The organism is Halorubellus amylolyticus (assembly GCF_034808145.1).
Lineage (GTDB): Archaea > Halobacteriota > Halobacteria > Halobacteriales > Natrialbaceae > Halorubellus.
This window is the reverse complement of the sequence record NZ_JAXHGM010000001.1, coordinates 601,748-713,318: the sequence shown is the minus strand read 5'-3', so window position 1 is coordinate 713,318 and position 111,571 is coordinate 601,748. Positions and strand designations below refer to the sequence as shown.

General features: G+C 70.0%; 107 protein-coding genes, 2 tRNA genes and 2 pseudogenes (2 of these 111 cut by a window edge). 40 read left to right on the top strand and 71 right to left on the bottom strand.

Features of this window, described 5'->3' with window-relative positions; translation table 11 throughout:
• The 3 genes and pseudogenes from SM754_RS03595 to SM754_RS03585 form a co-directional block, all read right to left on the bottom strand.
• Positions 1-1,630, bottom strand: partial view of an ATPase, T2SS/T4P/T4SS family gene (locus SM754_RS03595; RefSeq protein ID WP_501993733.1) — the 5' portion only. The gene continues 218 nt to the left of window position 1, outside the view; the window shows 1,630 of its 1,848 coding nt (coding positions 1-1,630); the start codon lies at positions 1,628-1,630; its stop codon lies beyond the left edge, outside the window.
• 134 nt (positions 1,631-1,764) lie between these two features.
• Positions 1,765-2,148, bottom strand: a pseudogene (locus SM754_RS20475) (DUF7311 family protein); the annotation flags it as partial.
• A gap of 14 nt (positions 2,149-2,162) precedes the next feature.
• Positions 2,163-2,915: a DUF7310 family coiled-coil domain-containing protein gene (locus SM754_RS03585; RefSeq protein ID WP_323674839.1), complete on the bottom strand. Its 753-nt coding sequence runs from the start codon at positions 2,913-2,915 to the stop codon at positions 2,163-2,165.
• 130 nt (positions 2,916-3,045) lie between these two features.
• On the opposite strand from SM754_RS03585, the gene SM754_RS03580 reads away from it, so the two are divergent.
• The gene (locus SM754_RS03580; protein ID WP_323674838.1) at positions 3,046-4,125 is read left to right on the top strand and encodes a tubulin/FtsZ family protein; all 1,080 of its coding nucleotides are present in this window, start codon (positions 3,046-3,048) and stop codon (positions 4,123-4,125) included.
• 222 nt (positions 4,126-4,347) lie between these two features.
• Here SM754_RS03580 and SM754_RS03575 read toward each other — a convergent pair whose 3' ends face one another.
• The 5 genes from SM754_RS03575 to SM754_RS03555 all read right to left on the bottom strand — a co-directional run bounded on the left by SM754_RS03575 (position 4,348) and on the right by SM754_RS03555 (position 8,055).
• Positions 4,348-4,797, bottom strand: a complete 450-nt coding sequence (locus SM754_RS03575; protein WP_323674837.1) for an SHOCT domain-containing protein — start codon at positions 4,795-4,797, stop codon at positions 4,348-4,350.
• A gap of 163 nt (positions 4,798-4,960) precedes the next feature.
• On the bottom strand, positions 4,961-5,419 hold the full coding sequence (locus SM754_RS03570; RefSeq protein WP_323674836.1) for an SHOCT domain-containing protein: 459 nt from the start codon (positions 5,417-5,419) through the stop codon (positions 4,961-4,963).
• Between the two features lie 283 nt (positions 5,420-5,702).
• A complete protein-coding gene (locus SM754_RS03565) occupies positions 5,703-7,046 on the bottom strand; it encodes an alkaline phosphatase family protein (RefSeq protein ID WP_323674835.1) in 1,344 nt (447 codons plus the stop codon).
• 96 nt (positions 7,047-7,142) lie between these two features.
• Entirely contained in the window at positions 7,143-7,295 is a 153-nt protein-coding gene (locus tag SM754_RS03560; protein WP_323674834.1) for a hypothetical protein, read from the bottom strand.
• A gap of 229 nt (positions 7,296-7,524) precedes the next feature.
• Positions 7,525-8,055: an inorganic diphosphatase gene (locus SM754_RS03555; protein WP_323674833.1), complete on the bottom strand. Its 531-nt coding sequence runs from the start codon at positions 8,053-8,055 to the stop codon at positions 7,525-7,527.
• 322 nt (positions 8,056-8,377) lie between these two features.
• Here SM754_RS03555 and SM754_RS03550 point away from each other — a divergent pair, with 322 nt between their 5' ends.
• Positions 8,378-8,737 (top strand): PadR family transcriptional regulator, encoded by a 360-nt coding sequence (locus SM754_RS03550; RefSeq protein WP_227131914.1) that lies wholly within the window; start codon positions 8,378-8,380, stop codon positions 8,735-8,737.
• A gap of 40 nt (positions 8,738-8,777) precedes the next feature.
• Here the strand turns inward: SM754_RS03550 and SM754_RS03545 are convergent, their stop codons facing one another.
• Both SM754_RS03545 and rnhA read right to left on the bottom strand, forming a co-directional pair.
• Positions 8,778-9,395 (bottom strand): DUF7108 domain-containing protein, encoded by a 618-nt coding sequence (locus SM754_RS03545; protein WP_501993749.1) that lies wholly within the window; start codon positions 9,393-9,395, stop codon positions 8,778-8,780.
• A gap of 82 nt (positions 9,396-9,477) precedes the next feature.
• On the bottom strand, positions 9,478-10,074 hold the full coding sequence (gene rnhA / locus SM754_RS03540) for a ribonuclease HI (RefSeq protein ID WP_323674832.1): 597 nt from the start codon (positions 10,072-10,074) through the stop codon (positions 9,478-9,480).
• A 179-nt stretch (positions 10,075-10,253) separates the two neighbouring features.
• Between rnhA and SM754_RS03535 the strand changes: the two genes are divergently transcribed.
• From SM754_RS03535 to SM754_RS03520, 4 genes are all read left to right on the top strand, one after another.
• A complete protein-coding gene (locus tag SM754_RS03535) occupies positions 10,254-11,216 on the top strand; it encodes a transcription initiation factor IIB (RefSeq protein WP_166040059.1) in 963 nt (320 codons plus the stop codon).
• A gap of 134 nt (positions 11,217-11,350) precedes the next feature.
• Complete coding sequence (locus tag SM754_RS03530; RefSeq protein ID WP_323674831.1) at positions 11,351-13,153, top strand: S9 family peptidase; 1,803 nt, start codon at positions 11,351-11,353, stop codon at positions 13,151-13,153.
• A gap of 71 nt (positions 13,154-13,224) precedes the next feature.
• Positions 13,225-14,175: an ABC transporter ATP-binding protein gene (locus SM754_RS03525; RefSeq protein ID WP_323674830.1), complete on the top strand. Its 951-nt coding sequence runs from the start codon at positions 13,225-13,227 to the stop codon at positions 14,173-14,175.
• A complete protein-coding gene (locus SM754_RS03520) occupies positions 14,175-15,053 on the top strand; it encodes an ABC transporter permease subunit (RefSeq protein WP_323674829.1) in 879 nt (292 codons plus the stop codon). The genes SM754_RS03525 and SM754_RS03520 overlap by 1 nt, the downstream gene beginning before the upstream one ends.
• A gap of 51 nt (positions 15,054-15,104) precedes the next feature.
• Here the strand turns inward: SM754_RS03520 and SM754_RS03515 are convergent, their stop codons facing one another.
• Entirely contained in the window at positions 15,105-16,163 is a 1,059-nt protein-coding gene (locus tag SM754_RS03515; protein WP_323674828.1) for an NAD(P)-dependent glycerol-1-phosphate dehydrogenase, read from the bottom strand.
• 140 nt (positions 16,164-16,303) lie between these two features.
• On the opposite strand from SM754_RS03515, the pseudogene SM754_RS03510 reads away from it, so the two are divergent.
• From SM754_RS03510 to SM754_RS03500, 3 genes and pseudogenes are all read left to right on the top strand, one after another.
• Positions 16,304-17,686 (top strand): annotated as a pseudogene (locus tag SM754_RS03510) (APC family permease); the annotation flags it as partial.
• Positions 17,687-17,949: 263 nt separating this feature from the next.
• A complete protein-coding gene (locus SM754_RS03505) occupies positions 17,950-18,603 on the top strand; it encodes a potassium channel family protein (RefSeq protein ID WP_323674826.1) in 654 nt (217 codons plus the stop codon).
• A 2-nt stretch (positions 18,604-18,605) separates the two neighbouring features.
• Positions 18,606-18,953 (top strand): hypothetical protein, encoded by a 348-nt coding sequence (locus SM754_RS03500; RefSeq protein ID WP_323674825.1) that lies wholly within the window; start codon positions 18,606-18,608, stop codon positions 18,951-18,953.
• Between the two features lie 37 nt (positions 18,954-18,990).
• Here the strand turns inward: SM754_RS03500 and SM754_RS03495 are convergent, their stop codons facing one another.
• From SM754_RS03495 to SM754_RS03485, 3 genes are all read right to left on the bottom strand, one after another.
• Positions 18,991-19,377, bottom strand: a complete 387-nt coding sequence (locus SM754_RS03495; RefSeq protein WP_323674824.1) for a HalOD1 output domain-containing protein — start codon at positions 19,375-19,377, stop codon at positions 18,991-18,993.
• Positions 19,377-19,823, bottom strand: a complete 447-nt coding sequence (locus tag SM754_RS03490) for a DUF7344 domain-containing protein (protein ID WP_323674823.1) — start codon at positions 19,821-19,823, stop codon at positions 19,377-19,379. The genes SM754_RS03495 and SM754_RS03490 overlap by 1 nt, the downstream gene beginning before the upstream one ends.
• A gap of 130 nt (positions 19,824-19,953) precedes the next feature.
• A complete protein-coding gene (locus SM754_RS03485; protein ID WP_323674822.1) occupies positions 19,954-20,994 on the bottom strand; it encodes an NAD-dependent epimerase/dehydratase family protein in 1,041 nt (346 codons plus the stop codon).
• Between the two features lie 109 nt (positions 20,995-21,103).
• Here SM754_RS03485 and SM754_RS03480 point away from each other — a divergent pair, with 109 nt between their 5' ends.
• Entirely contained in the window at positions 21,104-21,343 is a 240-nt protein-coding gene (locus SM754_RS03480) for a zinc ribbon domain-containing protein (RefSeq protein WP_323674821.1), read from the top strand.
• The gene (locus SM754_RS03475) at positions 21,344-21,610 is read left to right on the top strand and encodes a DUF8143 family protein (RefSeq protein WP_323674820.1); all 267 of its coding nucleotides are present in this window, start codon (positions 21,344-21,346) and stop codon (positions 21,608-21,610) included. It begins immediately after the preceding gene.
• 9 nt (positions 21,611-21,619) lie between these two features.
• Here SM754_RS03475 and gltB read toward each other — a convergent pair whose 3' ends face one another.
• The 7 genes from gltB to SM754_RS03440 form a co-directional block, all read right to left on the bottom strand.
• Entirely contained in the window at positions 21,620-26,362 is a 4,743-nt protein-coding gene (gltB, locus tag SM754_RS03470) for a glutamate synthase large subunit (RefSeq protein ID WP_323674819.1), read from the bottom strand.
• Between the two features lie 261 nt (positions 26,363-26,623).
• The gene (locus tag SM754_RS03465) at positions 26,624-28,153 is read right to left on the bottom strand and encodes a GAF domain-containing sensor histidine kinase (protein WP_323674818.1); all 1,530 of its coding nucleotides are present in this window, start codon (positions 28,151-28,153) and stop codon (positions 26,624-26,626) included.
• A 97-nt stretch (positions 28,154-28,250) separates the two neighbouring features.
• On the bottom strand, positions 28,251-29,750 hold the full coding sequence (gene proS, locus SM754_RS03460) for a proline--tRNA ligase (protein WP_323674817.1): 1,500 nt from the start codon (positions 29,748-29,750) through the stop codon (positions 28,251-28,253).
• Between the two features lie 71 nt (positions 29,751-29,821).
• Entirely contained in the window at positions 29,822-30,439 is a 618-nt protein-coding gene (locus SM754_RS03455; RefSeq protein WP_323674816.1) for an 8-oxo-dGTP diphosphatase, read from the bottom strand.
• A 100-nt stretch (positions 30,440-30,539) separates the two neighbouring features.
• A complete protein-coding gene (locus SM754_RS03450; RefSeq protein WP_323674815.1) occupies positions 30,540-31,007 on the bottom strand; it encodes a DUF488 domain-containing protein in 468 nt (155 codons plus the stop codon).
• A gap of 61 nt (positions 31,008-31,068) precedes the next feature.
• Positions 31,069-31,911, bottom strand: a complete 843-nt coding sequence (locus SM754_RS03445; RefSeq protein WP_323674814.1) for a hypothetical protein — start codon at positions 31,909-31,911, stop codon at positions 31,069-31,071.
• Between the two features lie 84 nt (positions 31,912-31,995).
• Positions 31,996-32,502 (bottom strand): DUF7984 family protein, encoded by a 507-nt coding sequence (locus tag SM754_RS03440; protein WP_323674813.1) that lies wholly within the window; start codon positions 32,500-32,502, stop codon positions 31,996-31,998.
• A 301-nt stretch (positions 32,503-32,803) separates the two neighbouring features.
• Between SM754_RS03440 and SM754_RS03435 the strand changes: the two genes are divergently transcribed.
• Positions 32,804-34,723 (top strand): beta-CASP ribonuclease aCPSF1, encoded by a 1,920-nt coding sequence (locus tag SM754_RS03435; RefSeq protein WP_323674812.1) that lies wholly within the window; start codon positions 32,804-32,806, stop codon positions 34,721-34,723.
• A gap of 48 nt (positions 34,724-34,771) precedes the next feature.
• Here SM754_RS03435 and SM754_RS03430 read toward each other — a convergent pair whose 3' ends face one another.
• On the bottom strand, positions 34,772-36,400 hold the full coding sequence (locus SM754_RS03430; RefSeq protein ID WP_323674811.1) for a hydroxysqualene dehydroxylase: 1,629 nt from the start codon (positions 36,398-36,400) through the stop codon (positions 34,772-34,774).
• A 189-nt stretch (positions 36,401-36,589) separates the two neighbouring features.
• Here SM754_RS03430 and SM754_RS03425 point away from each other — a divergent pair, with 189 nt between their 5' ends.
• A complete protein-coding gene (locus SM754_RS03425) occupies positions 36,590-36,937 on the top strand; it encodes a DUF192 domain-containing protein (protein WP_323674810.1) in 348 nt (115 codons plus the stop codon).
• Positions 36,938-37,141: 204 nt separating this feature from the next.
• Here SM754_RS03425 and SM754_RS03420 read toward each other — a convergent pair whose 3' ends face one another.
• Positions 37,142-38,140 carry a transcription initiation factor IIB gene (locus SM754_RS03420; RefSeq protein ID WP_323674809.1) on the bottom strand — a complete coding sequence of 333 codons (999 nt, stop codon included), beginning with the start codon at positions 38,138-38,140 and terminating at the stop codon, positions 37,142-37,144.
• A 598-nt stretch (positions 38,141-38,738) separates the two neighbouring features.
• Positions 38,739-38,823: transfer RNA gene (locus SM754_RS03415), tRNA-Ser, on the bottom strand.
• Between the two features lie 104 nt (positions 38,824-38,927).
• Here SM754_RS03415 and SM754_RS03410 point away from each other — a divergent pair.
• Positions 38,928-39,878, top strand: coding sequence for an AAA family ATPase (locus SM754_RS03410; RefSeq protein ID WP_323674808.1), 951 nt, complete (start codon positions 38,928-38,930; stop codon positions 39,876-39,878).
• Between the two features lie 75 nt (positions 39,879-39,953).
• On the opposite strand, the gene SM754_RS03405 is transcribed toward SM754_RS03410, so the two are convergent.
• From SM754_RS03405 to SM754_RS03375, 7 genes are all read right to left on the bottom strand, one after another.
• The gene (locus tag SM754_RS03405; protein WP_323674807.1) at positions 39,954-40,163 is read right to left on the bottom strand and encodes a hypothetical protein; all 210 of its coding nucleotides are present in this window, start codon (positions 40,161-40,163) and stop codon (positions 39,954-39,956) included.
• Positions 40,164-40,261: 98 nt separating this feature from the next.
• Positions 40,262-40,831 (bottom strand): DUF7519 family protein, encoded by a 570-nt coding sequence (locus SM754_RS03400; RefSeq protein ID WP_323674806.1) that lies wholly within the window; start codon positions 40,829-40,831, stop codon positions 40,262-40,264.
• Positions 40,828-42,237 carry a DUF58 domain-containing protein gene (locus SM754_RS03395; protein ID WP_323674805.1) on the bottom strand — a complete coding sequence of 470 codons (1,410 nt, stop codon included), beginning with the start codon at positions 42,235-42,237 and terminating at the stop codon, positions 40,828-40,830. The genes SM754_RS03400 and SM754_RS03395 overlap by 4 nt, the downstream gene beginning before the upstream one ends.
• Entirely contained in the window at positions 42,234-42,794 is a 561-nt protein-coding gene (locus SM754_RS03390) for a DUF7269 family protein (RefSeq protein WP_323674804.1), read from the bottom strand. The genes SM754_RS03395 and SM754_RS03390 overlap by 4 nt, the downstream gene beginning before the upstream one ends.
• The gene (locus tag SM754_RS03385) at positions 42,791-43,759 is read right to left on the bottom strand and encodes a DUF4129 domain-containing protein (RefSeq protein ID WP_323674803.1); all 969 of its coding nucleotides are present in this window, start codon (positions 43,757-43,759) and stop codon (positions 42,791-42,793) included. The genes SM754_RS03390 and SM754_RS03385 overlap by 4 nt, the downstream gene beginning before the upstream one ends.
• Before the next feature lie 128 nt (positions 43,760-43,887).
• Positions 43,888-44,856: a DUF4129 domain-containing protein gene (locus tag SM754_RS03380; protein WP_323674802.1), complete on the bottom strand. Its 969-nt coding sequence runs from the start codon at positions 44,854-44,856 to the stop codon at positions 43,888-43,890.
• 91 nt (positions 44,857-44,947) lie between these two features.
• Entirely contained in the window at positions 44,948-45,580 is a 633-nt protein-coding gene (locus tag SM754_RS03375; protein WP_323674801.1) for a VOC family protein, read from the bottom strand.
• Between the two features lie 181 nt (positions 45,581-45,761).
• Here SM754_RS03375 and SM754_RS03370 point away from each other — a divergent pair, with 181 nt between their 5' ends.
• From SM754_RS03370 to SM754_RS03335, 8 genes are all read left to right on the top strand, one after another.
• Complete coding sequence (locus SM754_RS03370) at positions 45,762-46,295, top strand: metal-dependent hydrolase (protein WP_323674800.1); 534 nt, start codon at positions 45,762-45,764, stop codon at positions 46,293-46,295.
• Positions 46,296-46,390: 95 nt separating this feature from the next.
• A complete protein-coding gene (locus tag SM754_RS03365) occupies positions 46,391-48,655 on the top strand; it encodes a type II/IV secretion system ATPase subunit (protein ID WP_323674799.1) in 2,265 nt (754 codons plus the stop codon).
• Complete coding sequence (locus SM754_RS03360; protein WP_323674798.1) at positions 48,652-50,541, top strand: type II secretion system F family protein; 1,890 nt, start codon at positions 48,652-48,654, stop codon at positions 50,539-50,541. The genes SM754_RS03365 and SM754_RS03360 overlap by 4 nt, the downstream gene beginning before the upstream one ends.
• Positions 50,538-51,299 carry a DUF7289 family protein gene (locus SM754_RS03355; protein WP_323674797.1) on the top strand — a complete coding sequence of 254 codons (762 nt, stop codon included), beginning with the start codon at positions 50,538-50,540 and terminating at the stop codon, positions 51,297-51,299. Before SM754_RS03360 ends, SM754_RS03355 begins: the two co-directional genes overlap by 4 nt.
• On the top strand, positions 51,296-51,832 hold the full coding sequence (locus SM754_RS03350) for a DUF7266 family protein (protein WP_323674796.1): 537 nt from the start codon (positions 51,296-51,298) through the stop codon (positions 51,830-51,832). The genes SM754_RS03355 and SM754_RS03350 overlap by 4 nt, the downstream gene beginning before the upstream one ends.
• Positions 51,833-52,504, top strand: coding sequence for a DUF7263 family protein (locus SM754_RS03345; RefSeq protein ID WP_323674795.1), 672 nt, complete (start codon positions 51,833-51,835; stop codon positions 52,502-52,504).
• Complete coding sequence (locus SM754_RS03340) at positions 52,497-52,967, top strand: DUF7262 family protein (RefSeq protein WP_323674794.1); 471 nt, start codon at positions 52,497-52,499, stop codon at positions 52,965-52,967. Before SM754_RS03345 ends, SM754_RS03340 begins: the two co-directional genes overlap by 8 nt.
• Positions 52,964-53,524 carry a DUF7261 family protein gene (locus SM754_RS03335; RefSeq protein ID WP_323674793.1) on the top strand — a complete coding sequence of 187 codons (561 nt, stop codon included), beginning with the start codon at positions 52,964-52,966 and terminating at the stop codon, positions 53,522-53,524. Before SM754_RS03340 ends, SM754_RS03335 begins: the two co-directional genes overlap by 4 nt.
• A 28-nt stretch (positions 53,525-53,552) precedes the next feature.
• Here the strand turns inward: SM754_RS03335 and SM754_RS03330 are convergent, their stop codons facing one another.
• On the bottom strand, positions 53,553-54,707 hold the full coding sequence (locus SM754_RS03330; protein ID WP_323674792.1) for a M48 family metalloprotease: 1,155 nt from the start codon (positions 54,705-54,707) through the stop codon (positions 53,553-53,555).
• Between the two features lie 114 nt (positions 54,708-54,821).
• On the bottom strand, positions 54,822-55,883 hold the full coding sequence (locus SM754_RS03325; protein WP_323674791.1) for a TrmB family transcriptional regulator: 1,062 nt from the start codon (positions 55,881-55,883) through the stop codon (positions 54,822-54,824).
• Positions 55,884-56,076: 193 nt separating this feature from the next.
• Here SM754_RS03325 and SM754_RS03320 point away from each other — a divergent pair, with 193 nt between their 5' ends.
• The gene (locus SM754_RS03320; RefSeq protein ID WP_323674790.1) at positions 56,077-58,182 is read left to right on the top strand and encodes a DUF7997 domain-containing protein; all 2,106 of its coding nucleotides are present in this window, start codon (positions 56,077-56,079) and stop codon (positions 58,180-58,182) included.
• Positions 58,183-58,299: 117 nt separating this feature from the next.
• On the opposite strand, the gene SM754_RS03315 is transcribed toward SM754_RS03320, so the two are convergent.
• On the bottom strand, positions 58,300-59,421 hold the full coding sequence (locus SM754_RS03315; RefSeq protein WP_323674789.1) for an ABC transporter ATP-binding protein: 1,122 nt from the start codon (positions 59,419-59,421) through the stop codon (positions 58,300-58,302).
• Positions 59,422-59,525: 104 nt separating this feature from the next.
• Here SM754_RS03315 and SM754_RS03310 point away from each other — a divergent pair, with 104 nt between their 5' ends.
• The 5 genes from SM754_RS03310 to SM754_RS03290 all read left to right on the top strand — a co-directional run bounded on the left by SM754_RS03310 (position 59,526) and on the right by SM754_RS03290 (position 66,770).
• The gene (locus SM754_RS03310) at positions 59,526-62,279 is read left to right on the top strand and encodes a glycoside hydrolase family 15 protein (RefSeq protein WP_323674788.1); all 2,754 of its coding nucleotides are present in this window, start codon (positions 59,526-59,528) and stop codon (positions 62,277-62,279) included.
• A gap of 294 nt (positions 62,280-62,573) precedes the next feature.
• A complete protein-coding gene (locus SM754_RS03305) occupies positions 62,574-63,896 on the top strand; it encodes an extracellular solute-binding protein (RefSeq protein WP_323674787.1) in 1,323 nt (440 codons plus the stop codon).
• Between the two features lie 4 nt (positions 63,897-63,900).
• Entirely contained in the window at positions 63,901-64,857 is a 957-nt protein-coding gene (locus tag SM754_RS03300) for a carbohydrate ABC transporter permease (protein WP_323674786.1), read from the top strand.
• Positions 64,854-65,933, top strand: a complete 1,080-nt coding sequence (locus SM754_RS03295) for a sugar ABC transporter permease (protein WP_323674785.1) — start codon at positions 64,854-64,856, stop codon at positions 65,931-65,933. Before SM754_RS03300 ends, SM754_RS03295 begins: the two co-directional genes overlap by 4 nt.
• A 342-nt stretch (positions 65,934-66,275) precedes the next feature.
• Positions 66,276-66,770: a hypothetical protein gene (locus tag SM754_RS03290; RefSeq protein ID WP_323674784.1), complete on the top strand. Its 495-nt coding sequence runs from the start codon at positions 66,276-66,278 to the stop codon at positions 66,768-66,770.
• Positions 66,771-66,882: 112 nt separating this feature from the next.
• Here the strand turns inward: SM754_RS03290 and SM754_RS03285 are convergent, their stop codons facing one another.
• From SM754_RS03285 to SM754_RS03275, 3 genes are all read right to left on the bottom strand, one after another.
• Complete coding sequence (locus SM754_RS03285) at positions 66,883-67,713, bottom strand: DUF7979 domain-containing protein (protein ID WP_323674783.1); 831 nt, start codon at positions 67,711-67,713, stop codon at positions 66,883-66,885.
• Between the two features lie 151 nt (positions 67,714-67,864).
• The gene (locus tag SM754_RS03280) at positions 67,865-69,781 is read right to left on the bottom strand and encodes an ATP-binding protein (RefSeq protein WP_323674782.1); all 1,917 of its coding nucleotides are present in this window, start codon (positions 69,779-69,781) and stop codon (positions 67,865-67,867) included.
• 166 nt (positions 69,782-69,947) lie between these two features.
• Complete coding sequence (locus SM754_RS03275) at positions 69,948-70,946, bottom strand: hypothetical protein (RefSeq protein ID WP_323674781.1); 999 nt, start codon at positions 70,944-70,946, stop codon at positions 69,948-69,950.
• 35 nt (positions 70,947-70,981) lie between these two features.
• Between SM754_RS03275 and SM754_RS03270 the strand changes: the two genes are divergently transcribed.
• The gene (locus SM754_RS03270) at positions 70,982-72,151 is read left to right on the top strand and encodes a DUF3179 domain-containing protein (RefSeq protein ID WP_323674780.1); all 1,170 of its coding nucleotides are present in this window, start codon (positions 70,982-70,984) and stop codon (positions 72,149-72,151) included.
• Between the two features lie 34 nt (positions 72,152-72,185).
• Positions 72,186-72,782 (top strand): hypothetical protein, encoded by a 597-nt coding sequence (locus SM754_RS03265; RefSeq protein ID WP_323674779.1) that lies wholly within the window; start codon positions 72,186-72,188, stop codon positions 72,780-72,782.
• Positions 72,783-72,804: 22 nt separating this feature from the next.
• On the opposite strand, the gene SM754_RS03260 is transcribed toward SM754_RS03265, so the two are convergent.
• The 10 genes from SM754_RS03260 to SM754_RS03215 form a co-directional block, all read right to left on the bottom strand.
• Positions 72,805-73,566: a histidine kinase gene (locus SM754_RS03260; RefSeq protein WP_323674778.1), complete on the bottom strand. Its 762-nt coding sequence runs from the start codon at positions 73,564-73,566 to the stop codon at positions 72,805-72,807.
• Between the two features lie 171 nt (positions 73,567-73,737).
• A complete protein-coding gene (locus tag SM754_RS03255; protein WP_323674777.1) occupies positions 73,738-74,283 on the bottom strand; it encodes a DUF8054 family protein in 546 nt (181 codons plus the stop codon).
• The gene (locus tag SM754_RS03250; RefSeq protein WP_323674776.1) at positions 74,280-75,056 is read right to left on the bottom strand and encodes a nucleotide-binding protein; all 777 of its coding nucleotides are present in this window, start codon (positions 75,054-75,056) and stop codon (positions 74,280-74,282) included. The genes SM754_RS03255 and SM754_RS03250 overlap by 4 nt, the downstream gene beginning before the upstream one ends.
• Positions 75,057-75,351: 295 nt before the next feature.
• Positions 75,352-76,194 (bottom strand): adenosylcobinamide amidohydrolase, encoded by an 843-nt coding sequence (locus tag SM754_RS03245; protein ID WP_323674775.1) that lies wholly within the window; start codon positions 76,192-76,194, stop codon positions 75,352-75,354.
• Positions 76,191-77,261: an aminotransferase class I/II-fold pyridoxal phosphate-dependent enzyme gene (locus SM754_RS03240; RefSeq protein WP_323674774.1), complete on the bottom strand. Its 1,071-nt coding sequence runs from the start codon at positions 77,259-77,261 to the stop codon at positions 76,191-76,193. The genes SM754_RS03245 and SM754_RS03240 overlap by 4 nt, the downstream gene beginning before the upstream one ends.
• Before the next feature lie 27 nt (positions 77,262-77,288).
• The gene (locus SM754_RS03235; protein WP_323674773.1) at positions 77,289-78,347 is read right to left on the bottom strand and encodes a nicotinate-nucleotide--dimethylbenzimidazole phosphoribosyltransferase; all 1,059 of its coding nucleotides are present in this window, start codon (positions 78,345-78,347) and stop codon (positions 77,289-77,291) included.
• On the bottom strand, positions 78,344-78,946 hold the full coding sequence (locus SM754_RS03230) for an NTP transferase domain-containing protein (protein ID WP_323675245.1): 603 nt from the start codon (positions 78,944-78,946) through the stop codon (positions 78,344-78,346). Before SM754_RS03230 ends, SM754_RS03235 begins: the two co-directional genes overlap by 4 nt.
• Entirely contained in the window at positions 78,946-79,791 is an 846-nt protein-coding gene (locus SM754_RS03225) for an adenosylcobinamide-GDP ribazoletransferase (protein ID WP_323674772.1), read from the bottom strand. The genes SM754_RS03230 and SM754_RS03225 overlap by 1 nt, the downstream gene beginning before the upstream one ends.
• Positions 79,788-80,723, bottom strand: coding sequence for an adenosylcobinamide-phosphate synthase CbiB (cbiB, locus tag SM754_RS03220; RefSeq protein WP_323674771.1), 936 nt, complete (start codon positions 80,721-80,723; stop codon positions 79,788-79,790). The genes SM754_RS03225 and cbiB overlap by 4 nt, the downstream gene beginning before the upstream one ends.
• Positions 80,720-81,430: an HAD family hydrolase gene (locus SM754_RS03215; protein WP_323674770.1), complete on the bottom strand. Its 711-nt coding sequence runs from the start codon at positions 81,428-81,430 to the stop codon at positions 80,720-80,722. Before SM754_RS03215 ends, cbiB begins: the two co-directional genes overlap by 4 nt.
• Positions 81,431-81,800: 370 nt before the next feature.
• Here SM754_RS03215 and SM754_RS03210 point away from each other — a divergent pair, with 370 nt between their 5' ends.
• Positions 81,801-82,022, top strand: coding sequence for a hypothetical protein (locus SM754_RS03210; RefSeq protein WP_323674769.1), 222 nt, complete (start codon positions 81,801-81,803; stop codon positions 82,020-82,022).
• 179 nt (positions 82,023-82,201) lie between these two features.
• The gene (gene ncsA, locus SM754_RS03205; RefSeq protein ID WP_323674768.1) at positions 82,202-83,194 is read left to right on the top strand and encodes a tRNA 2-thiolation protein NcsA; all 993 of its coding nucleotides are present in this window, start codon (positions 82,202-82,204) and stop codon (positions 83,192-83,194) included.
• A 17-nt stretch (positions 83,195-83,211) separates the two neighbouring features.
• On the opposite strand, the gene SM754_RS03200 is transcribed toward ncsA, so the two are convergent.
• The 5 genes from SM754_RS03200 to SM754_RS03180 form a co-directional block, all read right to left on the bottom strand.
• The gene (locus SM754_RS03200) at positions 83,212-83,493 is read right to left on the bottom strand and encodes a hypothetical protein (protein ID WP_323674767.1); all 282 of its coding nucleotides are present in this window, start codon (positions 83,491-83,493) and stop codon (positions 83,212-83,214) included.
• 38 nt (positions 83,494-83,531) lie between these two features.
• The gene (locus tag SM754_RS03195) at positions 83,532-84,611 is read right to left on the bottom strand and encodes a hypothetical protein (protein WP_323674766.1); all 1,080 of its coding nucleotides are present in this window, start codon (positions 84,609-84,611) and stop codon (positions 83,532-83,534) included.
• Positions 84,612-84,785: 174 nt separating this feature from the next.
• Positions 84,786-85,997 (bottom strand): cell division protein FtsZ, encoded by a 1,212-nt coding sequence (gene ftsZ, locus SM754_RS03190; protein WP_323674765.1) that lies wholly within the window; start codon positions 85,995-85,997, stop codon positions 84,786-84,788.
• Between the two features lie 2 nt (positions 85,998-85,999).
• The gene (gene cdrS, locus SM754_RS03185; protein ID WP_323674764.1) at positions 86,000-86,173 is read right to left on the bottom strand and encodes a transcriptional regulator CdrS; all 174 of its coding nucleotides are present in this window, start codon (positions 86,171-86,173) and stop codon (positions 86,000-86,002) included.
• Between the two features lie 232 nt (positions 86,174-86,405).
• A complete protein-coding gene (locus tag SM754_RS03180; RefSeq protein ID WP_323674763.1) occupies positions 86,406-87,017 on the bottom strand; it encodes a double zinc ribbon domain-containing protein in 612 nt (203 codons plus the stop codon).
• A 177-nt stretch (positions 87,018-87,194) separates the two neighbouring features.
• Between SM754_RS03180 and SM754_RS03175 the strand changes: the two genes are divergently transcribed.
• Positions 87,195-87,268: transfer RNA gene (locus tag SM754_RS03175), tRNA-Tyr, on the top strand.
• 455 nt (positions 87,269-87,723) lie between these two features.
• On the opposite strand, the gene SM754_RS03170 is transcribed toward SM754_RS03175, so the two are convergent.
• Complete coding sequence (locus SM754_RS03170) at positions 87,724-88,149, bottom strand: ester cyclase (protein ID WP_323674762.1); 426 nt, start codon at positions 88,147-88,149, stop codon at positions 87,724-87,726.
• Between the two features lie 280 nt (positions 88,150-88,429).
• Here SM754_RS03170 and SM754_RS03165 point away from each other — a divergent pair, with 280 nt between their 5' ends.
• Positions 88,430-88,570, top strand: coding sequence for a hypothetical protein (locus tag SM754_RS03165; RefSeq protein ID WP_323674761.1), 141 nt, complete (start codon positions 88,430-88,432; stop codon positions 88,568-88,570).
• A 38-nt stretch (positions 88,571-88,608) separates the two neighbouring features.
• On the opposite strand, the gene SM754_RS03160 is transcribed toward SM754_RS03165, so the two are convergent.
• The 4 genes from SM754_RS03160 to SM754_RS03145 form a co-directional block, all read right to left on the bottom strand.
• Complete coding sequence (locus SM754_RS03160) at positions 88,609-89,169, bottom strand: hypothetical protein (protein WP_323674760.1); 561 nt, start codon at positions 89,167-89,169, stop codon at positions 88,609-88,611.
• 1 nt (position 89,170) lies between these two features.
• Positions 89,171-89,359 (bottom strand): hypothetical protein, encoded by a 189-nt coding sequence (locus tag SM754_RS03155; protein WP_323674759.1) that lies wholly within the window; start codon positions 89,357-89,359, stop codon positions 89,171-89,173.
• 371 nt (positions 89,360-89,730) lie between these two features.
• Complete coding sequence (locus SM754_RS03150; protein WP_323674758.1) at positions 89,731-89,910, bottom strand: DUF7987 family protein; 180 nt, start codon at positions 89,908-89,910, stop codon at positions 89,731-89,733.
• A gap of 845 nt (positions 89,911-90,755) precedes the next feature.
• Entirely contained in the window at positions 90,756-92,090 is a 1,335-nt protein-coding gene (locus SM754_RS03145) for a zinc metalloprotease (RefSeq protein ID WP_323674757.1), read from the bottom strand.
• A gap of 202 nt (positions 92,091-92,292) precedes the next feature.
• Here SM754_RS03145 and SM754_RS03140 point away from each other — a divergent pair, with 202 nt between their 5' ends.
• Entirely contained in the window at positions 92,293-92,748 is a 456-nt protein-coding gene (locus SM754_RS03140; protein ID WP_323674756.1) for a DUF4442 domain-containing protein, read from the top strand.
• 81 nt (positions 92,749-92,829) lie between these two features.
• Positions 92,830-93,480, top strand: coding sequence for a DUF7095 family protein (locus SM754_RS03135; RefSeq protein WP_323674755.1), 651 nt, complete (start codon positions 92,830-92,832; stop codon positions 93,478-93,480).
• Between the two features lie 23 nt (positions 93,481-93,503).
• Here SM754_RS03135 and SM754_RS03130 read toward each other — a convergent pair whose 3' ends face one another.
• The 7 genes from SM754_RS03130 to SM754_RS03100 form a co-directional block, all read right to left on the bottom strand.
• The gene (locus tag SM754_RS03130; protein WP_323674754.1) at positions 93,504-93,665 is read right to left on the bottom strand and encodes a hypothetical protein; all 162 of its coding nucleotides are present in this window, start codon (positions 93,663-93,665) and stop codon (positions 93,504-93,506) included.
• 242 nt (positions 93,666-93,907) lie between these two features.
• Positions 93,908-94,987, bottom strand: a complete 1,080-nt coding sequence (locus SM754_RS03125) for an aminopeptidase (RefSeq protein WP_323674753.1) — start codon at positions 94,985-94,987, stop codon at positions 93,908-93,910.
• A gap of 63 nt (positions 94,988-95,050) precedes the next feature.
• Positions 95,051-95,917, bottom strand: coding sequence for a DUF7351 domain-containing protein (locus SM754_RS03120; protein WP_323674752.1), 867 nt, complete (start codon positions 95,915-95,917; stop codon positions 95,051-95,053).
• A 108-nt stretch (positions 95,918-96,025) separates the two neighbouring features.
• Positions 96,026-96,829 carry a class I SAM-dependent methyltransferase gene (locus tag SM754_RS03115; RefSeq protein ID WP_323674751.1) on the bottom strand — a complete coding sequence of 268 codons (804 nt, stop codon included), beginning with the start codon at positions 96,827-96,829 and terminating at the stop codon, positions 96,026-96,028.
• 67 nt (positions 96,830-96,896) lie between these two features.
• Complete coding sequence (locus SM754_RS03110; protein WP_323674750.1) at positions 96,897-97,979, bottom strand: NEW3 domain-containing protein; 1,083 nt, start codon at positions 97,977-97,979, stop codon at positions 96,897-96,899.
• Positions 97,980-98,119: 140 nt separating this feature from the next.
• Positions 98,120-98,968 carry a deoxyribonuclease IV gene (locus tag SM754_RS03105; RefSeq protein ID WP_323674749.1) on the bottom strand — a complete coding sequence of 283 codons (849 nt, stop codon included), beginning with the start codon at positions 98,966-98,968 and terminating at the stop codon, positions 98,120-98,122.
• A 68-nt stretch (positions 98,969-99,036) separates the two neighbouring features.
• Positions 99,037-99,897, bottom strand: coding sequence for a lipoate--protein ligase family protein (locus tag SM754_RS03100; protein WP_323674748.1), 861 nt, complete (start codon positions 99,895-99,897; stop codon positions 99,037-99,039).
• A gap of 173 nt (positions 99,898-100,070) precedes the next feature.
• On the opposite strand from SM754_RS03100, the gene SM754_RS03095 reads away from it, so the two are divergent.
• Positions 100,071-100,367 (top strand): DUF8101 family protein, encoded by a 297-nt coding sequence (locus SM754_RS03095; RefSeq protein WP_323674747.1) that lies wholly within the window; start codon positions 100,071-100,073, stop codon positions 100,365-100,367.
• A 163-nt stretch (positions 100,368-100,530) separates the two neighbouring features.
• On the opposite strand, the gene SM754_RS03090 is transcribed toward SM754_RS03095, so the two are convergent.
• Positions 100,531-100,728 (bottom strand): hypothetical protein, encoded by a 198-nt coding sequence (locus SM754_RS03090; RefSeq protein WP_323674746.1) that lies wholly within the window; start codon positions 100,726-100,728, stop codon positions 100,531-100,533.
• A 159-nt stretch (positions 100,729-100,887) separates the two neighbouring features.
• Here SM754_RS03090 and SM754_RS03085 point away from each other — a divergent pair, with 159 nt between their 5' ends.
• Both SM754_RS03085 and SM754_RS03080 read left to right on the top strand, forming a co-directional pair.
• The gene (locus SM754_RS03085; RefSeq protein WP_323674745.1) at positions 100,888-101,652 is read left to right on the top strand and encodes an MBL fold metallo-hydrolase; all 765 of its coding nucleotides are present in this window, start codon (positions 100,888-100,890) and stop codon (positions 101,650-101,652) included.
• A 246-nt stretch (positions 101,653-101,898) separates the two neighbouring features.
• A complete protein-coding gene (locus SM754_RS03080; RefSeq protein WP_323674744.1) occupies positions 101,899-102,807 on the top strand; it encodes an RIO1 family regulatory kinase/ATPase domain-containing protein in 909 nt (302 codons plus the stop codon).
• A gap of 449 nt (positions 102,808-103,256) precedes the next feature.
• Here the strand turns inward: SM754_RS03080 and SM754_RS03075 are convergent, their stop codons facing one another.
• The 4 genes from SM754_RS03075 to SM754_RS03060 form a co-directional block, all read right to left on the bottom strand.
• Positions 103,257-104,267 carry a metal ABC transporter permease gene (locus SM754_RS03075; protein ID WP_323674743.1) on the bottom strand — a complete coding sequence of 337 codons (1,011 nt, stop codon included), beginning with the start codon at positions 104,265-104,267 and terminating at the stop codon, positions 103,257-103,259.
• A complete protein-coding gene (locus SM754_RS03070) occupies positions 104,264-105,118 on the bottom strand; it encodes a metal ABC transporter ATP-binding protein (protein WP_323674742.1) in 855 nt (284 codons plus the stop codon). The genes SM754_RS03075 and SM754_RS03070 overlap by 4 nt, the downstream gene beginning before the upstream one ends.
• Positions 105,115-106,194: a metal ABC transporter substrate-binding protein gene (locus tag SM754_RS03065; RefSeq protein ID WP_323674741.1), complete on the bottom strand. Its 1,080-nt coding sequence runs from the start codon at positions 106,192-106,194 to the stop codon at positions 105,115-105,117. The genes SM754_RS03070 and SM754_RS03065 overlap by 4 nt, the downstream gene beginning before the upstream one ends.
• A 61-nt stretch (positions 106,195-106,255) precedes the next feature.
• Complete coding sequence (locus SM754_RS03060; RefSeq protein ID WP_323674740.1) at positions 106,256-106,444, bottom strand: hypothetical protein; 189 nt, start codon at positions 106,442-106,444, stop codon at positions 106,256-106,258.
• A gap of 227 nt (positions 106,445-106,671) precedes the next feature.
• Between SM754_RS03060 and SM754_RS03055 the strand changes: the two genes are divergently transcribed.
• Positions 106,672-107,925, top strand: a complete 1,254-nt coding sequence (locus SM754_RS03055) for a trans-sulfuration enzyme family protein (protein WP_323674739.1) — start codon at positions 106,672-106,674, stop codon at positions 107,923-107,925.
• Between the two features lie 79 nt (positions 107,926-108,004).
• Here the strand turns inward: SM754_RS03055 and SM754_RS03050 are convergent, their stop codons facing one another.
• Entirely contained in the window at positions 108,005-111,250 is a 3,246-nt protein-coding gene (locus SM754_RS03050; RefSeq protein ID WP_323674738.1) for a PAS domain-containing protein, read from the bottom strand.
• Positions 111,251-111,332: 82 nt separating this feature from the next.
• On the bottom strand, positions 111,333-111,571 hold the end of the coding sequence (locus SM754_RS03045) for an MBL fold metallo-hydrolase (protein ID WP_323674737.1). It continues 448 nt past the right edge of the window; the window shows 239 of its 687 coding nt (coding positions 449-687); the start codon falls outside the window, past its right edge — the gene reads right to left on this strand; the stop codon is at positions 111,333-111,335.

Sequence of the window (111,571 nt, the reverse complement as noted above, 5' to 3'; positions counted from 1 at the left end):
ACGCGTCCGCGCCGTCCCCGACGACCTCTTCGATGCGGGCGACGCGCCGCGCCGCACGGCCGTCGACCGCGACGCGCCGGCACGTCACCACGCAGTCCGTCACCGCGAACGACGACGCCGACACGCCGAGGTCCTCGACGACGCGCTCGCGGATCTCGTGGGCCCCGTCACCGTGGATGGTACCGAGCACCGCGTCGCTGCTCGCGCCGACCCGCATCGCCTCGTAGAGGACGCGCGCCTCCTCCCCGCGGACCTCGCCGACGACGAGCGCGCCCTCGCCGAGGCGGAGCGCGGTCCGGAGCGCCGCCGCGGCGTCGAGCCCGTCGCCGCGCTCGCTCGTCCGGAGCGCCTGGACGTCGCGGTCGTCCGCGCGCAGGTCGTCCACGGGGAGTTCGGGGGTGTCCTCGACGAACACGGCGCGCGTCGTCGGCGCGAACTCGAAGCAGAGCGCGCCGAGGAGCGTCGTCTTCCCGGCGCCGCGAGCGCCCGCGACGAGCGACGCCGCGGCGCGACGGGCGGCGAGCGAGAGCAGTGCCGCGGCGTCGCTCGGGACCGTCCCGTTCGCGACGAGTTCGGGGAGCGTGAACGCGTCCGCGTCCCCGCGCCGGAACGCGAACCCGACGCCGTCGGCGACCGGTTCGCGGACGCCGGCGACGCGGACCGGCGTGTCACCGACCGTCGTCGCCGCGTCCACCGTCGGCGACGCCCGCGAGAACGCCCGTCCGCTCGCCGCACGGACGCCGGACGCGAACGCGCTCGCCCCGTCGACGGTCACCCGCGCGTTCGTCGGGACCGAGTCCGCGTCCCGGAGCCCGACGTGGAGCGCCGGCCCGTCGGCCGCGCTGGGCGCGTAGACGTCCGTCACCGCCGGGTCGGCGAAGGCGTCCTCGAGGACGCCGTGGCCGGTCGTCTGCCGGCGGAGCGCGTCCACGACGACGTCGTCCGGGTCGCCGTCGACGACCGCCGTCGCGGCCCGCCGCGGGGCGCGCTCGGTCGCCCCGACGTCGCCCGCGGCGAGTCGCTCGTACGCGCGCCGGAACGCCTCCCGGCCCGCCGCGTCGAGCGTCGCCCACGGCGGCCGGAGGTGATACCGCGACCGGCCGCGCTCGTCGCGGTACCGGGTCGCCGTCGCTCCGTTCGAGAGCGACCGGCGGTCGACGACCGACCACGCGTCGGGCGCGTCCAGCCGGACGCGAGCGGGCGCGAGCGTCGGGCCCTCGCGGACGACCATCGCGTCGTAGTCGTCGAGCCCGTCGCCGGCGACGAGGAGGCCGGTCTCGGCCGCCCACGAGGAGGCCGGGGGACTCCGAGCGCGCGCCTGCCGCGCCGCCGCGAGCGGGTCGCGGCGCGCGGTCGACGCGAGCGGGTCGTCCCGGCCGGCGACGCGCGCGGCGAACGCGCCGGCGGCGGCGAACAGCGCACAGGCACCGTCGCCGTACCGACGCTCGAACCCGCGCGCTCGGACCGCGACCGACGCTATCGCCCGGTCGCGGCACGCGTCGACGACGGTCGACCGACACCCAGGCGCGGTCGCCAGGTCGCCGTCGTCGCCACAGTCGCTCGCGTCGACGCGGAGCGCGTCCCCCTCGACGCTCGTCGTACAGCCACACTCGCCGCCACGGTCGAACATGCGGGCCCTGGCCGCCCCTCGTCGTTTAGACCCTCGTCCGCGGTCGCCGCGTCGCCATCGACCGCGCCGACGTTCGCCTGCCCGAGCGCGACGACGCGCACGCCGCACGCCGTGGCCGTCACCGCGACGCGGTACGTGCCCGGCGAGTCGAACACGAGCACGCCGGGGGCGCGGTCACCAGCGCCGTCACCGCTGTCGCCACGGGCGTCGCCGCCCGCGCCGACCGTGCGGACCGCGGCCGGGAGTCGTCGACCACCACGACGCCCCGACGCGAGCCGGTAGCGGACCGAACGCGTCGACACGCGGACCGCGGCGACGCGCGCGGCCCCGACGGTCGCCGCGGGGAGCGACAGCGCCACCACGCGACGCGACCCGCGCGGCGCGGCCGCCATCTCCGCGACCGCCGCTCGAAGCCGGTCCGCGTCGGCGTCCACGGCCGAGACGGCGGCGCGCTCGCGAGCCGCCTGCATCCCTGGAGCGGCGACCGCGAGCAGCGTCACCGCGAGCGCGACCGCCACGACCACGCGGACCGTCACAGCGCGTCCCGGAGGCGTGCCACCAGCCCGGGTTGCTCGGGGTCGTCGTCCGCGTCCGGCTCGCCGTACGGCGCCCGCGGCGACGACGGCGGCCACGGCACGTCCCCACCGGTCCCGGCGCGCTCGCCGTCCCGGTCGTGGCCCCGCCGCCCGTCCTCCGCGTCGACGGTGCGCTCGTCGACCCGACCGGGGTCAGCCCCACGACCAGCGTCCCTCGTCCCACCACGGCCAGCGTCCATCGCCCCGCCACGACCAGCGTCCCTCCCCCCGCGTCTCCCGCCCGAACCACCCGCTCCCACGTCTCGGCCACCACCGTCAGCCGACCCGGTCGACCCAGCGGACTCGCGCTCCAGCGCCGCGACGCGCTCCCGACAGTCCTCCGCCGTCGCCACCGCCGCATCCGCGCGCTCCTCCACGCGGTCGTTCACCGCACGCACGCTCCCCGCGTACCCCCTGAGCGCCTGTACCGCCGCCTCCAGCTCCGCCACCCGGTCCGCGAGCGCCGCCACGTCCGCCTCCGACGCCACGTCTCCATCCGACGCCACGTCCCCACCCGATTCCCCCACCGCCGCAGCCGACTGCTCGCGACCACCGAAGCGCTCTCGACCAGCCATCCCACCGTCCTCGCTCGGACGCGACTCCGTCCCGGACTCCGTACCCGGACGTGACCCTCCCGGCGCATCCTCACCCGACTCGTCCACGAGCGCGTCGTCGACCGCCGCGAGCCGGTCCGCGAAATCACCTGACATACCCTCTCGTCGCCGCGTCCCCCCGTATGAAGCCTCGCCCCCGAACCGACGGCCGCACCGCCCCCCGAACCCGCGTCTTGGTGTCGAGTATGGGGAAGGTCTATGTGTCCACCACGGAAACGAGCGAGACATGAAAGTGGTCCTCATCGGCGTCGGGCAGGCGGGTGGCAAACTCACCCAGCGCCTGGCCGAGTTCGACCAAGAGATGGGATTCGGCGCCGTCAAAGGCGCACTCGCCGTCAACACCGCCGAAGCCGACCTCCGGAACCTCGACATCGAGACGACACTCGTCGGGCAAGACCGCGTCAACGGCCACGGCGTCGGCGGCGACAACGAACTCGGCGCCGAAGTCATGCAGGCCGACGCCATCGAAGTCATGGACGCCCTCGACGGGAAGATCACCGCCGAAGCCGAAGCCATCTTCGTCGTCGCCGGCCTCGGCGGCGGCACCGGCAGCGGCGGCGCACCCGTCCTCGCGAAGGAACTCCAGCGCGTGTACAGCGTCCCCGTCTACGGCCTCGGCATCCTCCCCGGCCGCGGCGAAGGCGCAATGTACCAGGCGAACGCCGGACGGTCACTGAAGACCCTCGTCCGCGAAGCCGACTCAACGCTCCTCGTCGACAACGACGCCTGGCACGACGCCGGCGAAAGCGTCGAAGAAGCCTTCGAGACCATCAACCAGAACATCGCGCAGCGCGTCGGCCTCCTCTTCGCATCCGGCGAGACCGTCGACGGCGTCGCCGAGAGCGTCGTCGACTCCAGCGAGATCATCAACACCCTCCGCGAAGGCGGCATCGCGTGCCTCGGATACGCCAGCGCACTCGGCGGCGACACCGCCGAAGACAACATCAACGCCGTCACCACCATCACGCGGAACGCCCTCCTCACCGGCACCAGCCTCCCGGACGCCACCACCGCTGACAGCGCACTCCTCATCGTCGCCGGCAAACCCGACCTCATCCCACGCAAAGGCGTCGAGAAAGCGCGGAAATGGGTCGAGGACGAGACCGGCAGCCTCCAGGTCCGCGGCGGCGACTTCCCCCTCGACAGCGACCGCCTCGCCGCCCTCATCCTCCTCGGCGGCGTCGAACGCAGCCGTCGCGTCGACGAGTTCATGGAACGCGCCAAAGAAGCACGAGAACGCCAACAACAAGACGACGTCGACCACGTCGAACAGTTCCACAACGACGAACTCGACGACCTCTTCTAGCGACAACCTTTTTTTGCGGGGGGTGCGCCGGAGGCGCACCCCCGCTTGAAAAAACGTTGATGAAAAAAGGACCGAGCGCTCCCTGCGGTCGCGCTCGGTGAGTGCGCTGGACCCGACCGCAACAGCGGCCGCCACCGCAGCCGCGACCGCCTCCGCCACCGCGACCGCGAACGTGGCAGCGGCCCCACCGCAGCCGGTGGCGCCGTCGTTCCGCGAGTGCGCTCACTCGTAGTCGAGTTCGCGCTCTCGCTCATCTCGTTCCCTGTCGTCGCGTTCCCGCCGTGAGCGCTCGACGGTTTCGCGGGCGTCTTCCAGCGTCTCGGTCTCCAGGAGGTGTTCGAGTTTCCGCTCGAACTGTTCCTCGGAGAGTTCGCCGCGCGCGTACCGGTCGCGGAGCGTCTCCATCGCGTCGCGCTTCGACGGTGGCGCATCCTCGACGCGCCCGCGACCGTCGAGCGCGTCGTCCATCCGCTGGTCCGTCTCGTCCGGCTCGTCCTCGCTCTCGACCTCCTCGCCGGTCAGCAGCGAGACGAGCGGGACGACCACGCCGTACCCGAGGACGAACCCGAGCCACCAGTTGTCGACGTTCAGGAACAACGCCCCGAACGTGACGCCGAGCACCAGGAGCGACGCGATCTCCGTGTATCGCCCACCGCCCGAATCGTCGGCCATACAATACGTTTCGTGGACTCCGACAAAAAGGATTGCCGCCACTATCACGTCGCAGCACCCGCGGCTCCCACGGAGAACACGAGACGACGGCAGTAGTCCGATCACCCGACGAGCCGACGGAGCCCGCGACGCCGCGTGACCCGAAGCATGGAGTCCGATGGCGTCAGTTCCGCTCGACTTCCGCGTCACGCCCGGTCGAACGACGATTCGCGCCCCCCGCGTCGTCGTCCACGCTCCCCGGCCGCTCGACGGTGTCGCGAGCGTTCTCCAGCGTCTCGGTCTCCAAGAGGCGTTCGAGTTTCCGCTCGAACTGCGCCTCGGAGAGTTCGCCGCGCGCGTACCGCTCCCGGAGCGTCTCCATCGCGTCCGTCCGCGACGCCTCGTCGTCCCCCAAGTCCGTCGACGACGACCCTGCCGATTGCGTGCCCGAGGTCGCACTCGACGTCGTCTCCGCCGACTCGTCGCGTTCGAGCATCGCCACCGCGGGTAGCACGAACCCGTACCCGACGACGAACGCCGCCCACCAGTTCGGGACCCCAGCGAACATCCCCCCCAACCCGGCGGCGAGCGTCAACATGGACACCACGCCCGTGAGCGACCCCGACCGCCAACGACTACTCATAGAACGAACATCGACGACCATCGTAAAAAAGGGTACTCTTTCGACACGTTCTCCGACCTCGACGCCGCCAATACCCGACGAACGGCCCCGGAATCCTCGCGGAACGGTGCGGTACGGTCGCGGCTGTGATGGCGGTCGTGGTCACAGATGCGGAGACCGCTGTTACGGTATGGTCCACCGCCCTCACCGAGCGCGACCGGACGGAGGGCTCTGGGCCTTTTTCAGCAACGTTCTTTCGACGAGTGTGGCCCGCGGGACCACTCGAGGAAGAAAAGCGGTTGTCTTAGATGAGGCTCGCGCCGTCGAACTCGGTGCGGTCGTAGTCGATGTCCATCAGGTCGAGGATGGTCGGAGAGATGTCGTAGAGGTCGGTGTCGGAGATGTTCGCGTCGGGGTCGTCGACGAACAGGCTCGCGTTCTCGAAGCTGTGCATCCCGTTGCGTGGACCGGACCCGAACACGTCCTCGTGGCCTTTGAACCCGGCCTTGAGGTCGAAGCCGTGATTCGGGATGACGACGAGGTCCGGCGCGATGTCCTCGTGGTCGCCGCGGAACGCGTCCTCCTTCTTGACGACGCGCTGCGCGACCTTCTTCCCGTCCGGCCCCTCCAGCGCTTCGAGTTCGGCCTGGAGTTCGTCGCGGACGGCCTCGTACTCCTCGGACGGGACGCTCCCGCGCGGCTCGCGGCCTTCGAGGTTCACGTAGAACCGACCCGGGATGAGCGAGTACGCTCTCGTGTCGTCCGCGATGTCACCGAGCTCCTCGTGGTCGTCGTCCTCGTACGACAGCCACCCTTCCTGTTCGAGCCACGCGTTCAGGTGCACCTCGTAGTCCTGGCTCGTGAACCCGTGGTCGGACGCGACCAGCATCGTCACGTCATCGGGGAGTTGCTCGCGGAGCTTCCCGAGGTACTCGTCGACCTTGCTGTAGAACTCGAGGAACAGGTCCTTGTCGTCGGTGTCCTGCTCGTAGTCCTTGAACAGGAAGTGGTTCACGCGGTCGGTCGTCATGAACACGCCGAAGAACAGGTCCCAGTCGTCCTCTTCGACGTAGTGACTGAACGCCTCGTAGCGCGCGTCGACCGTCGCGTGGGCGTTCTCAATGAACTCCGTCTTGTCGTCCTTGTGCCCGAGTTTCGCGTTCGCGTCGATCTTGTAGTCGATACCTTCGAGGTAGTCGCGGAGTTCGTCGGGGTACGCGGCCTTGTCGATACTCGGGGAGAGGAACCCGCTGACCATCCGCTGGACGTCGCGCTGCGGCGGGAACGTCACCGGGACGTTCAGGACGGTCGCGTCCCGTCCGTCGTCGCTCACGCGATCCCAGACGCGGTCCACCTGCACGTCGCGCCCCATCGGAACGTACGTGTCGTACGAGCCGACCTCGCGGTCCTGGAAGCCGTACACGCCCGTCTCGCCCGGGTTCCGGCCCGTGGTGAGTGACGGCCAGCACGCGCTGGACTCCGGCGGGACGATGGAGTCGATGGCGCCGGCGCTCCCCTCGCTCGCGAGCTCGTTCAGGTTCGGGAAGACGTCGGGGTTGTCGCGGATGAGACTGTACGGTACCCCGTCGATTCCGAAGAAGGCGACGCGGGGTGCGTCGTCGCCGCGAAGCCGGTCGAAGAGACCCATACCCGCCAGTTACAGGGAGGGATACAAGAACTTTCTTTTAGCACGAGGCATCGCCGCGGTCTGGGCGCGTGTCGAGCGTGCGTCGGGGAGGCGCCGTCAGTGATCGCTGTCGAAGTTCGTCGGGACGACGGTCGTGTGCGCGATTCCGACGCCGGGGCGTTCCGAGGGAGTTTCGCGGTCGTCGTCCAGGTCGACGTCGTCGGGGTCGGCGTCGTCTGGGTCGCTGGTGGGGTGGCGTGCGGTGGCCATGACGTGTCTAGGTACGGCCCGGCACCACATATTATTACCCATGCTCATAACGCATGGGTTCGGGCGGGGCACATAACCACGACGAATCACGCGCAGAATACGTCGTCCGACCCCCGGACCGTGCACGCCGACGGTCGACCACCGCGAGTTAAATCGCCGCGAGTCAGATCGCCGCGGGTCAGCCCACCGCGAGAGAGACGCCCGGGAACCGGGTCCCCGGAGTCGGTCGTCAGAAGTTCTCTTCGTAGAGGTCCATCGCGTGCTCGATGGCCTCCTTCGCCGCGGCCTTGTCCTCCCACCCGAGGGTCTCGACCTCCTTGCCCTCCTCGAGGTTCTTGTAGGTCGCGAAGAACTCGTCGATCTCGTCGAGCTGCTGCTGGGGGATGTCCTCGAGGTCCTCGATGTGGTCGTAGCGCGGGTCCTCCGTCGGGACCGCGATGACCTTGTCGTCCTGCTCGCCGTCGTCGTCCATCTTCATGAGCGCGACGGGGCGGGCCTCGACGATGCATCCGGGGAACGTCTGGTCCTCAACGAGGACGAGGACGTCGAAGGGGTCCTCGTCGTCGTAGTACGACTGCGGGATGAACCCGTAGTCGCTCGGGTAGTGCACGTTCGAGTGGAGAACGCGGTCGAGGACGACGCCGGGCACGTCCTTGTCGTACTCGTACTTGTTCCGCTCGCCCTTGAGGCACTCCACGACTGCGTAGATCTCCTCGGGCGGGTTCGGGCCCGTCTCGAGGTCTTCCCAGAGGTTCGTCATTGCAGGCCGTGACTGCGAGAGAGAACGAAATAGGCCCTTCGGTTCGTTCGCACGACGGCGCGCTGGTTCCCGCCGAACGCCGACCTCTCCGGCGAGAGATAGGTCAATGCGTGTGTATGTGGACCTATCGGTAACTGGTCAGGAGACCGGATGGCATGGATATGAAGGCACCACCTCCCGGCGACCGGGGCGATAGCCAACGGAGATTTCCTCCGCGGACACGCCCTTCAGAAGCTGTTTTCGCCCGACAGAGCGGCGAATCTGACGTTCGAGGTTCGAAGAGTTGAGAACTGTTAAATAGCTTGATGACATTTACCTAGGCATGTCAGAGGCGCAATCCGTGACCGGCAAACAGGGCATCGCACGCGAACTTACCGCATTCCAGCACAACATCCTCGTCATCCTCGGGAAGGAACCGATGTACGGACTCGCCATCAAGCGAGAGCTCGAGGACTACTACGGGACCGAGGTGAACCACGGCCGCCTGTACCCCAACCTCGACGAACTCGTCGGCATGGGGCTCGTCGAGAAGTCAGAGCTCGACAAGCGCACGAACCAGTACGAGCTCACCGACGACGGCTACGCCGCCGTCATGGACCAGATCGAGTGGTCGCTCTCGAAGCTCGTCACCGACGACGAGCGCGCCGAGGAGCTCCGGGACCTCGTCGACGAACAGCAGTAAGTCCGCTGGCGAACGACAGGCACCTCGACCGCGCGAGCGGTCACCAATCGGGCACTCGTTCTTTCGCAGCGTCGAACGCGTAGCGGACGCTCTCGCGCAGGACCGCGGTCTGGTCGTCGTCGAGCCACGCGTTCCGCGGGACGTACTCGGTCTCGAACTCGCGGAGCTCGGTCGCGGTCAGGTCCTCGATGGGTTTCGCGTAGTGGTTCCCGGCGAAGTCCGCGAGCACGCCGACGTTCGCCGCGTGGACGTCACCGCGCGTCTCGCGGACGGTCTCGACGAGCGCGCGGTTGCGGTCGTCGACGTCCTGCCACTCGTCGGGGTCGCCCGCGCCCGACAGCGACAGCTCGACCGCGCGACTCGTGTCGTCGATGCGGTCGGGACGGATGGTTCCGTCCGCCACCCACTCGTCGGGGTGGAGGACGAGCGTCTCCCCGGCGTCGTCGTCGCGGACGCGTGCGGTGAACCCGTGCTCGGCGAGCGTCGCCTCGCGGTCGCTGCGGTACGCCGCCGCCTCGCCGTCGTCCACCGCTTCGCGCGCCAGTCGCGTGAGGCGTTCGGCGTCGTCGACGACCGACGCGGGAAGCGCTTCGTTCGCCGCATCCTCGCCTACGGCGTCCCCGCTCGTCGCATCCGCGCCCGCGGCGTCCCCGTCCATCCCTTCTTCGCCCGCGGCGGCGTCGCCGTGTGCGTGCGTGGCTCTACCCTGTTCGCTCTTCTCTCGCGGCTCGTTTGCGTCCTCAGGCATTGTCGAGTGCGTCGTTCGCTAGCTCGTCGGCCCGGTCGTTTATCTCTCGCGGAACGTGCGAGATGGACCAGTCGTCGAACGCGCCCAGCAGTTCGTGGACGGTGACGCGGTACTCGCGGAGGTCGGGGTCGTTGACGCCGTACTCGCCGGTCACCTGCTTCACGATGAGCTCGGAGTCGCCGCGGATCTGGACCTCGTCGTAGCCGTAGTCGCGCGCAGCGTCGAGGACGGCGACGAGCGCCTCGTACTCCGCCTGGTTGTTCGTCGCGCGCCCGATGATGTCGCTCCCCTCGGCGACGATACCGTCGTCGGTGACGATGACCCAGCCGACGCTCGCGGGGCCGGGGTTCCCGCGGCACGCGCCGTCGAAGTACAGGTGCGCGCGGCCGCCGCCGTCGTCGCGGACGACGGCTTCGATGTCCTGTGGGTTCGCGCCCTGGACGACGAGTTTGTCGTCGTACGCGACGGCGGTGGCGTCGCCGCGGTGTGCGCGATAGCGCTCGTGTTCGGTGTTTCCGTCCTCGATCGTCGCTCCGGCGTCGGCGAGCGCCTCGCGGGCGGCGTCGACGTCGCACTCGATGACCGGCATTGACCCTTGGTCACCCGTTCTGCGTGATAACGGTTCTGATTCCGTTACAGTGTCAGATGAATTAAAATCGGCGCCGTCTTTCGATTCGGTGGATCTCCTCTCCAGATTCTGACCTACACCATGAGGACAGATACCAGGCAAAGGCTTAAGTTAACTGGAACTACTACTATAAAAGTGCGATGACACGGTCCACCCGCCAGCGGGAGCGAGACCTCGAGGCCGACGAGTCGGAGGAGCAGGAAGGGGTTCGGGAGTGCCCCGAGTGCGAATCCGACAACCTGGTCAAGAGTTCGGACAGGGGAGAACTCGTCTGCGACGACTGCGGGCTCGTCGTCGAGGAGGAGCAGATCGACCCCGGTCCGGAGTGGCGCGCGTTCAACCATCAGGAGCGACAGGAGAAGTCCCGGGTCGGCGCCCCGACCACGCAGACGATGCACGACAAGGGGCTGACGACCACCATCGACTGGAAGGACAAGGACGCCTACGGCCGGTCCATCTCGTCGAAGAAACGCAGCCAGATGCATCGGCTGCGGAAGTGGCAGGAGCGCATCCGGACGAAGGACGCCGGTGAACGGAACCTCCAGTTCGCGCTCAGCGAGATCGACCGGATGGCGAGCGCGCTCGGCGTCCCACGGTCGGTCCGGGAGGTCGCCTCGGTCATCTATCGACGCGCGCTCAAGGAGGACCTCATCCGCGGGCGCTCCATCGAGGGCGTCGCCACCTCGGCGCTCTACGCCGCCTGCCGAAAGGAGGGGATTCCACGGAGTCTCGAGGAGATCAGCGAGGTATCGCGCGTCGAACGAAAGGAGATCGGTCGGACGTACCGCTACATCAGCCAGGAGCTCGGCCTGGAGATGAAGCCCGTCGACCCGAAGAAGTACGTGCCGCGGTTCTGCTCGGAGCTCGAACTCTCCGAGGAGGTCCAGACGAAGGCCAACGAGATCATCGAGACCACCGCCGAGAAGGGCCTCCTCTCCGGGAAGTCCCCGACCGGCTACGCCGCCGCCGCCATCTACGCCGCGAGCCTGCTCTGTAACGAGAAGAAGACCCAGCGCGAGGTCGCCGACGTCGCGCAGGTCACCGAGGTCACCATCCGGAACCGCTACCAGGAGCAGATCGAAGCGATGGGGATCCACAGCTAACCGAACCCACGGTCCGGCCACTTCTTTCGTCCACGACCGTCGAGCGACGGGTTCGCTGGCGGGCGACCGCGTCGGCGGGTCGGGGCGATTCCGTGACCCAACGCCTTACGTCCCCCCGCCGTCCACGTGGTTGTATGACGTACGACATCGAGCGGTATCTCAACGTGCGGTCCGCGGGCGGGGCGTCGTTCGGTCCGAACGGCGAGCGTCTGTCGTTCACGATGGATACGACGGGGACGTCGCAGGTGTGGACGGTCGACGAACCGGGTGCGTGGCCGGTCCAGCGGACGTTCTACGACGAGCGCGTGACGTTCGCGTCGTTCTCGCCGGAGCGACGCGAGCTCGCGTTCGGGATGGACGAGGGCGGGAACGAGCGCGCGCAGCTGTACCGGCTCAGCGGCGACGGGAGCGAGGTCGTGAACCTCACGGGGCGTCCGGACGCGAAGCACCGGTGGGGCGGGTGGAGTCACGACGGGGAGCGGTTCGCGTTCACGTCGAACCGCCGGGACGAGAGCGTGTTCGACGTCTACGTGCAGGGGCGGGCGGAGACGGGGAACGACGCCGAGCTCGTGCACGAGGGCGACGGCTGGCTGACGCCCGCGGGCTGGTCGCCGAGCGACGACCGCCTGCTCGTCCACGAGGCGTACTCGAACGTCGACCAGGACGTCTACGTGCTGGACCTCGAGACGGGCGAGTTCGAGTGCATCACGCCTCACGACGACGAGATCCGGTTCACGAGTCCGTCGTTCGGACCGGACGGCGACGCGGTGTACTGCTGTACGGGCGACGGGTCCGATACGCTCTACCTGGCGCGCATCGACCTGGAGACGTTGGAGCGCGAGGTCGTGGAGGCGGGCGGCGAGTGGAACGTCGACGGCGTCAGTATCGACCACGACAGCGGGCGGTTCGCGTTCTCGCGGAACGTCGACGGGTACACGGACCTCACGGTGGCGGAGTTCACGGGCGAGACGACGTACGACGCGTTCCCGAGCCCGGACCTGCCGGGCGGTATCGCGGGCGGGGTCTCGTGGGGGCCAGACGGCGAGCGGTACGCCATCACGGCGACGGGCGCGGCGGTGAACACGAACGTGTACGTCGTCGAGACGGAGACGGGCGAGACGGAACGCTGGACGTACGCGGCGACCGCGGGCATCCCGGAGGAGTCCTTCCGCGAGCCCGAGCTCGTACACGTCGAGAGCTTCGACGGCGTCGACGTGCCGGGGTTCCTGACGCTCCCCGAAGATGCGCCCGAGGGGGAGACCCCGGTCGTCGTGAGCATCCACGGCGGGCCGGAGAGCCAACGGCGACCGTCGTTCAATCCGGTGAAGCAGTACTTCCTCAACAGGGGGTACGCGTACTTCGAGCCGAACGTTCGCGGGTCGACGGGGTACGGCGAGACCTACACCCGGTTGGACGACGTCGAGAAGCGGATGGATTCGGTCGCGGACGTGAAGGCCTGTGTCGAGTGGCTCCACGACCACCCCGCGGTGGACCCGGACCGAATCGCGTGCATGGGCGGGTCCTACGGCGGATTCATGGTGCTCGCGTGCATGACGGAGTACCCGGACCTCTGGGCGGCGGGCGTGGACGTCGTCGGCATCGCGAACTTCGTCTCGTTCCTCGAGAACACCGGCGAGTGGCGCCGGAAGCTCCGCGAGGCCGAGTACGGCTCGCTCGCCGAGGACCGCGAGTTCTTGGAGTCCATCAGCCCCATCAACAACGTCGAGTCCATCGCGTCGCCGCTGTTCGTGCTGCACGGCGAGAACGACCCGCGCGTCCCGGTCGGCGAGGCCGAGCAGATAGTCGAGGAGGCGCGCGAGCAGGGCGTGCCGGTCCGCAAGCTCGTCTTCGACGACGAGGGTCACGGGTTCAGCAAGCTCGAGAACAAGGTGACGGCGTACTCCGCGGTCGCGGAGTTCCTCGACGAGCACGTGTAGGCCGGGGCGTCCGAGACCGTCCCTCGCATCGAGTGAGAAAGCTTACACAAGTTCGTCGTGGTACTTCGGACATGGGTCCCGCTATCCAGACGGAGAACCTCACGAAGCGCTTCGGCGACCTCACGGCCGTCGACGCGCTCGACCTCCACGTCGAGGAGGGCGAAATCTTCGGGTTCCTCGGGCCGAACGGCGCCGGGAAGTCCACGACGATCAACGTCCTCCTGGACTTCCTGAAGCCGACCGAAGGCCGGGCCGAGGTCCTCGGCTACGACACGCATCGCGACCCCATCGCCATCCGTCAGCGTACCGGCGTCCTCCCGGAGGGCTTCTCGGTGTACGACCGCCTGACAGCGATGGAGCACGTCGAGTACGCCATCGAGACGAAGAACGCCACCGACGCCCCCCGCGACCTCCTCTCTCGCGTCAACCTCCAGGAGGAGGCCTGGGAGCGCAAGGCCGGCGAGTTCTCGAAGGGGATGACACAGCGCCTCGCGCTCGCGATGGCGCTCGTCGACGACCCCGACCTCCTCGTCCTCGACGAGCCCTCGTCGGGCCTGGACCCGACGGGCATCCAGGAGATGCGCGACATCATCCGCGAGGAGGCCGAACGCGGGACGACCGTGTTCTTCTCCAGCCACCAGCTCCCGCAGGTGGAGGCGGTCTGCGACCGCGTCGGCATCATGCGCGACGGCGCGATGGCCGCGGTCGATACGATCGACAACCTCCGCGACGACGTCGGCGGTGCCACCAGCATCGAACTCGAGGTCGACCCGATGCCGGACGCGGACGCGCTCGACCTCGAAGCCGTCGACGGCGTCGAGACCGTTCGCCGCCGCGGCGACACGATCGAAGTGACGTGTAGCGACCCGCGAGCGAAGGTCGACGTCGTGAAACGCGTCGACGCGGCGACCGCGGTCACGGACATCGTGAGCGACGAGACCGACCTCGAGGAGCTGTTCAACCGGTACACGACCGGGGACGGCGTCGACCGCGGCGAGCGCGACGCGGAGGTGTCGGCCTGATGGAGAACCTCACCGCCATCGCGCGCCGGGACTTCCTCGACGCACGCCGGTCGAAGCTCGTGTGGGGCGTGTTCAGCCTGTACGCGGTCATCGCGCTCCTCATCTTCGTCGGGCCGACGCTCGTCTCCGACAGCGTCGAGTCGTTCGGCATCATCAGCATCGTCGGCTCCGTCGGCCTGTTCCTCCTGCCGTTCATCGCGCTGGTCGCGGGCTACCTCGCGATCGCCGGGGAGCGCGAGAACGGCACGGTGAACTTCATGCTGGGCCTCCCGAACACGCGCAAGGAGGTCGTTCTCGCGAAGTTCCTCTCCCGGGGCGGCCTGATGCTCGCCGCGACGATGCTCGTGTTCGTCATCGGCGTCGTCGTCGCCGCGACCCAGTACGCCGAACCCCAGCTCGTGCTGTTCGCGCCGACGCTCGCGTTCACCGCCCTGCTCGTGCTCGTGATGGTCGCGGTCGCGGTCGGCATCTCCGCGATGACCGACTCGCGGTCGAGCGCGATGGCCGGCGCCGTCGGGTTCTACTTCCTCACCATCCCGTTCAACCTCATCCCGTCGGTCTCCATCCCCGCGCTCATCCGGTACGTCACGAACGACCTGCTCGGACTCGGTCTCGAAGGGGACGTGTTCACGTTCATCCAGAGCGCCATCTCGCCCGCGATGGCGTACCAGCAGGGCCTGAACGTCGTCACCACCCGGATGTACTTCGACCGCTTCCAGTCGAGCCTCCCGCCGGAGGCCAAGGAGCGGGCGCTCGCGCGCCTCGACGCCCAGGCGTGGTATCTCGCGCCCGAGGTCATGGTCGCGATCATGCTCGTCTGGCTCGTCGTCCCGCTCGCGCTCGGCTACTGGCGGTTCAAGGGCGCCGAACTCGGGTAGTCGTCGAGACGCCCGCGGACTCCCGGCGGAGGGGTGCGGGGTGCGGCCGCGTCAGATGACGCCGGTCTTCCGGGCGACCTCGCGTGCCGCCTCCTCGTTCATCCCGTCGCCGAGGATGGTGTATCGGTCGCGGATGGCGTGACACGTCGTGAGCGACTCGATGACGACCGCGGGGTCGATGTCGAGTTCGTCGGCGGTCGTCGGCGCGTCGATGGCGGCGAGCGCGTCCCGGATGTCCCGCCAGATGCCGCGGTCGCCGCCGTGGAGGTACGCGGTCATGATCGAGCCGACGCCGACCTGGTGGCCGTGGAGCGCGGCGTTCGGCGCGAGCCGGTCGAGCTGGTGACTGAACAGGTGCTCGGCGCCCGACGCGGGCCGCGACGACCCCGCGATGCTCATCGCCACGCCCGACGACATGAGCGCCTTCGTGACGACCCACGCGGACTCCTCGAGCCCGGGCCGGACCATGCTCGCGTTGTCGACGAGGATTTCCGCGGTCATCTCGCTGAGCGCCGCGGCGTACTCGCTGTACTGGACGTCCTGGAGGCGGTTCGCGAGCCGCCAGTCCATCACGGCGGTGTAGTTCGAGATGATGTCCGCGCAGCCGGCGGTCGTCAGCTCCCACGGCGCGTCCGCGAGCACGCCCGTGTCGGCGACGACCGCGAGCGGCGGGTCGGCGGCGACCGAGTGCCGCGTGTCGCCCTCCGGGATCGAGGACCGCCCGGAGACGATGCCGTCGTGACTCGCCGCGGTCGGCACGCTCACGAAGCCCTTGTCGCAGTGGTCGCTCGCCATCTTCGCGATGTCGATGGGCTTCCCGCCACCGACGCCGACCACGTAGCCGATGTCGTCGTTCCCCGCGGCCTCGGCGACCGCCTCGACGGTCTCGAAGCGCGCTTTCTCCACGGTGACGACCTCCGGGTCGATGCCGCGTTCCTCGTACTGCGCGACGATGGGTGCCGCGGCGACCTCGCGCGGCGTCGGGCTCGTGACGATGAGCGGTCGGCCGGACAGGTGGATGTCCTCGACCACCTCGACGGTCCGCGAGAGCACGTCGTGACCGATGACGACGTTCCGCGGCAGTCGAATCCACGACGACTTGTCGAACATACCCGCATCGTCGCCCCTAGCCCGGAGAAACCTTTCGCCTCGATGCGCTACGCGGCGGTCGGCCATCCGAGAGCATGATTTCTCATGCAGTGGGTTCGGGACCAGCGCTTAAGCACCGGGCCGCTGTACGCGGGAGACGAATGGCACAGCACGAGGGGCGGTCGCCGTCGGCGAGCCTCGGGTTGCTCGACGCGACGATGGTCGGGATGGGTGCGATGATCGGTGCCGGTATCTTCGTCCTCACGGGACTGGCGGCGGACATCGCGGGGCCGGCCGCCATCCTCGTGTTCGGACTGAACGGCGTCGTGACGTCGTTCACCGCGCTCTCGTACGCCGAGCTCGCGTCCGCAATCCCGAAGAGCGGCGGCGGGTACGCGTTCGTCGAGGAGGTGTTCAGGGACTCGGTCGCGTTCCAGATGGGGTGGATGCTCTGGTTCGCGTACATGATCGCCGGGGCGCTGTACGCGCTCGGGTTCGCAGGGAACTTCCTCGAGTTCGTGCACTTCTACTGGGAGGGCCTGCCGTCGGGTGCGTTGCTCGGCCCGGTGACCTGGAAGGTCCTCTACGCGATCTGTCTCGTCGGCGGGCTCGTCGTCCTGAACGCGGTGTCGACCGCCGCCAGCGGCGGTGCGGAGACCGTCGTGACGATCGTCAAGATCGTCATCCTCGTCGTGTTCTCCGCGTACGGCGCGAACGCGGTCGACCTCTCGGAGTTCGAGCCGTTCTTCACGAACGGGACGGTGAACGCGATACTGCCCGCGATGGGGTTGACGTTCATCGCGTTCGAGGGGTACGACCTCATCGCGACCGTCACCGAGGAGGTGGAGAACCCGCGGAAGAACATCCCGCGAGCGATCTTCCTGTCGCTCGCCGCGACGATCGTCATCTACCTCGTCGTCGTCCTCGTCGCCATCGGGACGCTCGGCGCTGGCGGGCTCGCGAGCGCCGGGGAACGCGGCATCGCGGAGGCGGCGAAGGGCTTCATGCCGGCGGCCATCCCGATACTGCAGAACGGCGCGTCCGTCGTCGCGTTCGGTGCGGTGTTCTCGACGGTTTCGGCGCTGAACGCGGTCGTGCTCGCCTCGAGCAGGGTGGCGTTCGCGATGGGGCGCGACCGGTTGTTGCCCGCGCAGATCGGCCGCATCCATCATCGCTTCGGGACGCCGCTTATCGCGGTGGTGGCGAGCGCGGCCGTGATGCTCGTCTCCGTCACGTTCGTCCCGATCCGGCAGGTCGGGTCGCTCTCGAGCCTGTTCTTCCTGCTGTCGTTCGTCGTCGTGAACGCGAGCGTCATCAAGCTCCGTCGGGAACGCCCGGACATGCGTCGGCCCTACGAGATGCCATTCTATCCGGCTCCGGCGGTCGCGGGCATCGTCGGGAACCTCGTCCTCGGGTACTACCTCGTCACGGCGAACGTCGCGACGGCGGGGCTCGCGTTCGGGTGGCTCGTCCTCGGTGGCATCGCGTACGTCGCGCTCGGTCGTCTCGGGCTGCGGCGCGAACCGGCTGGTGGCGCGAGCGAAGGTATCGACGTCGACGTGGCCGGGACTGCCGGCGCGGGGGGTGGCGCGGACGCCGCGAGTGCCGTCGACGGGGCGGCGGTCGACGCGACCACGTCGGGCGAGGCGACCGCGCACCGGTCGCTCGATCACGTCGACGCCGACGCGGAACTCGCGACGCGGGACGCCGCCGGCTACGAGGACGTCGACACCGAGGTGTCCCTCGGTTCCGACGGGACGGGAACCGACCCGGAACGTGAAGGCGATGGCGGGTCGAGGGGTGAACGATGACGAACGGATCGCTACGCGTGGTGGTCGTGGGGAGCGGCCCGGTCGCGCTCCGCGCTATCGAGCAGCTCGCCGACCACGGGCACGACCTCGTCGTGGTGGAGCGAGACTCCGAACAGCTCGCGGAGCTCGAGGCGGCGTACGTGGCGACGGCGATCGAGGGCGACGCGACGCGACCGAGCGTGCTCGCGCAGGCGGACGTCGAGAGCGCGGACGTCGTCGCGTCGCTCACGGACACGATGGGGACGAACGTCGCGGTGTGTACGACCGCGAAGCGCATCGATCCGTCGACGCGGACGATACTCCGGTCGACGTACCCGGAGACGGAGGAGTTCGCGCCGTACGCGGACCGGGTGGTGTTCCCTGAGCGCGCCGGCGGGCGCGTCGCGGTCACCGCCATCGAGGAGGACTTCGGCGCGCTCACGGGGTTGTCGGGCGACCTGGAGGTGTACGAGTTGCGCGTCGCGGAGGGCGCACCGGTCGCGGGGCGGGCGCTGTCGGACGTGTCGCTGCCGCACGGGAGTCTCGTCGTGAGCGACGAGAACGGCGACGCGGTCGCGAGCGCCGACACCGTCCTCCAGGCCGGGCACACGTACGTCGTCGCCGTCGAGGGACCGGTCGCCGACGAAGTGATGAACCTCTTCAGGGGGTGACGATGCCGGACGCTTCGAGCGACGACGCGGCGACCGCGCCCGAGTGCGGGCACGAGCCGGCGGTCGCGTACGAGGTCGGGTTCGCTGTCGGTGCGGACGTCGACGCCGTCGCGGACATCGACTCGGCGTGCGCGATGCGGGCGACCGTCCACGAGGTGCCCGTCGGGAGCGAGGACGCCGACGCGGTCGGCTGCGCGGTCGCGTCCTGCGAGCATCACCACGAGCGCGTCGCGGCGGACCTGCGTGCGACGGCGGCCCGTCACAGCGGGAACGTCGGCGCCGGCGGGTCGTGTCGCGTCGACCGCGACGACGGCGACGACAGTGACGCCAGCGACGACGGCGACGACTAGGCGCGCTCGGCGGTCGAGACGCCCCGTGCCCGTCTCGTTACGCGTCTGCCGGTCCGTCGACGCGCACCCAGCCGTCGCTCTGGACGGTGACGCGGAGCTCCGCGTACCGGAACACGACCGTGCCGGTGTTCGAGTCCCCTGGTTCGGTGCCGTCGGGCGCGAACAGCGCCGTCTCGAGTCCGGTCGCGTCGACGACGTCGTAGAGCGGCGGCGACCGGACGTCCCGGACAGCGACGTCGCGTGCGTCCGCGATGGCGCTCACGACGACGTACGCGAAGCGGTCGCCGTCGGGTTCGTAGTGGCGCTGCGCGACCTGCGTCCAGGTGTCGCTGGTGGGAGTGGCGTCGCTCCCGGAAGTGCCGTCGCTGCCGGCGGTGGTCGCGTCGTCCCGGTCGAACCGGTCCCCGTCGGACTCTTCGGTCATCACACCCCGTCTCCGACCTCCCGGGCGTGGGTCTCCTGGCTCGAATCGAGCGACGCACCCATCCCTTCGAGTGCGCGAAGCACCTGCGTGGCGGTCTCGGCGGCTTCGATGGTCTCCGTGGACTCGTCGAACTCGACGACGCCGAGTTCGCGCAGTTTCGGGACGTGCGCGTGGTAGAGGTCGACGTACACCTGCTCGCGTGCGTTCTCGGGGACGTCCGGTATCGCGACGCCGTGCTCCCACGCCGCGATCTTCGTGGCGAGCTCGTCGAGCGACCACTCGGCGTTCTCCTGGAGGGTATAGCAGAGGTACCGTCGGCGCGGGTGGGCGAGCGCCCGATAGACCTCGTCCAGCTCGATGGCGGCCGGGGACACGCCGCGCTCCTCGAACGTGTCGACGTCTCCGCCACCGTCCGCGCCGGCCGCGGACTCGCGCTCGTCGTTCATGCTAGTAAGTAACACGCCATCCGCATAAAATCGTTCGCTCGCCCCGCCGACTCGCTGGCCGTCCACCTCGCGAGAGCGGCGACCCATAAGACCGGACCAGCGCGAGAGGTCGGCTCCACGCGTCGAGGTCTCAGAGCGTGTCGAGGACGTCCAGTAGCGCGCGTTCGTCGTCGCGGCCGGGGTCGTACTCGCTGCCGTCGCGGTCGCTCGCCAGATGGTCGTCGACGCTCCGCTGCATCGCCTCTCGCAGCGGCGTCGCCTCCCAGCCGAGCGCCGCGAGCTTCTCGGTGTCGAGGACGTGCGGGTACTCCCGGTAGAGCACGTAGTCGTCGCCGGCGAGGTCCGCGACGGAGAGCTCGCGTTCGCTCGCGTGCACGACCTCCACGTCGCCCGCGTCGTCGGGCGCGTCCGCAGCGTCGCCGAGGCAGTCCGCGATGACGTCGACCATCTCCTCGAGCGTGACGAGCCGGCGGTCGCCGACGTTGTACGCCTCGCCCGCCGTGCCCTCCTCGGCGACGACGCGGAGCGCGCTCGCGACGTCCTCGACGTACGCGCGATGCCAGACGTTCGTCCCGTCACCGGGGACGACGACGCGGTCGTGCTCGGCGACGCGGTCGATCCAGAAGTCGAGGCGCTCGGTGTAGTCGTCGGGGCCGTACACGATGCACGGCCGCACCGACATCGCGCGCACGCCGCGCTCCTCGGCGGCGGCGAACAGCGCACGGTCACCCTCGGCCTTCCGGGCGCCGTACGTCTCCCCGCTGTCGTCGACCGCCTGCTCGTCCGTGCACGGTTCGAGCGCCGTCGCCTCGTCGCGACCCTGGAGCGCGCCCTCGCGCTTCGGCATCTCCTCCTCGCCGTACGCCGCGCCGGAGGAGACGTAGACGTACGCGTCGGCGTCGTCGAACACGCGCGTCGCGGTCCGGACCTCCCGGGGCTGGTACGCGACCATGTCGAACACGGCGTCGTAGTCGCTCTCGCGAGCGGCGCTCGCGAGGTCGGCGTCGTCCGTGCGGTCGCCCGCGACGTGCGTGACGCGGTCGTCGTCCGCGAACGGGTTCTCGTGGGTCCCGCGGTTGAATATCGTGACGTCGTAGTCGTGCGCGAGCAGCTCCGCGACGAGGTGTCGCCCGATGAATCGCGTCCCACCGATGACGAATGCGCTATCCATGCCAGTAGCGACTCGACGGCGCGAGAAATGCGTGGCGTTCGCGGAACGCCACCGGCGTTCGCTCGCGAGCGGCGAAAGATACTCAGGGCCGACCGTCCACGTTCCAGATATGTCGCCCTCCATAGACGACGGACGTTCCGGCCACGGTCGCGACGACGGCTGCCCGAAGTGCGGCCATCAGGACGCGATCACGGACAGCATCTCGACGACCGGCGGCGGCCTCTCGAAGATGTTCGACATCCAGTCGAAGAACTTCGACGTCATCTCGTGCGCGAACTGCGGGTACTCCGAGCTCTACCGCTCGGACCGCCGGAGCGGAAGCGACATCGCGGACATCTTCTTCGGGTAGATGGCCGCAGTCGGCTTCGCGTTCCTGTTCGTGCTGTTCGCCCTCGTCCTCCCGGTCGCGCTCTACTGGTTCGTGAGCGCGGAGGACCCAGACCCTAGACAGACGACGTCCTGGAACGAGGCGCAGGACCGAGCGAGCCGCGACACCTTCGGTGGCGGTCGACGCGACCGCGACAATCGAAACGCCCGCGACGATGGCAACCGCGACGGCCGCGACCACCGCGGTTCCCGTGAGCCCGACGACGGCTCCGGCAACCACTGGGACTGACCGTGGCGGTCAGTCGTCGCTGCTCGCGTACCCCTGCGCGCTCCCGGCGCTCTCGGCGGTGGCGCTCGCGGGCGGGCTGTCGCGGACGTCGAAGCCCTCGCGTTCGTCGAGCACCTTCTCGTACGCGTCCGGGAGCACCTTCGCGAACGCGGCGAGCGCGGCCTCCCAGTTCTCGAGGAGTGCGGCGGCGCGCTCGCTCCCCGTGTACGCGTGGTGGTTCTCGACGAGCCTGCGGAGGACGGTCGCGTCGCGCTCGTCGAGGTCGTGCTCGACGTGCACCATGCCCTCGTTGACGCGGTCCTCGAACGCGACCGCGGGTTCCTCGACGCCCTCGAAGAACGCGCTCTCGTCGAGGACGTACGCGAGCCCGCCGCTCATGCCGGCGGCGAAGTTCGCGCCGGTGTCGCCGAGGACGGCGACGACGCCGCCGGTCATGTACTCGCAGCCGTGGTCGCCGATGCCCTCGACGACCGCGTGCGCGCCAGAGTTCCGGACCGCGAAGCGCTCCCCGGCGCGGCCGTTCACGTAGCACTCGCCGTCGGTCGCGCCGTAGAGCGCGACGTTCCCGGCGACGACGTTCTCCGTCGGTTCGAACCCGGCGCGGTCGGGCGTGTCGACGACGACGCGGCCGCCACTGAGGCCCTTGCCGACGTAGTCGTTCGCGCCGCCGCGCAGATGGAGCGCGACGCCCGACGCGAGGAACGCGCCGAAGGACTGCCCGGCGGTGCCTTCGAGGTCGACAGTGAGCGTGCCGTCGGGGAGTCCGGCTTCGCCGTACCGGCTCGTGACCTCGTGGCTGAGCGTCGCACCGACCGCGCGGTCCGTGTTCGATATCGCGGTCGAGACGCCGACGGGCTGGCGGTCCTCGACCGCCTCGCGCGCCTCGTCGAGGATGTCCCAGTCGAGCTGCGCGTCGACCTCGTGGGTCTGCTCGCGGACCTTCGTGTGCGGGCCGTCGCCGACCTCCGCGAGGACGCCGGAGAGGTCGAGCTCGCTCGCGCGGTCGTGATCGACGTCGCGCTGCTCGAGGCAGTCGACGCGCCCGATCATGTCGTCGAGCGTCTCGAACCCGAGGTCGGCCATGATCTCGCGGAGCTCCTGCGCGAGGAACGTCATGTAGTTGATGACGTGCTCGGGCTCGCCAGGGAACCGCTTCCGGAGGTCCTCGCGCTGCGTCGCTACCCCGACGGGGCAGGTGTTCTTGTGGCACTGGCGGGCCATCACGCACCCCGAGGAGACGAGGCTCGCGGTCCCGAACACGTACTCTTCGCCACCGAGGAGGGCAGCGACGGCGACGTCCCGGCCGGTCTTCATCCCGCCGTCGACGGTGACGCGGATGCGGTCCCGGAGGTCCGTCCGCCGCAGCGTCTGGACGGCCTCGGCGAGGCCGAGCTCCCACGGCAGGCCGGCGTGCTTGATGCTCGTCTTCGGGCTCGCGCCCGTGCCACCGGAGTGCCCGCTGATGTGGACGACGTCCGCGTTCGCCTTCGCGACGCCCGCCGCGACCGTCCCGATACCTGCCTCGGAGACGAGCTTGACGTTGACGTCCGCCTCCGGGCTCGCGGCCTTCAGGTCGTGGATGAGCTGCTTCAGGTCCTCGATGCTGTAGATGTCGTGCAGCGGCGGCGGCGAGATGAGCCCCACACCGGGCGTGGACTTCCGGACGTGCGCGATCATCTCGTTGACCTTCTCGCCCGGCAGATGCCCGCCCTCGCCGGGCTTGCTGCCCTGGGCCATCTTGATCTGTATCTCGTCGGCGTTCGCGAGGTACGTCGACGTCACGCCGAACCGACCCGAGGCGACCTGCTTGACGTTGCACTCCTTCTCGGTGTCGAAGCGCTCGGGCGGCTCGCCGCCCTCGCCCGTGTTCGCCTTCCCGCCGAGGCGGTTCATCGCGACCGCGTTGTTCTCGTGGGCTTCCGGACTGAGGCTCCCGAGGCTCATCGCGGCCGTCGAGAACCGCTCGACGATCTCGTGCACCGGCTGGACGTCCGCCACGGGGATGGACTCCCGCGAGTCGGTGTCGAAGTCGAGGAGCCCGCGGAGGCTCTCCGGGGCCTCGTCGTCGGGCGTGTCGTTCGTCGCGCTCGCGAAGTTCCGGTACTCCTCGTAGTCGCCGGTGCGGACCGCCCGCTGGAGCGAGCCGACGGTCTCGGGGTTCCAGGAGTGTCGGCGACCGCCGTTCCGGTGCTCGAACTCGCCCTGCCGTTCCAGTTCGGGGTCGTCGCCGAACGCGAACCGGTGGCGGGCCGCGACGTCCGCGCCGACCTCGTCGACGCCGATGCCGCCCGTGCGGTTCTCGGTCCCCTCGAAGTACTCGTCGACGAACTCGGCGGCGAGCCCGACGGCCTCGAACACCTGCGCGCCCTGGTAGGACTCCACGGTGGAGATGCCCATCTTCGCCATGATTTTCAGGAGCCCGCCCTCGACGGCGTCGCGGTACGCCGCGCACGCCCTGGCGGTGTTCGCGCCGTCGCTGCCGGCGGTCAGGTCCGCGAGCGTCTCGTACGCGAGGTACGGGCAGACCGCGTCCGCGCCGTACCCGACGAGCGTCGCGTGCTGGTGGACGGTGCGCGGGTCCGCGGAGTCGACGACCAGGCCCGCGCGGTTCCGCGCGCCGGTTCGAACGAGGTGGTGGTGGACCCCGCTCGTCGCGAGGAGGCTCGGGACCGCGGCGCGCTCGGGGCCGCTCGCGCGGTCCGAGAGCACGACGACGTCCGCGCCGTCCTTGATGGCCGCTCGCGCGTCCTCGCGGAGCGCCTCGACAGCGTCCTCGAGGGTCGCCGACTCGGGGTCGTAGGTCGCGTCGACCACGACCGATTCGAGTCCGTTCGCGGCCGCGTCGCCGTCGAGCCCGCGGATGGCGTCGACCTCCGAGAGCGAGAGCACGGGCGAGTCCGCGACGAGCTGGCGGGCGTGCGCGGGCGTCTCGTCGAGGAGGTTCCGCTGGAATCCAAGTCGCGTCTCCAGGCTCGTGACACGCTCCTCGCGGATGTAGTCGAGCGGCGGGTTCGTCACCTGCGCGAACAGCTGCTTGAAGTACGAGGACAGCGGGCGGTCGTGGTCCGAGAGCACCGACAGCGGCGTGTCGTCGCCCATCGACCCGACTGGGTCCTTGCCCTTCCGGCTCATCGGCTCCACGAGGTTGTCGATCTCGTCGTGCGTGTACCCGAACGCGGCCTGCTGCGCGCGCAGGTCGTCGACCGCGTCCACGACGCCGTGCCCGTCCTCGTCGACTTCACGGGCGTCTTCGACGGCCACCGCGGTCCCGTCGGCGTCGTCGACGGACGCGCCGTCGTCCGTCTCGGCCGCGTCGTCGCGACCCGCGGCGACGACGTCGTCGAGGGCGACCTGTTCGTCCGCGACCCACTCGCCGTACTTCCGGTCCGTGAGGTCGTCGAACACCTCGTCGTCGGTGAGCACGCCTTCGTCGGGGTCGGCGACGAAGCACTGACCGGGTTCGAGGCGGCCGCGTTCGGCCACCTCGCTCTCGTCGACGTCGAGCGCCCCGGCCTCGCTCGCCATCACGAGCCGGCCGTCGGTCGTGACGTCGTACCGGCACGGCCGGAGGCCGTTCCGGTCCAGGACCGCGCCGACGCGCTCGCCGTCGGTCGCCGCGACGAGCGCCGGCCCGTCCCACGGCTCGACGAGGCTCGCGTGGTAGTCGTAGAAGTCGCGGCGCTCGGGCGTCATCGCGTCGTCGCCGCGCCACGCCTCGGGGACGAGCGTCCGGAGCGCGTGCGGGAGGTCCCGGCCGGATTCGAGCAGGAGTTCGAGCGTGTTGTCGATGCTCGCGGTGTCGGACTGCTCGGGGTCGTCGATGACCGGGCGGACGTCCGCGACGTCGAACGCGTCGGCGGCCATCTCGGTCTCCCGGGCGCGCATCCAGTTGACGTTCCCGCGGAGCGTGTTGAACTCGCCGTTGTGGATGATGTTCCGGTAGGGGTGCGCGAGGTGCCAGGCGCCGAGGGTGTTCGTCGAGAAGCGCTCGTGCACCATGACGAACGTCGACCGGACGCGGTCGTCGGTGAGGTCCGGGTAGTACGACCGGACCTGCTCGCCCTTCAGCAGGCCCTTGTAGACGAGGGTCTGGCGGTCGAGCGAGCACACGTAGAACCGTTCGGCGTCGGCGTCGGAGACGTCCGGATGCGAGAACGCGGGGGCGTCGTCGGCCTCGGCGACCCCGTCGACGCGGTGCTCGATTCGCTTCCGGGCGACGAAGAGGTCGGTGTCGAACGCGTCCGCGTCCTGGCCGTCGGCGGGTGCGACCGCGACCTGCCGGACGTCGGGTTCGGCCTCGCGAGCGGTCGCGCCGAGGTCGCTCGCGTCCGTCGGCACGTCCCGCCACTCGAGGACGTCCACGCCACGGGCGGCGAGCTCCTCGGCGACGAGACCCTGGAGCGCCTCGCGCGCCGCGTCGTCCTGCGGGAGGTACAGCGAGCCGACGGCGTACACGTCGGGGAGGTCCGCGTCGAGGACGGCGTCGAAGAACGCGTCGGGGCGTCGCAGGAGGATGCCGGCGCCGTCGCCGGTGTCGGGTTCGGCGCCGGTGGTGCCGCGGTGTTCGAGGTTCACGAGCAGGTCCAGGCCGTCGCTGACGACGTCGTGGCTCGCGGGCGCGTCGAAGTCCATGACGACGCCGACGCCGCAGTTCGCACGCGCGTCGGTCGGGTCCGCGAGACCGGACGCGGTCTCCGAGTCCGTCTCGTCCGCCGCTCCCGTCCCCCGGAAGCGGTCGTGTGGCTGAGTCATGGCATGCCCTCCCACGAGCACCTACATGAGGCTACCCCTGAATCACTAAGGGGCTCTTAATCCCCCACTAGGAGATATAAGGTGTTCGTCGACGGTTCCCATCCACGGAGCGTTCTCAGACGAGGACACACGTTCCACAACCAGTCTCCGATAACCCTGGACGGACGGTCGAGAAACACTTCCTTGCAGCGCCTGTAGAGAGAGTAGAACTCGCGGTCGAGAACTGACCGTCCGAACGGGCGACGCACCCCGACGCCCGATTCAGGCGACGTGGAACTCGAAGCGCGCCCCACCCTGCTCGCTCTCCGCGACCGCCGGCTCCCACCCGTGCGCTCGCGTGATACGAGACACGATACCGAGCCCGAGACCCGTCCCCCCGTCGCTCGTCGAGTACCCCGCCTCGAACACGCGCTCGCGTTTCCCAGGCGGGATACCCACCCCGTCGTCCGCCACGAAGAACCCGGAGCCGTCCGCGAGCGCATCCACGACCACCGTCACGCCCGCACGCCCACCGTCCGGCTCGCCCGACGCCACGTCGCGCTCCCCGCCCGCCGTCATCGCGTGCTCCTGCGCGTTCCGGAACAGGTTCTCGAACACCTGCAGGAGACGGTCGCGGTCCGCCGCCACCACACCCGGCTCACGAACCTCCAGCGAGGACGCGGACGCACTCACGCTCCCCCACGCCTCGCGCGCGACCGACGCGACGTCCACCTCCGTCGTCTCGTCCACGTCCTCGCCCTCGCGAGCCAGCGTCAGCACCTCCTCGATTATCGACTCCATGCGCTCGAACGCGTACTCCACGTCCCGGGCCGTCCCCGGGTCGCCCGTCTCCCTGTACAGCTCGAACGACCCCCGGCCGAGACTCAGCGGGTTCCGGAGGTCGTGCGCGACCACGCTCGCGAACTCGTCGAGGCGCTCGTTCTGGCGCTCCAACGCCTCCCGCTGCTCGTGCAGTTGCTCGCGCTGGCGCGCCTGCTGGATCGCGGCCGCCGTGTTCTCCGCGAGGATCTCCGCGAACCGCCGGTCCGAATCGTCGAACTGGTCGCCGAACTTCCCGAGCGACAACACGCCGAACTCGCCGATCGGGACGTACATCGTGAACGCGAACGCGTCCCGTTCGTAGGGGTCGTCCGGCCCGATCTCGTCCACGACCGTCTTCCCGTTCCGGAACGCCCGCCCGTGCGGCGAATCGTCCACCGGATACGGCGGCCGTTCGTCGATGTCCTCGACCCGTCCACCGAACGTCACGTGCCGCAGGACGTCCGCCTCGGGGTCGTACTCGCGGACCGCCGTTCCCGGGAACCCGAGGACGTCGTCCGCCGCCTCCCCGCAGCGTTCGTACGCGTCCGCCGGCGTGTCCGCCGTCATCAGGTTCCGGGTCGCGTCGTGCAGCGCCTCGACGGTCTCGTCGTACCGCTCGCTCGTCCCCAGGTCCGTCAACGACCACACGAACCCGCGCGTCTCCCCGTCCCGCCGGAACGGCGTCACCGTCGCCTCGTAGAGGTACCACGACCCCTCGCCGGCACGGCGAGCGCGCGCCTCGAAGGTCACCTCCGTCGCGGACTCCGCCGACAGCGACGCCGCCGCGTCCTGGTACGCCTCGAACGTCCGACTCGCGAGCAACCCCTCCTCGACGAGAGCGCGAAGGTGGTCGCCGACGAGGTCGTCGAAGTCTCGGCCGAACAGGACCGAACACCGGTCGTTCCCCGTCGAGACGCGACCGTCGCGCGTCACGACGAACACGGCACCGGGGAACGACTCCAGAACGGAGGACGTCGTATCGTCGAACATGAAGGACGAACCAGTAATCGTCAGAACATTTCGACCGCTCGGATAAGAGCGTATCGGCGATATCGACCCGCGAGTACCGCCCCGGCGCGCGACCCCGTCAGTACGTCTTCGCGAAGTACGCGACCTCGGTCGCGTCCTCGCCACACATCGTGCACTCGTCGCCCTCGACCTCGACCTCTTCGCCGCCCTCGACGGCCGCCTCCGGCGCCACGCCGTCCTCCAATGGCAGCATCGCGATTTCCGCGGCGACCTTCTCCTTGATGACCTCCTCGCACGCCTCGTCGCCGCACCACGCCGTCTTCACGAACCCGCCGTGCTGGCCGATGGTCCCCATGATCTCCTCGGGCTCGTCGGCCGTGCGGACGTTCTCCGCGAGGTTCTCGGCGGCGTTCGCGTACAGCTCGTCGAACACCGTGTCGAGTTGCTCGTCGACCTCGTCGACGAGCTCGGTCCGGTCGAGCTCGCGCTTCGTGTTCTGGTTGTCCGACCGCCGGACCGCGGTGACGACCTCGTCGTCGACCTCGTTCGGGCCGATCTCGATGCGGAGCGGGACGCCCTTGAGCTCCCACTCGTTGAACTTGAACCCCGGATTGCGTTCGTCGCGGTCGTCGAGATGCACGCGAACGTCCCCGGCGTCCTCCAGTTCCGCCGCGACCTCCGTCGCGTACTGGAGCACCTCGTCCTTGGTGTCCTCCTGCCAGATGGGGACGATGACGACCTGCTCGGGCGCGACCGCCGGCGGCAGCACGAGCCCCTGGTCGTCGCTGTGGGTCATGATGAGCGCACCGAGCGCGCGCCACGACAGCCCCCACGACGTCGTCCACGCCGTCTTCTCGTCCTCGTTCTCGTCCGTGTACGTCACGTCGTACGCCTCCGCGAACGACTGCCCGAGCGCGTGACTCGTCCCGCCCTGCACGCTCTTCCCGTCGGGCATCAGCGCCTCGACGGTCGTCGTCACGTCCGCGCCCGGGAACTTGTCGTGCTCGGGTTTCTTCCCGCGCAGCACCGGGATCGCGAGCACGTCCTCGTAGAGGCGCTCGTACTGCCCGAGCCGCATCATGACCTCGTCGAGCGCGCCGTCCTCGGTCGCGTGCGCCGTATGCCCCTCCTGCCAGAGGAACTCCTTCGTCCGGAAGAACGGCTTCGTCTCCGTCGCCTCCCACCGGATGACGCTACACCACTGGTTCAGGCGCATCGGCAGGTCGCGGTGACTGCGCGTCCACTCGCTCATGAACGGCGTGATGATCGATTCGCTGGTGGGGCGCACCGCGAGGCGCTCCTCGAGCTCGTCGTACCCGCCGTGCGTCACCCACGCGACCTCCGGGTCGAACCCCTCGACGATGTCCGCCTCCCGTTCGAGGAACGACTCCGGGATGAGCACCGGGAAGTACGCGTTCCGCGCGCCCGTCTCCTTGAACCACCCGTCGAGGTGGTTCTGGAGGCGCTCCCAGAGCTCGTAGCCGCGCGGTCGGGTGACGATGAAGCCCCCCATCGGCGCGTAGTCCGCGAGTTTCGCCTTCTGGACGACCTCCGCGTACCACTCGCCCGTGTTGTGGTTCTTGCTCTCCGTCACGCCGAGTTCCTGCTCGCCACTCATTGAGCGAACCGACGCCGACCGCGACCTTAAGGCCACTGAAGCCCGTGGCCGCCTTCCCCACTGGTCTCGGTTCAGTCGTCGTCGAGCGCGACCGCGACCGCGACGTCGTGCGCGAGCAGTTCATCGCCGTCCGCGTCGAAGTAGAAGACGCCGCGGATGGTGTCGCCGTCGAGGACGTGCGGCAGCCAGAGTTCGTCGTCCTCCCACATCTCGTCGTAGGGCACGTCCCGGCGGGCGCGCCACTCGGGGAACGCCTCCGGCGTCTCGGTCGGTTCGCCCGACGCCTCGCGGGCGACGTAGACGTGACAGCAGAACACGTGCTCGCGGCCGAAGTAGAAGTCGAACTCGCCGCGCTTGAGCAACCCGGCGACGTCGACGCCCGTCTCCTCGCGGGTCTCCCTCGCAGCCGCCTCTCGCACGGTCTCGCCGGGTTCGACCTTCCCGCCGGGGCCGTTGTAGAGGTCCGCGCCGAGCCCGCGGCGCTTGCGGATCATGAGGAGTTCGTCGTCGCTCGCGAGCGGCAACTCGCCGCGGAGCGGATAGCAGATGGTCGCGTCGTCGCGCTCGCTCGCGAACGCCGCGCTCGGCACGCGCTCGGCGACGTCCACGTCGGCGTGCTCGGTCCAGACGCCGTCTTCCGCTCCGTCGCCACCCGCGGTCGCCTCGCTCGCGGTCGACCCCTCGTCCATGCCCGACCGTGAGCGCGCGGGGACAATCAAGCGTTCGGACGCGGACGCCAAGTCAGCCGTTCGCGGACGCCAGGCCAGACGTTCGGACGCGGAGCCCTGGTCAGTCGTCGTCGGCAGCGAGGCGCGATTCGATGACGTCCCGCAGGATGGTGCGGTGACAGCGCTTCGTGTCGGTGTTCTCGAAGCAGACGAGCGCGACGGGCTCGCCGTCGCGGACGCGTTCGGCGAGCGATTCCAGCGCGACGGCGGCGTCCGCGTCCGACTCGAGGTGCGCGCGATAGCGCGCCGCGAAGTCGGTCTCCAGCCACGCCTCGTTGTGCGCCTCCCGCTCGCAGACGCCTCGCATCTCGAAGTCCTCCTGGCGCTGCTTCGTCTCGTCGAGCAGCGTCTCGGGCGGTGCGAGCGCCGGCTCGTTCTCGTCGACGCTCCCCGAGAACCACCGCGTCGGCCGCCGGACGACGCCGACGCGCGTCGCGTCGCCGACGTCCGCGAGGTCGTGCTGGAGCGCCGCGACGTACGTGTCGAGCACCCGGCCGCGGCCAGTCGAGTCGGTCGCGTCGTCGGTCACGCTCGGGGCGACGGCCGCGACCCACTAAGTCGCTCGGTCGTCGTCGGCACCCTGTCCGAGGTCACTCCGTGGTCGTTGGCACCTGGACCGTTCGCACCAGTTGCCCCGACCCCCAGTCGAGGACGACCCGCTGGTCGTCCACGCTCGGGACCAGTCCCACCGTCTCCGTCACCGTCCGCGTCTCGTTTGCGGCGACCGGCACGCGAATCTCGCCCTGGTCGGAGACCGCGCGCGTCCCGAGCTCCGCGAGGAACTCGCCGTCGCCCTCGCCGACGTTCGCGACCGTGAACGACACCTCGACCTCGTCGCCGTCGGCCGTCCCGGGGACGTCGAACGACCGCACCTCGAACGCCGGCGGGGCAGCGAGCGACGCCGCGACGGTCGCGGGCAACGGGAAGACGACGGTCTCGGCGTCGCCGTTCCACGCGAGCGACACGTCTCCGGGGTCGACGTCGAGCGCGAGCGCGAACGCGAGGTGGACGCCGTCGGTGAACGGCTGAACCGAGTCGCGAACCGGGTCGACGGCGTCGCCGTCGACGCGCAGCTCGCAGGCGGCCTCGGCGGCCGCCTGCGCGTCGTCCCCGGAGACGTCGAGTTCGACGACGACGTACTGGCGGTCGGCGTCCGCGCTGACGCTCGGGTGCGCGCCGGCGAGGAGCGTGACGATGGCGCTCGACGTCCGCGCCGACACCAGTTCGACCGACCGGCCGTCGACGTCGTGTCGCTTCGCGGGCCCGGCGTCGTCGCCGTCGCCGGCGTCGTCGGTCGTCCCGTCGGTGGTCGTCGACCGCGTCCCCTGGGTGTCGGTCGCCCCCGGACCGGCGCCGGCGTCGAGGCAGCCGGCGGTCGCAGCGAGAGCCGGGAGCGCACTCGCCAGGAGGGCACGGCGAGAACGTGAAGGCATACGTCCACCAGCGGCCACGCAGCGTAAGTGCTTTGTCGAGACTGCAACGCGGGTTTCACCGCGAACGGTTCGAGGCGAGTTCGACTATCGGTCCGCACGCTCGACGGCCGCCTCGACCGCGAACGGACTCGGTTCCTCGGTCCACCCCCAGCCGGGGACGCGCTCCTGGACGCCCGCGGCGAGCGCGGCGTCGAGGTCGTCCGCGCCCGCAGCCTCGTCGTCGTCCCCGTGCGTGTGGATATCGGCGAAGTGGAACGTCGCCTCCCCTAGCAACCTGAGGGGCTGCCCGCCGGCGATCGTGCCCGCGAGCTCCCGGCCCAGTACCTCGTCGACGACGAACCCCGGATAGTCGCCGTCGACGTCCAGGTCCCGGAGGAGCGCGACGAGCGCGGCGACGTTCACCGCGCGGTCCCCGTCGGCGAACGTCTCGTCCACCACCGCCCGATACTGGGCGGCGTCGACGGACCCGACGTCGAGCCCGAATAGCGCGCCGAGGTCCTCGCGGACCGCGTTCACGAGCGGGACCACGACGTCCTCGCGCTCGCGCACCCACTCGTACTCGCCGGCGACCATCGTCGGCGTGACGTCCATACCCGCCGCTACCGTGCGAGGGCGCCTCAAGTTTGCGAAGGCTTTTATAACTCCGCGGAGTAACCGTCGAGTAAGCGGGTTCTCCCTGGACTCCCCCCAGTGGGCGACGAACCGTACGAGCGGTCAGCCGGCCCGGGGCACACTAACCGATGAACTACTGCTGTAATCGACAGTCCACGTTCCGCTCACGCGTCCCTCGCCGTCGCCGCGACGGCGACGACCAGCCCCGCGGCGCGTCCAGGGACCCCCTGCGAGCACGAACGCGCGTTCGCGCTCGCTGGACCCCACATCTGCAGCACTCATGAGTTCAGTAGACCGACAACTCGACGACCTGAAGGCAGAGATCACGAGCGAGATACCCGACGACATCACCGTCTCCGACGTGAAGTACGAGGGCCCGGAACTGGTCGTGTACACGCGCGACCCGAAGAAGTTCGCCCAGCAGGGCGACCTCATCCGGCAACTCGCCTCCAAACTCCGCAAGCGCATCACCGTCCGCCCCGACCCGGACGTCCTCAGTCACCCCGAGGAAGCCCGCGAGCAGATCATGGCGGTCATCCCCGAGGAGGCTGGCGTGACCGACCTCGACTTCCACGCGGACACCGGCGAGGTCGTCATCGAAGCCCAGAAGCCCGGGATGGTCATCGGGCGCCACGGCTCGACGCTCCGCGAGATAACGAAGGAGGTCGGCTGGACGCCCGAGGTCGTCCGCACGCCCCCCATCGAGTCCTCGACGGTGTCGAACGTCCGGAGCTTCCTCAAGCAGGAGCGCGACGACCGCCGCGACATCTTGGAGAAGGTCGGCCGCCAGATCCACCGCGAGGAGATGCAGGACGACGAGTGGGTCCGCATCACGACGCTCGGGTGCTGTCGCGAGGTCGGCCGCGCTGCGTTCATCCTGTCGACGCCCGAGACGCGCATCCTCATCGACTGCGGTGACAAGCCCGGCGCCGAAGGCGAAGTTCCCTACCTCCAGGTGCCCGAAGCCCTCGGCTCCGGCGCGAACTCGCTCGACGCGGTCGTCCTCACGCACGCGCACCTCGACCACTCCGCGCTCATCCCGCTCCTGTTCAAGTACGGCTACGACGGCCCCATCTACTGTACCGAACCGACGCGGGACCTCATGGGCCTCCTGACGCTCGACTACCTCGACGTCGCCGCGAAGGAAGGCCGCACGCCGCCGTACGACTCCGAGCAGGTCCGGGAGGCGATCAAGCACTGCATCCCCCTCGAGTACGGCGACGTCACCGACATCGCGCCGGACGTGAAGCTCACGTTCCACAACGCCGGCCACATCCTCGGGTCGGCGGTCAGTCACTTCCACATCGGCGACGGCCTCTACAACGTCGCGTTCTCCGGCGACATCCACTACAGCGACACGCGCCTGTTCAACGGCGCCGTGAACGACTTCCCGCGCGTCGAGACGCTCGTCCTCGAATCCACGTACGGTGGTCGGAACGACTACCAGACCGACCAAGAGGACTCCGAGCGCAAACTCAAGGAGGTCATCAACACGACCCACGACCGCGGCGGGAAGGTCCTCATCCCCGCGTTCGCGGTCGGCCGCAGTCAGGAACTCATGCTCGTCCTCGAGGAGGCGATGCGGAACGGCGACATCCCGGAGATGCCCGTGCACCTCGACGGGATGATCTGGGAGGCGACCGCGATCCACACGACGTACCCCGAGTACCTCCGCGACGACCTCCGCGACCGCATCTTCCACGACGACGAGAACCCGTTCCTCGCCGACCACTTCAATCACATCGACGGCGGCGAGGAAGAGCGCCAAGAGGTCGCTGACGGCGGCCCGTGTATCATCCTCTCCACGAGCGGGATGGTCACCGGCGGCCCGATCATGTCCTGGCTCCGCCACCTCGGCAGCGAGGAGGATTCGACGATGACGTTCGTCGGCTATCAGGCCCAGGGGACGCTCGGGCGCCGCATCCAGAACGGCTGGGACGAGATCCCCGTCAGTCGCGACGGTGGCCGCGGGAACACGATGACGATGCAGATGCACGTCGAGACCGTCGACGGGTTCTCCGGGCACGCCGACCGCCAGGGCCTCGAGAACTTCGTGCGCACCATGAACCCGCGCCCCGAGAAGGTGCTGTGCGTGCACGGCGACGAGTCCAGCGTGCAGGACCTGTCGTCGTCGCTCTACCACGACTTCAACATGCGGACGTTCGCCCCGAAGAACCTCGAGACGTTCCGCTTCAAGTAACGTCGACGTCGGTTCGCGTTCTCGCTCGTTCTCCCGGTCGCGTTCGGTTCACCGGAGTCCGCTCGTGAGTCGACGGTACCCGTCCCAGACGACGTCACTGCCGCTACCGGGATGCGGGAGGCCGAACTGCTGGGCGAACTCGTCGTGCGCGCGCAGCGGTTCGACGAACGACGGCCAGTCGAACGACCACACGCCGGCGCGTGCGGCACGGACGCCGAGCCGGTCGAGGACGACGTTCGCCGCACGGCGTCCCGCCTCGTTCGCGTTCTCCATGCTCGCCAGGTCCGAGTGCGTCCGCACGTAGTCAGCGGCGAGCGCGAGGTTCGAGCACTCGGTCGCCGCGTCCGGGCGACGGCGCCGCGAGCCCACGGTGTTGATGAGCAACGGGTCGGCGTTCCGGAGTTCGCCGACGTCCGCGTCCCACGAGAGCGCGGGGTCGACCTGCCGGTCGACGAGGTCGTCGTCGGAGAGTTCGGGGACGTGATCGCGGACCATCCGCCACACCGCGTCGCCGAGTGCTTCGCGAGTGTGCTCGCGCGCCGACCGACCGTCCGGGCCGGGCGCGTCGAAGTTCGAGATGGCGACCGAGAGCACGCCCTCGACGGCCGGGTGCGCGTCGAAGTCGTAGTCCGCCCAGAACTCGCGTTGGCTTATCGCGGTGAGCGCCCACGGCGAGTCGAGGAGCGCGACGTGCCCCCCGGCCGGCGACACGTCCCGGGAGAGGTAGAACTGGACGCCGTTCATCCACGCCGTGTCGAGGTCGTCGAGCGCGCGGAGCGACGGCGCGGCCGCGGCCAGCGCGTCCGACCGCAGTCGCCGTGCGACGCCGAGCGGCACCGCGAGCACGTACTGGTCGAACGCGACGCGTCGTTCGCCGTCGGCGTCCGCGACGACGACGCCCGTGACGCGCTCACCGTCGCTCTCGACCGCTCCCACCGGCGTCGACGGCCGGAACTCGACGCCCTCGCGCTCGAGGAACGCGACCCACGGGTCGATCCAGACGTCGCTCGTCGGGCCGTCGAGGATGCGGTCCGCGTCCCGGTCGGGCGCGAAGATGTCCTGGAGGAGCTGGAGATAGATGCGGCCGATGGTTCGCGTACTCGCCCGCTCGGGTCGCATCGCGACGAGCGTCTGCGTGATACCGTACGCCAGGTGCGTGCGGTACTCCTCGCTCATCTCCTCGGCGCGGACGAACTCCCACCAGGGGACGTCGTCGTACGCTTCCCAGCGGTCCTCGCTCGACGTCAGTAACTGGAGGAGCCGTCCGGTGAAGAACGCGGTCTCGTCCGCGGGCACGTCCTGCCCGCCGAAGAGGTCGGCGACGCGCTCGCGCCACCCTGCGAGCGTCGTCGGCGCGCTCGTCGGGACGGTCCGGCCACCGCCGATCAGCGCCTGCCGCATCTCCGGAACGGCGACGAGATGCTCCGCGACCGACCCGCCGTCGCCGTCCGGAATCCGCTCCATCGTCGCCGTGAGATGCCGGTAGAACCCCGGGAAGAACCGGAACCCGTGCTCGGCCGGGAGCGGCGCGCCGTCGGTCGGCCCGGGGAACGACCGCGCCTTCCCGCCGAATCGGTCGCGCGCCTCGAACACGGTCACGTCCACGCCCCGTACCGCGAGCTCGTGCGCGGCGCTCAGTCCGGCGACGCCGCCGCCGAGAACGGCGACGCGACTCACGGCGACCACCGTTCGATTCGTCTCATGCGCGCCGCTTAGGATGGTGGCGACAAATACGCATCGCCGGCGCGAATCAGGCGCGAGCACAGCCGACCGGCCGCGAGCACAGACGAGCGACCTCGAGTAGAGTCGAGGGAGCGGTGACCGTTGCCGGAACGCTCTTGCGTGCTGGTACCGACAGCACGCGGTATGCGAGTTCTCCACGACCGCGGCGGGACGGAGCGCGTTCTCGCCAGCGACGTCGACGTCGCCGCGTCGACGCTCGCGCGCGCTCGTGGCCTGATGTTCCGACGGTCGATCCCCGAGGAGTACGCGCTCGTGTTCGCGTTCGACGACGCGGCCGCTCGCGACGTCCACATGCTGTTCGTGCCGTTCCCTCTCGACGCGGTGTGGCTGACGGACGAGGAGGTCACGCACGTCAAGCGGCTCCGACCGTGGCTGGGGCTAGGGCGAGCGCGCGCGGACACGCTCGTCGAACTGCCGGCCGGTGCGGCCGCGGACGTCGACGTCGGCGACGTGGTTCGCGTCGAGGACTGACCGAGGACGCCGGGAGGCGGTCGAACCCGTCGCTGCTGGAGCGATGGCGAGCAGCCCACCCGTGGCGGGGCGTGCGTGCGTCGGCGAGTGGGACGCCAGCCGTGACCGACGCACGCGCTGGTCAGCGCACGCCGTCGTTGGCTGCGGGTTCACGGAAGAAGTCTCGGGTCCGTGACCGGTCGACCGAGGTGGGCCGGACGGGATTCAGGCGAGCGCGCCGTCGCGGTCGGCGTTCTCGAGGAGTTCCTTGTAGCGGTTGCGGATGGTGACCTCGCTGACGTTCGCGACGTCGCTGACGTCGCTTTGCGTGACCTTCTCGTTCGCGAGGAGGCTCGCGGCGTAGACGGCGGCGGCGGCGAGGCCGACGGGAGACTTGCCGGAGTGCAGGCCAGCGGCCTTCGCGGCTTCGAGGAGTTCGCGCGCGGTCCGTTCGGCCTCGTCGCTGAGGCCGAGCTCGCTCGCGAACCGCGGGACGTACTGGAGCGGGTCCGCGGGTTCGACCTCGAGGTTGAGTTCGCGGACGACGTACCGGTACGCGCGCTTGAACTCCATCGCGTCGACGCGCGACACCGCGGCGACCTCGTCGAGGCTGCGGGGGGTGCCGGCCTGGCGGGCGGCCGCGTAGAGCGCGGCGGTGGCGACGCCCTCGATGCTGCGGCCGGGGAGGAGGTCCTCGGCGAGCGCGCGGCGGTAGATGACGCTCGCGGTCTCCCGGACGTCGTCCGGGAGACCGACTGCGGAGGCCATGCGGTCGATCTCGCCGAGGGCCTGCTTGAGGTTGCGCTCCTTCGAGTCCCGCGTACGGAAGCGCTCGTTCCACGTTCGCAGACGCTGCATCTTCTGGCGCTGGTTCGAGGACAGGCTGTTGCCGTAGGCGTCCTTGTTCTGCCAGCCGATGTTCGTCGAGAGGCCGTCGTCGTGCATCATCTTCGTGGTGGGGGCGCCGACGCGTGACTTCTGGTCGCGTTCGCTGGCGTCGAACGCGCGCCACTCGGGGCCGCGGTCGACGGCGTCCTCCTCGACGACGAGTCCGCAGTCGGTGCAGACGGTCTCACCGTGTGACTCGTCGGCGTCGACGCGTCCACCGCATTCGGGGCAGGTCTGCGCTCCGGTTCGCTCTCGTTCGTCGTTCTCTACCGTTCGCTTCACGCTGTTGCGGTCGACTGTACGGTCTTCGGTCGTTCGTGTGAGGGAACCTGACATCGTGTGGGGGAGGGGTACCGACCGGGTCGGCTGGTTTCGGCACGTGACTCGGCCGTCTTCAGTAACCAATTGTAACCACCGCAGGTATTTAAATCAAGCGCCTAGTTTTATACTGCATGAGTCCTCTACGAGGACAGTTATCTGCCATCAAGTGCGTCTAGGCATCGCTTCCGGGTCGCTATCGTGGGATGAACCGCGAACAAGGAACTGGCAGGCGTGCCGGCGGCGAGAACGAGTCGTTGCTCGACGAGGGCGTCGAAGGCCGCGAAGCGCCCCCGCCGGTCTCGGACCGTCGAGGCTTCTGTCGAGCAACCGCGCAACCGCTCGCGTCCCGAGAAACGCCGCGCCCCAGCAGGCGACGACGAACGCAAGGACGACCCGGTGCTCGGTCACAGCAGCGCGTTCGCTCACCTGGAGCAAGAAGATGCGGACGACACGAACCGCTCGCGACGCTCGTCGTCGTTGTCCTGCGAGAAGCGCCGAGGAGGAGATTTGAACCACGGTCGCTCACTTCGTTCGCTCCCTGATTCAAATCACGCTGCTGGCGTTCTTCCAGCACGGACGACTCGCTACGCTCCTCGTCTTGTGCTGGAAGAAGCGCCGAGGAGGAGATTTGAACTCCTGAGTCCTTGCGGACAGTTGCTCTCGAAGCAACCGCCTTGGCCGGGCTAGGCTACCTCGGCTACACCCTGCGATTCGCGGGTCATGATTTTATGGGTTTCGATTCGTTCGGTGACCGTGTGAGTTATCGTCACCACTAAATTGTAGTATGGGTTTCAGGTGGAACATGGACGTCGCTCAAGCGAGCGAGGACTGTGCCGCCGTCCTCGACGAGATCAGTAACGCCGTCATCGCCGACCGAGAGTTCCTCGAGACCGTTCTCGTGGGCGCGGTCGCCCGCGGACACGTCCTCCTCGAGGACGTCCCCGGGACCGGGAAGACCCTCACCGCTCGCGCCATGGCGAGCGCCCTCGGCCTCGAGTTCTCTCGCGTGCAGTTCACGCCCGACCTCCTCCCCGCGGACGTGACGGGGACGCACGTGTTCAACGAGGAGACGCGCGAGTTCGAGTTCCAGGAGGGCCCGATCTTCGCGAACATCGTCCTCGCGGACGAGATCAATCGCGCGCCGCCGAAGACCCAGGCCGCGCTCTTGGAGGCGATGGAGGAGGCGCAGGTCACGGTCGACGGCGAGACCCGCCAGCTCCCGCAGCCGTTCTTCGTCATCGCGACGCAGAACCCCGTCGAGCAGGAGGGGACGTTCCCGCTCCCGGAAGCGCAGGTCGACCGCTTCATGGTGAAGTCGAGCATCGGGTACCCCGACGAAGCGGGCGAGACCGAGCTCCTTCACCGGCGCGCGGGCCGCGTCGAGCAGTCGCCGAGCGTCGGTCGCGTCCTCAGCGACCAGGAGGTCACAGACCTCCGGCAGGTCCCCGAGGACGTCACCGTCGACGAGGACCTGCTCGGCTACATGGCGCAGTTGACGCGGTTGACGCGCGAGGACGGGCGCGTCGAGGTCGGCGTGTCGCCGCGCGGGACCCAGCGCCTGTTCGAGGCGTCCCGGGCGTACGCGACGCTCGTCGGTCGCGACTACGTGACGCCGGACGACATCAAGCGCGTCGCCCAGCCCGTGCTCGCGCACCGGCTCGTCCTGACGCCGGACGCGATGGTGAACAACGTCGAGAAGTCCCAGGTCGTCGACGCGGTCCTCGAATCGGTCCCCGTGCCGACCGTCGAGTGACGCGCGACTGACCGCACGCCGGTCCGCCGAACGTCCAGTTCGCCGCTCTCCTCTCGAACTCCCCTGTCGTCGAGTTCAGGGACCGGTGTGGGTGCTGGTCGCGTCGATGTTCCACGCGCCCTCGCAGGCGTCGTCGCAGAACGGCCGTTCGAGGAGGCGGCCGACGTCGGTCTCGCGGTCCGTCGGCGGGTCCTCGAACAGTTTCGTCCCGCAGTACGCGCAGTACTTCGCGGTGCCGCGGGGCCGGCGGTCGGTCGGGTCGTGTGGCTGCTGTGACTGGGCCATCGGTTGCTCGAACCGTCCGTCCGCGCACTTGTAACCGCCCACCCGACCGTGGTCGGCAGCGCATCGCTCCGTTCGCCCCGGACCGAGCGACCGGATGGTCACCGGAGCGCCTGGAGGAGGATGGCGACGGCGACGAGGAGGAAGATGACGCCGGAGAGCGGGCGGCCGCCGCCCGCGACGAGGTAGACGACGTACGCGAGCCCGGCGGTCGTCGTGCCGACGGCGGCGGTGGCCGCGGTGTGCGCGACCTCGGCGCGCGCGGTGTCGGCGTCGCGGCCGAGTTGCTCGCCGAGGCTGACCGCGTTCTGGCCGGCGTCCCACGCGACGACGGCGGCGACGGTCGCGACGAGGATCCAGAGCGGCGGCGCGTCGCCGGAGCCGCCGAGGGCGACGCCACCGAGGAGTGCGAGTCCGGCGCCGTCGACGAGCTTCGGGCGGCCGGAGAGGACGCCGGGGGCGAGCGCGACGATACCGAGGGCGGCGAGTGCACCGCCGGCGGTGCTGCCGACGCTCGCGGCGATGGCGACGACGCTCGCGGCGGCGAGTGCGACGACCGCCGACAGCGGCGTGGGTCGTCGGTCGACCTCCCGTCCCGCGAGTTCGTCGTCGTCATGGTCGGTGCGCTCGCCCTCGGCGCCGTCCGCGCCGTCCGCGGTGGGTGCACTCATGCGGACCACCGCCGTCTGGCGCGAGCGAGCGTCGTCGCGAGCGCGTCGTCGACGTTCCAGTCGACGACGCGCACGCCGACCTCGCGGAGCGCGCTGATGCGAGCGAGACGTTCGACGCGCGCGACGCGATGCCCGAGCGTCCCGCGGTCGGTCGGGTCTGGACTGACTATCGTGACGGCGTGACCGTGCGCGTGCAGGAGGCGCGCGGCCTTCGCGACCTCGTCGTCGGCGAGTGGCGAGAACATGATGACCTGTGCGTCGTTCGGCAGTCGCTTGCGGAGGTTCCGGAGACCAATCCCGAGCGAGAAGTAGTCCGCGGGCCGTTCCGGCGACAGCGCGGGATGCGTCGCGAACAGCTCCTCGGCGCGGATGCGGTGCTCGTTCCCGAGTCCGGGCGCGAGCCAGACGTCGCTCGCCGACAGCGCGCCGATACCGACGCGGTCACCGGTCTCGAGCAGGGTCGCGAACACCTGGCCGGCGGCGTCGATGCCGTGGTCGGCGGCGTGGAAGTTGTCGTCCTCGCCGTGCACGTACGCGCCCTGGCGGAGGTCGAGCACGCAGACGACGGTCGCGGCCTTCTCCTCGCGGAACTCGACGGTCGTCAACTCGCCCGTGCGGGCGTGGCGGTTCCAGTCGATGCGCGACAGCGAGTCGCCGCGCCGGTACTCGCGCGTCTGGTAGAACTCCAGGCCTTCACCGCCGGTGTTCGTGTCGACGCGACCCGCGTACCGCGACGTCTTCTGGCGGAGCGGGACCTCCGCGGTCGCCTCGAACGACGGCGTCGCGACCATCTCCGTGGACGCCGCCAGTTCGAGCTCGGTCTCGATGGCGCCCGTGAACCCTCTCGCGTACACGGAGAGCGTCCGGAACTCGTGCGTGCCGCGTTTCGCGGCGACCGTGTACGAGAACGACGTGCGTTCGCCCGGTCGGAGGAACGTCGCGGCGCGCGCGGTCCCGTCGACGACCTCGAGGCTCTCGGGGACGCCGTCGACGAGTCGGAGGTCCGGGAGCGTCGACCCGCCGGTGTTCTTGACGTGGACGGTGACGTCGATCTCGTCGCCGAGGTCGGGGTCTGCGTCCGAGAGCTCGCGGTCGACGGCGAGTTCGACGCGGAGCGGTTCGGCGACCTTCGCGTACGCGACGAACGCGATGCCGACGACCGCGGCGAGGAGGAGGGCGGGCGACCGGAAGATGATGCCGGCCCCCCCGAGGAGGGTGGTGACGGCGGCGACGCCCTCCCAGTGATGCGTCTCGGTCTCGTGGTGCGTGATGACGCGAGCGCCGACGGTCTCACCGTCGAACTCGACGTCGGCGTCGGCCGACGGCGTGACGTCGGTTCCGTCGTCGGCGGTCGTACTCGCGTCGTCGGTCTCGGTCGCGTCGGTGGTGGCGGTCGTTGCACTCATCGTTCGTCCTCGCTCAACTCCGCGATCTCCCGCGCTGCGTGGGTCGCCCAGCGTTCGAACTGCGAGCGCGACCGGTCGAACAGCGACACGCGCTGCAGGACCGACGTCCCGCTGATCTCGCCGGTGAAGAACGCGGCGGCGTACGGGTCGTCGGTCCACGACCCGTTCTCGACGCGTTCGACCGCTTGCTCGCGCGACAGTCCCTCGGTGCGGACGACGACGGCGACCGCGGCGGCGTGCAGCCGTTCGCGGACGGCGTCGCGCTGGTCACCGCTGTACCGGACCGCCGCGGCCTGGTCCATGAGGTCGTCGAAGTCGTCGCCGGGCGTGGGGAGCTCCTGGGCGATCTCCGGGTCCGCGGTCTCGGCTTGCTCGTAGGGCGTCCGTCGGCGCGCGTTCACGACGCGGACGGTCTGGAGCGCGAACCCGAGCCCGATGAGGCTCAGGAACAGTTCGTTCGCGTCGAAGACGCTGGCGAAGCCCGGGACGAACAGCATCGCGAACCCGACGACGACGAAGGCAACGCCGAGCGCGGACGTCGCCGTCTCGGAGTTCACGCCTCGTCACCTCCGTACTGGGAGTCGATGCGGCGGAGCGCGTCGAGCGCGCGCGCTTCGCGGTCGCTCGTCGCGGCGGTGTGGCCGTACCGGACGCGCTCGAACAGTTCCGTGAGTTCGACGACGTCGTCGCGGTCGATGCCGGCGTCGACGGCGGCTGCGGCGAACTCGCCGGGGGTGCTCGACTCCGGATGGTCGACGTCCAGGTGCTCGGTCATCTCCACCCACGCCCGATAGATCTCGTTGTCGACGTCGTCGGTGTCCTCGATGCGGTCGGCGGCTCGACCGGCAGCGGCGGCGAACTCGTCGACGTCGACGAGTTCGTCGTCGGCGTGCTCGTCGGCCTCCTCGAGGGCTTCGAACGGGTCGTCGTCGTCGGTCTCGCCGCGCGTGACGAGGACCGCGCCGACGGCTGCGACGGCGACGACGGCGACGACGGCGACGAGCGCGAGCGGGAGGTCCCGCGTCTGCTCGCCGTCGGTGCCGCCGCCGCTCCCTTGACTGCTGGGAGCGAAGTCCGTGCGCGTGTCGTTGATCTCTTCGGGCCCGGAGCGGTTCTCCGGTTGCGGGATCTGGCCGGTGGTACAGAGCCCGAACAGCGAGTACGCGAAGAACAGGAGGACGAGGAGGAGCAGCGTGACCGATATCGCCTCCATCTGGCCGTGCCGCCAGTAGACGATGCCGACGACCCCGGCGAGGCCGACGACGACGCCGAACCACAGGAGCGGGCGCTGTGACCCGTCGACGCACTCGCGGTTCCGCCCGGAGCGGTCGACCGGCGTGTTCGTGTGGTCTGTGGGGTCGGACGTCGTCTGTTCGGTGGCGGTGTCGGTCGCCACGTCGGGCGCGCTGGGGGCCGCTCCGCCCCCGTTGGTCTGCGCGTCGTCGACGCTCCCGGCGACGGCGACGATGGCGGTCGCCGCGAGCAGCGCGACGAGCGCGACCTGTAGGGTGGAGCGCTTCATCGATACGGTGTTTCAGAGTAGTAACTAAAGGGGTTGTGGAACGTCAAAGAACCACTTACGTCACGTGTTTCCATACCGCATTGGTGCAGGTCGTGCTGTCACGTCGCTTCGTCCGCGTTCGAAGCCCGTCACGTTGATTCGTCCTCGGTCCAGAAGTCGTCGAGGTCGCTCGAGGACGTCTCCATCCGTCGGAGCGCGTCCACCGCTCGTGCCTCCGTCGCCTCGGTCGGCGGTTCGTCGCCGTACCGGACGCGCTCGAACAGGTCCGTGAGTTCTCCGACGGTCGCCGGCTCGACGCCCGCGTCGACCGCGGCGCGCCGGAACTCGCCGGGCGTGCTCGACTCCGGGTGGTCGACGTCCAGGTGCTCGGTCATCTCCACCCACGCCCGGTAGATCTCGTTGTCGATGCCCGCCGAACGCTCGATGCGGTCCGCGGCTCGCCCCGCGGTCTCGCGTAGCTCGCCGACGTCGTGTTCGTCGGGCGCGTCGACCGGCTCCGGGACGGGTTCGTCCGGGTCGTCGGCGTCCTGGGTGTCGCGAGCGAGCGCGAGCGCGACGGCACCGACGCCGACGGCGGCGACGACGACGACGACCCACGTCGGCGACGCGAACTGTCCGGCCTCGCCGAGGACGCCGAACGTCGCGTCGGCGCCCTCCGGCGTCGCGACGACGTCGCTCGGGACGATGCTCTGGGGCGTCTCCTCGTCGGTCCCGCACTTGCTGAGAAGTAGCCAGACGAACGTGAACGGGAGTGCGAGCACGCTGACGTACGCGGTCGCCGCGAGCGCGTCCTGCTTGTGGCGCGCGTACAGCCAGCCCGCGACCGTCACGCCGCCGACGACGAGCCAGAACGACGTCGAGTACAGCCACGGCACGCACGCCCCGATGTCGAAGTCGAGCTGGCCGGGACTCCCGATCGGGTCCGCGTTCGACTCCCCGCCCTCGCCCTGTTCGTCCGCGGGGCCGTCATCCTGGAGCGACCCGCCGCCGGGTGCCTGGTCCGTCGGCGCGGGAGCGGCGAGCGTCGCGGCCGCGGCGGCGACCGCGAGCACGCACGCCAGCCCGACGACGACCACGCGCGCACGCTCCGAATCCATACCACCACGTTAGCACGTGACGGCCGTGAGGGTTTCGGTGACGCACCGCCGTTGAGTCCCCCGATTCGGTCGCCATCGCAGCCGTGACTCGTCAGTCGAGGCCGCCGACACCGCTCGCCGCGTCGGGGAGGTCGTTCTGCTCGACGGGGATGCCGAGTTCCTCCAGGGCTGCCTTCAGGTGCTCGTCCTTCGCGTACTCCGCGCCCGCCTCCTCGCGGATGCGCTGGGCGGTCGCGAGCACCTCGCCCTTCCGGTCGTCGGGGAACTCGTACTTGTCCGTCGTCAGCTCGATGACGAGCCCGCTGTTGTCGCGCGTGTACAGCGAGAAGAAGATGCCGCGGTCGAAGACGTTGTAGCCGCGGCCGTCCTCGTCGAGCGCTGCCATCGTCTCCTCGAAGTCCTCGGGCGCGATGGAGAAGCACAGGTGATGGACGCCACCGACCTGCGTCCGCTGTCCGCGCGGACTGTCGCGGTCCGGGCTCACGAAGAACGTGAGGATGCGGCCGTCGCCCGTGTCGAAGAACAGGTGCGTCTGACTCGGGTCGTCGAGGTTCGGCTGCCGGAGGACGAGGGGCATCCCGAGGAGGTCGCGGTAGAACGCGATGGTGTCCTCCGCGTTCGACCCCCAGACAGTGACGTGGTCGGTGCCCGTCGTGTGGATGGGACTGTCGGGTCGGTCGGCGCTCGTGGGAATCTCGGACTGACTGGGCGCGTCGTCTGTCATGGACGGTGATAGGTCCGCGAAGGTGATAAGGGCTCGCGGGCATCGGCGTCAGCAGGTTACGTCCACGTCAGTGCCCGCAGTAGATGACGGCCACGTCAGGACGCGAGCGACGCGTGTCACGCGCCGATACCCACGACAGCTAGACGGGTGCGTCAAGGACGTCGACGCGGGACCGTCTGGTATGGTCGACGTCTCGGGACACCTCGGGATGGCACTCGTGTGGCTCGCGAGCGCGTGGGTCGTCGTCGACGACCCGCGGACCGCGGCCGCGTTCGTCGCGGTCGGCGTCCCATTCGGGCTGCTCCCCGACGTCGACCTCTATCTGCGGTACGTCCTGCCGACCGTGAAGCATCACGGCGTCTTCCACACGGTCGTCGCGGTCGTCGCGATGACGGTCGTCCTCGCACCGGTGTTCGCCGTCGCCCTCCGCGCGCTCGACGCTCGCGTCGGCGCCGTCGCGCTCCCCGACGCCGTCAGCGAGGGGACGACCGCGTTCGCGGGCGCGGCCATCCTCGTCGCGGGGCTCGCGCACGTGTTCACGGACGTCCTCTCCGCGCCGGACACGGCCGAGGCGCTCGAACCGTTCTGGCCGCTCTATCCACACCCGCTCGGAATCGACGTCGTCTACTACGACGCGCCGCTCGTGAACTACGGGCTGCTCGCCGCGGGCGTCGCCCTCAACGTCGCGCTCTGGCGGTGGCGGACCGACCGCTGAACGACCGGGTCCGTCACGCGTCGGGGTGTCACACGCCGCAACGACCAGTCCCAAATTCCCTTAATTTAAGTCATGTAGCGACGGAACGTCGTTCAATGCCCGACCCGCCGACGCTCGAACTCCCCGGCGACGACGCGCCCGACTCGCGCTCGGACGCGACGAGCGAGGTGCCGCCGCCGATCCCGCCCGACGACCCCGACGCCTGGTACGCCCCGGACGTCCGCGCGCAGTACGCGGTCGCGCCCGACGTGGTCGCGACCGTCCGCGAGACCGACGACGGGTTCGCGTACGACGTCCGCGAGCCCGGGCTCTCCCCGGCCGAACGCTCGGTCGTCGACCGCGTCGTCGGGTACTTCGCGGACGCGAACCTCCAGCCACCGCGGACCAGGGAGGCCGTCCGCGACCGCCTCCACGAGGGGTTCGCCGGGAAGCACGAGCGCGTCGTCTCGCGGCTCGTCGACCGGTCCCCCGCGAGCGAACGCCGCGTCCGCTACCACCTGCTGCGAGAGCTCCACGGGCTCGGGGACCTGACGCCGCTCGCGCTCGACGAGCGCGTCGAGGTGGCGGACGTCGACGACGACGTCCTCCGCGTCCACACCGACCGGTTCGCGCCCGCGACCACCGACCTCCCGGCGGACGTCGACGGCCTCGGCCGGTTCGCGAGCGAACGCCTCGCGCGCTACACCGTCAGCTTCGAGAGCTACGAGATACCGGTGGTCCTGTACCGCGAGCACGCCATCGGCGGGGACGCGTTCAACACGCGGTACGCCGTGCTCGAACCCGACCTCCTCCCGGGCGACCGCGAACTCGTCGAGGACGCGACCGAGCGCGTCTGGGAGCACGCGGTCACCACGCCGGACGTCGACCGGGTCGCGCTCGTCCGCGACCGCGCCGAACGCTACCTCGAACGCGCGCTGAACGCGCGGTCCGCGAAGGCGTGGCTCGGCGCCGCCCGGCACCGCGCCCGCGAACTGCTCGCCGACCTCGACCTCGCGCTCCCGCCCGTGGACGACCGTCACGGCCGCGACCGCCTCGACGACCTCGTCTACTACGTCCTCCGGGACTACGTCGGCCACGGCGAGCTCACCGTCCCCGTCCGCGACCCGAACCTCGAGGACGTCGAAGCCAATCGGGTCGGCGAGCGCGTGAAGGTCGTCCCGCGCAGCGACCTCCACGACGGCCGCGTCCCCACGAACCTCGCGTTCGACGACGAGTCGTCGTTCGTGAACGTCGTCACCCAGCTCGCGGCGAGCGACGGCGTCGAGCTGACCGCGAGCAATCCGAGCGCGAAGGTGAACCTCGACGTCGGCACCGACGAGACCGTGCGGTGCGCGGTCGCGCTCCCCGTCGTCAGCGAGGGCGGCCCGCACGTCTCCATCCGCAAGCAGGCCGCCGACCCGCTGTCGCCCGTGGACCTCCTGGAGGCGGACGCACTCCCGGTCGACCTCGTCGCGCTCCTGTGGATGCTCTACGAGCACCGCGGCGTCGTCCTCTTCTCCGGCCCGACCGGCGTCGGGAAGACGACGCTCATGAACGCCCACATGCCGTTCGTGCCGTTCGACCACCGGCCGGTCAGTATCGACGAGGGCTCCCGGGAGGTGGCGCTCCCACACGAGACCGGCGTGTCGCTCACCACGCGCGACCACCAGACGCCGTACAAGCGCGTGACGATGGCCGACCTCATGACGGAGACCAACTACCTGAACCCGGACGTCGAGGTCATCGCCGAGGTCAATACGCCGGAGTCGTTCGCGACGTTCGCGGAGACGCTGAACACGGGCCACGGTGTCGTCGGGACGACGCACGCGGAGTCGGTGGAGAAGCTCGTGAACCGCGTCGTCGAACAGGGGCTGCCCTCCTACCTGCTCGCGGAACTGGACCTCGTGGTGTTCCCGCGGCACACGGACGGGGAGCGGTACGTCGGTCGCGTCGTCGAGTTCGTGGACGAGGCGACCTACGACGCGTGCTCGGGGCCGAAGGGCTCCGTCGAGAAGGACGGCGCGACCGTGTACTACGACGAGGTGCTGTCGCGGACGCCCGACGGCGAGTTCGAACGCGCGTACGAGCACCCGGACCTCCACGATGGGGTCGCGACCCGTCGGTGCGAGCACGCGGTGTTCGAGACGGTCGCTGCCCGTACCGACCGCACGGTCGAAGCGGTCGAGGACGAGTTCCACCGCAAGCACCGGTACGTCGAGCACTTCGTCCGCGACGGCGTCCGCGACGTCGACGAGCTGTTCTCGGTGGTCGCGGACCTCCGGACGGACGAGGCGGCGACCGTCGCGTCGCGGACGAGTACGGTCGCCGACCGAGGTGACGCGACCGGGGACCGCGTCGTCGAGGACGGTGGTGGGTCGTGACCCGGCCGGTGTCGGCGCTCGACCGGGTGGCGTACGCGCTGTTCTCGCGGCGTGCGGACGCGAGCCGGCACGACCGGAACCGCGAGCGGTACCGTGGGTCGGGCGTCCAGTTGCCGTTCGACGTGTTCGTCGCGCGCCTGCACGCTGTCGCGTGGGTGGTCGCGGCGCTCGCCGGTCCGACCGCGGCGGCGCTCGCGCCGCTCGTGGTCGCGTCCGTTCCCGGGGTCGCCGTCGGGTCGGGCGCAGTCGGTGCCGAGGGACCGGCCGGGGCGGTCGGTGCGTTCGGCGGGCCGATGCTCGCGTTCCGCGCCGGCGCGTTCGCGGTCGCCGCGTTCGTCGGGCATCGCGCGACGACGACCCTCGGCGGCCGGTACCTGGCGTGGCGCGCTCGCGCTCGCCGTCTCGGTATCCAGCGGACGCTCCCGGGCGCCGTCCGGTACCTTCGAGCGCTCTCGACGGGGACGGACGACCGGCGGACGATGCTCGCGAAGGTCGCGGAGAACCGGGACGCGTACGGCGCGACCGCGGAGGCCGCGGGTGCGGTCCTCGCGAAGGCCGAGCTGACCGGGAGCCTCAACGAGGGCCTGCGGCTCGTGGCGCGGGATACGCCGAGTCAGGACACGCTCGCGCCCTTCCTGATGAAGTTCCGCGAGCACGCGACCCAGGGCCCCGAGGAGCTCTCGCGGTACCTCAGGATGGAGAGCCGGATGCTCGGGCACCGGCAGGCGCGGGAGCGCGAGCGTGCGAGCGGCTTTCTGGAGCTCGTCGCGGAGCTGTTCGTGGTGCTGTTGGTCCTCCCGGCGCTCCTCGTCGTCGTGCTCTCGGTGATGAGCGTGCTGACGCCGAGCCTGAACGAGCCACTCGGCGGTCCGCTCGCTGGTGGCCCGCTCGCCGCCGTCACGCCGCGGGCGATCATCGTGTACGGTGCGGCGGTGTTCGTCGCGGCGGTCGGCGCGCTCTCGGCCGCGGTCGTCGTGTCGCTCCGTCCGGTCGCCGCCACGCCGGCGTACGAGCGTCCGAGCGGGGTCGGGCCGACGTTCGCGTCGGCGCTCTCGAATCCGGCGAGCGCGAGCGTCGTCGCCGTCCCGCTCGCCGCCGGCGTTGTCGTCGTCGCGTGGGCGACCGGTGCGAGCGCGCTCGCGGCGCTGTCCGTCGGGTACGTCGCGTACGCCGTCCCGGTCGGCGTCGTCGCCACCCGTCGTGCGCGCCGGGACGACGCGAAGGACCGCGAACTGAAGGACTTCGTGCACGCCGTCAGCGGGCACGTCTCGCTCGGTCGTCCGTTCCCGGACGCGGTCGCTCGCGTCGCCGACGAGGTCGACCTCGGGCCGCTCGACGAGGACGTCGCGGACCTCGCGTTCGCCGCGGGCCTCACGAGCACGGACGGCGACCTCCGGACCGCCGCGCTCGACCGGTTCGTGGACCGCGTCGGCACGCCGCTGTCCGAGCAGACGATGCGGCTCGTCACGGGCGCGCTCGACGCCGGGAGCGACACGGAGACCGTGTTCGAGACGCTCCAGACCGAGGTCGGGCGGCTCCATCACGAGAAGCAGTCGCTGCGCGACGAGATGCTCGTGTACGCCGCCGTCGGGTGGACGACGGCGATCCTCGTCGTCGGTATCGTCGTCGCCGTGAACCTCTACGTACTCGACTCGTTCGCCCAGCTGTCGGCGGTGTCGACGCCCGGAACCGGGTTCGTGCTCGACCCGGACGCCGTCGACGTGGCGCGTGAACACCGGCGGTTCTACGTCGTCACGCAGGCGACGATGCTCGCCTCCGGGTGGTTCGCGGGCGCGGCGAGCCGCGGGCGGTACGACGCGCTCCTGCACTCGGGGCTGCTCGTCGCGTTCGCGTACGCCGTCTTCACCGTCGGAGGGTTGCTATGACCCGCGTCGACCTGCTCGGCTCCGGGCGCGCGCTCGGGCGGCGCGACGGCCGCGGCGACCGCGCGCAGTCCCACGTCGTCGGCGTCGCGCTCCTGCTCGGCGTCACCGTGGTGGCGATGGCCGCGGTGACGGCGGGCGTCGGGTCGACGGTCGATTCGGGCGTCGCTCGCGCGGACGCCGACCGGGCCGCTGACGCGTTCGCGGACCTCGACGCGGTCTCGCGGACCGGGCCGGGGTCGGTGCGCGTCGAGTTCGCGGACGGCACGCTGTCGACGGTCGAGCGCGACGTCCGCGTGCTCGACGGTGACGGCGACGTGGTGCGTGCGGTGGACGCGAACGCGCTCGTCTTCGAGGCGGGCGACCGCCGGGTCGCGTACCTCGCGGGCGCCGTGGTCCGCGGCGACCGCGGGAACGCGTGGTTCGTCGCGGACCCGCCGGTCGCGGCGGGCGAGGAGAGCGTGCTCGTCGGCGCGCCGACCGTCGGCGCTGGCGAACCCGTCGCGGTCGGCGGCCGGGGGCGCGTCGACCTGGACGTGGACGTCGCGCACGACCGCGAGACGCTCCCCGCCGGCGCGTACCGGCTCGCGGTCGAGACCGCGACGCCGCGCCCGTGGACGGCGTACTTCGAGGCGCTCGGCGCGACCGTCGAGACGCGCGACCTCGACGGCGACGGCGTCGAGAGCGTCGTCGCGTCCTTCCCGGGCGGTCGACGCCTCCATCTGGTCGTGCACGCGCTCGACCTGGAGGTCGACGCGTGACGTCCATCGACCGCTCGGCGTCGCGGGTGGACGGCGGCCGTGCACCGCGCTCGCTCGGTGACGACGACCGCGCGCTGTCGTCGGTCGTCGGGAAGACGCTCGAACTCGGTCTGCTCGCGCTCTTCGTCGGCCTGCTCGTGTCGACGTTCTACGGGGGCGTGCTCCCGGGGTACCGGATGGGCGCCGCCGGAGCCGTCAGCGACCGGACCGCCGCCGCGGTCGCCACGGACGTGGAGGCGGCGGTGCCGTCGACGGCGGACGTGGGCGTACCGGTCGACGCCGGCGTTCGGGCCGTCGACGTCGAGCGCGAACTCGACGTGCCCCGGACCGTCCGCGGCGACGCGTACCGGCTCCGGCTCGACGACGGCGCGCTCGTCCTCGACCACCCGCGGGACGAGCTGTCGCGGACGATACCGCTCGCGCTCCCGGACTCGGTCGTCCGCGTCGAGGGCGTGGCGCGGAGCGACGCGACGGTCGTGGTCGTCGTCGAACCGACGCCCGGTGGCCTGGTCGTCCGACTGGAGGGCCGGTGAATGCGGCGCGCGCAGGCGAACCTCGTCGCGCTCGTCGCGGCCCTGGTCGCGTTGACGACGGTGTCGACGCTCGCGGTCGTCGTCGCGAACGGCGCGCTCGCCGACGCGACCCGTGAGCCCGTGGAGCGCCAGTACGCGACCGCGCTCGCGGACCGCCTGGTCGCCGGAGACGGCGCGGTCTCGGTACGCGAGAACGTCCTGAACGAGTCCCGCGTCGACGCGCTCGACGCCGCCACCGTCCGCGCCTTCGCTGGCCTCCCCGAGGACGCCGACGTCCGGCTGCGCGTCGACGGCGAGACCGTCGTCGAGACCGGCGACGTCGCCGGTGGGACGACGGTACGGCGGGTCGCGCTCGTCGTCGACCGCGGCCCGCGGACGGTGACGCCGGGACTGGACGGCCGCGACCGCGTGACGCTCCCGCGACGCACGCCGTGGGTCGCGGTCGACGTCGCACCGGCCGCCGCCGAGGTGACGACGGTCCGTGCGAACGGCCGCGTCGTCCTGCACGACCCGGGCGGGCTCGCGGCCGGCCGGTACCGCGTGAACGTCTCGCGTCGCGTCACCCCCGAGCTCTCGTTCGCGGGCGCGGACCTCGCCACCGGCGCGGTCGAGGTGACGTACGCTCCCGCGGACTCGCGGAAGGTCGTCGTCGAGGTGACCGTCGATGCCTGACCGCTCCCGGTCGCTCGCGGCGACGGACGACGAAGCGGGGCGCGCTACGGGCGGCGGCGCTGACCGCGGCCAGCTGTCGCTGTCGGCGGTCGAGGCGGCGGTCGGCGTCCTGCTCGTCCTGGGCGCGCTCGCGTCGTTCTTCGCGGGCGTGCCGGCACCGGACCGCGAGCGCGCGGCGCTGTCGACGACTGCGTCGGACGCGGCGACCGTCCTCTCCGGCGAGAACCCGCGTCACGCCGGCGCGACGCGACTCGCCGAGGTGGCGCGGTCGCCAGCGGCGTTCGACCGCGAGCGCGACGCCCTCAGTCGTCGGGTCGCCGCGGTCCTCCCCGAGAACGTCCTCTTCGAGGTGCGGACGCCACACGGGACCGTCGGCTTCGACCCGCCCGACGACGTCCCGATGGGGGTCGCGACCGTGCCGACGCGCTACGGCGACGTCACGATACGAGTGTGGTACGCGTGAGACGACCCGGAACGAACGCCGTCGGCGGCAACATCGACGGCGGCCGTACCCACGACCGCGGCCAGCTCGTGCTCGCCGCGGCGGGCGTCGTCGCGGTCGCGCTCCTCGCGATGACCGCCGCGTACCTCCAGTTGGGCGCGCATCCCGACGTGGCCGCGGAGCGCGACGTCGGGCCGCGCGAGGCCGTCGACCGCGCCGTCGGCGTCCTGTCGCGCGCGACCGACGACGCTCGCGTCACGAACACCGGCGACGCGTGGCGCGACCGCGACGCGGTCGCCGACGCCGTCCGAGACGACCTCGCGACCGCGCTCGACTCGCTGGAGACCGCCCGGGTCGCGAAGGGAACCGCGTACGCCGTCGCCTACGACCAGGCGGCGGCGAGCGCGTACGCGAGCGAGCACTGCCCGAGCGGTGACGGCCGCGCGTTCGGCGACTGCGAAGCGATAGGGGGCGTCGTCGTCCAGGAGCGCGCCGGCGAGACGACCGTGCTCGCAATCGCGTTCGAGGTCGTGGTGACGACGCCCGACGGCGACACGACCGTCGAGGTCGTGGTGTGACTCGGGGAGTCGCTCGGCGGTCGCCGAGTCAGGTGTCGTCGGCAGCCTCGAAGACCCGGTCGATGCGCGTCTCGGTGTCGGGGTGCGTGTTCGGGAAGAGGTCGTCGCTGAGGAGGACGACGTCGCTGAACCCGTGGAGGCCCCTGCGGAGCGGCATCACGTACAGGGTCTCGACGGCGCCGTCTATCTCGCGGATGTCCCGGAGCGGCGCGTTCGCGAGTTCGTCGTCGAGTTTCGAGAGCGCGCTCGCGAGCGCGTCCGGGTCGCCGGTGAGTTCCACGGCGCCGTAGTCGGCGGCGTACTCGCGGGTGCGGGCGAGCAGGAGGAGCGTGAGCGAGGAGAACACCCAGAAGAACGTGGAGATGGCGAGGGTCATGATGGCGGTCGCTATCATGATGGCGACGAGGACGAGGATGGCGACGATGATACCGCCGCCGTCGCCGCCGTCGTCGCCGCCATCCCAACCGCCGGAGCTGCCGCCCGTGCTCCCCGACGACCCGCCGGTCCCGAAGAACGGGATGGACCACCTCGTCCGGCGGCGCTGGCCGTTCGGGCCGAGCTCGACGTCGTCTCCGTCGCGCTCCTCCTCGTCGCTCTCGAACGGGGACGTGAGTGCTTTCGCGAACGCGAACGCGACCGCGGGGAGGAGGTAGCCGACGGACATGACGGCGCCGTCGCGGTTCGTGACGTGCGCGAGTTCGTGCGCGAGGACCGCGTGCAGTTCGTCGCTGTCGAGGGTGTCGAGGAGCCCGGTCGTGACGACGATGGTGGAGCTGCTCGGCGTGAATCCGACGGTGTACGCGTTCGGGACCGAGGACTCGACGAGCTTCAGGTCGGGCGCGGGGACGTCGGCCTGCTGGGCGAGTCGGCGGACGGCCGCGTACAGCTCGGGGTGGTCGGCTTCGGGCGCGTCCACGGCGTCGGTCTCGGAGAGCGGGGACGCGTAGAAGTTCCGGACGGTCCCGATGGCGAGCCAGCAGACGACGCCCGCGGGGACGAGGACCGCGACGAGCCCGATCTCGGACGCCAGGTCGAAGCGCTGCGACCACCAGCCGACGAGCGCGGGGACGACGTACCCGTAGAGGACGGCGAGCGCGCCGAGGAAGGCGGCGGCGCAGCCGGCGAACAGGAGTGTCGTCGCCAGCATCCGCCGGCGGAGCGACGACTCGATTCGCGAACTCATAAACCGAGCCACCGCTCGCGTGTAATTAATCCTGGCGGACTCGTCGTCACCGGCCGCCGATGGCCACTGCCGGTGCCCGGTCACGGGCACGCGTCGTGGACCGGGGGTGGAGCGTCACGCGCTCGGGTGTTCGAGCGTGACGGCGCGCGCCTCGTAGTCCTCGAGGAAGGCGCCGGGGCCGCCGACGGTGACGCGTTCCCCGTCGACGTCGAGGACGAGCGCGTTCTCGACCGCGAACCGGCTGTTCGACGGGTCGACGAGCCCCTGGCGGACGTCGACGACGCGCCCGGTGAGTTCCCGGTGGTCGCCGTCGTCGTGGACGGGGCGGGCGTCGACGGTGGCGACGGTCGGTTCGCCCTGGTTCTGGTATCGGGTGGCGGCGAAGACGGCGTGCCGGAAGCTCTGGTAGTCCGTCGGGAGCGGTTCCGGGTCGGCGACGTGGGCCTCCTCGGCGATCGGCCAGTAGTTCCCGAAGAAGCTCCCGGTGAGGATGGGGACGAGTTGCTCCTGGGCGATGGCGACGGCCTGCTGGCCGGCGTTCGAGCGCGCGAGCAGTTCGTACGGCGCGAACAGGCCGAGTCGGGTGTCGACGGAGAACAGGACGGGGGCGCGCTCGGTCCAGACCCGGACGACGCTCGCGGGCGCGACGTCGCCGGCGACGTCAACCGCCGTCGACTCGTCGCCGGTGAGCAGGAGAAACACGAGGACGTTCCGGTCGACGGTCTCCCGGAGCTCGGCCTCGATGTCCGGGAGGAGCTTCGCGGGGACGGACAGCGTCACCTCGTCCTCGGCGTTCGCGAGGAACTCGCGGATGCGTTTGACGACCGTGGACTGGGCCTTGATGATCTCGAACTCGCGGCGTTCCTCGGTGACGCGGTTCCAGCGCGCGGCGAGGTCCGGGCCGAGCGAGGAGAGTTCGGCGCTCAGTCGTTCGACGACCTCCTCGGGCGGGTTGGCGCGGATGAGCGTCGGGACGGCGTGGTCGTTGACGTCGACGAACCCGCGGTCCTCGAGTTGCTCGCTGACGCTGTAGACGTAGCGCTTGGAGACGCCGGCGTCGTCGGCGATGGTGCTGGCCTTCGCCTCCCCGTGGTCGAGTATCGAGAGGTAGGTGTCTATCTCCTTCTCGGAGAGGCCGAGGCGTTCCAGTCGGTCCGTGAGTGACGTGTCCTCCATGGTACCTCGTGGGTGTCTACGCGTACTCACGGCGACCCGCGTCTTACCGCTTTCGCGACGACGAGACTCGGACCACCAGGGACGCCCTACGTGGACCGCTCGGGACGAGGACACCCCCCACCAGACAGCGAGTCTGAATCTATGAACGAATATTACACCAAGTTTTATGATTCGTCGGGCGGACGTTGAGACGATGAACCTGCGAGACTCGCTCCACGACCACGCTCGGAACCGCGACCACCCGACGCGGTTCCCCGGCGAACGCCGGACGACCGCCGGCCTGTTCTCCGGTCTCGACGGTCGCCTCGTACACGTCGGACGGGACGGCCGCCTCCGGGACTTCTCCGCGCCCCTCCTCGACCGCGCGGGCCTGGCGACCGCGCGCGTCGGCGTCCGCGTCGACGGCGAGGTCCGCTGGCTCGACGCGTTCGACGCCCGCAGCCAGCGGTACGTCGACGACACCGCGCTCGTCGAGTCCACGTACGCCGACGGCGACGTGGAACTCACGCGCCTCGACCTCACGCTCGACAGCACGCACCTCACGCACGTCGACGTCTCCGGGCCCGCGGACGCGCTCGTCGTCTACTGCTCGTTCCGCCCCGACGGCCAGGAGGCCAGGGTCGGGAAGCTCGTCTACGACGACCGTGACGTCGTCGAGACGTACCACCGCCACGAGCACGACTACCTCGCCTCGGCCACCGGGTTCGCGGGCCTCGACGGCCGACGCCCGGCCGATGCCGGGGACGTCCTCGAGAACGGCCCCCGGGAGCGACCGCGGGACGTCGACTTGGACGACTACGAGGAGAGCCGCCTCGGCGGCGACGTCGTCGCGACCGTCCCCGTCGAGGACGGGACCGCGACCGTCGCGACCGTCCTCGAACGCGACGTCGACGACCGCGACGCCGTCGTCGAGAGCGTCCGCGACCGCGTCCGGAACGTGGACGCGACGTCGCTCGCCGAGGCGGCGCGAGCGCAGGCGCCCGACAGCGGCGACGAAGACGACGAGAACCGGGACGGGGGCGCCGCGGCCGACGTCCGCGCGCTCGCCCTTCTCTCCGGACCGACCGGCGCCAGGGTCGCCGGCCCGGACTTCGACCCGCTGTACGCGAACTCGGGCGGCTACGGCTACACGTGGTTCCGTGACGACGCCGAGATAACGCGGTACCTGCTCGCCGTCGACCGCGAGCGCGACCTCGGGCTCGACGACTGGCATCACCGGAGCGCGGCGCTGTACGTCGACACCCAGCTCGACGACGGGTCCTGGCCGCATCGCGTCTGGCCGAGCGACGGCTCGCTCGCCCCCGGCTGGGCGAACAGTCGCGTCGAGGGCGGCGGCGAGGACTACCAGGCCGACCAGACCGCGAGCGTCGTCGCCGCACTCGCCGACTACCACCGCTACCGGCAGGCGAGCGACGGCACGACCGACGACGCCCCCGCGCTCGACGCCGTTACCGAAGCCATCTCGCGAGGCGTCGACGCGCTCGACGACACCCTCGAAGACGACGGGCTCCCCGGCGCGTGCCAGAACGCGTGGGAGGACATGAACGGACGGTTCGCGCACACGGCGGCGACGTACCTCGCGGCGTACGCGAGCGTCGCCCGCGTCGACGCACCCGCGGACTCGCCGGTGGACGCGACGCACGCCACGGCGCAAGCCCGCGCCGTTCTCGACGGCCTCGACGAGCTCTGGGTCTCCGACCGCGGCGCGTACGCGCTCCGGCTCGCGGACGGCGAACGCGACGACCGCCTGGACGCGAGCACGTTCGCGCTCGTCGACGCCGTCAGCACCGCCGCAGCGGCGGGCGTCGACGTCGACGACCACCTGCCGCGACTCGTCTCGCACACCGCGACGACGCTCGACGGCCTGGAGCGCGAGACCGACGCGGTCCGCGGGCTCGTCCGCTACGAGGGCGACGACTGGCGCCAGCGCGAGCAGGACGCCCCGAAGGTCTGGACGGTGTCGACCGCGTGGGGCGCCGTCGCCGCCGCCGAACTCGCCGCCCTCCTCGAACGCGTCGACGGACGCGCCGAGGGCGAGACGTCCGGTGGCCGTGACGCACGACCCGCCGACGTCGACTGGACCGCCGACGACTTCGGCGACCGCGCGGACACCCTCCTGGCGGAGCTCGACACCGACGGGACCCTCTCGCGGAACGGCGACTACCTCCCCGAGCAGGTATTCGACGACGGCACCGCCGACAGCGCCACCCCGCTCGGGTGGCCGCACGCCATCAGACTCGCGACCGCGACGAAACGCCGCGAGACCGAGGCCGCCGTCCCCGTCGCCGAGGACGACTGAGACCCGTCGCTGTCGCATCCGGTTCGAGGGAGAGTTTTCGAGAACGGTAGCGTCGTGCTCGCCTCGCGACCGGCGGGTCGACCACCGGCGGTCGGCTGGCCGGTCGGCGCGGGCGTCTTACTGTGCGGCGTGGGTCTGCGCGCGGCGTTCCTCGCGGGAGTGCGTCTCGCCGCTGTCGACGCCGAACAGCTGGACGCTGTCCTCGTCGAACTGGACGCGTATCTCGTCGCCGGGGGCGGGTTCGACCGTGGAGTCGACGCGCGCGACGAAGTGCTCGGCGACGTCGAGCGTGAGGTAGTTGTCCGCGCCGACGGGTTCGACGACCTCGACGGTCGTCGCGATGCCGCCGTCGCCGGCCGCGTTCACCTCGACGTTCTCCGGGCGGATGCCGAGCGTGAATCGGTCGCCGTCGGGCATCGCGCTCGCGAACGCGTCGCTGACGGGGTACTCGAACCCGTCGCCGACGAGCGTCGTCTCGCTGCCGTCGCGACCGACGGTCACTTCGGCGAAGTTCATGCTCGGCGAGCCGACGAACCCGCCGACGAACGCGTTCGCGGGGCTCTCGTAGACGTCGGTGGGCGCACCGACCTGCTGGAGTTCGCCCTCGTCGAGGATGACCATGCGGTCGCCCATCGTCATCGCCTCCTCCTGGTCGTGCGTGACGTACACGGCGGTGATGTCGAGTTCGTTCTGGAGGCGCTGTATCTCGGTGCGCATCGTCGTCCGGAGCTTCGCGTCGAGGTTGCTGAGTGGTTCGTCGAACAGGAAGACGGCGGGTTCGCGGACGATGGCGCGTCCGAGCGCGACGCGTTGCTTCTGCCCGCCGGACAGTTCGTCGGGGGTCTTCTCCAGGAGTTCGGTGATGTCCATCATGTCGGCGGCCCATTCGACCTTCTCGCGGCGTTCGCCGGCGTCGAGGTCGGTGCTCATCCGGAGGCCGAAGCCCATGTTCTGCGCGACAGTCTTGTGCGGGTAGAGGGCGTAGTTCTGGAAGACCATCGCGACGTCGCGGTGGCGCGCGGTCTGGGCGGTGACGTCCTCGTCGCCGATGTAGATGGAGCCGGAGGTCGGCTTCTCGAGGCCGGCGATCATGCGGAGCGTGGTGGTCTTTCCGCACCCCGACGGGCCGACGACGGTGACGAACTCGCCGTCGTCGATGGACAGGGAGAGGTCGTCGACGGCGACGATGGAGCCGGTGTCGTACTCCTTGCGGAGGTTCTCGATGCGAAGGCGAGCCATTACACTGTGTGGGTGCGTCACAATACAAAAGACTTGTGCAACTTTGTGAATTTGTGATTGATTATTTCGTAGTCTTTTTAGAGCGTGCGGTCGTCTCGCATGCCATGACTCGACCGCCACGCCCAGGGGCGCGCCGACGCACCGTCCTGTCGGCGCTCTCCGCCGGCGCGCTCGCCGGGGTCGCCGGCTGCGCCGGAAGGGACGACGGCGAGGACACCGCGGACCCATCCACCATGCAAGACACAACCACCGACGACGCCGACGCGACCGCGACCGAGACCGACGACGAACCCGCACGCGAGCCGGCGACGCCGACGTGGACGACCGGCGCGAAGTACGGCGTCGGCACCGTCGCCGACCACCGAGTGCCGTCCCCCTCGCGAGCGTGGTTCACGCTCACCGACGGCGCGCTCACCGAACCGCGGTTCCCGCGCGTCGACTGCCTGAACGCCCGGCACGTCTCGTTCGTCGTCGCCGACGGCGACGGCTACGTCGCCCGCACGCACGCTCCACCGGGGACCGAGGACTCCGTCGAGCGGTCGGTCGAGCCGACCGCGTCCGACGCCCTCGCGTGGCGTCAGACCGCCACCGAGACCGCCGACGCGGCCGACTGGACGCTCGCCGTCGAGCACGTCGCCGACCCGGACCGCGACGCCGTCGTCCTCGACGTCGCCTTCGAGGCGAGCGACGCGCTCTCGCTGTACGTCCTCGCCACCCCGACGCCCTCGGGGCGAGCCGCGCACACCGCGGGCGAACGGCGCGCGCAGCCCGACGTCGGCGGAGAGGACGACGATGGAGCCAGCGACGGTCACGTCCTCACCGCGACCGAGACCGGCGCGGACGGGGTCGCCGTCCGCGACGGCGACGGCGAGCCGGTCGTCGTCTCGCTCGCGCTCGCGGCCGACGACGGCGGGTTCGCGGACGCCCACGTGCTCGACGCCGCCGGCGCGGCGGCGCGAGCGTTCGCCGCGGACGGCGTCCTCCCCGAGGCGACGGCCCGCACCGCCGAGGCCGAGGGCGTGCTCGAACTCGTCGGCGAACTCGCGAGCGACGCGACCGCGGCGTCCCGGACGGTCGCGCTCGGGTTCGCAGAGAACGGCGACGCCGACGCCGCGACCGACGTGGCCGCGGCCGCCGCCGGGAGCGGGTTCGAACGCGCTCGCGCTGGCTACGTCGCGTCGTGGCGCGAGTACCTCGCGGACGTGGTCGTCCCCGATTCCGTCGCGGGCGACGACGACCTCGCCGCGCAGTACGACGCCGCGGCGATGGTCCTCAAGGCCGTCGAGGACAAGACCTACCGCGGTGCGAGCATCGCCAGCCCCTCGGTCCCCTGGGGGTCGCGGGTCAGCGCGCGCGAGGCCGGCGACCACGGGTACAACTTCGTGTGGGCGCGGGACCTCTACCAGGTGTTCACGGCGTTCGACGCGCTCGGCGACCCCGAGAGCGCCGCCGACCACCTGGAGTACGTCTTCGAGTACCAGCACGACGGCGAGGGCTTCCTCCCGCAGAACACGTGGATAGACGGTCGAACGCGCTGGGGCGGCGAGCAGCTCGACGAGATCGCGTTCCCGCTCGTCATGGTCGACCAGCTCCGACGCCGGCACGACTACGGCTTCGCGGACGCGGGGTACGGCTACGACGCGGCGCGCGCGATGGCGGAGTACCTCGTGCACGGCGGCCCGCGCACCGACCAGGAGCGCTGGGAGGAGGAGGACGGGTTCTCGCCGAGCACCATCGCGGCCACCGTCGCGGGGCTCGCGGCCGCGGCGCGACTCGCCGAGAGCGAGGGCCGCGAGGCCGACGCCGTCGTCTACCGCGCGGTCGCGGACCACTGGCAGCGGTCGGTCGTCGACTGGACCGCGACCACGACCGGACTCGACTCCGACGGCGACCTGGCTGCCGCCGACGGCGAGCACGGCGGCTCCGGGCGTGCGCCGTCGCCGGACGCGGAGACGCCGTACTTCCTCCGGATCACGGACGACAGCGACCCGGACGACGGCGCGTCGCGGTCGCTCGCGAACGGCGGCCCGACGCTCGACGAGCGGGGCGTCGTCGACGCCGGCTTCCTCGAACTCGTCCGCCTCGGCGTCCTCCCGCACGACCATCCGGTCGTCGAGAACTCGCTTTCGGTCGTGGACGACGCCATCCGCGTCGACACGCCGAACGGGCCCGCGTGGTACCGGTACAACGGCGACGGCTACGGCGAGGTCGGGGTCGACGGTGGCGCCGTCGAGCCCGGAACGCCGTGGTCGGTGACGCACGCCGGCCGCGGCCGGTTGTGGCCCATCCTCACCGGCGAGCGCGCGGAGTACGAGCTGCTCGCCGGCACCGAATCGGGGGCGCTCGCGCCCGATGCGCTCCTGGAGGCGATGGCGGCGTTCGCGAACGACGGTCGGATGATCCCCGAGCAGGTCTGGGACCGCGAGGCCGGGACCGAGTTCGACTGGACGTTCGGCGAGGGCACCGCGAGCGCGACGCCGCTCGCGTGGAGCATGGCGGGGTTCGTGCGTCTCGCGCGGTCGCTCGACGCGGGGGCGCCCGTGGAGCGACCGCGGGAGACCGTCGCGCGGTACGTCGAGGACGGTGGCGCGCCGGAACCGCCCGCGCTCTCGGTGGATTGGCCCGAGAGCGTCGTCGACACCGCGACGGTCGAGTTGGCCGGGGAGACCGAGGCCGTGACGCTCTTGGTTCGGACTCCCCAGGAGACGGTACGTGTCGACCCGGACGACGGCTCGTTCGCGGCGACGATACCGCTGGAGAGCGGCCGCAATCCGGTCACGGTCGTCGCCGCCGGCGAGGGCGCGCCGAGCGAACGGGGCCTGGCGGCCGCCCAGCGGACGATATCCTACGTCGAATAGCGCGACCCGTTCTCGTTCGTGTCCCGTAGCGTGGGGTCGGTCCCGTCCGTGTCCAGTAGCGCCGCGTCGGTCCGGTTCACGGCCCGCGGTGTCCGCGATTCGATGTCGGTGCGCGCGAGAGAGCGGGTCGGCCGGGCGTGGCCGACGAGAGCGTCCTCGAACCCCCAGTATCGAGGGTCGGATGCGGCGAGTTCTAGCGTTGATGACAGCCACGGGCAGGGGACCGACTGGTTGTGAGACGTTCGCACCCAAAGGACTAAATACGCGAACACATATTTCATCATAGATTCAGGCATGAGTGACCAGAGACGGGCGTTCCTGAAGAAGACGGTAGCATTGACCGCGCTCACCGGCGTTGCGGGCTGCGTGGGCGTCTCCGAGACCACCGAGACCGACGCACCCACCGAGGGTGACGGCGGCTCCGGCGACGGCGGTGACGAGTCCACCACGACCACCGAGGAGGAGGGACTCAGCGTCGTCGAGCCCGAGAACTCCGGCGGCACCGCCGAGCTCTGGCACGCGCGCCGCGAAGCCGAGAAACGCAGCCTCGAGAACCAGATCGAGACGTTCAACGGCGAGTACGACCAGGAGGTCAAACCCAGCGAGATCGCGGAACTCGGCACGAAGACCGAGACCGCCATCCCCGCCGGCAAGGGCCCGCACTCGTTCGACCACGCCCACGACTGGGCGGGCAAGTACCACCAGAACGGCTGGGTCGTCGACGCCGGCGACGACCTCCGCGTCGACCCCGACGAGTACTTCACGTCCACGGGCGCCGAGGCCACCCAGTTCGACGGCTCGACCGTCGGCCTCCCCTACGCCGCCGAGACCGTCGGCCTCGTCTACAACACCGACATGGTCGACGAACCGCCCGAGACCTTCGAGGACATGAAGGCCATCATGGACGAGTACCACGCGCCCAGCGACGGGAAGTACGGCCTCAGCTATCCCGTGAACTCGTACTTCCAGAGCGCGTGGATGCACGCCTTCGGCGGGTTCTACTACGACGACGCCAACGACGAACTCGGCCTCACGAACGCCGAGACCGTCGAGGGCCTCGAGTTCATCGTGAACCAGCTCGCGCCGTACATGCCGGACTCCCCGGACTACGGCGCACAGGCCGAACCGTTCAAGCAAGGGCGCGCGCCGTTCGCCATCAACGGCCCGTGGTTCCTCGGCGGCGCACGCGACGCCGGCGTCAACCTGGACGTCACGTCCTTCCCGACCGTCGACGGCAACGAACCGTCGCCGTACACGGGCGTCAAGCTCCTGTTCTTCTCGAAGGCGATGGGGAGCGGCGAGGACGCGAACGCGACCGCGACCCGCGAGTTCATCGAGTGGTACACCACGAACCCCGACGTCCTCGAGGGGCTCGCCGACGAGCACGCGTACATCCCCGTCCACAAGGAGCTCGCGGAGAGCGACGACCTCTCCCCGACCGTGAGCGGGTACGCGACCGCCGTCTCTCAGGGCATCCCGATGCCGACGAACCCGAAGATGCAGGGCGTCTGGGGGCCGACCGACAGCGCACTCAAGCGCGCGTTCAACGGCCAGCAGACCCCGAAGGAGGCGCTCGAACAGGCCGCGTCGGAAGTCCGCGAGAACTGGAACAGCTAGAGGGATGTCGAACGCCAACCGCACCGACTACCGAGAACGCACCGCGGACCTGAGCCGCTGGGCTCGCGACAACGCGGGCCTGTTCCTCGTGCTCCCGGGCCTGTTCCTGTTCTCGGCGTTCATGTTCTACCCGATACTGTACCTGCTGTACCTCTCGTTCATGCGGGCGACGAACGCCCCACCGACGAGCATCCACGCGGGCAACGAGCAGTTCATCGGGCTCGAGAACTACGTCACCATCCTCGCGGACCCGAGCTTCTGGAACAGCCTCGGCGTGACGTGGCTGTTCGTCGCGACGAGCGTCGTCCTCAAGCTCGCGTTCGGCATCGCGGTGGCGCTCGTCCTCACGAGCGACCGGGCGCGCGGGAAGCGCTTCATGCGGTCGCTCGTCATCCTCCCGATGGGCTTACCGGCGGTGTTCTCCATCACCGTCTGGTCGAAGATCTTCGACAACGCCCGGTACAGTCTCGCGAACAAGCTCCTCCTGAACCTCGGGTTCGAGAAGGTGAGCTGGATGACCGAACGCTGGCTCGCCTTCCTCACGTACAACGTCACCGAGGTGTGGCTCGCGTACCCCTTCATCGTCATCATCACCGTGAGTGCGCTCCAGGACGTCCCGGACGCCCTGCACGACGCGGCGAAGGTCGACGGCGCCGGCTACCTCGCACGGTTCCGGCACGTCACCCTCCCCGCAATCAAGCGCCCCGTGATGTTCGGCGGCATCCTGACCGCGGCCGCGTCCTTCCAGCAGTTCCTCATCCCGTTCATCTTCAACGACGGCGGGCCCGGCGAGTCGAACTCGCTGCTCATCCACTACGGGTACACGGAGGCGTTCGGGAACACGTCGCCGGCGTACGGGAAGGCGGCGTCGATCATGATGCTCACGCTCCTGTTCATCGGCGCGTTCATGTGGTTGAACGTGAAGAAGGGGAAGCTCGCCGACGGGGTGGGTGACCGATGAGTCTCCTCGGGCGCGTCGCGCGGTCGGTCGCGGGCGACGTGAAGACGGTCGCGTACTCGCCGATAGCCGCGTACCAGCACACGCGGTACACGGTGAACGGGATGCGGACCGGCGACGTCGACCCGGCGGACGTCGCGATGTCGGTCGTGTCGACGGTCACCGCGCTCGCCGTCGTCTCGCTCCTGTTGTTCCCGATCTACTGGGTGCTGAAGCTCGCGCTGAGCGGCGGGAGCGCGTCGCTGTTCGCGACGAACATCCAGTTGCTGCCGACGGACCCGACGCTGTCGACGTTCGTCTGGGTGCTCGGCGACCTCATCGTCCCGGGGTACGAGCTCTCGCTGACGGTCCCGGGTCTCGGGTACGACGTCTTCGTCAGGACGCCCGAGCTCGTCCTGCTGGACGCGAGCGCGCACGGCGTCGAGTACCCGAGCGAGTTCAAGCGCTACCTCTGGAACTCGATGACGGTCGCGGTCCCGACGGTGCTGCTCGCGATGAGCCTCATCGTCCCGGGCGCGTACGCGCTCTCGCGCCGGCAGTTCATCGGCCGCGGGAAGCTCCTGTACGGCTACGTGCTGTTCACGCAGGTCGGCGGCGGCATCGGTATCGCGAGCCTCATCGCGCTGTACGCACTGTTCGTGAAGGTCGGGCTGGACGCGAACAAGCTCGCGCTGTCCGTGTACTACGCCGCCACGGCGGTGCCGTTCAACACGTGGCTGCTGAAGACGTACATGGACGGCATCCCCAAGTCGTACGAGGAGGCGGCGTACGTCGACGGCGCCAGCCCCTTGCGGGTCGTCTGGGAGGTCATCCTCCCGCTGTCGAAGGCGGGGCTGGCGACGGTGTTCATCTTCACGTTCCTCGCGGGCTGGACGGAGTTCATCGTCGCCCAGACCATCCTGGCGACCGACCAGTACACGCTCCCGGTCGGGTTGTTCCTGCTGGTGAGCGAGTACTCGACGCCGTGGCCGAAGTTCTCGGCGTTCGCGTTGACGTTCGCACTCCCGATCATGCTCGTCTACCTCGGCGCGCAGCGGTACATCGAGGACGGACTGAGCTTCGGTGGCGTCGAAGGCTGAGGCCTTCCCACGCCACCGAACCGCAGCGCAGGCAGCCACGACCGCATCGGAGGCAGCCGCAACCGCATCGCACGCGGCCCACACCCGGCGCGCGCCGGCCCGCGGCCGCGAACCACACCGCCGACCCCGCCACGGGTCGGCCCCATGCCACCACGCTTCTCACGGAGCCACCAGGCAGCAGCGGCCACTGGAAGGGTTGGCGCTCTCCGACCGAACGCGGTCAGTCGAGGGGACACCGCTCGGGTCGGAAGGTGCCTTCGGACGGCTTCGTCGCCATCCGAGAGGTGAAAGGCGTTCGATATTTGCGAACCTTTTCCAGTGTTGAATCGGAATCCGCGTCGTATGACAGACGAGCAACCAAAGGCAGAGATAGAGATCGAGTTGCCGGGAGAGGACCCGGAACCGCCAGAGTACCAGCAGATGGTCGACTTCGGCGAGCGGGTCCGCGAGGTGCTCTCGGACTACACGTGGAATCTCACCACGCTGGTCGGGACGGACGGAGACCCGACCCCGATTCCGACGCTCCACGCGTGCATCGAATCCGCGTTCCGCATCCAGGTCGCGAGCATCTTCGAGGACGCCACCTTCCCTCAGCACGTGTCCGACGACCCCGACGTCGACGCCGACTTCGTCGTCACCGACCAGGACCTCGGCCAGGAAGCGGTCGCCGTCACCGTCTCGGCGACGGACGCCGACACGCCACGCGATCGCCCGACCGACCGCTCGCCCGAGGACCTCGCGCACTGGGAGCTGACTCTCCGATACCGGCTCCCCGAGGACGAGTCGGCGTCCGCGGACGCCGTCTCGAGCTCGTCCATCTCGATACAGAAGCGGTAGCCCGAACGCGACCGCCGTTCGAGGGGCCACCGAGCCGCCCGACGTCGACGCCACCGCGGGCCGTCACCGCGGTCGGTCCTCGGACCGCATCCGGGGACGACGACCTACCGCGTCACCGGTCTGCTGGGGTGAGCACGTACCCGAGTGCGACGAGTGGCCCCCCGACGACGACGCCGAACGCGATGGCGGCGACGGCGACGACGTGGTGCGCGCCGGTCGCGAGGGTACCGGCGACGACGGCGAGGACGCCCGCTGCGGCGAGCGGCCGGAGGAGGGCGGTGCCGCGACGACGGACGAGCGACCCGACGCCGAGCGCGCCGAACGCGCCCGCGACCGCGGTCGGGAACGGGTCCGCGACGCCGCCCACGGCGCCCGAGTAGCGCACGTCGTACACCTGGGTCGCGAACAGTGCGAGCGCGACCATGCCGACGACGACGAGCGACCCTCGGGGCGTCATCGGCGGCCACGTCCTCGATGACGCGAGGAGCAGGGCGAGTGCGAGGAGGACGCCACCGGTGCTCGTGAGCAGCACCCGGAGCACGTCGTCGAAGAATCCGACGTCGTCGGCGTGCCCGACCGAGTACCGATAGTAGCGGTCCCCGTCGCGGACGAACCGGTTTTCGCTGAGGACGTCGATGGCGCGGTCGTCCTCGCCCGTCCAGAGCGAGACCCAGTCGTCGTCCCGAGCCGCGTCGAACGACTCGCGAGCGGCGGGCGACAGCGCGTCGTACGCGACGGTCTCCTCGGCGGTGGCGGTCGTCGCGTCGACGCGCTCGACGCTCCCGACCGTGTACGGCGTCTGCCCGTGATGCGGAAAGAGGTACAGCGGGTGAGTGACGAGCACGACGCCGGACACGACGAGCACGACGAGGACGGTCTTGGTGGAGAGCGACGTCTTCGAGTCCGCTGACTGGGTCGGCGACGCCGGCGCGTCGGTCGGCATCCGTTCTCGCCGTCGACGGTCGCCGGTAAGTGCTTTCCCGTCGCCTCGCCGCACCGGACGTCCGCGACGCCGCCCCCGTGCTATCGCGCTCGGTCGGTGCCACTCCACGGGTCGTACCGAGAAGCAGCGCACGGACGACCGGTGCAGTCGGTCACTCCTCGACGACGTCGACGCCGTGGAACTCGAACCGCGCGCCGCCGGTCTCGCTCTCGTCGAGGGAGACGATCCAGCCGTGTGCGTCGGCTATCTCGCGGACGATGGCGAGGCCGAACCCGGTGCCCTCCTCGTTCGTGGTGAACCCGTGCTCGAAGACGTCGTCGCGCTCGCGTTCGGGGATACCGGTGCCGTCGTCCTCGACGGACAGAAGGTCGTTCTCGGCGTCGACCCCGACGCTGATGCGGGTGGCGTCGCCGTCGTCGATGGCGTTCCCAGGCTCTGCCTGGGAGCAGGGAGAGCCGTGCTCGACCGCGTTCCGGAACAGGTTCTCGAGGACGGTGCGGAGGCGTTCCGGGTCCGCGCGGACGTGCGGGGCGTCCCGGTCGACGTCGAGTTCGGCGTCGGGGGCGTCGACGACCCGCCACGCTTCGGTCGCGACCGCGGACACCGAGACGACCTCGGGGTCGTCGACGACCTCGCCGTCTCGCGCGAGCGTCAGGACGTCCTCGATGAGCGCCGCCATGCGGTCGAGGGACGTCGCGATCTCGTCGACGGTCGCGTCGTCCGCGTCCCCCGCGGCGAGCACCTCCAGGTGACCCTTCGCGACCCCGAGGGGGTTCCGGAGGTCGTGACTGACGACGCTCGCGAACTCCGAGAGCCGCTCGTTCTCGCGCTCCAGGCGGCGTTCGCGCTCGCGGCGCTCCAGCTCGTACCGCACCCACGTCGCGAGCAGTTCCACGAACGTCTTCTCGGCGTCCGTGAACTCCCGGGGGTGCTCGGTGTCCGCGAAACACAGCGTCCCGTAGAGCTCGCCGTCGACCTCGACGTTCGCGCCGACGTAGCACGCGAGCTCCCAGCGCTCGTAGGCCGGGTCGTCGGCCCACTCCTCGGCGGCGTCCTCGACCGCGAGCGGGTCGTCCGCGGCGATGGTGCGCCGACAGTACGTCGTCGACAGCGGCTCGGTCGCACCCGGCTGGAGGCCGGGATGAGCGCTGTCCGCGGCGACGACCTCGAACTCCTCGTCGATCGCCGAGAGGAACCCGACGTCGACCCCGAACCGCTCGCAGCCCAGTTCAAGGAGCGCCTCGACCTTCGCCTCGAACCCCATGTTGGGGTTCGAGGTGAGTTCGACCATCCGGTGTTGCGCGCGCTGGGTCGCGACCTGCTCGGTGACGTCGTCCTGGATGCCGACGTAGTGCGTGACCGCGCCGTCGTCGTACACGGGCGCGACCGTCACGCGGTTCCAGAACGACGTCCCGTCCGCGCGGTAGTTCCGGAGTTCCACGGTCTCGGAGACGTCCGCGGCGATGGCCTCGCGGAGGCACGCGACCGATTCGGGGTCGGTGTCCGCGCCCTGAAGGAACCGACAGTTCCGGCCGAGCGCCTCCCGGGCGGCGTAGCCGGTGACGCTCTCGAACCCGCGGTTCACGTACACGAGCGACTCGTCCGGGTCGTCGGCGTCCGCGACCGTGATGCCGACGCCCGCCTGATCCATCGCCTCCGCGCGGATGTCGCGGTCGTCGCGGACGCGCTCCGCGGCGACGCGTTCGGTGACGCGACTCCGGAGGAGCGCGTGGTCGCCGACGTCGCCGTTCGCGGGCACGTAGTCCACGTCGGGATGCGCGGCGAGGTCGCGGACGCGCTCCCCGGAGAGGTCGTCGCGCGGCGCGTAGTAGACGGCGGGGAGCGTCTCCGCGGCTTCGAGGGGGTCGACCGGGTCCGTGGGCGTGAGGACGACGCATTCCGCGGTCGTGTCCGCGGCGGCGGCCGCGAGCGTCTCGGAGTCGACGAGGTGTGCGTCGAGCGGTTGTTCGGTCTCGGGGACGTCGGCGTCGTAGAGCGCGTCCGCGAGTGCGTCCGACGCCAGGACGACCGCCGGTCGTCCGGCGTCGACGGCGTACTCGACGCTCACGGTATCACGCTCCGTCCGGGAACGGGACGGCCGCTCGACGATCGGGTGGGCGGCGTCGCGTGTCCGCGATGCTGCGCTGCCGGCGGGCGACGCTCGGATATCACGTCAGTGCGGACGTACCGACGGCAGTAATGCGCTTCGGCTATCGCGGTCGCGGCGAGCGCCGTCACTCGCTCGCTCCCGCGTGGGTGCGACGCGTCGTGTCGACGCCTTCGGCGTCCGCCCACGCGGCGAGCGCGTCGAGCAGTCCGGCTATCGTGGCGTACGTCGCCTCGAGTTCGTGGACGTTCCGCCCCGAGTCGAGCAGTTCGGTCCCCATGTGGTGGACGACGTTCCCGTAGTGCGCGACCTGGTTGCGGAGTTCGCGGACGTCGGTGAGTGCGTCCCCCAGCGCGTCGCCGTCGTCGTACCCGAGGACGTCGACGGCGACGTCGCTCGCGACGGCCGCCTGCTGGAGCTGCCAGAACGTCGTGTAGTCGACCTCGCGGAGTTGGAGGTCCGAATCGGCGTACGCCGCGTACTCCTCGCTGACGGCGTCGTACTCTGACGTCTCGCCGGGGCCTTCGCGCTGGAGGGTCGCGAGCGTCCCCTGCCAGTTCGCTTCGGCGTCGACGAGGTCCCGGAGGCGCATCTCGAGCTCGCCGATGCGCGTGTAGAGGAACGCGTGCGCCGCGGGCTTGTTCAGGTCCGAGCGCGTGACGATGCCCGCGACCGTGCCGTGCCAGCCGACGAAGTAGAACGGCTCGGCCTCGAGTTCGACGACGAGGTCCTCGAACCCGAGGTCGGGCGAGAGGAGGTTCGACAGGTCGATGCGGTCGGCGTGCTCGTAGACCTTGTCCTCGGGCGCGTCCTCGCGGACCGCGGCGAGGTCCTCGCGGGTCACGTACAGGTACGGCGGGTCGTCGCGTCGTAACGGCGCGGCGGTGTACCCGTTCTCGACGAGCCAATCGTGGACGTCCGCGACCGACGCACCCGCCCCGACGCCCTCCGGGTTCCGCGTCATGAGTTCGCGGACCGTCACCTGCTCCTGGTGGCCGAACATTACCTGTCGTCTCGACGCCGCGTCCCCATGATTGTTCCCTCCGCGCTCGATGCGCTCCGTGTGCGTGAGCGTGGCGTCGCGAGCGGTCGCGGGGCCGTCGTGCGTGGTCGACGCACGAGCCACGCAGAGCTATTCGGACACGGGTGCTAGTCGTTGTCATGGCTTCGGGTTCCCGACGGTCCGTGCTCGCCGCGACGGCGGGGTTCGTCGCTGCCGGGGTCGCCGGCTGCCTCGGCGCCGGCGGCGACGACGACCCAGCGGCAGACACGGACCCGACGACCCCGGACGGCAGTTCCGTCACCGGGACCGACGGGACGACCGGAGCGAGCGCGCTCCCGACCCGCGACACCGCCCTCCACGTCCCCGACTCCGCGAAGCGCCTCCGCGAGCACGTCGTCGGCGGCGGTCCCGGAAAGGACGGCATCCCGAGCGTCGACGACCCGCGGTTCGAGCCCGTCGGCGACGTCGGCGACCGCATCAACCCCGAGATGCCCGTGTTCGGCGTCGACGTCGACGGCGAGGCGAAGGCGTACCCGCAGTACGTCCTCGTCTGGCACGAGGTCGCGAACGACGTCGTCGGCGGCCGCCCGCTCGCCGTGACGTACTGTCCGCTGACGGGGACGGCTTTGGCCTTCGAGCGCGGTGCCGTCGAGTTCGGCGTGAGCGGACGGCTCGTGAACTCGAACCTCGTGCTGTACGACCGCGCGACGGACTCGCGCTGGCCGCAGGTCCTCGGAACGGCGATCGACGGCGAGTTCCAGGGGACGGGTCTCCGACAGGTGCCGACGACGTGGACGACGTGGGAGCGCTGGAAGGCCCAGCATCCGGACGGACTCGTCCTCACGGAGGACACCGGGCACGTCCGGGACTACGGCCGCGACCCCTACGGCGACTACAACCCGACGCGCGGGTACTACGCGTCCACGAGCTTCCTGTTCGCGCCGATGCGCGAGAGCGACCGGCTGCAGCCGAAGGCGGTCGTGCACGGCGTCCGGTCGAGCGACGGCGCGTTCGCGGTGTCCGAGCCCGTGCTCCGCCGCGAGCGCGTCGTCGCGGGGAGCGCCGGGTCGCTCGACGTCGTCGCCGCGTACGACCCCGCGACCGCGGCGGGGGTCGCGTACGCCAACCCCGGCGGGGCGAGCGTCGCGGCCGACGGCGACGGCTACCGCGTCGGCGGCGGCGACGCGGTCGCTGCCACCGAGCTCCCGCTCCCGCGCCTCCCGAGCTTCGACGCGATGTTCTTCGCGTGGTACGCGTTCTACCCCGACAGCGAGTTCGTCCTCGCGGACGCCGACGCGAACTCCCCCGGCGAGGTGAACGCGCGATGAGCGACGTCGACCCGACGGCCGGGGTGGTCTCGCGGTGAGCGAGCCGATGGTCGCGCGGTCGGTGCCGCGGCGCGCGCGCCGCGTCGCGGACCGCACCCGGCGCGCGCTCGGCCTCGTCGGGTCGCGTCGCGACGGCCGGCTCGCGTTCGCCGGCGGCACGGTCGCGTACCTCCTCGCGTACGCGCTCGCGACCGGCGGCCTCTCGCTGGGACGGGCCGTCGGGTTCGACGTCGTCGTCGCGACCGACCCGCTCTCGAAGCTCCTCGCGCGAACCGGCCCGGTGAGCTTCGAACCCGTCGCCCTCGTCGACCTCGGGCTCGCGCGCGTCCTGCTCGCGCCCGGCGACCTCGTCCTCGGCGCGACGCTCGCCGCGCTCGTCGGCGCGAACCTCGCACTCACGTACCTCGCGGTCGTCCAACCGGCCGCGTGCGGTGTCGACGCCGGCGCGGGCGCGCTCGCCGCCGTCCCCGCGCTCCTCTCCGGGACCGCGTGCTGCGGGCCCGTCGTCCTGCTCGCCGTCGGCGTCACCGCGAGCGGCGCGCTCGTCTCCCTGTTCGCGTGGCTCCTCCCCTTCGGCGTCGTCTCGCTCCTCGCGAGTCTCGCGTACGTCGCCGGGAAAGTGGCCGTCTGAGTCCAACGCACCCCGGCCTCGTCTACGCCTGGTAGGTCCCGGTGACGTACGCCTCGATGCGTTCGACGCGCTCGCGGTCGAACGTCCAGAACCCCCGCCAGTGGCCGTCGTCGTCCTCGACGCAGACGAGCGCGGCGTGGTCGGCGTCCGAACCGCTCGGCGGGACGAACACGACGAACCAGACCGCGTCCAAGTCCGGGTGAGCCGAGTGCGCCGTCAGCGTACCGTCCGGCGTCCAGTCACCGACGCCGTAGACGTGCGTTTCGACGTCCGTCGCCGCGAGCGTCTCGTACACCGTCTTCGTCCCCTTCTCGTCGTCGATGCGCGAGAGCTGCTGGAACCCCGAGTGCAGGCGTCCCGCGCCCTCGCGGTACGCGAGCGCCTCGATGAACCGCGATATCTCGATGAGGAGGAACTTCTCCTTGCGCGTCGACGGATACCCGGTCGCGTGGAACGGGACGTCGGTGAGTTCCGCGATGACCGCCGGCGTCTCCACGTCCTCGATGTCCCTCGACCCCGTGATGTAGACGTCCGAGTTCACGAACAGGACGGCGTCCCCGACGTCGTCGAGTTCGGACGCGGCGACGCGCTCGCCGTCCTTCGTGAGCACCACGAGGTTCTCCGAGTCGACGTCCGAGGCAGCGGTCTCCACCGTGACGGTCTGGCGCTCGAAGAGGTCCTCGAACATGCCCGTGACGTGCTCGTACCCGGGGCCGGTCACGTTCACGACCGTGAGGGAGATCCTCGGAGCGTCCAGTTCGTCGACGAAGTCCGCCAGTTGCATTCGGTACGTACGACGACTCGGATTCACAAGTACCTTGCCGCCGGGTCACCGCCCGGTTCCGGGAGGGATGGTGCCAAGGCGTCCACCACTGCCGGTCCGCTGGCGGGAACAGCGAGGCCGCGGTTCGCTGGCGCGAGCAGCGATGGAGGGGCTCGCGGTCGGCTGGTGCGCTCAGGAGAGCTCGTCGACGAACCCCCACTCCTCGGCGCGGCGTTCGGCCTCGGCGCGTGCGTCCTCGCGGAGTTGCTCGACGCGCGCCTCGTCCGCGAGGAACGATTCGAGCGGGTCGTCGACCGCTTCGTTCCCGGGGTGGTCGGTGGGGGCGCGCTCGCGCACGGCGGTGGCGAGGTCGCGGTCGCCGGTGAGGACGCGCGAGGGTTCGCCGGGGGCGACCGCGAGCGCGTCCGCGCCGTCGGCGTCGTGCACGGTCGCGAGCGCGTCCGGGTCGACCGCGCGACGCTCGGCCTTCACGGGACCGGGGCCGGCGAGGTCGGCGAGCGCGTCCGCGCCACCGCGGCCGGTCCCGGTATGCGACGCGAGGACGGGGACGCCGTCGTTGACCGTGAGGACGCCCGCACCGTCGTCGCCAAGGAGGAGGGTCGCGCTCGGTTCGAGCACGAGGTAGCCCGTGAGGCGTTCGTCGAGGGCGGCACGGAGCGCGCGCTCGTGGTCGTCGAGGACGCGCGAGGCGACGACCTCGCCCTGCGGGAGTTTCATGGTCGGTCGGGGACGACCGCGCTCGCGAACCGGTCGGCGACCGCGGCCTCGTCGCCGTCGGCGGGGTCCAGCGCGTCGGCGGCCGTCCGGAACGCGTCCGCGGGCCGCGAATCGGGCGCGTGCTCGACGAGCGGTTCGCCGGCGGTGCGCGCCTCGCGGACGACGTCGGCGGCGGGGACGCTCGCGAGGACGGGCGCGTCGAAGTACCGTTCGGTCTGGTCGCGGACGGCGTCCACGTCGCCGGGGTCGTGCACGCGATTGTAGAGGACGCCCGCGGTCTCGGTGCCGTACGCTTGCGCGTACTCGTGGACCTTCAGGCCGTCGCTGAGCGCGGGGATCGTCGGTTGGAGGACGACGACGACGCGGTCGGCGAGGACGATGGGGAGGACCGCGGACTTCGAGCCGAGCGCGGCCGGGGAGTCGAGCAGGAGGACGTCGGCGTCGGCGGCGAGTTCGGCGACGACGGCCGCGAGCCGGTCGGGGTCGGCGGCCTCGAAGTCGCCGAGGTCGGTCCCGCAGGGGACGACGCGGAGCCCGAAGCGGTCGTAGGTGGCGTCGGCGACGGTGACGTCGGCGTCGTCGAGCAGGAGGTCGTGGAGCGTGACGGGGGCGTCCTCGAGGTCGGCGTGGAAGAGGAGGTTCGCGAGGCCGGTGTCGGCGTCGACGACGGTGACGTCGTAGCCGTCGTCGGCGAGCGCCATGCCGAGTGCGAGCGTGGCGGTCGTCTTCCCGGTGCCGCCCTTCCCGCTCGCGACGGCGATGGCTTCGACCATGGGTGTGCTCGCTCGCGGAGTTGCTAAGCGGTTTCGGTACGCGAAAGAAAGTCGGCCCCGCTCTCGGGGTCGACGGGGGAACGACCGACAAAGGGGGGAGAAGCCGGTCGCTCCGTCTCGAACGGACCGTGTGACACGTCGAGAGTCCACCCCTCGACTGGGCGGAACGACTACCCATGGGGAGGTATAGTTTATGGCCAGGACCTGATTATTCAACCAATGGTTATGGGCGTGTCCGAGACCGGTCGGTGATTCGACACTCGCCGCGACGGGCGAGACGCGAGCGTCGACGGCGTCACCCGTCGGGGCGGAACACGGTCGCTCGCGCGTCCGTGGTGACGCCGTATCGGGCGTCAGCGACCGATGCGGGCGGGTCGGCGTCGTCGTAGCGTGCGTCGAGCGCCGCGGTGACGGCGTCCCGGACGCACGCGCGAGCGGCGCCGCCGACGCGCGTCGCACTCCCCGAGAACGCCGCGCGCTCGCCGTCCGGGTCGCACGCGGCGACGACCGCGTCGCTCGTCGTCCCCGGTACGCCGACGCGGTCGAGGAGCGTCGTCGCGCGCGCCTCGGCGGCTATCGCGACGAGGTTCGCGAGCGCCCCCGGTGCGAGGTCGCGGGTCGTCCCGACGACGACGTTCACCGTCCCCGGCACGAACTCGCCGTCGGGCAGTCCGTCGTCGCGGTCGGGCTCGTCCCGCTCGCGGTCGCCGTCCACGTCGCCCTCGGTCGCGTCGACCACGTCGGGTGCGCGGAGCGCGTCGCGGTCGGTCGGGAGCGCCGCCGGGTTCGAGACGCCGGCGGTCGCGTACGCCTCCACGGGACCGAGGCGCGCGCCGCGAGCGTGTCGGGTCGCGACGCCCGTCAGGAGCACCGGTGCGTCCCCGCGCGCCGCGGCGGCGGCGCGCGCTTCCGGGACGCCGCGCTCGCGGAGCCGGTCGTCGACGAACGCCGACACGTCGTCGCAGCGCCAGTCCGCGGGAACGGTACAGGAGTACGCCGCGTCCGCCCGCGTCCGCCCGCCACGCCACCCCGTCGACAGCCACTCGGTGCCGGCGCGTTCGAGTTCGAGGACGTCCTCGCTCCGGGTCGCCGCGAAGAACGCGTCAGTCGCGGGTTCGGTGGGCCCGTCGTCGGTCACGCGTCGAGCACCTCGTCGAGCACCCGCAGGAGCTCGTCGTTCTCGTCGGGCGTGCGGACGGCGACGCGGACGTGCGCGTCGAGGCCGCGGAACGTCGTCGCGTCGCGGACGGCGACCCCGCGGTCCCGACAGCCCGCGACGACCGCCGCCGCGTCGCGCTCGGAATCGGTGACGTCGAGGAGGACGAACGGGGCGACGGCGTCGCGCTCGGTCGTCTCGCCGTACGCGCGGACGCCGGCGGGGAGCGCGTCGCAGATGCGAGCGCGCTCGGTGGCGACGCGCTCGCGGGTCGCGGCGACGAAGTCGTGGTCGCGCAGGCAGTGCGCGCCGACCGCGGCGGCGGGCGCCCCGAGGTTCCACGTGCGGCGCGCGGTCGCGAGCCGGTCGCGGTCCCGGCCGGTGGCGACCGCGAACCCCGCGCGGACGCCGGGGAGCCCGAACAGTTTCGTGAGCGAGCGCACGGCGACGACGCCGGGTTCGCCCGCGAGCGACGGCTCGTCCGCGAACCCGAGGAACGCCTCGTCGACGACGAGCGTCGTCCCCGCGTCCCGACAGCGCGCGGCGAGCGCGCACAGCGCGTCGTGGTCGTAGGCGTCCCCGGTCGGGTTGTTCGGGTTGCACGCGACGACCATGCGAGCGTCGTCGAGTTCGTCGTCGTCGAGGGCGACGACCGCGTCGTGCGCGACGCGGTCCGGGCTGGCACCCTGGAGGGAGATCTCGCGGGCGTACTCGCCGAACGACGGCGCCGGCACGAGGACGCGGTCGCCGGGGTCGAGCGTCGTCGCGAACGTCAACCGGAGCGCGGCGAGTCCGCCCGGCGTCGGCACGACGTGCTCGCGGTCGACCGGGCGCTCGGTCGCACGAGAGACGTACGCGGCGGCGGCGTCCCGGAACGCCGGGTACGCGTCGTCGGGGTACCGGGTCGCGTCGGCGAGCGCGCGCTCGTAGGCCGCGCGGACGCCGTCGGGGCGCTCCGGGTTGACGTTCGCGGAGAACTCGAGGACGTCCCGGTCGCGCGTCCCGCCGTGGGGGACGCGCTCGGTCGCGTCGACGGCGTCAGGGAGCACGCGCAGTCACCTCCGGTCCGGGAGCGGTCACGCGTCCTCCGTGGTGGACTCGCCGCCGGTCGCCTCGTCGACGCCGGCGTCGACGAGTCGGTCGTAGAGCTCGCCGGCGCGTTCCCGGACCGCCGCGAGGTCACCGGTCGCGTTCGCGAGCGCGACCGCCCCACCCATCCCGACGCCCTCCTTCGCCTCGCCGCCGACGTACCCGCCGAAGCCGACGTGCCCGCGGTCGAACTGCGGGTCGGTCACGGTCGGCTCGCAGTCGAACCGTCGCGCGGTCTCGCGGAACGAGACCACCTCGCCGGCAGCCTCGCCCCCGACGTCGCGGTCGGTCCCCGCGACGTAGCTCGTCGTCGCGACGTCGAGCGGCCCGGTGGCGCCGTCGTGCCGGGCGAGCGCGGCGACCGCGAGCTGCTGGGTGCCGCCCGCGAGCGTCACCCGCTTCCCGGCGGCGAGCGCGCCCGTCGCGACGCCCGCGAGCGTCGCGAGCACCGGGTCGCCCATCCGCCGCACCGCTCGCCGCGGGTCTTTCTCGCAGTCGCCGACGTCGAGCCCGCTCGCCGCGAGGCCCTCGGCGACGACCTCGCGCTTCCGCTCGATGGGGTTCGTCGGGAGCGACGACGACACCGCGCCGTCCTCGCCGAGCGCTCGCAGCACGCCGAGCGCCGTCGTCGTCCCTCCGGGAATCGTCTCGGCGAGCACGAGGTGGTCGTCCGGGAGCGACCGCCCGAGCGCTCGCGCCGCCGTGAACGCACCGGGCGCGGTCGGCACCGGGTCCGCCTCCCGGACGTCCTCGCCGGGGCGCGCCCCGACCGAGACGGTCGGCGCGCCCGTCGGCTCCGCGAGCCCCGCGTCGACGACGGTCACGTCGAACCCGACGACCTCGTGCGCGGCGCGCGTCACCAGCGCGGGCGTCGGCGTCCCCGTCGGCGACACCGGCACCGACGGTGCGCGAACGACGTCGCCGTACACGAGGACCTCCGCGTCCGCCCCCGGCGTGTACGCCATCGCCTCCGCGTCCGCGCCAGCGGCACTCAACCCGTCGATGCGTGCCGTCTCGGTCGACCCGGCGGCGAGCACGACCCTCATCGGTCGCCCTCCGCGGTCCCGTCCCCGACCCACACGGGCCCGTCACGGGGCGCGAGCGCGGCGGCGAGGTCGGCGTCTTCGAGTCGGTTCACGTTCACGGCCAGTCGAGCGTCGTAGCTTGTGTGCATGGTATCTCCTCCGGTGCCGACGATATTCAGGCCCGTCGGTGCGAGGCCGTCGACGGCGGTGTCGACGCTCGCACCCAGGCGCTCCTTGAGCGCGACGGGCACGCAGACCGACAGCGAGCCCGCCGGGTCGCTCGCGCGGTCTCGAGCGGCGAGCGCGCGGTCGACGTGCTCGGGCGCGAGCAGCGGCAGGTCCGCGGCGACCGTCACCGCGGGTCGGCCGACCGCGTCGAGCGCGACGTCGAGGTCCGCGACGTACCCGTCGCCGGGCGTGTCCACGACCGCGACGTCGGCGTGCGCGGCGAGATGCTCGCGCGTCCGCCGCGTCGCGGGCGACACGGCGGCGTACGCGCAGTCGACGCCGTCGGCAGCGTCGAGCGCGTCGACGACGCGGTCGACCATCGCTCGCCCCGCGACCGCGAACAGCGGTTTCTCGACGTCGACGTCGAGTCGCGAGCCGACGCCGCCGCACATCACGAGAGCGTCCACGCTAGCACCCCCACGTGGAGTCCCGCGACGCGCGCGACCTCCGTCGCCGCGCCGAAGACGTCGCCGTTCGGACCGCCGAGCCGCCGCCGAGCCCACGTGCCGACGACGGCGGTCCCCGCGAGCGCGCCGGCGAACGCACCCGCTGCGGCCATCGGAACGGCGGCGGTCGAACCACTGACCAGGGCCGCCTCCGCGACTACCGGAACGGCGAGTACGACCAAGAGCGGCCACGCCACTGCGGGGACGGCGAGTGCGACCGCGACTGCGAGCGTCCCGACGCCCGCGTCCTCGGTGATGGCGCTCCCGAGCCCGTCGTGCGGTGCCGTCCCGAGCGCGGCGAGCGCGGCGAGCCCGGTCCGCGCGCCGACCTCGGCGGCGAGCGCGACCGCGAACGCGACGAGCGGGCTCGTTCCGACGAGCGCGACCGCCCCCAGGGCGAGCGCGACGACGACGAGCGCGACCGCGGCGAGCGCGCCGACGCCCGTCGTCGTGTCCGCGAGCACCTCGCGTCGCCGGCCGGCGTCCCCGTGGACGACCATCGCGTCACCGCAGTCCGCGACGCCGTCGAGGTTGTTGACGCCGACGAGCGCGTACACCGCGAGGACGTACGCCACGGCGACCGTCGCGGCCGGCAGTCCATCGGCGAGCGCGAGCGCCAGTGCGGGGACCGCGCCGGCGAGTGCGCCGACGACGTACCCCGGGACGACCGCGGCGGCCGGGTACGTCGTGAACGCCGTCCACGCCGCCTCGCTCCGGCCGACCGGGACGCGCGTCAGGAACCCGAGCGCGCCGGCGACCGCCCGACGTCCGGTGGCGACGACGCCCGTCACGGCAGCGCGAGCACCTCCGCCGGCGTCGGGACGGCGAGTGCGAGCGCGGCCGCGGTGGCGACGGCGAGCCAGCCGGCGCGGTCGACGACCGCGAGCGCGCGCTCCGCGACCGGCGTCGGCGGGAGCGGCGCATCGGGGTTGAGGACGTACACGCCGGACTTCTCCAGGCGGACGTCGACCGCCGCGGCGAGCACTCCCATCGGCCAGCCCGAGTTCGGCGACGGCACGCCCGCGAGCCACTCGCGGGCCGCGAGGACCGACCGCGGGCGACCGCCCGCGAACGCGAGCAAGCCCGCTGACGCACGTGCGGGAATCCACATCACGAGGTCGTCAAGGCGCGCGCTCGCGGTGCCGTGGCGCTTGCCGGGGTAGCCGAGCATCGAGTCGAGGGTGTTCACGGCCTTCACCCACGCCGCCGCCCCCGCTCCGGCGGCGATACCGAACGGCAGCGCGACCGCGAACGCACCCAGGGGGGCGACGAGGCCGTCGGCGAGGTTCTCGGCGGCGGACTCCACGGCCGCGGACCGCATCTGTGCCGGCGAGAGCCCGCCCGCGTCCCGGCCCGCGAGTCCGAGGAGGTCCTCGCGCGCCCTCGCGAGGTCGCGGTCGGTCGCCGCGACGACGTCGCGAGCGAGCGCGAGGAGCATCCGGCGGCTCGTCGTCGCGAACACCGCCAGAACGGCGGCGGCGACGGACAGCCACGGGTGAACGTACCCGACCGCGAGCACGACACCCGCGACCGCGGCCGCGGCGGCGAGCGGGAGGCCGACCGCGACCGCGGCGCCCACGACGGCCGGATTCGACCAGTCGCGGTCCGCGAGCGCGACGATGCGACCGAACCACGCGACCGGATGCAGCCGGTTCGGTGGTTCGCCGACCGCTGCATCCAGTCCGACCGCCGCGACCACGACGAGCGCGCCGAGCGCACTCACCGCGACCCCCTCCCCGCGTCCTCGCCCGCCCCCGCTCTCTCCCCCGGGTCGTCTCCAGCCTCCGATTCCTCGACGTCGACGGCCGTCGACGCCGCGAGCGACCCGACGACGTCCGCGAGCTCCGCGGTCGCGACCCGTCGGACGTCGACGAAGTGCCCGCCGAGGCGCTCAACGCCGGCGTCCGCGTCCGAGTCGCCGACGTGCACGAGCGCACGCGGCTCGCACTCGACCGCGTCCGCGGCGCGCTCGAAGATCCGCGCGTCGGGTTTCCGCCAGCCGCACGCGGCGCTCGCGACGACCGCGTCGAACGCGTCCCGCATGTCCGCGCGAACGAGCGTCGTCCGGACGAGCCCGGGGACCGCGCAGTTCGAGCACACCGCGACCGGCCCGTGCTCGCTGGCCGCCGCGACCGCGTCGCGCGCACCACGCCGGACCGTCACGTCCGGGTCGAACGCGGCGACGACCGCGCGCCGCGGCGCGTTCCCCGGCGCCGCCACGCCGCGGCTCGCGAGCGCCCGCGCGACGTGCGCCGGCAACGGAACCTCCGCACCCTCGGGCGCGTCCACGTGCACCTCGCGGTACGCCTCCCCCCAGTCCTCTGGAACGTCGACGTCGCGAGCGCGGAGCTCGCGCGCCACCGCCGCCGCCGGGTCGTCGGATCTGGTGACGTCCACGAGCGTCCCGAACAGGTCGAACGATACTGCCACTGTGTTTGACTCAGCGAAAACAGACTTGAAGATGACGAAAGTACGGACTCCACGAGCGTACGGCGGCCTCCAGGCCGCCGTTTCTCTGCGGCCTGCACCAGCATACGGCGGCCTCCAGGCCGTCGTTTCCCGCGTCTGACTCCACGAGCGTACGGCGGCCTGCACCAGCATACGGCGGCCTCCAGGCCGTCGTTTCCCGCGTCTGACTCCACGAGCGTACGGCGCCTCCATGGTTCCGGTTCTCTTCGGTTGGTGGGCGTGGGTCGTGCTTCGTGGTGCGTTCCGGGGCCGTGGTATCGAACCGAGGATGAGCGGGCGGTCGTGTTCCGCGCACGAAGTGATTTCCCGTTTGGCTCCCCTTGGCGAAGGTATGTCGACGACGGTTGCGACTCCCGACCAGGAGGAGCGGTGTGCGTACTGCGAGTCGCGAATCTTCGACCACGACCCGGTCTGCGTTCGCGATTGCGAGGACGATTGCGGGTCGCCCGTGTACTTCTGTAACTACGCGTGTCTCTCGGTGTACATCGACGAGAACGACCTCACGACGGGGGATGCGTGCGAGTGGGACCCGGCGGACGACGACTGCTGCTAGTTCGCGGTCCCGGGTGAACTGCGGGCGGACTCGCCGTCTCCGATTCCGGCCCTGCCAGTCGGGCATCGTCCCGTGGGGTGTTCGATGCCGTCCGTTGCCTGGCGGGCATCGAGCGAGGACGCTCGGGGCGTGGCGTGGAGCGAAACCCGTTTCCGGGCGCGAGAGCAACGGGAGAGCGAATGGAGTGTTCGAAGTGCGAGCGGGATGCGGTGATGCACGCGGCGTACTCCGGCGCGCACCTGTGCGATGCGCACTTCGCGGAGTCCGTGGAGCGACGCGTTCGGCGGCGTGTTCGCGAGGACAACCTCGTGCCGCGGGACGCGACGCCGGAGGACCCGGAGACGTGGGTAGTCGGGCTCTCGGGTGGGAAGGACTCGGTCGCGCTCACGCAGATCCTCCACGAGACGTTCGAGGCGGACCCGCGTATCGAGCTGGTTGCGCTCACAATCCACGAGGGCATCGAGGGGTATCGCGACGAGAGCGTGGACGCGTGCCTGGAACTCACCGACGACCTGGACGTCCGGCACGAGGTCGTGTCGTACAGCGAGGAGTTCGGCGTGGAGATGGACGACGTCGTCGAGGACGACCCCGAGGGCATGGCGCCGTGCGCGTACTGCGGGGTGTTCCGTCGAGACCTCTTGGAGTCGTACGCCGACGAGTTCGGCGCGGACAAGCTCCTGACGGGGCACAATCTCGACGACGAAGCCCAGACCGCGCTCATGAACTTCCTCGAGGGTGACGTCGCGCAGATCGCGAAGCACTTCGACGCGAGCCTCGGGCCGTTCGACGACGACGACGCGCCGAGTCGCGAGGACCAAGAGCACTTCGTGCCGCGCGCGAAACCGCTCCGTGACGTCCCCGAGAAGGAGGTCGCGCTCTACTGTCACCTCCGGGACCTGCCCGCGCACATCACGGAGTGCCCGCACGCCAGCGAAGCGTACCGCGGCGAGATACAGCAGGTACTGCACGGGCTCGAGGAGAACCATCCCGGGACCAGGCACAGCATCCTCGCGGGCTACGAGGAACTCGCGGGGATCGTCGCGAGCGAGTACCACTCCGACGCCGAGGACTCGCGGGACGAGGCGGACCTCGGCGAGTGCGAGCGCTGCGGGAGCACCACGACGCGGGACGTCTGCCGGAAGTGCCAGTTACTGGACGCGCTCGACGCCTGAGCGCCGTCGGTCGGAGGTCAGACGACGAAGTACGCCGCCAGTCCCGCGAGTGCGACGCCGACGCCCGTGAACACGCCGACGTCCGCGTACGTGGGGTCGACCGCATCGCGCGAATCGAGGACGACGGCGACACCCGTGACCGCGACGCCCGACATGAACCCCGCCGGCCCCAGCCACGCGTGCGGACCGCCACCGCCGCCGTGCGCGGCCACTCGACCCGACGACGCCGCCAGTGCCAGCACCGCGACCACGAGCAGGCGCACCGACCGCACTCGACGCGTCGAACCGTGTCGACGCATCGACCGCACTCGACGTATCACGGCACCACCTCGACGCATCACGACACCTCCGCTGCGGTCGACGCCGTCCGCCCGTCGACGACGACGCTCGCGAACAGCACGCCGGCGAGCGCCGCGAGCACCACCGCACCGACGACGACGTGGATCGACCAGTTGAACATGCCCTCGTAGACGTGCGAATGATCGATACCGACCGTGAGGTCGACCACCGTGAAGTACGTCGTCGTGAACGCCGCCGGGAGCCCCGCCGCGAACGCAGTGAACGACCGCGAACGCAGCGCACGAACGACGCCGACGCGACGCGCGTGCACCGCGAACACGTCCGCGAGGACGCCCGCGACCACCGCCGGAACAACCAGCCACACGAACCCCTCCGCCTGCGCGACGGCGAACGCCGACAGCCCGAACGCCACCGTGAACGCGCCCGGGACGAGTTCGAACCGGCGGAGCGTCGCCACGGTCGCGCCGACGTACACGAGCGGCCACGCGACCAGCATCGTCACCACCGACCGCATCGAGTGGTACTCGTAGTGCGGGTACGGCCGGACGAGCGGGTTCACGAACCCGCCGAACATCGAGAGGATGGCGAGCACGAGCGTCATCGACACCACGACCGGGACCGCCGCCAACGCGGTATCCGCGTCGTCGCCTCGTCGTGCCGCCGCCCGCAGCGGCGACGCCAGGAACAGCACCGACCCGACCGCGAGCGTCAGGTGACTCGGACTCACGAGCGCCTCGAAGCTCTCCTCGAACCCGAACGCCGAATGCCAGACGAAGTCGCCGACGCCCCCGAACCCGAACACGAGCACGCCGACAATCCCCCAGCGGTACCCCGGCGGCACCGCCGTCACCCAGTCCATGCCGCGTCGTCGACGGAGTATCGTCCCCGCGAACAACGTCACCGCGACCACGAGGAACGCCGAGTAGAAGAACACGTGCTCCGCGGTGAGAAAACCCTCCTCCGCGAACGAGATGCCGTTCGCGTGCGACCGGAAGTCCGCAGCGATCCCCGCAACCGTCAACAGCGAGAACACCGCGACCACCGCGTCGAACGTCCGACTCGACACCGGCAACCCGACCTCGTCCGTCGCGTCACTCGAGACCGTCGTCGAACCCATACCGACCAATCCATCCGCGGACACGTATAAATTACAGACTCTTTGCAGACCCAGCAAAAACCGACCCCCGACCGTCTCCAGCCGTCGCTCTCCCACGAGAACGCAAGGACGAAGAGTCCGAACGACCGCCGACGGCACCGACCGACCGAACGGTCGGTCGACGCAACCCCGGAGTCAGCGGATGACGTCCAGACCGTTGTTCCGCTCGACCTCGCTCCGCCCACCGTCGCTCTGCGCGCCGGACTGTCCGCCGAACGACCCGTCACCGCTCACGTTCTGGCTCGCATCGAACTCCGCCTCCTGCCCGCCACCGACACCGTCGACGCCGTCGATGGCCTGCCGAGACTTGTTCGCTTGCTTCTGCGTGCTCGGACCGAGCACCTGCGCGGACTGCACGCCAGTCATGATCGCCATGACGCGGACCTTGCCCTTGTAGTTCTCCTGGATGCGCGCGCCCCAGATGACGTTCGCGCTCGCCTCCAAGCGCTCCGTGATGTTGTCCGCGATACCCTCCGCCTCTTTCAGCGTCAGGTCCGGCCCACCCGTGATGTGGACGAGCCCACCGCTCGCACCGCGGTAATCCACGTCCAACAGCGGATGGTTCATCGCGTCGTTCACCACCTCGCGCGTCTTGTTCTTGTCCTGGGTCTCACCGACGAGCATCACGGCCACACCGCCCTGATTCATGATGCTCGTCATGTCCGCGTAGTCCAGGTTGATGAGCGACGGCTGCGTGATCGTCTCCGAAATCCCCTTCACGGTCTCCGCGATGATCTGGTCCATCACGGAGAACGCCTTCCCGATCGGGAGGTTCGGGACGTAATCCAGCAGTCGATTGTTGTCGAGGACGATGATGGAGTCCGCTTCCTCGCGGAGCTTCTCCAGGCCTTCCTCGGCCTTCACCGTCCGCGCTCGCTCCACGTTGAACGGCGTCGACACCATGCCGACGACGATCGCACCCTGCTCCTTCGCGATCTTCGAGACCACGGGTGCCGCACCAGTGCCGGTGCCGCCACCCATGCCAGCGGTCACGAACACGAGGTCGGCCTCACCGAGGACCTCCTTGATCGTGCCCTGCGCCATCTCCGTGGCGCGCTCGCCCATCGACGGGTCGCCACCGGCACCCAGTCCGTTCGTGAGGGACTTCCCCACGAGGATCTTGGTGTCGGCCTCGATCATCTTCAGGTGCTGTTTGTCCGTGTTGATCGCTATCGTCTCCGCGCCTTCGACACCGATGTTGTACAGGCGGTTGACGGTGTTGTTGCCGGCGCCGCCAGCGCCGACGATGACGATGCGTGGATCGCCGAAGTCGCCTCCGTCGATCTTCTGTTGTTTCTTCTTCTCCTCTTCCTCGTTTTCGAGGGCGTCTTGGACTATGTCCTGCATCGTCACACCTTTGCCCAGCTTCGGCTGCCTTTCTCGGCGCGGTCGCCTTGTTCGTTTAACATTTCACGGACGGCGGAGCGAATCGCTTCCGACCGGTTCGGAAACTCGCCGGTCTCCACCATCTGTTCGACCTCCTCGATCTGCTGTTTCGGAATGCGCAGTGTCACACGCTCCATGGTTCGTAGTTTCCCCTTTGGGTAAGACGGCACGCGTGAGAGTCACACGCAATTTGTCTTACACGGCCAAACCCACGTAGGGCGGTCCGTTTGTCACCACCGGACGAGGCCTGTAAGACGACCGTCTTACGCGACTGTATGCACTGTGTCATACGTAATAAAACTATCGCCGACATATCTCGGACAGCTCGTAGAGCAGCCACACAGCCGCCCTACACAGCGTTTACGCCGTTTACCCCGAATCGAGGACGTCGGCCGCCGGCGTCCGACGTCCGCACCCCGGACAGAACGCCCAATCCGACCGCACCTCGTCGCCGCACTCGCAGAACGCCCGACGCGACGCCTTCTCACCGCAGTTCGGACAGTACACGTGCTCCCCATCCAACGCCTCCCCACACTGCGAACACGACCCCTCGTCACCCGATGGCGACTCCACGGACGCGTCCTCGTTCCCAGCGGAGTCCGCCGTCCCGTCAGACACCGCTTCTTCTGACACCGCTCCTTCGTCAGACACCGCCCCCTCGACCGCAACGGTCACGTTCACGTCCTGCGGCTGCGAACGAACACCGAACCCTCGATCGGCGAGTACCGCATCGACACGCCCGCGAACCACCTCGTCCACCCGCTCACGAACGAGCGCGTCCAACGTCTCCGAATCCGCAGCCTCGACGGACCCACCATCAGCATCCTCGATGACCTCACCGTCCGCGAGCCGCCCGTCCCCCACCGTCCCGTCGTCGAGGTACGCGCGTAACGCCTCACGAACGACCTGGCTCTTCGAGGCGTCCATCGCCTCCAGCTCCGCGACCAGGTCGTCGTCCGCACGAACGGTAATCTTACTCATCTAACACCAGGCACAACACAATCATCGTATTTCAACCTTCCTCACCGTCAGACGCCCGTCACACCCGCCTCCACCGCCCCACGACGACCACCAGCCCCCAGCGGTAATCGCCCCCCGGAGGCACCACGAAAGAAAACCCTTATATCTACCCACGGACCAAGCAGTGAATGCGTTCGCCCGCCCTTAGCTCAGACTGGTAGAGCAGTCGACTGTAGATCGACTTGCCCCCCGTTCAAATCGGGGAGGGCGGACCTTCTCTCCCGTCGAAGTATGGCCGACAGCCATCCAGCCGCCGTCTTGCGATTTCGAGCGTTTCGCGACGGCCGAAAATCGTGAGTGGAACACGATTCAAGTCGGGGGTCCGTGCCATCCGGCGAATCCCATAGCTGAAACGGGGGTGAGAGCATGACTCCCTGCTGTCCGCACTGTGGCGGGAGGATGCTCGCGACGACGACCCGCGGCGGCATCCCGCGCCGCGAGTGCGAGAACGGGCCGCACCCGATAGATGAGAGCGATGCCTGAAGTGCTCGACTTCGAGCGCGACAAGGGTGGTGACTCCTGAGAGCGCGCGCGACCGCGAGACGTACATCGTCGAGCGGACTGAGGCGGCCTCGACGAAGCCATTAGTCCCTTCGTTGCCAGATCGTTACAGTGCTTCACTCCGGATGGTCGTCGAGTGACGAGGGGTGTGCCGCGTCGCTGCGGGTCACCCCTCGGCGACGCCGAGTTGTGCAAGCAGCGCCTGCATATTCACGACGTCGTGTTGTTCCTGCAACTTCCCGTCCGCGACGCGCGTCTTTGTCGCGCCGACCAGCTCGAACTGCTCACCGGTCGGCGGAACGTCCATGAATTCGCCCTCGTGGGTCCCGGTGAAACCCACCGTCGCCATCGCCTCGTTGCCCTCTACGAAGACGTCGCCGGGTTCGGCATGAAAGTCGGGGAATCCGCCGGTCATCCGCTCTATGACCTCTTTGGTAGCTTCCCGACCTTGAACCTCGCCGTCCGGGGCGGCGGGGGTCCTCCAAACGAAGTCGTCGGTGATGACCTCCGGGAGCCGGTCGTAGTCCTGTTCGTTTACGATCTCCGCGAATGCTTGAATGAGCTGTTCCGTGTCCACTTCGGTGGCTGACATGGGTGAACCCTCCTTTGTCGTGACACGCTCCGTGATGCAGGACGTTCCGAACTCGCTCTCTCATCTCTCGGCCACTCTACAACGGAACGTCAGATGGAACATCAACGTGTGAGGTGTTAACTCTTGACACAGCATTCAGAGCATAGATAGATTCTCTGGACTCAGCACGACACACCTATGGTACCGAGACGATTTCAGCAGGGCCGAGATAGCGAATCGTAGCGTTTCAGTTCTTCTTGCGGGCACTCGCCACGCTTCCGTCCGTGGTGTTGTCGGCTGGATGTTGTTCGCGGCGACGCTCGCGGTGACGGACGGCGCGGCGCTCTCAAAGCGCCTGCTCGCCGCGCTCGGGAAGCGCATCGGCGCGAAGCCCGCGACCGTCACCGCCTACGACGACGCGACCGACGACCATTTCGAGTAACGTTAGGTACTCATCGAATTCCCGCTAAGAGTCTAAGTTCAACTTCCCGGAGACGACTTGCGGGTAACACTTTCCTCAGCAAGGCTCAGACCAAATTTAAACCCACCCCCAATCATGACGTTCGAGAATCCTGCAATCGCCAAGGCAAAGTCGACGCTCCCCGCTGTGGATGCCTGAAGGAGGGCAAATTGAAGATCAAAAAGTTCGGCGCTGATAGATAGCAGAATCATCATCATTCCAGCTAATGCAGCGACACCACCGATGCGCAGCACGTTCCCTGAGATAACTCGCCCTTCTTCACAAACCCGAGCAAACCAGTAGCGTTCTGCTGAGACGGGACGTTCGCGCTCATCATCTGCCAAATACCAAGCGAGATTCCCTCTTTCAGGATGACCGATTCGCTTCTGATGTATTCGACCTTCCTCCTCAAGATCTTCTAATCGATTACGGACTGCATCCTCCTTCAAGTCGACTCGCTCGTCATTACTAACTTCAGTCGTACCAACGAAACCAGCCTTACTCTCCCGAATGACATTGAGTATCCTCTCATCAGTAATTCTACCCTCCTTCTTTTCGTTCAGATACTCTCTGACCCCCATGTTATTTCTCTAAAATCGTTGCCACCATCCCGACTGCCAGTACAGCCCCAAGCAGGATCATGAACAGGCCGAATGTACTGAGATTGTAGAGCACTGAGCTGGATTCAACCGCCGAGCCCATCAATATGAGTATGAACCCGCTCACGACGAACGCGATGATACCTTCCACTCCTTCGACGATATTACTCATTGATGCCGCCGTTCGATGCGCCAATCATCTTAGTTTGCTTGTACATTGCATCTGTTGGCAGGAGTTGGAGGGTAATATAAGGGTTTGACCGTTCATAATATCGGGCCTCAAACGCTGTACTGTATGCTCTGACGTTTCAGGCCGATTTGAAACTAGTACAGAATCGGCCTAGGTCGATTGCCAAATCTACCTAGCCCGATTCGGGAGACAGCGGAGGGAAACTGGTTTACGACACGCTGGGGTCCCGATCCACGCAAGACCAGCTATCTGTGGGTTCAGATGTCCGGGAATGACCGTAGAGTCGGACATATCGGAGAGTGAGAAGTGGTAGATACAGAACGAGGACCCATCGTTCCGAAGTTTGAGTAGACTCAATCTCCCGCTTGGTTGTCGAGGTAGTTGTTTATCATCATCGGTGAAATAATTCCGACGAACATGATAAGTGCCATTCTCACCTCGTCCGGAAGTTCAGTGAGATAGAACGTAGCTGCGTGGAGAGCCAGTGCCAGAGTCACGAAAACTCCGATTATTTTGTTCTCTCGTGAGACCATACTCCGTCTTGAATTTGATTCTACAAGTAATGTGGGTGGTTCTCTATCTTGTAAGACAGCGAGCGTGATATACTCGCAACTGTACTTATCAGGTGTTTCATCAAGATGTCCGGGAAACCACCGAGAGTCGGACATATACAATCGGGAGAAGTCTCAGGTGAGGTAGGATGGCACAGTGGCGACGCTTCTGCGATTTCGCCGCCTACTCCCATGAGGGACTTGAGAAGTTCGGCTCTGTTGAATCCTCGATACCTGTCAAATACCCAGTGATTCACGTAGGTTTTCTAGGTCACTGGAATATTAGTTGTGTATCGAACTAGTCCCTCAGATTATAATAATCAGGCGTCCTATTGTGTCGTATGGACTGGGCCTTTAGAATTCGAAAAGACGTCCCGTCTTGGGTAATGAAACTCGTACTGGTTGGTGCTATCTTGCTTATCGCCGGATTGCAGTACTTCAATATTATATAGATGGACGTGGATTTCTACGTTCGGCAATGCTGGGTAGCAGGTGTGCCTAACAGGTGTTTCGTCAACACGGCGTCCGAGACTCCACCGAAAGTTGGACAGAATCGGCCCTGTCTGACCCGGTTTGGGGAGTGTCAACACCGGGATGTTCGAGGATTTCTGACCGCGATGTAGACGTAGCGGACATGGATTTCGGGGAGTCGCCTGATCAGGACGGAATGAAGGTCGGGTTGTCGAAGCGCGAGGTCGAAGCGTGGCTCGGTCAGTTCGATAGTTGACCTCTCTTCGAGTCGATTCGCAGTCGAATCCTCGTATCGAGCCGTGGCTTCGCGTTCGCGGTAGGCGAGGGAGAGCTGGGCTTGGGGCGACCTGGGTCGGCTACGCGGTCGCGTTCGTGGTGGTTGTGTTCGTCGTGACGCTGGATGGGACGGGGAGGTTGACGGCGAGTGCTGGCGGGCCGTACATGTTGGCTTCGAGGTACATCCAGTCGTCGAAGGGGGCGTCGGTACTGTAGCCGAGGGTCTCCCAGGGAGCGTTGTAGTTCATCACGCTCTCGTAGCGCTCGTGCGGGACGTCGTACGAGTCGATGCCTTCGTAGCGGTCGTTCGAGAGCCCGACCGCGTGCCCGAGTTCGTGCATGAGGACGTGCGCCTGGCCGCGGGTCGTGTAGGGCTCGCCGTCCCGGCCGCTGGTCTGGGCGACGAGGTGGCCGGTGGTTGCGAAGCCGGCGACGGAGTCTCCGGCGACGCGGGCGTCCCTGACGACGATCGCGTGGTGGTAGCCGCGGGTCTCGTTGTCGAAGTACGAGAGCCTGAGGCGGAGGCTGTCGAGTTCGCTCGTCGTCCGTTCGCGCGGGACGGCGTCGTCGACGGCGACGTGGAGCGAGATGCCCGTGGAGCCGTCGGGGTTCGCGATGGGTGCGTTCGCGTACTCGTCGACGACGAGCGATATCGCGGTCGCGTTCGGGCGATGGCCGCGCATGTAGTCGAGTTCGAGGAAGACGTCGCGAGCGAGCGGGTCTGCTCGGGCGAGCGGCCCGCTGTCGGCGGCTTCGACGCCGTCGTCGAGGCCGTCACCGTCGGTGTCCGACGACGTCGGGTCGGTGTCGTACACGTCGACCTCGGCGGCGTCCGGGAGTCGGTCGTCGTCGGTATCGTCCGTCGTCGGGTCGGTGCCGAGGACGCGTGCTTCGCGACCGTCGGCGACGCCGTCGCCGTCGGTATCGGGCGTCGTCGGCGAGGACTCGTACCCGGTGACTTCGGCGCCGTCCGCGAGGCCGTCGTCGTCCGTATCGGCTCGGAGCGAGTCGGTGCCGTGCGCCTCGACCTCCTCGCCGTCGGTGAGGCCATCGCCGTCGGTGTCGGCGACCGTCGGGTCGGTCGCGAGTGCGTTCACCTCGCGGGCGTCGTCCAGTCCGTCGCCGTCGGTGTCCGCTGCGAGCGGGTCGGTGCCGACGCCGGTCTCGCGGCCGTCGACGAGGCTGTCTCCGTCCGTGTCCGCACTGGTGGCGTTCGTTCCCACGTCGCGTTCAACGCCGTCGTCCAGTCCGTCCTCGTCGGTATCCGGTCGGAGCGGGTCGGTGCCGGCGCGGTACTCGTCGAGCGAGGTGACGTCGTCGCCGTCGAGGTCGCCGAACGCCGCTGCTGTGCCGAACGCGAGCGCGGCGAGGGCGAGGGCCGCGAGGAGGACCGCGAGTGAACGACGGGAACGCACGTGCCTGTCGTTCGTGTGGCACGGGATTAGTCCTTTCGCGCCACCACGGCAACGTGCACGGCCGCCTCGCGGACGGCCACCGCTGCGCGCTCTCGCTCCGGAGCGGGCTCGCGGTCGTGGCCGCGACGACGCCGCGAGGAACCCGTCGCGGCGCGCGCGCCGTTCCACAGCGTTCAGGTGACGGTCGGTCCTGCGTGCAGCCATGAGCGAGTCCTGGCGCACGCGGTTGGCGCGACTGAAGTTCAACCTGTTCCCGGTCTACCGCGGAACGGGGGGTCGCGTCCGGTACATCCGCGAGGACTGGCAAGAGATCCGCGTCGAGATACCGTACTCGTGGCGGACGAAGAACTACATGGGGACGACGTTCGGGGGGAGCATCTACGGTGCGTGCGACCCGATGCACGCGATGCTCCTCATCAAGAACCTCGACGAGAGCGAGTACGCGGTCTGGGACACCGAGGCGTCCATCGACTTCAAGGAGCCGGGGCGGACGGACCTGTACGCGAGCTTCGAGCTCTCCGACGAGGAGATCGCGTCGGTGCAGCGCGCGGTGGACGCGGACGGACCGGTGAATCGCACGTACGAGGTGGACGTCGTGGACGCCGACGGCGAGGTGCACGCGACCGTCGAGAACGTCGTGCACGTCTCGAAGCGCTGACGGCGACCGTCCACGCACCGGTGGGGCGAGTGCGACCCGGGAAGCGGGCTGGTTTTGACGCTGGCCGCGTTACGAATCGGTATGAGTCTTTCACGGGACGACGCCTTGAATCGCGTCGCCGACGTCGTCGATGCGGTCGAGTCGGAGACGATGCCGGTGCCGGTCCGCGAGGTGTGGGTGTACGGCGACGTGGCGCTCGGGCTCGACCCGGTCGACCGCCTGGACGTGTACGTCACGAAGGACATCCTGATGCGTGGCGATAGCGACCGCGCGGGCGAGTTCGAGCGCGAGCTCGGCGTGCAGGGCGTCGGGCAGACCGTGCGAGCCGAGTGGGCGGACGAACACCCCGACCTCGTGCGTGCGAACGCGAACGGGCACGCCGCGCCCGAGCAGTGTCTCGCCGCGCACCTCCTCGAGGACGACGAACCCGTCCACCTCGAGGTGTGTAACGCGAGCTTCGAGGACAACGTCACGCAGCGACTCCAGGGCGCGAAGACGCGCGGCGACTGGACGCAGCTCCTGGACCCGCGCGGCGTCTGTCTGTACGCCGAAGGGCAACGCAGCGAGGAGGCGATGCGGAAGCTCCGCGAGAGCGAGCTCGCGCTCCCGACGCTCTCGCAGTCGCTGGAGATGCTCGGGCTCGACGAGCCGGAGGCACAGGCGGCCGCGAGCGACCTGCACGCGTGGCGCGAGGAACAGGAGGGCGCGACGGTCCGCGGCGACGTGGTCTGACTCGACTCGCCTTCTCGCAGCGATTACGTCTCCTCGTCGACGCTCGTCGCGTCCGTTCCGGGCGTGGTCTCGTGACGCGTTCGATGGAACCGCACGGCGAGACCGGCGACGAACGCCAGGACGCTCGCGGCGACGATCACGGACAGGCTCGGATGTCCGAACCCGAGGTGCAGTAGCGTATCCATGCCCGGACGCTACTCGCGCTCGCACGAAACAGTTCCGTATCTGGCGGGCGACGGCATCGACGCGTCGACGCGTGTGACGGCGTGCTCGGATGACGAACCACCGCAACCGCGAGGGGACGCGTTCGGCCCCGCAGCGACGCGCTCGCGGTCGGGAGCGTGGACGTCTGCTCGTCGGCGTCGAACCCGTCCACTCACGGCTCGCTTCGCTCGCCGTTCGTGATCTCCGCGGCGCGAGCGCCGCGTTATTCCTCGAACCGGAAGGTGCCGTTCCGTTGCACGACCTCGCCGTCGACCTCGATGAACGAGTCCTCGCTCATGTCCACGATCATGTCCATGTGCGTCGCGGACTCGTTCAGGGGTTCGCCGTCGGGGACGGTGTGCTCGATGGCCTTCCCGGTCGCGAGGTGGATGGTGTCGCCCATCTTCTCGTCGAACAGCATGTTGTACGTGAACCGGTCGATGTCGCGGTTCATCCCGATGCCGAGCTCCCCGAGGCGGCGTGCGCCCTCGTCGGTGTCGAGGACGGCACCGAGGACGTCCTCGTTCTTCGCCGCCGAGTACTCGACGACCTCGCCGTCCTCGAAGACGAGCCGGGCGTCCTCGATCTCGCGGCCCTGCGCCATCAGGGGCATGTCGAACAGCACCTCGCCCTCGACGCTGTCCGGACGCGGCGCGGTGTACACCTCCCCGCCGGGGAGGTTCAGTTCGCCGTAGTCGTTCGCGGTCACCATCCCGTCGACGCTCATCCGAATGTCAGTGGTGTCTCCGGAGACGATGCGGACCTCGTCCGCGGGGTCGAGTATCTCCACCATCTGCGCCTGGTGCTCGCGCTGGGCGTCCCAGTCCTTGTTCACGGCTTCGTACACGAACTCGGCGTACGCGGCCGTGCTCATCTCGGCGTCCTGCGCGTTCCCGGGTGCCGGGTACTGCGTGCCGACCCACCGCGTCTCCATGCGTGCCTCCGAGATGGGCTTGTGGGCCTTCGACGCGGCCTGGACCTTCGCCGGGTCGACGTCGCTCGTCTCCTTCGTGTTCTCGTCGCCGCGGACGATGACGACCACGTCCGTCTCCTCCATCTCCGCGAGGCGGTGCTCGGCGAGCGAGAACGAGTCCTCGTCCGCGGCGCGCATGTACGCTCGCGACGCGCGCCGGCTCCGCAGGTGGTACGCGGGGTTCGCGCCCTTCTCCCCGAGTTTCTCGGCGAGCGCGACGACGAGGTCCTCCGCGACAGTCGGCGCGACGATGCGGACGTTGTCGTCCGCTTCGACGTCCGTCGAGTGTTCGACTATCACTTCGGCGTGCTGCTCGATACGTGGGTCCATGCGGAATCCGTCTCACGTCCCGGAGTTAAGGGTTTCCAGAAGCGCGTTTCTGTCTGAATGGTTTCACTCTCGGGCGGTGTCGACGACCTCGCCGCGGTCGTCGAGCGTCACGACGAGACGGTCGCCGTCCAGTTCGAACGACGTCTCGTAGCGCGACGGGTCCTCGCTCACCGCGGTGGTGTCGTCGTCGACGATACCGGGGAGCGTCCACGGCAGTCGGTCGCCGACGGTGACGCCGTGCTCGTGACAGAACGCGACGAACGCGGCGTCCCGGAGCGCGGCGACGGCGGCGACCGACCCGGTGACGTACCCGCAGCGCGTGCACTCGGTGTGGTACGCGAACGACGGTATCGCGTCGTCGTCCGCCTCGACTGGCCGGATCTCGCTCTGGACGTGCCCGTAGCACTCCGAGCAGATGCCCGCGGTCACGAGGTCCAGTTGCGCGTACGTCTTCCGGACCGCGAAGTCGACGATCTCGGCGGTCGACCGGTCGCTCGCGGCGGCCGGCGGGAGTGCCGTCACGAGGAGCGGGTGGTCGGCCTCGCACTCGACGCGGAGTTGCCCGTCGCCGAAGTGCGCGACGGCGGCCGCTCCGCAGAGCGGGCACGCCTCGTCGAGCGGCGTCGGGTCGAGGTCGAGCGCGTCGTCGTACGTCCCGGCGAGGATGCCGCCGACGACCTCGTTCCCGGCTTCCGTCAGCGAGTACTCGCCGTCCTCGACGGTCGTGAACCGCCCGCGGAGCTTCCCGAGATGGTAGTTGAACCGACCGGAGTCCTCGACGCCGACGCGCTCGCGGAGTCCGCTGAACGAGAGCCCGGGGTCGTCGGGGGTCTCGCGGCGCGCGTCGACGAGCGCCTCGAGGATGGCGACGCGCGTGTCGTCGCCGAGCGCGGCGAACGCGTCGGAGACCCTGTCGGTGTCCTCGGCCATGCTCGGTCGGTTGCGGTACGTAACCAAAAACGTCCGGTCCGGCGACGAATCGAAGACGGCCGGTCCGGCGACGACCCCCGGAGCGCACGCGGGCGACCGTCCGTGCGGTCAGTCCTCGTCGGGGACGCGCCCGACGGTGACGTGGAACGGGACGGTCTCGACGCGGCGATAGTCGCCGTCGGCGGCCTGTGCGGCCGCCTCGCGCCCAATCTCGCGCCAGTTCTCGCGGAGGTCGTCGTACTCGTCGTCCGAGAGCACCTGTCGGAGGCTCGCCTCGTCGCTCGCGAGTCCGGCGCCGCTGGCTTTGCGCGCGACCGCTTCGAGGTCCGCGTCGTCGTACGGCGGCTCGATGCTGCGCGTGTGGTCGTACCGGCGCGTGGTGACGTCGACGAGCCCGGTCTCGTGGAGGACGTCCACGGCGTTCGCGCCGAGCGCGGGGTCGACGGACGAACCGGCGATGTACGCGGCCCTGGCGGCTCTGGCGAGCCCGGGTTCGCGGTCGACGGTGGAGTCGACGGTGACGGCGGCGTTGTCCGGTTCGACGACCGCGACGAGGTCGCTGGACGCGCGAGCGAACTCGCGGACGGCGGCGCTCGGGTCGGGGAGGTTCACGAGGAGCGCCTGGCACGCGACGAGGTCGAACGCGTCGTCGCGAACGGGGAGTCGCGTCGCGTCACCGGCGACGACCGGGGCGTGTTCGCGGGCGACCGCGAGCAGCGCGGGGTCGGCGTCGCAGCCGACGACCTCGCCGGGCGTCTCCGCGGCGAGCACCCTTGAGAACTCGCCGGTCCCGCACCCGACGTCGAGCACGCGCTCGCGACCGGGGAGGTCGAGCGCGGCGAGCGCGCTCGTCGTGTCCGCCCACATCCCGCTGCGGGTGTGCTCGAGGTACGATTCGTCGAAACGTCGCACGCCGGAGGGTCGACGGCGCGCAGACAAAAACGGGTCGGTCCCGCGTCCGGCGAATCCCGAGCGGTCCTCAGCGCCGACGTGCGAGGCCCAGAGCGGCGACGCCGAGTGCGACGGCGGCGACGGCGACGCCGAACCCGGGTAGCGGCGAGTCGCGGTCGTTCGAGCCGTCGTCGGCCGCCGGGTCGGTGCTCGTCTCCGGCTCGACGGTCGTCCCGGTCCCGTCCCCGTCGTCGCCCGGGCGGTTCGTCGTCGGCTGCGTCGTCTCCTCGGGGGGAACGAACACGGTCGCGTTCCCGCTCCAGTGGAGGACCGCGGTGGCGTTCGGGCCGGGGGTCGGAGCGGTCGCCAGCGCCTCGAACCGGTACCGGTCGCCGCGCACCGCGTCCTCGGGGACGCGCACCGTCACCGTCGCTTTCGCCCACTCGCCGCTCCCCAGGCGCTCGAACGCGAAGGCGTTCGCCGCCTCGTCGACCGCGTCCGCGTTCCCGCCGTAGGACTCGACCACCCAGCCGTCCGGGAGTCGCTCGAGCGAGAGCGTGACGTTCTTCGCGGCCGCGTCGTTGTTGTACGCCGCCACCGTCACAGTCGCCGTCCCGCCGGGCGCGGCGCGACCGCCGCTCGCCCGGTACGTCATCGGACGGTCGTCGGTCACGGCGAGCGAGAGCGACGCGGTCCCCGTCGCGTTCACGCGACCGACCGCGCTCACGTTCTCCCCGTGGAGCGCTATCGCGTCGTACTCGCCCGCGGGGACCTCAAGCGCGAACGACCCGTTCGCGTCCGTCCGGACCGCGTAGAGGTCGTCGCTGGCTTCCCCGTCGAGCACGTCCCCGAGTTCTCCCGGCGTCGCCTTCACGAACATCGGCTCCGGCGCGGGCGCGAGCGCGACCGTCGCGTTCGACAGCGCCTCGCCGTCCGGTCCGCGCACCGTCCCCGTCACCGTCGCGTTCGCTCGTTCCCGCGGCCGGTCGTCGACGCCCGGGACCGCGTCCCCGAGCTGGTCCGGGACGCCGTCCGGCGACGCCGGCACCGCCTCCGCGACCGGCGTCACGCCGACCGCGACCACCGCCGTCGTCGTCAGCAGCGCGAACGACGAGAGCACCGCGAACACGACCACGACGTGGATCGTCGGGTCCGCCCGTTCGTCGGTCATACCGCACCGTAACGCGTCGACGCAGAAAACCCCTCGAGCAAGCTCAGACGTCCGTTTCACCTATCCCGGCCGGGACCGACGACGGCCAAGAACGCGGGGCGACCGGTGGCGTCCGCGGCGACGAACGTCGGGCGACCGGCTCAGGCGTCGACGTCCTCGCGGAGCTCTCGGACGCGCTCGACGTTCCACGCGAAGCTCTTCCCGTCCTCAGTCGGCGTCTCCAGGACGAGCGGCACCCCCCGGTCGACGATGGCGTCGTGGTTCACGAACGCGCGCATCCCGTCCTCGCCGATGAGGCCTTCGCCGACGTGCGCGTGCTCGTCCTTGTTCGTCCCAGAGGCGTGCTTCGAGTCGTTCAGGTGCACGCACTCCAGGTGCTCGAACCCGACGACGTCGTCGAACTCCCGCATCGTCTCCGCGACCGCCTCGGGCGTGGAGAGGTCGTAGCCCGCGGCGAACGTGTGCGCGGTGTCCAGGCAGACGTCGAGGTCCTGCTCGCTCTGCTCGAGGACGCTCGCGAGGTGCTCGAACTGGCCGCCGAGCTTCGTCCCGCTCCCCGCGTCCGACTCGACGAGCACCGTGACGCCGTCGGGGACGTCGAGCTCGTCGAGCGCGCTCGCGGCGTTCTCGATGCCGCCTTCGACACCGGCACCGGTGTGCGCGCCGAGGTGGACGTTCACGTACTCGACGCCGAGCGCCGCGGCGGCGTCGACCTCCTGCTGCATCGAGTCGATGGACTTCGCGCGGAGGTCGTCCTTGGGCGTGCAGAGGTTCACGAGGTACGACGCGTGGATGACCCACGGCCCCGCGAGCCGCTCCGCGGTCCCCTCGCGGAACGCCTCGGCTTCCTCGTCCTCGATGGTCCCGTGGTCCCACACCTGCGGCGAGTGCGTGAATATCTGCCCGCAGTTCCCCTCGATCTCCACCTGGTTCTCGACAGCGTTGTCGACGCCTCCCGCGATGGAGACGTGCGCACCTACCTTGAGCATGCGAGAGCGCACGCGACAACGCGTCAAAGTGCCTTCGGAACCGGCCGGCGTTTCGGGCGTCCTGACGGTCAGCGGGTCGCGTCGCGGTCGCGGACCCACGCGTCGTTCGCGTACTTCTCGTCGACGAGGTCGCGTGCGGCGGCGAGTTCGTCCTCGCGCCACGCCCCCTCGGTCGCGTCGCACCACTCCGCGAGGCCGTCCTCGAGCGCCGCGACGAACGCGTCGCGGTCGACGCCGGCCTGCTCGCGCACGCTCGTCACGCGCTCGCGGAACCGCTCCGCGGTGACGTCGTGGTCGTCGAACACGCCGAGGTGGTTCGCGAGCGCGTGGTCGTACGAGATGGAGCCGTGCTGGATGACGGCGTCCCGCTGGCGGTACTGCGCGTTCCCGGAGAGCTTCCGCCCGGCCCGGTCGTCGCCGCTCCCGGTCGTCCCCGCGTCGTCGGCGTCGTCCTCGTACGCGAACACGTCGTGTGCGGGGTGAATGGCCCGAAGGTAGCACGCCGGTTCGTGGATACTCTCGTACTCGCGGTCCGCGAAGTCCGTGTCCACGCCGACGCTCCGGATGGCGTCGAGCACCGGCTCGCACAGCAACTCGTAGCAGTCCATGAGGTCACCGGGGAGTTCGTCGGCGGGTGCGACGATACTGTAGGAGACGTCCGCGTACGCGTCGTGATAGATACCGCCGCCGCCGGTCTGCCGGCGCGTCACGTCGATGCCCTCGCGCTCGCAGAACGCCCAGTCGACGCTCTCCGCGGCCTGCCGGTACCCCATCGAGAGGCAACTCGGCTCCCAGCGGTACACCCTGACGGTGCGCACGCCGTCCTCGACCGCGGTGCGCGCGGCGACCTCGTCGAGCGCCATGTTCGTCGGTCCGTCGTGCGCTTCCTCGCGTATCAACCGCCACTCGGCGTCCGCGAGCGAACCCATACCCGCGAGTTCGCGCACCCCCAGCATAGGGGTTTGGACTCGCCGCCAGCGCGCTCACCAGGGGTTCGGACTCGCTGCCAGTGCACTCGCCACCGCCGTCGTGCGTCGCGGCGGTCGTCGGTTCCGCGAGCCGAACCACTACCCGTCCCGAGTCGGTACCGTCCACCGAACGGATGACCGACCGAAGCGGCGACGACGGGGCGCGAGACCGCCTTCCGCCGGACGTGCACGACACCCTCGTCCAGCTCGTGGACGCCGCCATCGACGCGCTCCCCGAGGACGAGCGGACCGCGCGGGCGTCCATCGACACCGTCTCGCGCGTCGTCGCGAACAAGCTCCCCGAGGGCGACCGGAAGGACCGCCTCCAGCACGGCTCCGACGCCGCGACCGACCGGTTGGACGCCGGCGACCGCGTCACTGCCGTCACGTACCTGGAGGCGATGCGCGAGCGACTCGACCGGGCGTCGTGACCGTCGGCAGCGACGGGCGTCGCGACCGTCGGCTGACGGGCGTCCCGTCGCGACGGTCGACAGCGGCCGCTCGTCGAGTGCGGTCGCTCGAGGCGAGGACCGCGTGAAAAGTGGGTGAAGTGGTGTGGGATGACCGCGCGCCGGTGCGGGGTGGCGGGCGGCGCTACTCGGTGTCGGGTTCGGCGACCGCCTCGTCGAGGCCGTCCTCGCGGGTCGCCTCGTCGAGGTACGCCGAGAGGTCGTCGTCGACCTCGCGCTCGCCATCGGCTTCCTCGGCGTCCTGCTCGTCGACGACCTCCGTCTCGCCGGTCACCTTCTCGAACAGTGCGCCGTAGTCCGCGCCCGACTGGGATTTCGACATTGGGTGATTCCTCCGTACCTGTACGCTACCGCCGACCCCAAATCACCACTCGGCCTAACCTGTATGGGTCGTCCTGTCACTCGACGCGGTCGCCGCCCGGAACGGCGCCGAGCGCACCCCACCAACAGGCATAACACGAGCAGCCGTGACGACGCGACCATGCGATGTACGCTCCTCGGGACCGGCGACATCACCGGGGTCCCCGCACCATTCAGAACGCTCGACGACGCGGGCGCCGCAGCACGGCGCCGTCGCCCCGGACTGCTCGTCGAGACCGACGCCGCCACGATCCTCCTCGACGTCCCCCCGGACTTCCGCGAGGGCGTCCACGAACGCGGCGTCCGAGACCTCGACGCGACGTTCGTCACGCACTGGCACCACGACCACGTCGGCGGTATCGACGACCTCTCGCTGGTCGCGCGCGCCGACGTCGTCGCCGACGACCTCTATCGGACGCCGACCGCCGCCGAGCACTTCCACCGCGAGAGACCCTACCTCGCCGACCGGTTCGACGAGCACGCCCTCGCGCACGGCGAGCCCGTCACCGTCGGGGAGACGACCGTCACACCCATCCCGGTGAGTCACGACCGGCCCGCGTTCGACACGCTCGCGTTCCGCGTCGAGACGGACGACGCCGCACTCGTGTACGCCCCCGACTTCGGGACGTGGTGCCCCGACCGCCCCGGCGGCGACCGCTACCGGAACGCGGACCTCGCCATCCTCGAAGCGACGAGCGTCGTCGCGCCGCACGCGCTCGACGACCTCGACCCCCACGAGGACCCGGTCGCCGACGCCGCCGCCCACCGCACCGTCCTCGTCCACCTCAACGAACACCACCTCGCGCGAGACACCGCCACCATCGCCGCCGACCTCGCCGACCGGGGCTACGAGCTCGGAGCCGACTTCGAGACCTACGTCGTCTGACCGAGCGCAACCCCAGGTCCGGCTTGCGTGGCCGTCACCGTCTCCTACGACGTCCACCACCGTCCCCTCCGAGAAGCTCTCGCAAGACCATCCACGACCCCAGCAGCGACCGGTCCGTCCACCGAACCCGCCGCTCGCCCAACCGGGCCCGACTCGACACCATTTCGTATCGCGGTAGCTGGTTTATTTCTTATACCAGGGTGCGTGACGGGAGGCTTTTCCGCGTCGCGGAACTACGTTCGGGCGATGGTCCAGAACGTCGCGCCGATGATGGTCGACCTCGAACAGGAGGACTTCAACCTCCTGTCGGGCGTCGAGCAGGGGATGCGGTTCTCGGAGTGGGTGCAGCGCGGGAAGCTCCCGGACTTCTCGGGGTTGACCGCGGAGAACGTCGACTACCGCCTGGACCGCTGCCTGGACCGCGGACTCGTCCAACGGAAGACGATCCAGTACGAGGGCTACAAGCTCACACCGGAGGGCTACGACGTGCTCGCACTGCACACGTTCGCGGAACGCGACAGCGTCCAGGGGTTCGGGTCGAGTCTCGGCGTCGGCAAGGAATCGGACGTCTACGAGGTCCAGTCGTACAAGCCGATGGCGCTGAAGTACCACCGCGAGGGGTACACGAACTTCCGCGAGGTGATGAAGGAACGCGATTACACGAGCGACCGCGACCACGTCTCGTGGCTGTACACCGCGCGGAAGGCCGCCGAACGCGAGTACGAGCGCCTGGAGACCCTGTATCCGGACGTCTCGGTGCCGCGTCCGGTCGACCACAACCGGCACGCGATCGTCATGGAGAAGATGGAAGGCGTGGAGCTCGCGCGGACGCGACTGGAGTCCGAGCAGGTCGTCGGCGTCCTCGACCTCGTGCTCGGTGAGATGGCGACGGCGTACGACGCCGGGTTCGTGCACGCGGACGTGAGCGAGTACAACGTCTTCCTCGCCGAATCCGGCGTGACGGTGTTCGACTGGCCGCAGGCGGTCCCGTCGAGTCACGAGAACGCCCGCGAGTTCCTCGCGCGCGACGTGGACAACATCGTGGGGTACTTCCAGCGGAAGTACCCGAGTGACGTCCCCGAACTGGACCGCGAGGCGCTCGTCGACGCGCTCGCGGCGGGCGAGTTCGAGACGGTACGCGAGCACGCGGGCTGACCGAGCGGCCTGTTCTTAGTCGTTCGACACTCGTCGTCGAGCGCCTGCTGAGTCCTCCTCTCGTTGAGTCGGTGCCTGATGAGTTCTCCTCTCGTTGAGTCGGCGCCTGCTTGCGTCTCTCCTCGCCCGTCGACGCGTGCTGGGTTCGTCGAGGTCGTTCTATCCGCCAATCGCGGTCTCTCGACGTGCACATGAGCGGTCGGACGGCAGCCCATAAATCAGATATCGCGATAGCAAATCCGTGGTCCCGTGGACGAGGGGGCCGTAGCGGACACGGTGTCGACGGCACGGCTCCCACCCGAATCCGGGCGCTCACAGCCTCACCGTGACCGCCGCGTCAACACGCCGCCTCGCGACGCCGCGTGACCGCCACGTCAGACGCCACCTCGCCGCGTCTGCGCGCCTGTCAGGTCGACGGTATCGAGGAATCGCGACAGGTCGTCCGCGACTCAGTCGCCGAACGAACCGGAGTCGTCGACGGTGATGGCGCCCATCTCCGGGGTCTCGTCGTCGCCGTACGCCGTCTGGAGCTTCCCGATGCCGACCGCGACGACGTAGATCGCGACCGCGATGAGGACGATGACGCCGCCGGCGGTCGCCTCGCCGTAGTACGAGGCAGCGATTCCGAGGGTGACAGCGAGTTCGGCGAGCACGACGGAGACGAGCAGCGACTCGTTGAAGCTCCGGGACACCTGCGAGGCGCCCGCGACGGGGACGACGAGCATCGCGGCGACGAGGATGACGCCCATGATCTGCATCGCGCCGACGACGACCATCGCGGTCAGCATCACCATGATGCGGTTGTACCAGCTCACGGAGAGCCCGGAGACGGCGGCGGCGGTCTCGTCGAACGTGACGTACAGGAGCTGGTTCCGGGTGAGACCGACGACGCCGACGACGAGCGCGAACAGCACGAGGAGGATGGCGGCGCTCTCGGCGGAGACCGTCGAGAGGTTCCCGAAGAGGAACTGGTTCACGCCGACCGCGAGGCCGCCAGCGTTGATGCTGATGAGTGTCGTCCCGAGCGCGAACCCCGTCGAGAGCACGATCGCCATCGAGACGTCGTTGTACGCGTCGGTGGCTTCGGAGATGAGTTCGATGAATAGCGCGGCAATCATCGCGACGACGACCGCTGTCAGGTACGGGGAGACGCCCAGGTCGAGGACGGCGTTCAGGAACAGGCCGACGGCGACGCCGGCGAACCCGGTGTGGGCGAGCGCGTCCCCGATGAGTGCGAGCTGGCGGTGCACGAGGAACGTCCCGATGAGCGGCGCCATCACGCCGATGCAGAGGCCGACGAGGATGGCGCGGTGCATGAAGCCGTACTGGAGGAGCTCCAGACCGGTGGCGCCAGCGACCCAGGACATGAGCGCGGACCAGAGGTCGAGGAACCAGTACAGCGGGGCGAGAACGCCGTTCTCGCCGGTGAGCGCGAGCACGGGGCCGTGCACGGCCGTCATCGGCCGTCACCTCGCAGGAAGTTCGCGGCGGTCCCGAACGCGCGGGCGAGCGCGTCGCTCTCGACGAACTCGTCGGTCGGACCGTCGAAGTAGATCTCGCGGTTCAGGCAGACGACGCGGTCGGCGTGCTCGGCGACGGCGCCGAGGTCGTGCTCGATGAGGAGGACGGTGATCCCGGCCTCGTGCAGGGCGTCGAGGAGGTCGTAGAACGCTTCGACGGATTCGACGTCGACGCCGACGGTCGGTTCGTCGAGCACGAGGAGGTCGGCCTCGCTCGCCAGGGCTCGCGCGATGAACGCTCGCTGTCGTTGGCCGCCCGAGAGCTGGGTGACGCGGCGGTCGGCGAACGCGAGCATGCCGACGGTCTCGAGCGCTTCGTGAACGATCGCCCAGTCCTCGGCGTCAAGCCGGCCGAAGCCGACGTGCGGGAACCGCCCCATCTTCACGACCTCGCGTACCGTTATCGGCATCTCCTTGGACGCGCTCGCGTGCTGGGCGACGTACCCGATGCGGGAGCCGTCGTCGAAGCGATGCGAGGGGTCACCGAAGAGGGTCGCCGCGCCCGCGTCCGGGCGGAGCAGTCCCAGGAGCAGTTTCATCAGCGTCGACTTCCCGGAGCCGTTCGGGCCGACGATGGCGACGTACTCGCCGGGGTCGATGCGGAGGGTGATGTTCTCGACGACGGGCGTGGCGGTGTACCCGAAGTCGACGTCGGTCAGTTCGACGATCGGGTCGGTCGTTGCCGCGTCGACGGCAGCGGGCGTGGTCTCGTCCGCGTCAGCGTGGTCGGAGCCGTCCGCGGCGGCGCTGGTCGTGGACGTGGATTCGCTGGGTGGCTGGTTCGCGCTCATTCGAAGTTCCTCCACTCGGCGGCCCAGCCGTCGGGACCGACGTTCTCGGGTGCGTCGTTCCCGAGGACGACCCGGAACGTGGGCATGTTGATGTTGTACGCGATCTCCTCGTACCCCCAGTCGTTCTCGACCCAGGCCTCGCGGACGCCGGCGTACGGCGTGACGGGGAAGTACGCCTCGACCTGCGTCTCGGCGAGCAGTTGCTCCGCGGGCCGGCGGGATTCGAAGACGCCGTTCGCGATGTACTCGATGTCGTTGTCCTCGATCACTCCCTTCGCCTCGGTGATGTCGGAGGGTTTGACGTCGCCGCTGGCGGCGAGGTTCGTGACGAGCGGTCGCATGGTGACGTCGTACTTCACGCCGATGTACTGGAAGGCGTTGTGCGCGGCGAGCTGGACGACGTCGCGGTCGGCGGCGTCGAAGATCGCCTGGTAGTCGGCGTCGATCCGCTCGATGGTCTCGGTCTTGTACGTCGTGGCGTTGTCGCGGAGCGCGTCCTCGTGCGCTGGCGCGAGTTCGACGAGGCCGTCGGTGATGTTGTCGACGGACGTCTTCGCGCGGTCGGGGCCGAGCCAGAAGTGCGGGTCCTTGCCTCGTTGTTTCCCGACGCCTTCCTCGTCGGGGTCGAGGGTGGCGGCGAGGTCGACGAGCTGTACGCCTTCCCGGGCGTTGATGAGTTGGGTGTCGGCGTCGTCGTCCTCGAGCGTCTGGATGGCGCGGTCGGCCCACGGCTGGAAGCCGGGGCCGACGTGGAGGAACGCGTCGGCGTCGATGATGTCCTTGGTGACGCTGGCGTTCGGTTCCCAGCCGTGGCCGTGCAGGCCGGTGGGGACGAGGTTCGTCACCCGGATGGGGGTGCCGTCGGCGACGTTGCGCGCGAAGTCGTAGAAGCTGAAGAAGGAGGCGGCGACGACGGGGCCGTCGCCGTTCGCGCCGTCGGTACCGTTGTCGGGCGAGTCGTTCGCGTTGCTGGAGCTGTCGAGACAGCCGGCGAGGCCGCTCGTCAGCAGTCCTGCGGTCGCTGCGAGCGTCCCGCGTCGGGAGAGTCGGGGTCGTTCGTCCGTCGAATCACGCATGTTCGAGTAGGAGTAGACGGGTTCTAGGATATAGTACTTTCTATCAAAGCAGAAGATTAGACTACTCTAAATCGTGTTGCGTGTCGTGGTTTCGTTCCGGACGAGGCACGACTCGACCTGCGGTCCAGGCCGGAACGACCCGGACGAACGTGATGTTGTAGTAGTAGCCGGCAGTCGTCAGGACGACGAACGGGGCGTCTCCGAGATGCGCGTACCGGGCGCGTTCGCGGGCGGACGCCCAGTGGCGCATGGGGACGACCGCGACCCAATTCGTGATAAGTATTCGATAGGAACCAGGGCGTCGGCCTTCGACCGAGGGGTAGGGTCGGGGACGACGGACGTGTGATTCAGGCGTTCACTCGGGGTCGAGTGACGATTTTTCGGCGCCGCGGCCAGATTACCTCAGATAATATTGCGTAGCATCCAATATTACAGACAGATGAAAGGTTTTTTCGCAGGTACCAGCAAGTATTACGTATGAACGACGGGGACCGATCCGACCGCTTCGAGACGCTGTCCGTCACGTACGGCGAGGAACCGACGCCCGGCGCACCGATGACCGGCGACGTCGTCTCCCCCATCCACCTCGCCTCCACGTACGCCCTCCCCGGCCTCGACACCGACATGAGCCTCGAAGACCTCGACCCGAGCGCGGGCGACTTCGTCTACTCGCGACTCTCGAACCCGACGCGGCACGCCGTCGAGCAACGCATCGCGGCGCTCGAGGACGGCGAGTACGGGTACGCGTTCTCCTCCGGGACCGCCGCCATCTTCACGTTCGTCCTCGCGGTCGTCGAACCCGGCGACCACGTCGTCGCGTTCGACGACCTCTACGCCGGCACGCGCCGCATGTTCGAGAACGTCTTCCAGGACCGCCTCAAGCTCGACGTCGACTTCGTCGACGCGACCGACACCGCGAACGTCGCGGACGCCATGACCGACGAGACCACGCTCGTCTGGATGGAGACCCCGACGAACCCCCGGATGAACATGTGCGACGTCCGGGCGGTCGCCGACGTCGCGCACGAGCACGACGCGCGCCTGGGCGTCGACAACACGTTCATGAGCCCGTACTTCCAGAACCCGCTCGCTCTGGGCGCGGACGCGGTCGCACACTCCACGACGAAGTACCTGAACGGCCACAGCGACTCCGTCGGCGGCGCGCTCGTCACGGACGACGACGGGGTCGCGGAGGAGGTCGAGTTCCTCCAGACCGTCGGCGTCGGCGACATGCTCTCGCCGTTCGACAGCTACCTCCTCATGCGCGGCATCAAGACGCTCCCGATGCGGATGGAGCGCCACGAGGCGAACGCGATGGCGGTCGCGGAGTACCTCGAAGGCCACGAGCTCGTCGACGCCGTCCACTACCCCGGCCTCCAGTCGCACCCCCAGCACGACCTCGCGGCCGAACAGATGAGCGGGTACGGCGGCGTGCTGAGCTTCGAGCTCGCGGGCGGCATCGAGGACGCGAAGCGCTTCCTGGAGGCGCTCGAGGAGTTCACGCTCGCGGTCTCGCTCGGGGGCGTCGAATCGCTCGTCGAACTGCCCGCGGGGATGACGCACGAACCGCTCGCGCCCGAGGAGCGCGAAGCGCTCGGTATCACGGACACGCTCGTCCGCGCGAGCGTCGGCGTCGAACACGTCGACGACCTCGTCGCGGACCTCGACCGCGGGTTCGACGCGATGGTCGACGGCGCCGAGTTCGAGACCGCGCCAGCCGCCGACGACTGACCCCAAGGCGGGACGTTCCGCCGGAAGCGACGTGCGCGCCGACGTCGGCCGCGCGAAGCCGGTACTCGACGACCGAGGGTCAGTCCGCGGTCGTCTTCGCGAGCGGGAGCGTCACCGCGAACGTCGCGCCCGAGTGCTCGTCGTCGACGAGCGCGACCTCGCCGCCGTACGCGTCGACGGTCTCCCGGACGAGGTACAGCCCGAACCCGGTCCCCGGGGAGTCGAAGCCCTTCTCGCCCTTCCGGAAGAGGTCGCCGCGCATCGACTCGTCGACGCCCGAGCCGTTGTCCGCGACGTACACCGTCGCCGTGTCCGCGTCCTCGTCGACCGCGACGTCGACGAACACCGCCGGCTCCGGGGCGTCGTTGTGCTGAACGGCGTTCACGAGGAGGTTCTCGAACACCTCCGGGAGGAGTTCGTCCGCCGCGACCGCAACCGGCGGGAGCCCCGCCGTCTCGACGGTCACGTCGAACGCCGCCTCGAGCTTCGCTATCTCGCCCTCGATGACGCTGTCGAGCGCGATGGGTTCGCTGTCGTGGTCGTCCTCGACGAGGATGTGCATCAGCGACCGCATCGTCTCCACGAAGTCGATCATCTCCGAGAGCCGCGACGACGCCGTCTCCAGATGCCCCTCGACGGCCTCGTCGACGTGCCCGTCGAGCATCTCGGTGCGCGCGTGCGCGACGTTCAAGCTGTTCAGGAGGTTGTGCCGGAGGAGGCGGTTCACGTACTCGAGGCGCTCGCGTTCGTGCTCGAGTTGCGCGCGGCGCTCCCGGCGCTCGGTGACGTCCTGCGCGAGCGATATCCCGCCCGTTATCGAGCCGTCGTCGCGCACCGGGATGGCGCGGACGACGAGCGTCCGGTCGTCGACCTCGACCTCGCGCTCGACGAGGTCACCGGCGAGTGCGTCCTCGTGGGCCGCACAGAGGGCGTCGCGCACCGGCTCCGGGAGCGCGTCGACGTCCCCGGGCGGACGACCGACGAGCGCGTCCTCGTCGACGTCCAGCACGCGCTCGTAGAGCGACCCGGCGACCGTGACGTACGCGCACTCCGTGTCGAACATCGTCACGGTCGCGTCCGGGACGTTCTCCGCGAGCGTCCGGTACTGGCGCTCGCGCTCGCGGAGCTCGCGGTCGCGCTCGGCCAGGGCGATGGCGAGCCCGACGACCTCGCCGAGCTGTTCGACGACGCGACGCTCCCGCCCGTCGAACGCGTGCGGGCGGTCCGCGTAGATGGAGAGGACGCCGTACGTCTCGTCCTCGTGGACGAGCGGGACCGCGACCGACGACCGGTAGCCCTCGGCCTCGGCGTGCGCGCGCCACTCGTCGTCGACGTGGTCCGTGCGGACGTCCTGGGTCGTCGCGAGCGCGTCCTCGCGGAGCGCGGTCGCCGCGGGCGCGTTCGCGGTCGCGTCCGCGAGGGACAGCTCGCGGTCGTCGAGGACGCCGTCGACGCCCGCCTCCGTTCGCACGTAGACGGTCCCGTCGGCGTCGACGTCGCCGATCCACGCGAACTCGTAGCTGGAGGCGTTCGCGAGCCGCTCGCAGACGACGCGCTCTATCTCCTCGCGGCTCGAGTGCCCCGAGAGCTCCCGGTTGATGTCCCGGACGACCCGCGACAGCTGGTCGAGCGCGGCGAGGCGTTCGTTCTTCGTCGCGAGCGTCCGCTCCCGGCGCTTCCGGTCGATCGCGGACGCGACGACGTTCCCGACCGACCGCACGAACCGACGGTCGTCCGCCGAGACCGCGTCCGGGTCGTCGACCGAGACGACGAGCTCGCCCCACGGCGTGTCGTCCGCCCCCACCTCCGCGGTCACGACCGACGGGTCCGCGCGGTCGTGCGCGCCCGCCGGCCGGACGTCGACGGTCCCCTCGACGGCGTCGGCGTCGCCGACCGACGCGCGAACCCGCGCCTCGCTCTCCGGGCCACCGTCCCCGAACTCGAGGAGGTACGCGCTCGACGCGCCGAGCGTCTCCGCGGTCCGCTCGGCAGCCCGTCGGAGGAACCCGTCGACGTCCGCACGCTCGATCGCCTCCCGGCTCAGCTCGGAGACGACCTCCTGCTGGGCGAGTCGCTCGTTCAGCGCCGCCTCGCGGTCTTTGCGGTCCGTGACGTCCTGGAAGTACACCGACAGCCCGGTCTCGCTCGGGTACGCACGCACCGCGAACCACGTCGACAACGGCGGGAAGAACTCCTCGAACGCGACAGACTCCTGCTCGCGCATCGCCGTCCGGTACTGCGCCTCGAACGTCGTCCCGACCGCGTCCGGGAACGCGTCCCAGATCGACTCGCCTCGCAGCGCCTCCGAATCGACGCCGAGGAGTTCGCTCGCGGTCTCGTTCAGGTACGTGAACCGGAACTCGTCGTCGAGCGCGAAGAACGCGTCCGTCACGCGCTCGAGCGTCTCGTCGAGTTCCGCGACGAGCTCGTCCTTGCGCTGCTGGAGGCGCTCGCGCCCCCGTTCGTCGCCGGTGACGTCACGGAACGACACGAACGCCGCCGCGGGTCCGTCACCGAGCGGGACGACGTCGGCGACGTACCACGCGGACTCGCCGTCGACGGGGTCGACGCGGAACTGGTGGCCGTAGGAGGCCTCGCCGGACCGGAACACGCTCGCCCACGGGCGGGCCTCCGGTGGCACGAACTCGCCCTCGGTGTCGTACACGTCGACGTCGCCGGTGTGCGTCTCGCCGATCGATATCGCGAACGCCTCGCGCGCCCGGTCGTTCGCGCGGACGACGGTACCGTCCGCGGCGACGACGGCGAGCCGGTCCGGGCTCGTCTCGAACAGTCGGTCGACGACGTGCCCGCGCCAGTCGACTGTCGGCGACCGCGGCCCCGGCCGCGTCGCGTCCACGCTCCCAGGCTTCCTCCCGTCAGTGGCGTCCACGCTCCCGGACCCGCTCTCGTCGGCCGCGTCCGACCCGTCGGACGGCGACCCCGTCGTCGACGCCACCCCACGACCCGTGGCCGTCGACGTCGCGTCGAGCGGCTCGAACGCGGCCTCGACGGTCTCGGCGACGTCGTCGTCGACCGTACAGAGCGCGGTGACGCCCGCGTCGACGGCCGTGCTCGCGAGCGACCCGTCGACCGCCGTCGCGACGACGACCACCGGCGACGCCGGCACTCGCTCGCGGACCCGACCGACGACCGACGGGTCCGTCGTCGGGTCGACCGCGAGCACCACGCCAGCGCCGCTGCGTGCGCGCTCGACGGCCGCCTCCACGCCGTCGGCGCGCTCGACGTCGAACCCCGCCGCGTCGAGCGCGTCCGCGACCGCCCCCGCTCGCTCTCCCGTACAGACGATCGCGTGTGACTCCGCCATTCGTCGGAAACTCCCGCGTTCGACGGGCAAAAACCCACTCCCTAAACCGTTCGTCCGCGCGTTCGAAACCCGCCTGAGACCGTCAGGACAGTCGCGCCGCGAGCGCCGCCACCGCGTCCCCGCCACCGGACGCGAGCGGGTCACCGTGCCCCATGCACGCAACCTCGAACGCCGGCGCTCGCTCGGCGAACTCGCGGATGCTCTCGCCCGCCCGACGCCGGTTCCCGTCCACCACCCACGGGACGCGCCCGAGCGACCCGTCCGCGTTCCCGCTGACGAGGTCACCGAGGAGCGCGACGCCGAGACGCTCGCTCACGAAAC

What these genes read in the sequence shown, in the direction of transcription:
- SM754_RS03585 (WP_323674839.1), bottom strand. Translation starts at nt 2,915, where the DNA reads ATGTCAGGTGATTTCGCGGACCGGCTCGCGGCGGTCGACGACGCGCTC.
- SM754_RS03580 (WP_323674838.1), top strand. Translation starts at nt 3,046, where the DNA reads ATGAAAGTGGTCCTCATCGGCGTCGGGCAGGCGGGTGGCAAACTCACC.
- SM754_RS03575 (WP_323674837.1), bottom strand. Translation starts at nt 4,797, where the DNA reads ATGGCCGACGATTCGGGCGGTGGGCGATACACGGAGATCGCGTCGCTC.
- SM754_RS03570 (WP_323674836.1), bottom strand. Translation starts at nt 5,419, where the DNA reads ATGAGTAGTCGTTGGCGGTCGGGGTCGCTCACGGGCGTGGTGTCCATG.
- SM754_RS03565 (WP_323674835.1), bottom strand. Translation starts at nt 7,046, where the DNA reads ATGGGTCTCTTCGACCGGCTTCGCGGCGACGACGCACCCCGCGTCGCC.
- SM754_RS03560 (WP_323674834.1), bottom strand. Translation starts at nt 7,295, where the DNA reads ATGGCCACCGCACGCCACCCCACCAGCGACCCAGACGACGCCGACCCC.
- SM754_RS03555 (WP_323674833.1), bottom strand. Translation starts at nt 8,055, where the DNA reads ATGACGAACCTCTGGGAAGACCTCGAGACGGGCCCGAACCCGCCCGAG.
- SM754_RS03550 (WP_227131914.1), top strand. Translation starts at nt 8,378, where the DNA reads ATGTCAGAGGCGCAATCCGTGACCGGCAAACAGGGCATCGCACGCGAA.
- SM754_RS03545 (WP_501993749.1), bottom strand. Translation starts at nt 9,395, where the DNA reads ATGGACGGGGACGCCGCGGGCGCGGATGCGACGAGCGGGGACGCCGTA.
- rnhA (WP_323674832.1), bottom strand. Translation starts at nt 10,074, where the DNA reads ATGCCGGTCATCGAGTGCGACGTCGACGCCGCCCGCGAGGCGCTCGCC.
- SM754_RS03535 (WP_166040059.1), top strand. Translation starts at nt 10,254, where the DNA reads ATGACACGGTCCACCCGCCAGCGGGAGCGAGACCTCGAGGCCGACGAG.
- SM754_RS03530 (WP_323674831.1), top strand. Translation starts at nt 11,351, where the DNA reads ATGACGTACGACATCGAGCGGTATCTCAACGTGCGGTCCGCGGGCGGG.
- SM754_RS03525 (WP_323674830.1), top strand. Translation starts at nt 13,225, where the DNA reads ATGGGTCCCGCTATCCAGACGGAGAACCTCACGAAGCGCTTCGGCGAC.
- SM754_RS03520 (WP_323674829.1), top strand. Translation starts at nt 14,175, where the DNA reads ATGGAGAACCTCACCGCCATCGCGCGCCGGGACTTCCTCGACGCACGC.
- SM754_RS03515 (WP_323674828.1), bottom strand. Translation starts at nt 16,163, where the DNA reads ATGTTCGACAAGTCGTCGTGGATTCGACTGCCGCGGAACGTCGTCATC.
- SM754_RS03505 (WP_323674826.1), top strand. Translation starts at nt 17,950, where the DNA reads ATGACGAACGGATCGCTACGCGTGGTGGTCGTGGGGAGCGGCCCGGTC.
- SM754_RS03500 (WP_323674825.1), top strand. Translation starts at nt 18,606, where the DNA reads ATGCCGGACGCTTCGAGCGACGACGCGGCGACCGCGCCCGAGTGCGGG.
- SM754_RS03495 (WP_323674824.1), bottom strand. Translation starts at nt 19,377, where the DNA reads ATGACCGAAGAGTCCGACGGGGACCGGTTCGACCGGGACGACGCGACC.
- SM754_RS03490 (WP_323674823.1), bottom strand. Translation starts at nt 19,823, where the DNA reads ATGAACGACGAGCGCGAGTCCGCGGCCGGCGCGGACGGTGGCGGAGAC.
- SM754_RS03485 (WP_323674822.1), bottom strand. Translation starts at nt 20,994, where the DNA reads ATGGATAGCGCATTCGTCATCGGTGGGACGCGATTCATCGGGCGACAC.
- SM754_RS03480 (WP_323674821.1), top strand. Translation starts at nt 21,104, where the DNA reads ATGTCGCCCTCCATAGACGACGGACGTTCCGGCCACGGTCGCGACGAC.
- SM754_RS03475 (WP_323674820.1), top strand. Translation starts at nt 21,344, where the DNA reads ATGGCCGCAGTCGGCTTCGCGTTCCTGTTCGTGCTGTTCGCCCTCGTC.
- gltB (WP_323674819.1), bottom strand. Translation starts at nt 26,362, where the DNA reads ATGACTCAGCCACACGACCGCTTCCGGGGGACGGGAGCGGCGGACGAG.
- SM754_RS03465 (WP_323674818.1), bottom strand. Translation starts at nt 28,153, where the DNA reads ATGTTCGACGATACGACGTCCTCCGTTCTGGAGTCGTTCCCCGGTGCC.
- proS (WP_323674817.1), bottom strand. Translation starts at nt 29,750, where the DNA reads ATGAGTGGCGAGCAGGAACTCGGCGTGACGGAGAGCAAGAACCACAAC.
- SM754_RS03455 (WP_323674816.1), bottom strand. Translation starts at nt 30,439, where the DNA reads ATGGACGAGGGGTCGACCGCGAGCGAGGCGACCGCGGGTGGCGACGGA.
- SM754_RS03445 (WP_323674814.1), bottom strand. Translation starts at nt 31,911, where the DNA reads ATGCCTTCACGTTCTCGCCGTGCCCTCCTGGCGAGTGCGCTCCCGGCT.
- SM754_RS03440 (WP_323674813.1), bottom strand. Translation starts at nt 32,502, where the DNA reads ATGGACGTCACGCCGACGATGGTCGCCGGCGAGTACGAGTGGGTGCGC.
- SM754_RS03435 (WP_323674812.1), top strand. Translation starts at nt 32,804, where the DNA reads ATGAGTTCAGTAGACCGACAACTCGACGACCTGAAGGCAGAGATCACG.
- SM754_RS03425 (WP_323674810.1), top strand. Translation starts at nt 36,590, where the DNA reads ATGCGAGTTCTCCACGACCGCGGCGGGACGGAGCGCGTTCTCGCCAGC.
- SM754_RS03420 (WP_323674809.1), bottom strand. Translation starts at nt 38,140, where the DNA reads ATGTCAGGTTCCCTCACACGAACGACCGAAGACCGTACAGTCGACCGC.
- SM754_RS03410 (WP_323674808.1), top strand. Translation starts at nt 38,928, where the DNA reads ATGGACGTCGCTCAAGCGAGCGAGGACTGTGCCGCCGTCCTCGACGAG.
- SM754_RS03405 (WP_323674807.1), bottom strand. Translation starts at nt 40,163, where the DNA reads ATGGCCCAGTCACAGCAGCCACACGACCCGACCGACCGCCGGCCCCGC.
- SM754_RS03400 (WP_323674806.1), bottom strand. Translation starts at nt 40,831, where the DNA reads ATGAGTGCACCCACCGCGGACGGCGCGGACGGCGCCGAGGGCGAGCGC.
- SM754_RS03395 (WP_323674805.1), bottom strand. Translation starts at nt 42,237, where the DNA reads ATGAGTGCAACGACCGCCACCACCGACGCGACCGAGACCGACGACGCG.
- SM754_RS03385 (WP_323674803.1), bottom strand. Translation starts at nt 43,759, where the DNA reads ATGAAGCGCTCCACCCTACAGGTCGCGCTCGTCGCGCTGCTCGCGGCG.
- SM754_RS03380 (WP_323674802.1), bottom strand. Translation starts at nt 44,856, where the DNA reads ATGGATTCGGAGCGTGCGCGCGTGGTCGTCGTCGGGCTGGCGTGCGTG.
- SM754_RS03375 (WP_323674801.1), bottom strand. Translation starts at nt 45,580, where the DNA reads ATGACAGACGACGCGCCCAGTCAGTCCGAGATTCCCACGAGCGCCGAC.
- SM754_RS03370 (WP_323674800.1), top strand. Translation starts at nt 45,762, where the DNA reads ATGGTCGACGTCTCGGGACACCTCGGGATGGCACTCGTGTGGCTCGCG.
- SM754_RS03365 (WP_323674799.1), top strand. Translation starts at nt 46,391, where the DNA reads ATGCCCGACCCGCCGACGCTCGAACTCCCCGGCGACGACGCGCCCGAC.
- SM754_RS03355 (WP_323674797.1), top strand. Translation starts at nt 50,538, where the DNA reads ATGACCCGCGTCGACCTGCTCGGCTCCGGGCGCGCGCTCGGGCGGCGC.
- SM754_RS03345 (WP_323674795.1), top strand. Translation starts at nt 51,833, where the DNA reads ATGCGGCGCGCGCAGGCGAACCTCGTCGCGCTCGTCGCGGCCCTGGTC.
- SM754_RS03340 (WP_323674794.1), top strand. Translation starts at nt 52,497, where the DNA reads ATGCCTGACCGCTCCCGGTCGCTCGCGGCGACGGACGACGAAGCGGGG.
- SM754_RS03330 (WP_323674792.1), bottom strand. Translation starts at nt 54,707, where the DNA reads ATGAGTTCGCGAATCGAGTCGTCGCTCCGCCGGCGGATGCTGGCGACG.
- SM754_RS03325 (WP_323674791.1), bottom strand. Translation starts at nt 55,883, where the DNA reads ATGGAGGACACGTCACTCACGGACCGACTGGAACGCCTCGGCCTCTCC.
- SM754_RS03320 (WP_323674790.1), top strand. Translation starts at nt 56,077, where the DNA reads ATGAACCTGCGAGACTCGCTCCACGACCACGCTCGGAACCGCGACCAC.
- SM754_RS03315 (WP_323674789.1), bottom strand. Translation starts at nt 59,421, where the DNA reads ATGGCTCGCCTTCGCATCGAGAACCTCCGCAAGGAGTACGACACCGGC.
- SM754_RS03310 (WP_323674788.1), top strand. Translation starts at nt 59,526, where the DNA reads ATGACTCGACCGCCACGCCCAGGGGCGCGCCGACGCACCGTCCTGTCG.
- SM754_RS03305 (WP_323674787.1), top strand. Translation starts at nt 62,574, where the DNA reads ATGAGTGACCAGAGACGGGCGTTCCTGAAGAAGACGGTAGCATTGACC.
- SM754_RS03300 (WP_323674786.1), top strand. Translation starts at nt 63,901, where the DNA reads ATGTCGAACGCCAACCGCACCGACTACCGAGAACGCACCGCGGACCTG.
- SM754_RS03295 (WP_323674785.1), top strand. Translation starts at nt 64,854, where the DNA reads ATGAGTCTCCTCGGGCGCGTCGCGCGGTCGGTCGCGGGCGACGTGAAG.
- SM754_RS03290 (WP_323674784.1), top strand. Translation starts at nt 66,276, where the DNA reads ATGACAGACGAGCAACCAAAGGCAGAGATAGAGATCGAGTTGCCGGGA.
- SM754_RS03285 (WP_323674783.1), bottom strand. Translation starts at nt 67,713, where the DNA reads ATGCCGACCGACGCGCCGGCGTCGCCGACCCAGTCAGCGGACTCGAAG.
- SM754_RS03270 (WP_323674780.1), top strand. Translation starts at nt 70,982, where the DNA reads ATGGCTTCGGGTTCCCGACGGTCCGTGCTCGCCGCGACGGCGGGGTTC.
- SM754_RS03260 (WP_323674778.1), bottom strand. Translation starts at nt 73,566, where the DNA reads ATGCAACTGGCGGACTTCGTCGACGAACTGGACGCTCCGAGGATCTCC.
- SM754_RS03255 (WP_323674777.1), bottom strand. Translation starts at nt 74,283, where the DNA reads ATGAAACTCCCGCAGGGCGAGGTCGTCGCCTCGCGCGTCCTCGACGAC.
- SM754_RS03250 (WP_323674776.1), bottom strand. Translation starts at nt 75,056, where the DNA reads ATGGTCGAAGCCATCGCCGTCGCGAGCGGGAAGGGCGGCACCGGGAAG.
- SM754_RS03235 (WP_323674773.1), bottom strand. Translation starts at nt 78,347, where the DNA reads ATGAGGGTCGTGCTCGCCGCCGGGTCGACCGAGACGGCACGCATCGAC.
- SM754_RS03230 (WP_323675245.1), bottom strand. Translation starts at nt 78,946, where the DNA reads ATGTGCGGCGGCGTCGGCTCGCGACTCGACGTCGACGTCGAGAAACCG.
- SM754_RS03210 (WP_323674769.1), top strand. Translation starts at nt 81,801, where the DNA reads ATGTCGACGACGGTTGCGACTCCCGACCAGGAGGAGCGGTGTGCGTAC.
- ncsA (WP_323674768.1), top strand. Translation starts at nt 82,202, where the DNA reads ATGGAGTGTTCGAAGTGCGAGCGGGATGCGGTGATGCACGCGGCGTAC.
- SM754_RS03200 (WP_323674767.1), bottom strand. Translation starts at nt 83,493, where the DNA reads ATGCGTCGACACGGTTCGACGCGTCGAGTGCGGTCGGTGCGCCTGCTC.
- SM754_RS03195 (WP_323674766.1), bottom strand. Translation starts at nt 84,611, where the DNA reads ATGGGTTCGACGACGGTCTCGAGTGACGCGACGGACGAGGTCGGGTTG.
- ftsZ (WP_323674765.1), bottom strand. Translation starts at nt 85,997, where the DNA reads ATGCAGGACATAGTCCAAGACGCCCTCGAAAACGAGGAAGAGGAGAAG.
- cdrS (WP_323674764.1), bottom strand. Translation starts at nt 86,173, where the DNA reads ATGGAGCGTGTGACACTGCGCATTCCGAAACAGCAGATCGAGGAGGTC.
- SM754_RS03180 (WP_323674763.1), bottom strand. Translation starts at nt 87,017, where the DNA reads ATGAGTAAGATTACCGTTCGTGCGGACGACGACCTGGTCGCGGAGCTG.
- SM754_RS03170 (WP_323674762.1), bottom strand. Translation starts at nt 88,149, where the DNA reads ATGTCAGCCACCGAAGTGGACACGGAACAGCTCATTCAAGCATTCGCG.
- SM754_RS03165 (WP_323674761.1), top strand. Translation starts at nt 88,430, where the DNA reads ATGTTGTTCGCGGCGACGCTCGCGGTGACGGACGGCGCGGCGCTCTCA.
- SM754_RS03160 (WP_323674760.1), bottom strand. Translation starts at nt 89,169, where the DNA reads ATGGGGGTCAGAGAGTATCTGAACGAAAAGAAGGAGGGTAGAATTACT.
- SM754_RS03155 (WP_323674759.1), bottom strand. Translation starts at nt 89,359, where the DNA reads ATGAGTAATATCGTCGAAGGAGTGGAAGGTATCATCGCGTTCGTCGTG.
- SM754_RS03150 (WP_323674758.1), bottom strand. Translation starts at nt 89,910, where the DNA reads ATGGTCTCACGAGAGAACAAAATAATCGGAGTTTTCGTGACTCTGGCA.
- SM754_RS03140 (WP_323674756.1), top strand. Translation starts at nt 92,293, where the DNA reads ATGAGCGAGTCCTGGCGCACGCGGTTGGCGCGACTGAAGTTCAACCTG.
- SM754_RS03135 (WP_323674755.1), top strand. Translation starts at nt 92,830, where the DNA reads ATGAGTCTTTCACGGGACGACGCCTTGAATCGCGTCGCCGACGTCGTC.
- SM754_RS03130 (WP_323674754.1), bottom strand. Translation starts at nt 93,665, where the DNA reads ATGGATACGCTACTGCACCTCGGGTTCGGACATCCGAGCCTGTCCGTG.
- SM754_RS03125 (WP_323674753.1), bottom strand. Translation starts at nt 94,987, where the DNA reads ATGGACCCACGTATCGAGCAGCACGCCGAAGTGATAGTCGAACACTCG.
- SM754_RS03120 (WP_323674752.1), bottom strand. Translation starts at nt 95,917, where the DNA reads ATGGCCGAGGACACCGACAGGGTCTCCGACGCGTTCGCCGCGCTCGGC.
- SM754_RS03110 (WP_323674750.1), bottom strand. Translation starts at nt 97,979, where the DNA reads ATGACCGACGAACGGGCGGACCCGACGATCCACGTCGTGGTCGTGTTC.
- SM754_RS03105 (WP_323674749.1), bottom strand. Translation starts at nt 98,968, where the DNA reads ATGCTCAAGGTAGGTGCGCACGTCTCCATCGCGGGAGGCGTCGACAAC.
- SM754_RS03100 (WP_323674748.1), bottom strand. Translation starts at nt 99,897, where the DNA reads ATGGGTTCGCTCGCGGACGCCGAGTGGCGGTTGATACGCGAGGAAGCG.
- SM754_RS03095 (WP_323674747.1), top strand. Translation starts at nt 100,071, where the DNA reads ATGACCGACCGAAGCGGCGACGACGGGGCGCGAGACCGCCTTCCGCCG.
- SM754_RS03090 (WP_323674746.1), bottom strand. Translation starts at nt 100,728, where the DNA reads ATGTCGAAATCCCAGTCGGGCGCGGACTACGGCGCACTGTTCGAGAAG.
- SM754_RS03085 (WP_323674745.1), top strand. Translation starts at nt 100,888, where the DNA reads ATGCGATGTACGCTCCTCGGGACCGGCGACATCACCGGGGTCCCCGCA.
- SM754_RS03080 (WP_323674744.1), top strand. Translation starts at nt 101,899, where the DNA reads ATGGTCCAGAACGTCGCGCCGATGATGGTCGACCTCGAACAGGAGGAC.
- SM754_RS03075 (WP_323674743.1), bottom strand. Translation starts at nt 104,267, where the DNA reads ATGACGGCCGTGCACGGCCCCGTGCTCGCGCTCACCGGCGAGAACGGC.
- SM754_RS03070 (WP_323674742.1), bottom strand. Translation starts at nt 105,118, where the DNA reads ATGAGCGCGAACCAGCCACCCAGCGAATCCACGTCCACGACCAGCGCC.
- SM754_RS03065 (WP_323674741.1), bottom strand. Translation starts at nt 106,194, where the DNA reads ATGCGTGATTCGACGGACGAACGACCCCGACTCTCCCGACGCGGGACG.
- SM754_RS03060 (WP_323674740.1), bottom strand. Translation starts at nt 106,444, where the DNA reads ATGCGCCACTGGGCGTCCGCCCGCGAACGCGCCCGGTACGCGCATCTC.
- SM754_RS03055 (WP_323674739.1), top strand. Translation starts at nt 106,672, where the DNA reads ATGAACGACGGGGACCGATCCGACCGCTTCGAGACGCTGTCCGTCACG.
- SM754_RS03050 (WP_323674738.1), bottom strand. Translation starts at nt 111,250, where the DNA reads ATGGCGGAGTCACACGCGATCGTCTGTACGGGAGAGCGAGCGGGGGCG.